This window comes from Devosia sp. GW821-FHT12F11 (assembly GCF_058806655.1).
Genome location: NZ_JBXAPX010000004.1, coordinates 332,491 through 444,523, shown reverse-complemented (window position 1 = coordinate 444,523; position 112,033 = coordinate 332,491). Strand labels below are relative to the sequence as shown.

General features: G+C 65.4%; 109 protein-coding genes and 1 tRNA gene (2 of these 110 running past the window's edge). 51 read left to right on the top strand and 59 right to left on the bottom strand.

Annotation, left to right across the window (positions count from 1 at the left end; all coding sequences use genetic code 11):
• The 5 genes from ypfJ to AC1ROK_RS14975 all read left to right on the top strand — a co-directional run.
• Positions 1-287 carry the 3' end of a KPN_02809 family neutral zinc metallopeptidase gene (gene ypfJ / locus AC1ROK_RS14995; RefSeq protein WP_492848215.1) on the top strand. It extends 613 nt beyond the left edge of the window, so the window shows 287 of its 900 coding nt (coding positions 614-900); its start codon lies beyond the left edge, outside the window; the stop codon is at positions 285-287.
• An 11-nt stretch (positions 288-298) separates the two neighbouring features.
• Positions 299-1,132, top strand: coding sequence for a neutral zinc metallopeptidase (locus AC1ROK_RS14990; protein ID WP_492848213.1), 834 nt, complete (start codon positions 299-301; stop codon positions 1,130-1,132).
• 1 nt (position 1,133) lies between these two features.
• Entirely contained in the window at positions 1,134-1,658 is a 525-nt protein-coding gene (locus AC1ROK_RS14985) for a cupin domain-containing protein (protein ID WP_492848211.1), read from the top strand.
• 46 nt (positions 1,659-1,704) lie between these two features.
• Positions 1,705-2,892, top strand: coding sequence for a GGDEF domain-containing protein (locus AC1ROK_RS14980; RefSeq protein WP_492848210.1), 1,188 nt, complete (start codon positions 1,705-1,707; stop codon positions 2,890-2,892).
• A gap of 201 nt (positions 2,893-3,093) precedes the next feature.
• Positions 3,094-3,345, top strand: coding sequence for an EF-hand domain-containing protein (locus tag AC1ROK_RS14975; protein WP_055880432.1), 252 nt, complete (start codon positions 3,094-3,096; stop codon positions 3,343-3,345).
• A gap of 67 nt (positions 3,346-3,412) precedes the next feature.
• Here the strand turns inward: AC1ROK_RS14975 and carA are convergent, their stop codons facing one another.
• The gene (carA, locus tag AC1ROK_RS14970; RefSeq protein ID WP_492848207.1) at positions 3,413-4,618 is read right to left on the bottom strand and encodes a glutamine-hydrolyzing carbamoyl-phosphate synthase small subunit; all 1,206 of its coding nucleotides are present in this window, start codon (positions 4,616-4,618) and stop codon (positions 3,413-3,415) included.
• A 127-nt stretch (positions 4,619-4,745) separates the two neighbouring features.
• Between carA and AC1ROK_RS14965 the strand changes: the two genes are divergently transcribed.
• Positions 4,746-5,114, top strand: coding sequence for a VOC family protein (locus tag AC1ROK_RS14965; protein ID WP_492848205.1), 369 nt, complete (start codon positions 4,746-4,748; stop codon positions 5,112-5,114).
• A 3-nt stretch (positions 5,115-5,117) separates the two neighbouring features.
• On the top strand, positions 5,118-5,570 hold the full coding sequence (locus AC1ROK_RS14960) for a GatB/YqeY domain-containing protein (protein WP_492848203.1): 453 nt from the start codon (positions 5,118-5,120) through the stop codon (positions 5,568-5,570).
• Between the two features lie 6 nt (positions 5,571-5,576).
• On the opposite strand, the gene AC1ROK_RS14955 is transcribed toward AC1ROK_RS14960, so the two are convergent.
• Together AC1ROK_RS14955 and AC1ROK_RS14950 are read right to left on the bottom strand one after the other, a co-directional pair.
• Positions 5,577-6,719 (bottom strand): GGDEF domain-containing protein, encoded by a 1,143-nt coding sequence (locus AC1ROK_RS14955; RefSeq protein ID WP_492848201.1) that lies wholly within the window; start codon positions 6,717-6,719, stop codon positions 5,577-5,579.
• Positions 6,720-6,816: 97 nt separating this feature from the next.
• The gene (locus tag AC1ROK_RS14950) at positions 6,817-7,995 is read right to left on the bottom strand and encodes an MFS transporter (RefSeq protein ID WP_492848199.1); all 1,179 of its coding nucleotides are present in this window, start codon (positions 7,993-7,995) and stop codon (positions 6,817-6,819) included.
• 151 nt (positions 7,996-8,146) lie between these two features.
• On the opposite strand from AC1ROK_RS14950, the gene AC1ROK_RS14945 reads away from it, so the two are divergent.
• Both AC1ROK_RS14945 and AC1ROK_RS14940 read left to right on the top strand, forming a co-directional pair.
• Complete coding sequence (locus AC1ROK_RS14945) at positions 8,147-8,731, top strand: HdeD family acid-resistance protein (RefSeq protein ID WP_492848197.1); 585 nt, start codon at positions 8,147-8,149, stop codon at positions 8,729-8,731.
• A gap of 10 nt (positions 8,732-8,741) precedes the next feature.
• Positions 8,742-9,311: an HdeD family acid-resistance protein gene (locus AC1ROK_RS14940; protein ID WP_492848195.1), complete on the top strand. Its 570-nt coding sequence runs from the start codon at positions 8,742-8,744 to the stop codon at positions 9,309-9,311.
• 18 nt (positions 9,312-9,329) lie between these two features.
• Here the strand turns inward: AC1ROK_RS14940 and AC1ROK_RS14935 are convergent, their stop codons facing one another.
• On the bottom strand, positions 9,330-10,229 hold the full coding sequence (locus AC1ROK_RS14935; RefSeq protein WP_492848193.1) for a YihY/virulence factor BrkB family protein: 900 nt from the start codon (positions 10,227-10,229) through the stop codon (positions 9,330-9,332).
• Positions 10,230-10,340: 111 nt separating this feature from the next.
• On the opposite strand from AC1ROK_RS14935, the gene dnaG reads away from it, so the two are divergent.
• The 4 genes from dnaG to AC1ROK_RS14915 all read left to right on the top strand — a co-directional run bounded on the left by dnaG (position 10,341) and on the right by AC1ROK_RS14915 (position 15,213).
• On the top strand, positions 10,341-12,299 hold the full coding sequence (gene dnaG / locus AC1ROK_RS14930; RefSeq protein WP_492848191.1) for a DNA primase: 1,959 nt from the start codon (positions 10,341-10,343) through the stop codon (positions 12,297-12,299).
• A 173-nt stretch (positions 12,300-12,472) separates the two neighbouring features.
• Positions 12,473-14,554 carry an RNA polymerase sigma factor RpoD gene (gene rpoD / locus AC1ROK_RS14925; RefSeq protein WP_492848189.1) on the top strand — a complete coding sequence of 694 codons (2,082 nt, stop codon included), beginning with the start codon at positions 12,473-12,475 and terminating at the stop codon, positions 14,552-14,554.
• Positions 14,555-14,568: 14 nt separating this feature from the next.
• Positions 14,569-14,868 (top strand): HlyU family transcriptional regulator, encoded by a 300-nt coding sequence (locus AC1ROK_RS14920; RefSeq protein WP_055880403.1) that lies wholly within the window; start codon positions 14,569-14,571, stop codon positions 14,866-14,868.
• Positions 14,869-14,991: 123 nt separating this feature from the next.
• The gene (locus AC1ROK_RS14915; RefSeq protein WP_492848187.1) at positions 14,992-15,213 is read left to right on the top strand and encodes a hypothetical protein; all 222 of its coding nucleotides are present in this window, start codon (positions 14,992-14,994) and stop codon (positions 15,211-15,213) included.
• 118 nt (positions 15,214-15,331) lie between these two features.
• Here AC1ROK_RS14915 and AC1ROK_RS14910 read toward each other — a convergent pair whose 3' ends face one another.
• From AC1ROK_RS14910 to AC1ROK_RS14885, 6 genes are all read right to left on the bottom strand, one after another.
• On the bottom strand, positions 15,332-16,168 hold the full coding sequence (locus AC1ROK_RS14910; protein WP_492848185.1) for a glycosyltransferase family 25 protein: 837 nt from the start codon (positions 16,166-16,168) through the stop codon (positions 15,332-15,334).
• Entirely contained in the window at positions 16,165-16,980 is an 816-nt protein-coding gene (locus tag AC1ROK_RS14905; protein ID WP_492848183.1) for a glycosyltransferase family 25 protein, read from the bottom strand. Before AC1ROK_RS14905 ends, AC1ROK_RS14910 begins: the two co-directional genes overlap by 4 nt.
• Before the next feature lie 45 nt (positions 16,981-17,025).
• Positions 17,026-17,850, bottom strand: a complete 825-nt coding sequence (locus AC1ROK_RS14900) for a glycosyltransferase family 25 protein (RefSeq protein ID WP_492848181.1) — start codon at positions 17,848-17,850, stop codon at positions 17,026-17,028.
• Between the two features lie 22 nt (positions 17,851-17,872).
• Positions 17,873-18,733, bottom strand: coding sequence for a glycosyltransferase family 25 protein (locus AC1ROK_RS14895; RefSeq protein ID WP_492848180.1), 861 nt, complete (start codon positions 18,731-18,733; stop codon positions 17,873-17,875).
• 20 nt (positions 18,734-18,753) lie between these two features.
• On the bottom strand, positions 18,754-19,794 hold the full coding sequence (locus AC1ROK_RS14890) for an LLM class flavin-dependent oxidoreductase (protein WP_492848178.1): 1,041 nt from the start codon (positions 19,792-19,794) through the stop codon (positions 18,754-18,756).
• Positions 19,795-19,990: 196 nt separating this feature from the next.
• On the bottom strand, positions 19,991-20,686 hold the full coding sequence (locus AC1ROK_RS14885; protein ID WP_492848176.1) for a tellurite resistance TerB family protein: 696 nt from the start codon (positions 20,684-20,686) through the stop codon (positions 19,991-19,993).
• Positions 20,687-20,837: 151 nt separating this feature from the next.
• Between AC1ROK_RS14885 and AC1ROK_RS14880 the strand changes: the two genes are divergently transcribed.
• Both AC1ROK_RS14880 and AC1ROK_RS14875 read left to right on the top strand, forming a co-directional pair.
• Positions 20,838-21,311: an Lrp/AsnC family transcriptional regulator gene (locus AC1ROK_RS14880; protein ID WP_492848174.1), complete on the top strand. Its 474-nt coding sequence runs from the start codon at positions 20,838-20,840 to the stop codon at positions 21,309-21,311.
• A gap of 1 nt (position 21,312) precedes the next feature.
• Positions 21,313-21,927 (top strand): GyrI-like domain-containing protein, encoded by a 615-nt coding sequence (locus AC1ROK_RS14875; RefSeq protein WP_492848172.1) that lies wholly within the window; start codon positions 21,313-21,315, stop codon positions 21,925-21,927.
• 125 nt (positions 21,928-22,052) lie between these two features.
• On the opposite strand, the gene AC1ROK_RS14870 is transcribed toward AC1ROK_RS14875, so the two are convergent.
• From AC1ROK_RS14870 to AC1ROK_RS14860, 3 genes are all read right to left on the bottom strand, one after another.
• Complete coding sequence (locus tag AC1ROK_RS14870) at positions 22,053-22,439, bottom strand: hypothetical protein (protein WP_492848169.1); 387 nt, start codon at positions 22,437-22,439, stop codon at positions 22,053-22,055.
• 168 nt (positions 22,440-22,607) lie between these two features.
• Entirely contained in the window at positions 22,608-23,159 is a 552-nt protein-coding gene (locus AC1ROK_RS14865) for a TIGR00645 family protein (RefSeq protein WP_492848167.1), read from the bottom strand.
• A gap of 279 nt (positions 23,160-23,438) precedes the next feature.
• The gene (locus AC1ROK_RS14860) at positions 23,439-26,126 is read right to left on the bottom strand and encodes an OmpA family protein (RefSeq protein ID WP_492848165.1); all 2,688 of its coding nucleotides are present in this window, start codon (positions 26,124-26,126) and stop codon (positions 23,439-23,441) included.
• A 281-nt stretch (positions 26,127-26,407) separates the two neighbouring features.
• On the opposite strand from AC1ROK_RS14860, the gene AC1ROK_RS14855 reads away from it, so the two are divergent.
• On the top strand, positions 26,408-27,232 hold the full coding sequence (locus tag AC1ROK_RS14855) for a sulfite exporter TauE/SafE family protein (RefSeq protein ID WP_492848163.1): 825 nt from the start codon (positions 26,408-26,410) through the stop codon (positions 27,230-27,232).
• 48 nt (positions 27,233-27,280) lie between these two features.
• Here the strand turns inward: AC1ROK_RS14855 and AC1ROK_RS14850 are convergent, their stop codons facing one another.
• Entirely contained in the window at positions 27,281-28,018 is a 738-nt protein-coding gene (locus AC1ROK_RS14850; protein WP_492848161.1) for an SIMPL domain-containing protein, read from the bottom strand.
• A 230-nt stretch (positions 28,019-28,248) separates the two neighbouring features.
• On the opposite strand from AC1ROK_RS14850, the gene AC1ROK_RS14845 reads away from it, so the two are divergent.
• From AC1ROK_RS14845 to AC1ROK_RS14835, 3 genes are all read left to right on the top strand, one after another.
• Positions 28,249-29,403: a fumarylacetoacetate hydrolase family protein gene (locus AC1ROK_RS14845; protein WP_492848159.1), complete on the top strand. Its 1,155-nt coding sequence runs from the start codon at positions 28,249-28,251 to the stop codon at positions 29,401-29,403.
• A 142-nt stretch (positions 29,404-29,545) separates the two neighbouring features.
• Positions 29,546-30,985 (top strand): aldehyde dehydrogenase family protein, encoded by a 1,440-nt coding sequence (locus AC1ROK_RS14840; RefSeq protein ID WP_492848157.1) that lies wholly within the window; start codon positions 29,546-29,548, stop codon positions 30,983-30,985.
• Between the two features lie 182 nt (positions 30,986-31,167).
• The gene (locus tag AC1ROK_RS14835; RefSeq protein ID WP_492848155.1) at positions 31,168-31,800 is read left to right on the top strand and encodes an outer membrane protein; all 633 of its coding nucleotides are present in this window, start codon (positions 31,168-31,170) and stop codon (positions 31,798-31,800) included.
• A gap of 55 nt (positions 31,801-31,855) precedes the next feature.
• Here AC1ROK_RS14835 and AC1ROK_RS14830 read toward each other — a convergent pair whose 3' ends face one another.
• From AC1ROK_RS14830 to AC1ROK_RS14800, 7 genes are all read right to left on the bottom strand, one after another.
• The gene (locus AC1ROK_RS14830; protein WP_492848153.1) at positions 31,856-32,410 is read right to left on the bottom strand and encodes a dihydrofolate reductase family protein; all 555 of its coding nucleotides are present in this window, start codon (positions 32,408-32,410) and stop codon (positions 31,856-31,858) included.
• Positions 32,411-32,520: 110 nt separating this feature from the next.
• Positions 32,521-32,596 (bottom strand) — tRNA-Ile (locus AC1ROK_RS14825).
• A gap of 47 nt (positions 32,597-32,643) precedes the next feature.
• Positions 32,644-33,768: a PQQ-dependent sugar dehydrogenase gene (locus AC1ROK_RS14820; RefSeq protein ID WP_492848151.1), complete on the bottom strand. Its 1,125-nt coding sequence runs from the start codon at positions 33,766-33,768 to the stop codon at positions 32,644-32,646.
• Positions 33,769-33,792: 24 nt separating this feature from the next.
• The gene (locus AC1ROK_RS14815) at positions 33,793-35,118 is read right to left on the bottom strand and encodes an ATP-grasp fold amidoligase family protein (protein ID WP_492848149.1); all 1,326 of its coding nucleotides are present in this window, start codon (positions 35,116-35,118) and stop codon (positions 33,793-33,795) included.
• 63 nt (positions 35,119-35,181) lie between these two features.
• Positions 35,182-35,487: a hypothetical protein gene (locus AC1ROK_RS14810; RefSeq protein WP_492848147.1), complete on the bottom strand. Its 306-nt coding sequence runs from the start codon at positions 35,485-35,487 to the stop codon at positions 35,182-35,184.
• A gap of 110 nt (positions 35,488-35,597) precedes the next feature.
• Positions 35,598-36,170, bottom strand: a complete 573-nt coding sequence (locus tag AC1ROK_RS14805) for a DNA-3-methyladenine glycosylase (RefSeq protein ID WP_492848145.1) — start codon at positions 36,168-36,170, stop codon at positions 35,598-35,600.
• A gap of 40 nt (positions 36,171-36,210) precedes the next feature.
• Positions 36,211-36,420, bottom strand: a complete 210-nt coding sequence (locus AC1ROK_RS14800) for a hypothetical protein (RefSeq protein WP_492848143.1) — start codon at positions 36,418-36,420, stop codon at positions 36,211-36,213.
• A 127-nt stretch (positions 36,421-36,547) separates the two neighbouring features.
• Here AC1ROK_RS14800 and AC1ROK_RS14795 point away from each other — a divergent pair, with 127 nt between their 5' ends.
• Both AC1ROK_RS14795 and AC1ROK_RS14790 read left to right on the top strand, forming a co-directional pair.
• Positions 36,548-37,951: a phosphomannomutase gene (locus AC1ROK_RS14795; RefSeq protein WP_492848141.1), complete on the top strand. Its 1,404-nt coding sequence runs from the start codon at positions 36,548-36,550 to the stop codon at positions 37,949-37,951.
• Positions 37,952-38,051: 100 nt separating this feature from the next.
• Complete coding sequence (locus AC1ROK_RS14790; RefSeq protein WP_492848139.1) at positions 38,052-38,813, top strand: NYN domain-containing protein; 762 nt, start codon at positions 38,052-38,054, stop codon at positions 38,811-38,813.
• A gap of 96 nt (positions 38,814-38,909) precedes the next feature.
• Here the strand turns inward: AC1ROK_RS14790 and AC1ROK_RS14785 are convergent, their stop codons facing one another.
• Positions 38,910-39,527: a LysE family translocator gene (locus AC1ROK_RS14785; protein ID WP_492848137.1), complete on the bottom strand. Its 618-nt coding sequence runs from the start codon at positions 39,525-39,527 to the stop codon at positions 38,910-38,912.
• Between the two features lie 138 nt (positions 39,528-39,665).
• Entirely contained in the window at positions 39,666-39,959 is a 294-nt protein-coding gene (locus AC1ROK_RS14780) for a hypothetical protein (protein ID WP_492848135.1), read from the bottom strand.
• A gap of 251 nt (positions 39,960-40,210) precedes the next feature.
• On the opposite strand from AC1ROK_RS14780, the gene AC1ROK_RS14775 reads away from it, so the two are divergent.
• Positions 40,211-40,783, top strand: coding sequence for a TetR/AcrR family transcriptional regulator (locus AC1ROK_RS14775; RefSeq protein WP_492848133.1), 573 nt, complete (start codon positions 40,211-40,213; stop codon positions 40,781-40,783).
• Between the two features lie 65 nt (positions 40,784-40,848).
• Positions 40,849-41,415 (top strand): DUF308 domain-containing protein, encoded by a 567-nt coding sequence (locus tag AC1ROK_RS14770; RefSeq protein WP_492848131.1) that lies wholly within the window; start codon positions 40,849-40,851, stop codon positions 41,413-41,415.
• Positions 41,416-41,453: 38 nt separating this feature from the next.
• Here the strand turns inward: AC1ROK_RS14770 and AC1ROK_RS14765 are convergent, their stop codons facing one another.
• Entirely contained in the window at positions 41,454-42,254 is an 801-nt protein-coding gene (locus tag AC1ROK_RS14765; protein ID WP_492848129.1) for an outer membrane protein, read from the bottom strand.
• Between the two features lie 104 nt (positions 42,255-42,358).
• The gene (locus AC1ROK_RS14760) at positions 42,359-43,300 is read right to left on the bottom strand and encodes a nucleoside hydrolase (protein ID WP_492848127.1); all 942 of its coding nucleotides are present in this window, start codon (positions 43,298-43,300) and stop codon (positions 42,359-42,361) included.
• 226 nt (positions 43,301-43,526) lie between these two features.
• On the opposite strand from AC1ROK_RS14760, the gene AC1ROK_RS14755 reads away from it, so the two are divergent.
• The 10 genes from AC1ROK_RS14755 to AC1ROK_RS14710 all read left to right on the top strand — a co-directional run bounded on the left by AC1ROK_RS14755 (position 43,527) and on the right by AC1ROK_RS14710 (position 60,018).
• The gene (locus tag AC1ROK_RS14755; RefSeq protein ID WP_492848125.1) at positions 43,527-44,753 is read left to right on the top strand and encodes an AI-2E family transporter; all 1,227 of its coding nucleotides are present in this window, start codon (positions 43,527-43,529) and stop codon (positions 44,751-44,753) included.
• Positions 44,754-44,864: 111 nt separating this feature from the next.
• Positions 44,865-46,715, top strand: a complete 1,851-nt coding sequence (locus AC1ROK_RS14750; RefSeq protein WP_492848123.1) for a monovalent cation:proton antiporter-2 (CPA2) family protein — start codon at positions 44,865-44,867, stop codon at positions 46,713-46,715.
• A gap of 14 nt (positions 46,716-46,729) precedes the next feature.
• Positions 46,730-47,134, top strand: a complete 405-nt coding sequence (locus tag AC1ROK_RS14745; protein ID WP_492848121.1) for a GFA family protein — start codon at positions 46,730-46,732, stop codon at positions 47,132-47,134.
• Between the two features lie 141 nt (positions 47,135-47,275).
• Positions 47,276-49,753 carry a glycogen/starch/alpha-glucan phosphorylase gene (locus AC1ROK_RS14740; RefSeq protein ID WP_492848119.1) on the top strand — a complete coding sequence of 826 codons (2,478 nt, stop codon included), beginning with the start codon at positions 47,276-47,278 and terminating at the stop codon, positions 49,751-49,753.
• A gap of 6 nt (positions 49,754-49,759) precedes the next feature.
• Positions 49,760-51,952, top strand: coding sequence for a 1,4-alpha-glucan branching protein GlgB (gene glgB / locus AC1ROK_RS14735; protein ID WP_492848116.1), 2,193 nt, complete (start codon positions 49,760-49,762; stop codon positions 51,950-51,952).
• 156 nt (positions 51,953-52,108) lie between these two features.
• A complete protein-coding gene (gene glgC / locus AC1ROK_RS14730) occupies positions 52,109-53,380 on the top strand; it encodes a glucose-1-phosphate adenylyltransferase (RefSeq protein ID WP_492848114.1) in 1,272 nt (423 codons plus the stop codon).
• A 15-nt stretch (positions 53,381-53,395) separates the two neighbouring features.
• Positions 53,396-54,856: a glycogen synthase GlgA gene (gene glgA / locus AC1ROK_RS14725; RefSeq protein WP_492848377.1), complete on the top strand. Its 1,461-nt coding sequence runs from the start codon at positions 53,396-53,398 to the stop codon at positions 54,854-54,856.
• The gene (locus AC1ROK_RS14720) at positions 54,837-56,468 is read left to right on the top strand and encodes an alpha-D-glucose phosphate-specific phosphoglucomutase (RefSeq protein WP_492848112.1); all 1,632 of its coding nucleotides are present in this window, start codon (positions 54,837-54,839) and stop codon (positions 56,466-56,468) included. The genes glgA and AC1ROK_RS14720 overlap by 20 nt, the downstream gene beginning before the upstream one ends.
• A 13-nt stretch (positions 56,469-56,481) precedes the next feature.
• Positions 56,482-58,635, top strand: coding sequence for a glycogen debranching protein GlgX (gene glgX / locus AC1ROK_RS14715; RefSeq protein ID WP_492848110.1), 2,154 nt, complete (start codon positions 56,482-56,484; stop codon positions 58,633-58,635).
• 72 nt (positions 58,636-58,707) lie between these two features.
• Complete coding sequence (locus AC1ROK_RS14710; protein ID WP_492848108.1) at positions 58,708-60,018, top strand: hemolysin family protein; 1,311 nt, start codon at positions 58,708-58,710, stop codon at positions 60,016-60,018.
• Between the two features lie 9 nt (positions 60,019-60,027).
• Here AC1ROK_RS14710 and AC1ROK_RS14705 read toward each other — a convergent pair whose 3' ends face one another.
• Positions 60,028-60,498: a GNAT family N-acetyltransferase gene (locus tag AC1ROK_RS14705; RefSeq protein ID WP_492848106.1), complete on the bottom strand. Its 471-nt coding sequence runs from the start codon at positions 60,496-60,498 to the stop codon at positions 60,028-60,030.
• Positions 60,499-60,605: 107 nt separating this feature from the next.
• Here AC1ROK_RS14705 and AC1ROK_RS14700 point away from each other — a divergent pair, with 107 nt between their 5' ends.
• Positions 60,606-61,322 carry a metallophosphoesterase gene (locus tag AC1ROK_RS14700; protein WP_492848104.1) on the top strand — a complete coding sequence of 239 codons (717 nt, stop codon included), beginning with the start codon at positions 60,606-60,608 and terminating at the stop codon, positions 61,320-61,322.
• A gap of 50 nt (positions 61,323-61,372) precedes the next feature.
• Here the strand turns inward: AC1ROK_RS14700 and ureG are convergent, their stop codons facing one another.
• The 11 genes from ureG to AC1ROK_RS14645 form a co-directional block, all read right to left on the bottom strand.
• Positions 61,373-62,005 (bottom strand): urease accessory protein UreG, encoded by a 633-nt coding sequence (gene ureG, locus AC1ROK_RS14695; protein ID WP_055880290.1) that lies wholly within the window; start codon positions 62,003-62,005, stop codon positions 61,373-61,375.
• Positions 62,002-62,430 (bottom strand): DUF3995 domain-containing protein, encoded by a 429-nt coding sequence (locus AC1ROK_RS14690; protein ID WP_492848102.1) that lies wholly within the window; start codon positions 62,428-62,430, stop codon positions 62,002-62,004. Before AC1ROK_RS14690 ends, ureG begins: the two co-directional genes overlap by 4 nt.
• Positions 62,427-63,227, bottom strand: coding sequence for an urease accessory protein UreF (locus AC1ROK_RS14685; RefSeq protein WP_492848100.1), 801 nt, complete (start codon positions 63,225-63,227; stop codon positions 62,427-62,429). Before AC1ROK_RS14685 ends, AC1ROK_RS14690 begins: the two co-directional genes overlap by 4 nt.
• Positions 63,224-63,697 carry an urease accessory protein UreE gene (locus AC1ROK_RS14680; RefSeq protein WP_492848098.1) on the bottom strand — a complete coding sequence of 158 codons (474 nt, stop codon included), beginning with the start codon at positions 63,695-63,697 and terminating at the stop codon, positions 63,224-63,226. The genes AC1ROK_RS14685 and AC1ROK_RS14680 overlap by 4 nt, the downstream gene beginning before the upstream one ends.
• A 54-nt stretch (positions 63,698-63,751) precedes the next feature.
• Positions 63,752-64,339, bottom strand: a complete 588-nt coding sequence (locus AC1ROK_RS14675; protein WP_492848096.1) for a hypothetical protein — start codon at positions 64,337-64,339, stop codon at positions 63,752-63,754.
• 7 nt (positions 64,340-64,346) lie between these two features.
• Positions 64,347-64,688, bottom strand: coding sequence for an MliC family protein (locus tag AC1ROK_RS14670; protein ID WP_492848094.1), 342 nt, complete (start codon positions 64,686-64,688; stop codon positions 64,347-64,349).
• Positions 64,689-64,741: 53 nt separating this feature from the next.
• On the bottom strand, positions 64,742-65,443 hold the full coding sequence (locus tag AC1ROK_RS14665) for a hypothetical protein (RefSeq protein ID WP_492848092.1): 702 nt from the start codon (positions 65,441-65,443) through the stop codon (positions 64,742-64,744).
• A gap of 60 nt (positions 65,444-65,503) precedes the next feature.
• A complete protein-coding gene (locus AC1ROK_RS14660; protein ID WP_492848090.1) occupies positions 65,504-66,352 on the bottom strand; it encodes an SDR family NAD(P)-dependent oxidoreductase in 849 nt (282 codons plus the stop codon).
• Between the two features lie 54 nt (positions 66,353-66,406).
• Positions 66,407-68,116 carry an urease subunit alpha gene (gene ureC, locus AC1ROK_RS14655; protein WP_492848088.1) on the bottom strand — a complete coding sequence of 570 codons (1,710 nt, stop codon included), beginning with the start codon at positions 68,114-68,116 and terminating at the stop codon, positions 66,407-66,409.
• Positions 68,117-68,211: 95 nt separating this feature from the next.
• On the bottom strand, positions 68,212-68,652 hold the full coding sequence (locus tag AC1ROK_RS14650) for a DUF1579 family protein (RefSeq protein WP_492848086.1): 441 nt from the start codon (positions 68,650-68,652) through the stop codon (positions 68,212-68,214).
• 107 nt (positions 68,653-68,759) lie between these two features.
• Positions 68,760-69,161 carry a hypothetical protein gene (locus AC1ROK_RS14645; protein WP_492848084.1) on the bottom strand — a complete coding sequence of 134 codons (402 nt, stop codon included), beginning with the start codon at positions 69,159-69,161 and terminating at the stop codon, positions 68,760-68,762.
• A 130-nt stretch (positions 69,162-69,291) separates the two neighbouring features.
• Here AC1ROK_RS14645 and AC1ROK_RS14640 point away from each other — a divergent pair, with 130 nt between their 5' ends.
• Positions 69,292-69,675: a hypothetical protein gene (locus AC1ROK_RS14640; RefSeq protein WP_492848082.1), complete on the top strand. Its 384-nt coding sequence runs from the start codon at positions 69,292-69,294 to the stop codon at positions 69,673-69,675.
• Between the two features lie 159 nt (positions 69,676-69,834).
• Positions 69,835-70,149: a hypothetical protein gene (locus AC1ROK_RS14635; protein ID WP_492848080.1), complete on the top strand. Its 315-nt coding sequence runs from the start codon at positions 69,835-69,837 to the stop codon at positions 70,147-70,149.
• Positions 70,150-70,217: 68 nt separating this feature from the next.
• On the opposite strand, the gene AC1ROK_RS14630 is transcribed toward AC1ROK_RS14635, so the two are convergent.
• The 9 genes from AC1ROK_RS14630 to urtA form a co-directional block, all read right to left on the bottom strand.
• A complete protein-coding gene (locus AC1ROK_RS14630; RefSeq protein WP_492848078.1) occupies positions 70,218-70,529 on the bottom strand; it encodes an urease subunit beta in 312 nt (103 codons plus the stop codon).
• Positions 70,530-70,534: 5 nt separating this feature from the next.
• Complete coding sequence (locus AC1ROK_RS14625) at positions 70,535-70,837, bottom strand: urease subunit gamma (RefSeq protein ID WP_492848076.1); 303 nt, start codon at positions 70,835-70,837, stop codon at positions 70,535-70,537.
• Between the two features lie 211 nt (positions 70,838-71,048).
• Positions 71,049-71,864, bottom strand: coding sequence for an urease accessory protein UreD (locus AC1ROK_RS14620; RefSeq protein ID WP_492848074.1), 816 nt, complete (start codon positions 71,862-71,864; stop codon positions 71,049-71,051).
• A 196-nt stretch (positions 71,865-72,060) separates the two neighbouring features.
• The gene (gene urtE, locus AC1ROK_RS14615; protein ID WP_492848072.1) at positions 72,061-72,765 is read right to left on the bottom strand and encodes an urea ABC transporter ATP-binding subunit UrtE; all 705 of its coding nucleotides are present in this window, start codon (positions 72,763-72,765) and stop codon (positions 72,061-72,063) included.
• Positions 72,762-73,292 (bottom strand): hypothetical protein, encoded by a 531-nt coding sequence (locus AC1ROK_RS14610; protein ID WP_492848070.1) that lies wholly within the window; start codon positions 73,290-73,292, stop codon positions 72,762-72,764. The genes urtE and AC1ROK_RS14610 overlap by 4 nt, the downstream gene beginning before the upstream one ends.
• Positions 73,293-73,372: 80 nt before the next feature.
• Positions 73,373-74,122 (bottom strand): urea ABC transporter ATP-binding protein UrtD, encoded by a 750-nt coding sequence (urtD, locus tag AC1ROK_RS14605; RefSeq protein ID WP_492848069.1) that lies wholly within the window; start codon positions 74,120-74,122, stop codon positions 73,373-73,375.
• Positions 74,119-75,294, bottom strand: a complete 1,176-nt coding sequence (urtC, locus tag AC1ROK_RS14600; RefSeq protein ID WP_492848067.1) for an urea ABC transporter permease subunit UrtC — start codon at positions 75,292-75,294, stop codon at positions 74,119-74,121. The genes urtD and urtC overlap by 4 nt, the downstream gene beginning before the upstream one ends.
• A gap of 148 nt (positions 75,295-75,442) precedes the next feature.
• Complete coding sequence (urtB, locus tag AC1ROK_RS14595; RefSeq protein ID WP_492848065.1) at positions 75,443-77,056, bottom strand: urea ABC transporter permease subunit UrtB; 1,614 nt, start codon at positions 77,054-77,056, stop codon at positions 75,443-75,445.
• A gap of 85 nt (positions 77,057-77,141) precedes the next feature.
• Positions 77,142-78,455, bottom strand: coding sequence for an urea ABC transporter substrate-binding protein (urtA, locus tag AC1ROK_RS14590; protein WP_492848063.1), 1,314 nt, complete (start codon positions 78,453-78,455; stop codon positions 77,142-77,144).
• A gap of 1,294 nt (positions 78,456-79,749) precedes the next feature.
• Between urtA and AC1ROK_RS14585 the strand changes: the two genes are divergently transcribed.
• Positions 79,750-80,448 carry a hypothetical protein gene (locus tag AC1ROK_RS14585; RefSeq protein ID WP_492848061.1) on the top strand — a complete coding sequence of 233 codons (699 nt, stop codon included), beginning with the start codon at positions 79,750-79,752 and terminating at the stop codon, positions 80,446-80,448.
• A gap of 245 nt (positions 80,449-80,693) precedes the next feature.
• Positions 80,694-82,652 carry a hypothetical protein gene (locus tag AC1ROK_RS14580; RefSeq protein WP_492848059.1) on the top strand — a complete coding sequence of 653 codons (1,959 nt, stop codon included), beginning with the start codon at positions 80,694-80,696 and terminating at the stop codon, positions 82,650-82,652.
• A gap of 115 nt (positions 82,653-82,767) precedes the next feature.
• Here AC1ROK_RS14580 and AC1ROK_RS14575 read toward each other — a convergent pair whose 3' ends face one another.
• The 5 genes from AC1ROK_RS14575 to AC1ROK_RS14555 all read right to left on the bottom strand — a co-directional run bounded on the left by AC1ROK_RS14575 (position 82,768) and on the right by AC1ROK_RS14555 (position 89,859).
• Positions 82,768-85,902 (bottom strand): efflux RND transporter permease subunit, encoded by a 3,135-nt coding sequence (locus AC1ROK_RS14575; RefSeq protein WP_492848057.1) that lies wholly within the window; start codon positions 85,900-85,902, stop codon positions 82,768-82,770.
• Between the two features lie 166 nt (positions 85,903-86,068).
• Positions 86,069-87,295, bottom strand: coding sequence for an efflux RND transporter periplasmic adaptor subunit (locus tag AC1ROK_RS14570; RefSeq protein ID WP_492848055.1), 1,227 nt, complete (start codon positions 87,293-87,295; stop codon positions 86,069-86,071).
• Positions 87,296-87,501: 206 nt separating this feature from the next.
• Entirely contained in the window at positions 87,502-88,155 is a 654-nt protein-coding gene (locus AC1ROK_RS14565) for an ankyrin repeat domain-containing protein (protein ID WP_492848053.1), read from the bottom strand.
• A 154-nt stretch (positions 88,156-88,309) separates the two neighbouring features.
• Positions 88,310-89,302 carry a GlxA family transcriptional regulator gene (locus tag AC1ROK_RS14560; protein ID WP_492848051.1) on the bottom strand — a complete coding sequence of 331 codons (993 nt, stop codon included), beginning with the start codon at positions 89,300-89,302 and terminating at the stop codon, positions 88,310-88,312.
• Entirely contained in the window at positions 89,299-89,859 is a 561-nt protein-coding gene (locus AC1ROK_RS14555; RefSeq protein WP_492848049.1) for a cysteine hydrolase family protein, read from the bottom strand. Before AC1ROK_RS14555 ends, AC1ROK_RS14560 begins: the two co-directional genes overlap by 4 nt.
• A 331-nt stretch (positions 89,860-90,190) precedes the next feature.
• Between AC1ROK_RS14555 and AC1ROK_RS14550 the strand changes: the two genes are divergently transcribed.
• The 3 genes from AC1ROK_RS14550 (at position 90,191) to AC1ROK_RS14540 (ending at position 94,939) form a co-directional block, all read left to right on the top strand.
• On the top strand, positions 90,191-92,362 hold the full coding sequence (locus tag AC1ROK_RS14550) for an FdhF/YdeP family oxidoreductase (protein WP_492848047.1): 2,172 nt from the start codon (positions 90,191-90,193) through the stop codon (positions 92,360-92,362).
• A gap of 256 nt (positions 92,363-92,618) precedes the next feature.
• Complete coding sequence (locus AC1ROK_RS14545; RefSeq protein WP_492848045.1) at positions 92,619-94,265, top strand: pentapeptide repeat-containing protein; 1,647 nt, start codon at positions 92,619-92,621, stop codon at positions 94,263-94,265.
• Entirely contained in the window at positions 94,262-94,939 is a 678-nt protein-coding gene (locus tag AC1ROK_RS14540) for a DUF2461 domain-containing protein (RefSeq protein WP_492848043.1), read from the top strand. Before AC1ROK_RS14545 ends, AC1ROK_RS14540 begins: the two co-directional genes overlap by 4 nt.
• A gap of 43 nt (positions 94,940-94,982) precedes the next feature.
• Here the strand turns inward: AC1ROK_RS14540 and AC1ROK_RS14535 are convergent, their stop codons facing one another.
• Positions 94,983-95,999 (bottom strand): 1-aminocyclopropane-1-carboxylate deaminase, encoded by a 1,017-nt coding sequence (locus AC1ROK_RS14535; protein WP_492848041.1) that lies wholly within the window; start codon positions 95,997-95,999, stop codon positions 94,983-94,985.
• Positions 96,000-96,140: 141 nt separating this feature from the next.
• Between AC1ROK_RS14535 and AC1ROK_RS14530 the strand changes: the two genes are divergently transcribed.
• The gene (locus tag AC1ROK_RS14530) at positions 96,141-96,617 is read left to right on the top strand and encodes an Lrp/AsnC ligand binding domain-containing protein (protein WP_492848039.1); all 477 of its coding nucleotides are present in this window, start codon (positions 96,141-96,143) and stop codon (positions 96,615-96,617) included.
• A 218-nt stretch (positions 96,618-96,835) separates the two neighbouring features.
• Here AC1ROK_RS14530 and AC1ROK_RS14525 read toward each other — a convergent pair whose 3' ends face one another.
• Positions 96,836-97,741: a TolB family protein gene (locus AC1ROK_RS14525; RefSeq protein WP_492848037.1), complete on the bottom strand. Its 906-nt coding sequence runs from the start codon at positions 97,739-97,741 to the stop codon at positions 96,836-96,838.
• Between the two features lie 142 nt (positions 97,742-97,883).
• Here AC1ROK_RS14525 and AC1ROK_RS14520 point away from each other — a divergent pair, with 142 nt between their 5' ends.
• Both AC1ROK_RS14520 and ettA read left to right on the top strand, forming a co-directional pair.
• Positions 97,884-99,647 (top strand): SLC13 family permease, encoded by a 1,764-nt coding sequence (locus AC1ROK_RS14520; RefSeq protein ID WP_492848035.1) that lies wholly within the window; start codon positions 97,884-97,886, stop codon positions 99,645-99,647.
• A gap of 78 nt (positions 99,648-99,725) precedes the next feature.
• Complete coding sequence (ettA, locus tag AC1ROK_RS14515; RefSeq protein ID WP_492848033.1) at positions 99,726-101,381, top strand: energy-dependent translational throttle protein EttA; 1,656 nt, start codon at positions 99,726-99,728, stop codon at positions 101,379-101,381.
• A gap of 142 nt (positions 101,382-101,523) precedes the next feature.
• Here the strand turns inward: ettA and argG are convergent, their stop codons facing one another.
• The gene (gene argG, locus AC1ROK_RS14510) at positions 101,524-102,861 is read right to left on the bottom strand and encodes an argininosuccinate synthase (RefSeq protein WP_492848031.1); all 1,338 of its coding nucleotides are present in this window, start codon (positions 102,859-102,861) and stop codon (positions 101,524-101,526) included.
• A 185-nt stretch (positions 102,862-103,046) separates the two neighbouring features.
• Between argG and tam the strand changes: the two genes are divergently transcribed.
• Positions 103,047-103,811 carry a trans-aconitate 2-methyltransferase gene (gene tam, locus AC1ROK_RS14505; RefSeq protein ID WP_492848029.1) on the top strand — a complete coding sequence of 255 codons (765 nt, stop codon included), beginning with the start codon at positions 103,047-103,049 and terminating at the stop codon, positions 103,809-103,811.
• A 31-nt stretch (positions 103,812-103,842) separates the two neighbouring features.
• Here the strand turns inward: tam and AC1ROK_RS14500 are convergent, their stop codons facing one another.
• Both AC1ROK_RS14500 and AC1ROK_RS14495 read right to left on the bottom strand, forming a co-directional pair.
• The gene (locus tag AC1ROK_RS14500; RefSeq protein ID WP_492848027.1) at positions 103,843-104,304 is read right to left on the bottom strand and encodes a GNAT family N-acetyltransferase; all 462 of its coding nucleotides are present in this window, start codon (positions 104,302-104,304) and stop codon (positions 103,843-103,845) included.
• 195 nt (positions 104,305-104,499) lie between these two features.
• Positions 104,500-104,907 carry a VOC family protein gene (locus AC1ROK_RS14495; RefSeq protein WP_492848025.1) on the bottom strand — a complete coding sequence of 136 codons (408 nt, stop codon included), beginning with the start codon at positions 104,905-104,907 and terminating at the stop codon, positions 104,500-104,502.
• A 119-nt stretch (positions 104,908-105,026) separates the two neighbouring features.
• On the opposite strand from AC1ROK_RS14495, the gene AC1ROK_RS14490 reads away from it, so the two are divergent.
• Positions 105,027-105,875 carry an alpha/beta fold hydrolase gene (locus AC1ROK_RS14490; RefSeq protein WP_492848023.1) on the top strand — a complete coding sequence of 283 codons (849 nt, stop codon included), beginning with the start codon at positions 105,027-105,029 and terminating at the stop codon, positions 105,873-105,875.
• A gap of 238 nt (positions 105,876-106,113) precedes the next feature.
• Here the strand turns inward: AC1ROK_RS14490 and ftrA are convergent, their stop codons facing one another.
• Complete coding sequence (gene ftrA / locus AC1ROK_RS14485) at positions 106,114-107,085, bottom strand: transcriptional regulator FtrA (protein WP_492848021.1); 972 nt, start codon at positions 107,083-107,085, stop codon at positions 106,114-106,116.
• Positions 107,086-107,228: 143 nt separating this feature from the next.
• Between ftrA and AC1ROK_RS14480 the strand changes: the two genes are divergently transcribed.
• Together AC1ROK_RS14480 and AC1ROK_RS14475 are read left to right on the top strand one after the other, a co-directional pair.
• Positions 107,229-107,651: a rhodanese-like domain-containing protein gene (locus AC1ROK_RS14480; protein WP_492848019.1), complete on the top strand. Its 423-nt coding sequence runs from the start codon at positions 107,229-107,231 to the stop codon at positions 107,649-107,651.
• 87 nt (positions 107,652-107,738) lie between these two features.
• A complete protein-coding gene (locus tag AC1ROK_RS14475; RefSeq protein ID WP_492848017.1) occupies positions 107,739-108,251 on the top strand; it encodes a hypothetical protein in 513 nt (170 codons plus the stop codon).
• A 246-nt stretch (positions 108,252-108,497) separates the two neighbouring features.
• Here AC1ROK_RS14475 and AC1ROK_RS14470 read toward each other — a convergent pair whose 3' ends face one another.
• Entirely contained in the window at positions 108,498-108,947 is a 450-nt protein-coding gene (locus tag AC1ROK_RS14470) for a host attachment protein (RefSeq protein ID WP_492848015.1), read from the bottom strand.
• A 169-nt stretch (positions 108,948-109,116) separates the two neighbouring features.
• Between AC1ROK_RS14470 and rarD the strand changes: the two genes are divergently transcribed.
• Entirely contained in the window at positions 109,117-110,025 is a 909-nt protein-coding gene (gene rarD, locus AC1ROK_RS14465; RefSeq protein WP_492848013.1) for an EamA family transporter RarD, read from the top strand.
• On the top strand, positions 110,022-110,603 hold the full coding sequence (locus AC1ROK_RS14460) for an MOSC domain-containing protein (RefSeq protein WP_492848011.1): 582 nt from the start codon (positions 110,022-110,024) through the stop codon (positions 110,601-110,603). Before rarD ends, AC1ROK_RS14460 begins: the two co-directional genes overlap by 4 nt.
• A 210-nt stretch (positions 110,604-110,813) precedes the next feature.
• On the opposite strand, the gene AC1ROK_RS14455 is transcribed toward AC1ROK_RS14460, so the two are convergent.
• Positions 110,814-111,707 carry a hydrogen peroxide-inducible genes activator gene (locus AC1ROK_RS14455; RefSeq protein WP_492848010.1) on the bottom strand — a complete coding sequence of 298 codons (894 nt, stop codon included), beginning with the start codon at positions 111,705-111,707 and terminating at the stop codon, positions 110,814-110,816.
• Positions 111,708-111,884: 177 nt separating this feature from the next.
• On the opposite strand from AC1ROK_RS14455, the gene katG reads away from it, so the two are divergent.
• Positions 111,885-112,033, top strand: partial view of a catalase/peroxidase HPI gene (katG, locus tag AC1ROK_RS14450; RefSeq protein WP_492848009.1) — the 5' portion only. The gene runs 2,023 nt beyond the window's last position; 149 of the gene's 2,172 nt are visible here — the first part of the coding sequence; its start codon is at positions 111,885-111,887; its stop codon lies beyond the right edge, outside the window.

Here is a 112,033-nt window from a genome sequence, read left to right as displayed (position 1 = left end):
TGAGCCAGGAACAGCAGAACGCCTATTCGGTGCGAGTCGAACTCCAGGCCGACTGCTATGCCGGAGTGTGGGCGAACTACGTCAACCGCGAGAACCTCTTGGAGCAGGGCGACACCGAAGAGGCGATCACCGCGGCCAACGCTATCGGTGACGACACGCTGACCCGCGGGCAGGTGGCCGAGCGCAATTTCACGCACGGCACCTCGGCGCAGCGCATGGCGTGGCTCAAGAAAGGCATGCAGACTGGCGACGTGAGCCAGTGCGATACGTTCAAGGGTTCGATCTAGGACAACAGAAAATGGGGCTGATCCCCGCGGGTGCACTGCCGCATGTGAAGCGGTTCGGCTGGTCCGGCGTCCTGGCGCTGGGCGTGGTGATCGTGATGCTGGCGGGGATCAATCCCATCACGTTGATCAGCGGCAAGGTTTCGCCGCCGCCGCCGCCGACCTCGATCACCGGCGTGCCGGCGAGTTCGGCCAGCATCGAGCAGATCGCCGCCTATCCGCCGATCGTCGGCAGCGAGGCGGAGCTGATGTGGCGGCGCTTCTTCTGGCAGACGGCGATCCGCTTTCCGCGCGTGACGATGAGCGTGGTTGAAAGCCCGAGCGCGTTTGGCTGCGGCATGGCGGGCAAGGACCTGACGGTGTTCTACTGTCCCGAGAACCGGCTGGTTTACGTGGATAGCAGCGCCTATGAGCGGCTGCGGACGAAATTCCCGCTCGGGGCCGACTACGCCATGGCCTACCTCGTGGCCGAAGCCTATGGGCACCACGTGCAGTGGGCGCTCGGGGTGTTCACCGATCTGGTGGCGCTGCAATCGCTGAGGGATGTGGACCGGATCACTGCGCTGGAGCGGCAGATCGACCAGCAGGCGGCGTGCTATGCGGCGATGTGGACGATCACCGCGGGGATCGATGAGTTGAACAAGAACGCTGCGGTAATGGCGGCGGTCGGCGCGGTGGAGGCCAATCGCGGCAACGCCATCATCAACCTGCCGCTCGGTCGGGTGGTGCCCGAGGTACTGACGGCGGCGAGCCCTGAGGCGCGGGCCTTCTGGTACGACAAGGGCTATGCCATCCCGGCGCCGGGCAGTTGCAAGCTCGAAAAGATCGCTGCCGAAGGGCTGGTGTGAGATGAGCGGCCGGCTCGATGGATTGCGGATCGAACGCTTCTTCGACGACGGCACCTATCCCAACAGCGCGCTGCCCCTGTTGTTCTACGAGGAGGCGTTGCCGCGCGACCAAGCCGATGCCGAGGCGATGGAGGCGCTGTTCGCGGCCAATGGCTGGCCGCCGGCCTGGCGAGCTTCGGTGTTCACCTACCACCACTATCACTCGACCGCGCATGAGACGCTCGGTGCCGTCCGGGGCTCGGCGCGGCTGCTGCTCGGCGGGCCCGAGGGCCGCGAGTTCGATGTCGAACCGGGCGACGTGATCGTCATTCCCGCGGGCGTGGCGCATCGGCGACTCGATTCGAGCGGTGATTTCCTCGTGGTCGGCTGCTATCCGCCAGGACAGAACTGGGACCTGTTGCGCGGCGAGGCCGGCAATCGACCGGCCGCCGACCGCAATATCGAACGGGTGCCGCTGCCGCGCACCGATCCGGTGGGTGGCGCAGGCGGGCCGCTGGCGAAGCACTGGCGAGTGGGAACTCGTTAATCGGCCTCGGAATAGGGTGCGCGCCGACACGCTCGGGGCTTATTCGATGTCGCTCGATCTCACCACGCTCTATCTGGTTTCCGCCATGGTGACCGGCATGTCGGGGCTGCTGTTCCTGCTCGACATGCGCGGCCGACCCGATCCGGCGCTGCGCTGGTGGGGACTGGCCTTCCTGTTCGCCATCACTCCGGCAGTGATCTACGCGCTGGCCGGGCAGGCGCCCGAGTTCGTGGTGCTCAACCCGATCGGCAACGGCCTCGTGGTCGCCGGCAGCGCGCTGCTCTGGGTGGGGGCCCGTGCCTTCAGCCACAAGCGCACGCCGGTGCTGGCCTGGGTGGGACCGGCGGTGCTGGCCGCCGCGCTGCCCTTCGCGCTCGAGCAGCCGCTGGTGACCTGGAGCGGTTTTCCGCTGCTCGCCGGCGGGGTGGTGGTGTTCAACATGCTGGCGGCGCTCGAATGCTGGCGACCGGTAGGGCCGCGGATGCGCAACCACGTGGTGCTGGCTGTCGCCTGGGCCGGCGGCTCGGTGTTCTACCTGTTCCGGCTGATCGCATTCGTGGCGTTCGGGCCCGACGATCCGCGTTTTGCCGTCGCGTTCGGTTCCGAGGCGGCGACAATCTGCGTGCTGCTGCTGATCGTCATCTCCAGCTTCTCGATGGTGGCCCTGGGCAAGGAGGTCTCCGAGGCTGCACTGAAACAGGCGGCGACACGCGATGGCCTAACCGGGGTGCTGAACCGGTCGGAGTTCACGCGGCTGGCTGAGCCGAGGATCCGCGGCGCAGCCGAGCAGGGGGAAGGCTATGCCCTGCTGTTGCTCGATCTCGACCACTTCAAGCGGATCAACGATACGCATGGCCACGCGATCGGCGACGAGGTGCTGGCCAGCGTCGCGGCAGCGGTGAGCCGCTGCCTTGGGCCGCGCGACCTGTTCTGCCGCTATGGCGGGGAAGAGTTCGCGGCCCTGCTGCCCGGCGCGAGCCCTGATGTCGCCGGCGTGGTGGCAGAACGGGTATTGCGGGCGGTGCGTGGCGTCATGGTCTGGACCCCGGCCGGTCCGTTGCGGCCGACCACCAGCATCGGCATTGCAGCAGCGAACATCGAATCGATGGATCTGGGGGCGCTGATGCGAGTCGCCGATATCGCGCTTTATCGCGCCAAGCGAAGCGGCAGGGACCGCGTCGAGGGCGGAGCGGCAGCGCCGGAAGCGCCGTCAAAAACCCTGCTAAACGCGTGAATCTGCGATCGGTTCCCCGTTCTCGTTGGGTTCCCACCGACCCTCAAAATGACCAGCAAATGATCGCCACGAAGCCGCGATCCAGCCGGTTTGCGATCACAATCAGGCTTAGTCTTTGTCCTCGCCGACAGCGTTGAGGCTGTGGGCCGGACCTGGGCCACCGGGTGCCGTTTTGAACCTCACATGGAAGGACAAAACTCCATGAAGAAGCTCCTGATCACCATCGCAGCCATTGGCCTTTCCTCGGCGGCTTTCGCCCAGGCGGCGGCAGTCACCTTCACGTCGGTCGATGCCGACACCAGTGGCGGTGTGAGCCTTGCCGAGGCACAGGTTGCCTGGCCTGATCTGACCCAGGAGGCGTTCGACGCCGCCGATACGAGCAAGGACGGTTCGCTCGACCAGGCCGAGTTCGATGCCTACGTAGCGACGCTTCCGGCTCCGGCCGCGCAGTAATTCGGCCAGCCATGGCTGAGAGGGGTCGCCCGGCCACCGGCGGCCCCTTTTTCTTTGGGCCCGGCGATTACTCGCCGGCCTTCACCTGCTCGGGCACCTGCGCCATGCCCTTCTGGGCTCGTACTAGGTTGAGGAACCGAGTGAACAGGTAGTGGCTGTCGTGCGGGCCGGGGCTGGCTTCCGGGTGATACTGCACCGAAAAGATCGGCTTACCCTCGACTTCGAGGCCGGCGTTGGAGCCGTCGAACAGCGAGACATGGGTCTGCTTGACGTTACCGGGGAGGCTCTCGGTATCCACGGCAAAGCCGTGGTTCATCGAGGTGATCTCGACCTTGCCGGTGGTCAGGTCCTTGACCGGGTGGTTCGCGCCGTGGTGGCCCTGATGCATCTTCTGGGTCTTGCCGCCGACGGCGAGGCCGAGCAACTGGTGGCCGAGGCAGATGCCGAACATCGGCTTGCCGGTTTCCATCAGCGTCTTGATCGTCGGCACGGCATACTTGCCGGTCGCCGCCGGATCGCCCGGGCCGTTGGAGAGGAAGATGGCGTCGGGATTGTGCGACATCACATCCTTGGCGGTGGCGGTGGCCGGAACGACGGTTACCCGCGCGCCCTGGTCGGCGAGTTGGCGCAGGATGTTGCGCTTGGCGCCGTAGTCGATGGCGACGACGTGGAATTCCGGGTTATCGAGCCGGCCATAGCCTTCGGTCCGGGTCCAGGAGGTCTGGTCCCAGTGGTAGGTCTGCGCGGTGGTGACCTCGCGGGCGAGATCGAGCCCTTCGAGGCCGGGGAAGTTCTTCAGCTCAGCCTGCATCGAAGGCTCGTGGAAGTAGCCGTCGGGGGCGTGCGCGATGACGCCGTTCGGCATGCCGTTCTCACGGATGCGGGCGGTGAGCGCCCGAGTATCGACGCCGGCAATGCCGATGATGTTGCGCTTTTTCAGCCAGGCATCGAGCTTTTCGACCGCCCGGTAGTTCGACGGGTTGGTGATGTCGGCGCGCAGCACGCAGCCGCGGATGCCCGAGAGCGCGGCCATGTTGACCGTCTCGATATCCTCGTCGTTGGTGCCGACATTGCCGATATGCGGGAAGGTGAAGGTGATGATCTGCCCGGCATAGGAGGGATCGGTGAGGATCTCCTGGTAGCCGGTCATCGCAGTATTGAAGCAGACCTCGCCTGCCGCATGGCCAACGGCGCCGATGCCGTGCCCTTCGAGGCGGGTGCCGTCCTCGAGCAGCAGGAGGGCGGTCGCAGGTTTTTGCTGCCAGCCGGTCATGGCGGGGCTCCAAGGGTTCGGGTCGGTGTCGGTTGAGGGCTCTCCTTAGAAGGGGCCCGGCCCAAGCGCAAGTGGCGCTCGGGTATTATTGCGCTATATGGGGTGCGGCATAGAGGGGACAGGCGCGGTGCGTGCGATCGAGCGTGAGATCGGTGGAGTGTTCGTTCCGGTGAGCGACATCGAACGAGCCAGGGACTGGTACCGCGGCTTGCTCGGGCTGCAGCCGGGCGGCGAAATCTTCTTCGGGCACATCCACGTGCTGCCGATGACGGAAGGCAGCGGGCTGGTGCTCGACAGCAAGGGGTTCGCCGGACCGCATGACAAGAAGCCGGCGTTTCACTTCAACACGTCCGATGTGCACGCCGCTCGCGAACAGGCGGTCGCCGCCGGCGCCACGGAGGTGGGCCCGGTGACCGACGGGGTGTTCTTCACCTTCAAGGACCCGGACGGAAATCTGTTGATGGTGGCCGACGTGCCGCCTGCACCAAGGAGCTAATGAATGCGTGAAGCGATCAGCGAAGGCTACAAGACGGCGCTGAAGGTGGGCGACAAGCGGCGCACCGCGACGCTGCGTGCCGTGAACGCGGCGATCAAGGACAAGGACATCGACGCGCGCGGGCAGGGCAAGGGCCCGCTCGGCGACGAGGACGTGCTGGCGTTGCTGCAGAAGATGGTGAAGCAGCGCGAGGAATCGCTCGGCATCTACGAGAAGGCCGGCCGTGAGGACCTGGCGATGGTCGAGCGTGAAGAGATCGCCATTCTCAGCGAGTTCCTGCCCCAGGGGCTGAGCGAGGCTGAGGTCGAAGCCGCCATCATCGACGCGATCAAGAAGACCGGTGCCGCTGGCGCCAAGGACATGGGCAAGGTCGTGGCTTCGCTGAAGGCCGATTTCCCTGGCCGTATCGACTTCGGCAAGGCGTCCGCCAAGATCAGGACAGCCCTCGCAGGCTAGAGCGCCCTAGGCGGCGAGCCGGAGCTCCGGGCCGTGGACGCGGTTGCGCCCCGCGTCCTTGGCCCGATAGAGCAGTTCATCGGCAGCACGCAACAGCGCGTCGAAGGTCTCCGGGCGCGGCGAGGCGATGGCGATGCCGGCGCTGACGGTGGGCGGACCGAAATCGCCCGGCAGCGGATCGGTGCCGGCGAATTCGAGCCGGATAGCCTCAGCGAGGGCGTGCACCGCGGCTGCGCTGGTGGAGTGCACCAGCAGGCAGAACTCTTCGCCGCCCAACCGGGCAGCCACGTCCTCGGGACCGAGGGCGCGCGACAGGATGGCGGCGAAACGCACCAGCACCTCGTCGCCTATGGCGTGGCCGAAACGATCATTGATGGTCTTGAAGTCGTCGAGATCGAGCATGATCACGGCGGTAGCCGGCGCCACCGGCGCGTCGCCGGCGAAGCTGAACAGGGCGCGGCGGTTGAGCAGGCCGGTCAGCGCATCGGTCATGGCCAGGCGGCGATGCGCCTCGGTGATGCGGAACTGATGCAGCGCCATGGTCACGGCGCCGGCGGCGGCGAGCGCTGCGAGCAGCGCGATCGAGTTGAGGTCTTCGGCCCAGTTATGCGGGCGGGCGGTCAGCACCCACTGCCCCCCGGCGAACAGAACCACGGCGCAGAGCGCGAAGGTCACCGCAGTGGCCCCGTAGAGGGCGGACTTCGCCAGCATGGCCAGCGGCGTGTTGGCACGGGCCACCCAATGCTCGCGGCCGGCAGCGAGGAAGAAGCCCGCTGCCGCAATGTTCATCACCATGGTGCCTACGCCACTGAGACCGACGGCAAACAGGGCTGTCATGAGCGTGGTTGCCCCCGCCCAGGCAACCAGCGCCGAGCGCCACGGCGTGCGGCCGGCCGAGAACTGGGTACAGCCGAGATAAATGAAGGCAAAGCCGGCGAGCAGCAGTGCAAAGGCGATGCACTGCACCGCCGGATCGTAGGTTTCGAACCAGCCATAGAGCATTGAGCCGGGCGCCACGAAGCCGAGGCCCAGACCCCAGCTCAACAAATAGTAATCCCGCTGCGAACCCAGCCAGGTGATGACCAGGGTCAGCATCAGGGCGGTGGCGGAAAAGCCGATGGCGATGAGCAGGGATGTCTGGTCGAGCACTGGGGAATCGGGTCGGACGCGGGCGTGGGTGCATCGTACCGGAGTGGCGCCATCGGCGGGGAAATGCGCCCGCCGATGGTAAAGAATATCCTGCGTCTCAGGCCTCGCTGGTCGCCGCGGCGGAGCCGCGGCGCTCGAGCCACCAGGAGAGGCTGGCGGTTCCCGCCGCGCAGAGGCTGGTGACGACGCCAACCGCCGGGATATCGGCATAGCTGACGCCAGCGCTGAGCAGCATGGCGCCGATGAAGGCGCCGCCGGCGATGCCGATGTTGAAGGCAGTCGAGATCAGCGACGAGGCCAGGTTGGGCGCCGAATGAGCGGCTGCGATGACGCGCGCCTGCAGCGGGGTGGAGAATGCGAAGCCGAGGATCGAGGTGCCGAGCAGGTTCACCGTCATCCACACCTTGTCGTGCATGGCGAACAGCATGGTGAAGTAGAGCAGGGCCTGCAGCAGCAGCACTGTCAGCAGCGTCGGCATCGGCTTCCAGTCGGTGCCGCGGCCGCCCAGATAGATGCCGAGCATCGAGCCGATGCCGCCGACCAGCAGGTAGATCGGGATGATGTCGGGGTGAAGCCGAGTGACATTGAGCATGATCGGCACCTGGAAAGTGCCGAAGGCGAGGGCGCCGATCATCACGAAGGTGATGGTCAGGTAGGAGAGCCAGACCTCCTGGTGGCGCAGTTCGCGCGCCTGCTCGCCGAAGGTGGCGTGACGGTCACCCTCCTGGCGCTTGTCGCGCGGCAGCTTCAGGAAAAGCACGATCGCGGCAATGGCGCCGAGCGCTGCGACGGCGAGGAAGGGGACGCGCCAGCCGAAGTGGAGCCCGATGGCGCTGCCACCGGGCAGGCCGAGGAGATTGGCGACGGTGATGCCGGAGATGAACAGCGAGAAGGCGGCGCCGCGGCGCTCGGGTGGCACGAGGCCGACGACGACGACGTTGCCGGCGCCGAAGAACACGCCGTGGGCGCAGGCCGAGAGCAGCCGCGCCGCCAACAGCAGGCCGTAGTCGGGGGCGATGGCGCACAGGACCTGGGCGAGCGAAAACACGATCATCAGGCTGATCAGCACGTTGCGTTGCGAGAAGCGCGAGGTGAAGACGGTCAGCACCGGCCCGCCGACGGCGACGCCGATGGCATAGGCGCTGACCAGCAGGCCTGCGACCGGAATGGTCACCGCCAGATCCTCGGCCAGCGGCGGCAGGATGCCGGAGATGACGAACTCGGCCGAGCCGACTGCGAACGCAGCCAGCGCCAGGGCGTAAATGGCGATCGGCATGACTATCCTCAAAGTATCCGGGGCGGGTCAGACCATGCCGCGCCACAGGAAGCAAGCCGGATAAGCAGCGGTGCCTAACCCCGATACAAGGCTTGGCGGGGCGGCAAAAACAGCTAACCTTCGATGAGGCAACAACATTGGAGGCGGACCGATGGCTGTATCAAGTGACACGAGGAAACGCTGGGCGTGGATCACCGGGCTGAGAGGCCTGCTGATGTTGCTGGCGGGGCTCTATGCAGTGTTCTTCCCGGCGCAGGCCTTGGCGATACTGGTGATCGCCGGCGGTGCATTGTTGCTGGCGGATGGCGTGCTCGGGCTGTGGAGCCTGACCTTCGGTGGTGCCAAGACCGGAAACTTCTGGTTTGACGTGGTGCGCAACGTGCTGGCCATCATTACCGGCGTGCTGATCCTGCTGTCGCCGTTCCTTGCGACTTTGCTGACAGCGACGCTTCTCGTCTATCTCGTCGCGTTCCAGTCGATCTTCGTCGGCGTCATGGAGATTTGGGTAATCATCCGGGAGCGCGAGCAATATGCGCGGATCTGGCCGGTGCTACTGTCGGGGGCGCTCTACGTGCTGTTCGGCATCGCGCTGCTGTTCTGGCCAGTGTTCAGCGCCCTGGTGTTCGTGACGCTGGCGGGCATCCTCGCCATCATCTTCGCGATCGGCCTGTTCGGGCTGGCGTGGCGGATGTTCAAATCGGCGGGTGATCCCGCGGGCACCAAGTCCGTGAGCTGAGGAGGGAAGAATGGCTACCGATAGCGCCTTACCCTGGCCGAGCATTTTCGCAGGCGTGCGCGGCGTATTGATGCTGGCAGGCGGAATTTTCGCATTGATCTCGCCGCAGCTGGCGCTGGCGACCCTGGTGTGGGTCGGTGGCGTGATCGTCATCATCGATGGAGCGCTGGGGCTGTGGGGGCTGCTGTTCGGCGGCCGCACCAGCTCGCGGCTCGGCGTCGCCATCGCCCGCCATATCCTCGCGATTCTCGCCGGCATTCTGATCGTGGCGTTCCCGGCGATGGCGGCGGCGATCGGCATCTCGACGCTGGTGATCCTGGTCGGGATCATGATGATCCTGATCGGGGCGTTCGCGCTCTATGTCGCCGTCGTCGGTCGGGCGTTGCTGCGGCAGGGGACGTTCTGGCCGGAGGTGCTCAGCGCCTCAGCCTACCTGCTGTTCGGCGTGCTGCTGCTGGTGATGCCGCTGAGCAGCGCGCTCGTGCTGGTGAGCATCGTCGGCGTGCTGATGATCCTCTACGGGTTGTTCCAGCTCTACATCGCCTGGCAACTGAGGAGCATCGACGTGAAGGTCGCTTGACTGCCGACGTTGACAGGATCAGCGCGGGCGCTGCTGGGATCGGGGAGCCGGGGTGACCGCATCCCGCTCGCCCGCGGCGCGTTCGATCTCGGTGTTGAAGGCAGCCCCGAGCACCAGGATCTGGGCGGAATTGTACAACCACAGCAGCAGCACCACTGCGGCGGAAACCGAGCCGAAGGTGGCTTCATAGTTGCCCCAGTTCTCGACATAGATCGAGAAGATCGCCCCGGCGAGCAGCCAGAGCAGCGAGGCCAGGATGGCGCCGGGCCAGATATGACTGAACTTGCGCGGGTGGCGGTCGGGGCCCCAGCGGTAGAGTGCGGCAAGAACGAGGATACTGAGCAGCAGCAGTACGGGCCAGCGCAGCGCCAGCGCGATGACTTCCTCGCCCGAGGGCCACGGGATCAGGGCTGGCAGGCCGGCCAGCGCGAGCAAGGCGAGAGCGACGAAGATGGCGCCGCCGATACTGAGCCCAACCGCGTAGGCCAGCGATGTGAAGAAGCCGCGGCGGGCCGTCTCATTGCGAACGCGCGACATGGCATAGAGCAGGGAATCGACCCCGCGCGAGCCGCTCCATAATGCGAAGGGCACGGTGACCAGCAGCCCCAGGCCCAGCGCCACCGGCGGCTGACTGGCCAGCATGTTCAACTGCTCGGCAATGATCCCCTGGGCCATCTGCGGGACGACATCGCCGACGCCCTCGATGGTGTCGGCGACCATCTGGCGGTTGGCGACAATGCCGTAGATCAGCGCCACCGTGGCAATGGCGGGAAAGAACGACAGGAAGCCGAAGAAGGCGACAGCCGCACAACGTGGAGCGTTGTCGCGCTCGAAGAAGAACGATCGCAGCGTTGCCAGAACGATGGCGCGCCAGCGCCCGAACCAGTTGCTCTCAGCTGTTGCGCGGCTTGCTGTCATCTGTGTCATCCACACCCAAACGACGTCCGGTTACCGAGGGTTGCGTAGCGGACAGCGGAGATTGCATTCACCGGAGTGGCGGCGAAGGATGGAAACGCCTACTTATCGCCCATGCGCTTTTCCGACGGCTTCCTCGATGAGATCCGGCAGCGCCTGCCGATCTCGCAGGTGGTGGGCGAGCACGTCATCTGGGACAAGCGCAAGAGCCAGCCGCAGCGCGGCGACATGTGGGCCTGCTGCCCCTTCCACGGCGAAAAGAGCCCGAGTTTTCATGCCGATGACCGGCGCGGCATCTACCATTGCTTCGGCTGCGGGGTATCGGGGGATCACTTCCGCTTCCTGACCGAGAAGGCCGGGATGAGTTTTCCCGAGGCGGTGGAAAAGCTCGCCGGGATGGCCGGGGTGCCGATGCCGGCGCGCGACGAGCGCGACGAGGCGCGGCAGGAAAGCCGGCGCTCGCTTTACGACGTGATGGAAGTCGCCACCCAGTATTTCGAGGCGGCGCTGAGCCACAATATCGGGGCGCGGGCCCGCGGCTATCTCAATGAGCGTGGGGTGAGCGCGGCGGCGCAGACGAAATTCCGGCTCGGCTATTCGCCCGACAGCGCCAACGGATTGAAAGAGCACCTCGCCGCCAACGGTGTCTCGGCCCAGGAGATGGTGGATGCCGGGCTGGTGGTGGTGCGCGAGGACTCCCCGCTGCCCTATGACCGGTTCCGTAACCGGGTGATGTTTCCGATCACCGACCTGCGCGGCAAGGTCATCGCCTTTGGCGGGCGAGCGATGTCGGCGGACGTGCCGGCCAAGTATCTCAACTCGCCCGAGACCGAGCTCTTCAAGAAGCGGATGACGCTCTATAACGGCCAGACCGCCCGCGAGGCAGCGCGCTCCGGCAAGACAGTGATCGTGGTCGAGGGCTATCTCGATGTGATCGCGGCGGTGACGGCAGGTTTCGAGGGCACGGTGGCGCCGCTCGGCACGGCGTTGACCGAAGAGCACCTGCAGCTCTTGTGGCGGATGAGCGACGAGCCGGTGCTGTGCTTCGACGGCGATGGCGCCGGCCAGCGCGCGGCGGCGCGGGCGACCGAGATCGTCCTTCCGCACCTCCAGCCGGGGCGAACGGTGCGGATCGCCACGCTGCCCGAGGGGCAGGACCCCGACGACCTGATCAAGGCGCAGGGTCGCGGCGCCTTCGCCGACGTGATCGACCGGGCACGCTCGCTGTCGGACGTGATCTGGAGCATCGAGACCGGCGGCATCGTGCCGGAGACACCCGAAGCGCGGGCAGCGCTCGAGGCGCGTCTGCGCGCACGGGCCAACGCCATCGGCGAGGCCTCGGTGAAGCGGCACTACATGCAGGCCTTCGACGAAAAGCTCCAGGCGTTCTTCGCACCGGTGCGCAACCAGCGCTGGGAGCGACGCGATGGCGGCGGACAGCGTGGCGGCTTCGACCGGCGCAATTCGCGCGGCGGCAACGCCAGCCCGGTCGGCAGCCGGGGCAGCCCGCGGGTAGTGGTGTCCGATACGCTGAGGAACTCGCGCCTGTTGAAGCCGGGCAGGGCGGTGGACGCCACGCCGCGCGAGGCGGCGATCCTCGTGACGCTGGTGAATCATCCGGCGCTGGCGGACAGCCGGCTCGAATCACTTGCATCGCTGGAGCTCAGCTCGCCGACCTCGCGGAACCTGTTGGGCACCATGCTCGACCTGGTGACTAGGGATCACGACATCAGCGCCGAGGCGCTGAATGCCGCACTTGGAGCCCGCGGCTTCGGCGAACAGCTCGACAAAATGCGGGATTTGCTGGCCCGCCAAGGGGTTTGGCAAAGCGGGGCGGAAATCGCCGATCCGGACGCCGAGATCGGATTACGTCATGCCCTGGCCTTGCATTACAAATCCGTTGAGCTAAATAAGGCGCTGAAGGCAGCCGAATTGGCGCTGGGCGACGACCCGAGCGAGGAAACATTCGAACGGCTGCGGGACATCCAGAACCAGATCACCACCGTCGATGGCACAGAGGCATTGATCGAAGGGTTTGGTTCGTTATCGGGGCGCGCGACACGGAGCTTTTAGTTAAGGCTACGGGTACGCGCGATTTCGCTTATGGGCGAATCAGCACCGGTGACGAACAAGTGACGGCATATCGGAAACCGTCGCGCCAGCCCGTCCCTTTACGATGTCTCAAGCCGTGACCACTTAACGACTATCGGCGCCCTCCCGATCGGGCACCCGGAGCAGCAAGCTAGATGGCCACCAAGGCAGCGACCCAGACCAAGACCAAAGACGCAGAGAAGCCGGAAGTTGCCGGCGCAGCCGGTGGGGCAGAAGCGCCCGACAGCCCGCTGCTCGACCTATCCGATGCCGCAGTAAAGAAGCTGATCAAGACCGCCAAGAAGCGCGGTTACGTCACCTATGAAGAACTGAATGCCGTTCTGCCCTCGGAGGAGGTCAACTCCGAGCAGATCGAGGACATCATGGCGATGTTCTCCGATATGGGCATCAACGTCGTCGACGAGGACGAGGTCGAAGAGGCCGAGCCCGATACCCCGGAAGAGGAATCGACCGAGCTCGCCGAACGGACCGGCACCGCCGTCGCCTCCAAGTCCAACACCCGCGAAGGCAGCGATCGCACCGATGATCCGGTGCGCATGTATCTGCGCGAAATGGGCTCGGTGGAACTGCTCAGCCGCGAGGGCGAAATCGCCATCGCCAAGCGCATCGAGGCCGGTCGCGAGACCATGATCGAGGGCCTGTGCGAGAGCCCGCTGACCTTCCAGGCCATCATTATCTGGCGCGACCAGCTGGCTAACGCCGAAATTCTGCTGCGCGACATTATCGACCTCGAGGCCACCTATGCCGGCCCCGACGCCAAGCAGGCCGCCCCGGTGATGCCGTCCGAGATCGAGCGTCCGGCCTCGGTCAAGGAGGAGCCCAAGGCCGCCGCCAAGAAGCCGGCGCCGCGCGCCGCTTCGGGCGACGACGAGGACGACTACGTTCCCGACGAGCCGCAGGCGCCGCAGGATCCGGTCGAGGAAGAAGACGACGACTTCGAGAACTCGCTGTCGCTTTCGGCGATGGAAGCCGAGCTGAAGCCGCAGGTGGTCGAGACCTTCGACCGCATCGCCGAAGCCTATGGCAAGATGCGCAAGATGCAGGACCGGCATGCCGAGGACCGCATGGCGGGCAACGCCCCGGCGACCGCTGCAGACTTGAAGAAGCTCGAGGGCCTGCGCTCCGAAGTGATCACCGACGTGAAGTCACTGTCGCTGAACCAGAGCCGTATCGAAAGCCTGGTCGAGCAGCTCTACGACATCAACAAGCGCCTGGTGCGTCTCGAGGGGCGCCTGCTGCGCCTCGCCGAGAGCTATGGCGTCAAGCGTGAGAACTTCCTCGAGGCCTATTACGGCAGCGAGCTCGACCAGAACTGGATCGAAACCGTCGCGACGCTGTCGGGCAAGGGCTGGGCGGAATTCGCCAAGCGCGAGGCCGATACGGCGAACGAGCTGCGCGGCGACATCCAGACGCTTGCGACGGAAACCGGCCTCGATATCGCCGAGTACCGCCGGATCGTCCACAAGGTGCAGAAGGGCGAGCGCGAAGCGGCGATCGCCAAGAAGGAGATGGTGGAAGCCAACCTTCGCCTGGTGATCTCGATCGCCAAGAAATACACCAACCGCGGCCTGCAGTTCCTCGATCTGATCCAGGAAGGCAATATCGGCCTGATGAAGGCGGTCGATAAGTTCGAGTATCGCCGTGGCTACAAGTTCTCGACCTATGCGACGTGGTGGATCCGCCAGGCGATCACCCGTTCGATCGCCGATCAGGCCCGCACCATCCGTATTCCGGTGCACATGATCGAGACGATCAACAAGATCGTCCGTACCTCGCGCCAGATGCTGCACGAGATCGGCCGCGAGCCGACCCCGGAAGAGCTGAGCGAAAAGCTGCAGATGCCGCTCGACAAGGTCCGCAAGGTCCTGAAGATCGCCAAGGAGCCGATCAGCCTGGAGACGCCGATCGGCGACGAAGAGGATTCGAACCTCGGCGATTTCATCCCGGATGTGAACGCCATCCAGCCGATCGATGCGGCGATCCAGTCGAACCTGCGTGAGACCACGACGCGCGTGCTGGCGTCGCTGACGCCGCGCGAGGAACGCGTGCTGCGCATGCGCTTCGGCATCGGCATGAACACCGACCACACGCTCGAGGAAGTGGGCCAGCAGTTCAGCGTGACGCGCGAGCGTATCCGCCAGATCGAGGCCAAGGCACTGCGTAAGCTGAAGCACCCGAGCCGCAGCCGGAAGCTCCGCAGCTTCCTCGACAACTAGGAGAGGGCGAACCCATGTCGTTCTGGAAGAACCTCTTCGGTGGTGGTGGCAGCGGGTCGGCGGGCAAGTCGATCGAGCCGGCGGTGGTGGCGGAGGAGGCCTACAAGGGCTTCACCGTGAAGTCGCTGATCATGCCGGTGGGGAGCGAGTACCAGCTCGCCGGGCTGATCGAAAAAGAGATCGACGGCGAGCTCAAGAGCTACAAGTTCGTGCGCGCCGACCGCTTCTCGTCCAAGGAGGACGTGGTCAGCTTCGCGCTCGCCAAGGGCCGGCAGATCATCGACGAACAGGGCGACGGCATCTACCGCCCGTAACGGCTGCTACGCAAACAACAATGGCGCCCTGGGGATGCGGTCGCACCTCCGGGGCGCTCATACGTTACCCCCAAGAGATTGCCGCGAGCGCTGAATTGCGCCGCCAAAAGGAGCTCCCAGAAGATGGCAAAGAAGCCAACCGCCCGCACCGAGTTTGTGCTGTTCGACATCGTCTATGAGGACGGCAGCCAGCGTTCCAACCGCAAGGTGGATGCGAGCCTGCTCGGCGGCCTCGATGGCGATGAGGCGGCCCGCACCGCCATCATGGAGCAGGATCAGGCCATTGCCGAGAAATCCGGCCTGCCGCCGCTGCAGATCAAGAGCATCAGGCGCAGCGGCAAGTAGGGACTCGAGCGCTTCGGGAAAAGTTGCAGACTTTCCTCCTCGGACCTGATCCGAGGATCGAAAGCGCGACAAAATCAATAACCTGGATCTTTCGCGTTCACTCGGACGGTGAAAGGACCTAGACGTCGCCCTCGTAAGGCACTTCCCGCCGCTTCTGCCGGCGCGCCTCGGCATCGGGCAGGATGTGAGCGATGAGCCGCAGGGTGTAACCCACCCGGCCGAGGGAATCGCGCCAGCGATGCCCCAGCGGCCTGGGCATTGCGGCGTGGCCGTCACGATCCCGCTTGAGGTCGCTCCGCTCGGCGTCGGCGGGCTTGTCGCCCCGATAGTGCTCCAGTTGCACCACCGGCGCAGGATCGACCTGAAAGAGTCCGCGGTGCGGAATGACCGGACCACCGCGCGAGAACAGGTACCGATCCACCGACATGTGCGGCAGCCTCGGATCGGCGAGGGCGCGCCGCGCCATGCTTGCCGAGATGATGTAGGCGGCGGCTCCCATATGCGACGCCAGCAACTGGTGCACGCCGAAGCGGCCAGCGACAGTGCGCAGCGCGCGGCCGAGCCGCACGCGTTCGTACATCGTCTCGAGTTTCACCAGATCGGGTCGCAGGCCGCTCGTGAAGGCGGGGTCCAGAAACGCCTTCAGGCCGTCGCCCATGACGGCGTCGTCCTCGAGGATCAGGGCGAACCCATGGCCGGCGTCGAGCATACGGCGCCAGGCCTTCTCGTGGCTCATGACGCAGGCCACTTCGACCTTTGTCATCGCCCATGGATTGCGTGGGTCGGCGTGCGGAACCATGCGCGCTTCGCCCACATCGGCAATGGTCACTGCGTCCACCCGATCGGCCACGATGCCGAGCCGCGTGAACTGCTCTTCCATGAACCGGCGACGATCGAGGCGGGTGCCCAGATTGATGTAGTAGGCCGGGATCTGGCCGGCGGGAAACTCGGTCATCTGGGCGTCGACGCGCCGGCGAAGGGAACGACGACGCGGGGTCCGCGCAGCGCGGGGAGGTCGCGGCCCGCCAGCCGTGCGAGGCGCGCGATATGATCGAGGTGCAAGCCGAGCACGGCGGTCAGGTCGCGCGCCGGGCGAGCGGGGGAGGGCACCCGGGTGACCGCGATATTGCTCTCGCCGACACGATCGGCGGCGTCGAGCTTGTCGAGCTGGATGCAGGGGCTGGGAACGGCCTGCAGCACGCGGCTGCGCAGCAGGTGATAGCCGCCGCGTCCGAACAGGAAGCGGTCGATCCCCATCTGATTACGCAGCGGACTGGCCAACGAGTGCCGAGCCGCGCCGCGGGTGAGGATGTAGGCAGCGCCCCCCATCTGCGAGGAGCACAGTTCGCGCAGATCGCTGGTGCCGACGCGCTGCGCTGCGCTGCCCAGCTTCACCGGGCTGTGGAACGTCTCGAGCTTCAGCAGGTCGGCCCCCAGCCGCTCGGGCAGGTCCGGATCGAGAAAATCGCGCACCGGGGCGGCGATCTGCACATCATCTTCGAGGACCAGGGCCGCGGGTGCGCCGCTCTGCAGCAAGCGTTCCCAGCTGCGCTGGTGGCTGAGCCCGCAGGCGAGGTCGCCCTCGGCCAGCCGCCACAGGCTGTGCGTCGTGCCATGCCACTCGACGAGGCGGCGCGGCACTTCGTCCATGCGCACCGCCTCGATGCGCTCGGCAGCGATGCCAAGCTCAGCGAATTGTCGCTCCATGAATGCCCGGCGATCCGGACGGGAGGCCAGGTTGATGTAGTAGACGGGGATGGTCTGCATCCGTATCGAGATGCCCCAGATCGATCGCAGATGTCCAGACCTAGTCTAGAGCAGGCTTTGCAGGTCGGGCGTCACCGGCAGGCGCAGGTGCCGGGCGCCCCACAAGTCGCCGCTGATGCCGAAGGTGGTAACGACGCGCAGGTGGTTGCCCCAGTGCCTGGCAGCCCGCGCAAGACGCGCGGCAAGCGGCCGAGACCTCCCTGCATGGCGCGAGGATGCGCGCTGGGGCGTCAAGTCGCTGCGCCCCGCCTCTTGTCGCCCCGCAGCGGTGTGATCGAGCTGGATGGCAAGGGCCGGGACGGCCTGGAGGATGCGAGCCTCGTAGAAGACGCCGCCTTGACGGCCGAACAGCAGGCTGTCCAGCGGCACGGCGTCGAGGTCGCCGCGCACCAGCAGTCTGGCGGCGAGGCGGCTGGTCATTACATAGGCGGCCGAGCCCAGGCTTGATGACATCAGGCGGTTGAGCGTCACGCCGGCAAGGGCCGTTTGCCTCGGTCGTCCGACCAGCGCCGCCGTGGCATGGGCTTCCAGCTGAATGGCATCTGTATCGTGATCGAGCAGATACGGATCGCTGAGGACGGTCCCGATATCGCTTGCCAGCACGACGTCATCCTCGAGGATCAGCGCTGCCGGTATCGCGTGATCGAGCATGAGACGCCAGATCTTGCGATGGCTGAGGCTGCAGGCAAGTTCGCCGTCGGCGAGTGAGGGCGTGCTGTGCTCGCGTTGGCGTTTCAGTTCGGGCGGGAAATCCCGCGGCGTCACGGCTTCAACGCGCGTTCCGGCGAGCCCGCAGGTGCTCAGCTGACGCTCGACATGCAGCAATCGATCCGGGCGCGACCCCATGTTTATGAAGAAGACGGGCAGCATCTTGCCTCCTGGTCCGCAGGCGTCACGCCGAGGCGCGCTCTCGCTCCGACGGATCTCCGGCGAATGGAACGGTCACGCGGCGGCTGAAGGCCGCCTGGGGATCACGCCGCGCCAGGCGAAGGAGGCGGGCAACGTGATCGAGCTGCAACTGTGTCCGCCCGGCCACGTCGCGCAGGTATTTTCGAGAGGGAGCTGCCATCCTGGTGACGTGGATATCGCTGGAGGCGGCGCTCACCATCTCGTCGACGCGGTTGAGCTGGATGCTCGGGCTCGGCGACGCCTGCAGGATGCGGCTGCGCAACAAGTGCGCGCCGCCACGGCCGAACAGCAGGCGATCGACGCTGACTTCGCGCCGCAGCGGGGAATTGAGGGACTTCAGCACCGCGTCGAGGCTGATCAGGTACGCTGCCGAGCCCATGTGCGACGAGCACAGTTCGCGCAGGGTGGTGCCACCGACCTGCACGCAAGGCGTCCCGAGCTGGATGCTCTCGCGGGTGGTTTCCAGCTTGATCAGGTCGGCACCGACGCGCTCGAGTACACCCGGCGCCAGGAAATCCAGGAAAGCCGGCGTCAGCACCGCGTCGTCTTCGAGGATCATGACCTCACGATGCCCGGCGCCGGCGATCAGTGACCACATGCGCTGGTGGCTGAGGCCGCACGCCAGGTCGCCGGGATTGCTGCGCCACATGCTATCCGGGCTGGCGTGGTAGGCAACGAGTTCGGCTGGAACTTCGTCCATCGTCACCGCATCGACACGCGTGGCCACGATGCCTAGCTGGTCGAACTGCTCTTCCATGAAGGCGCGGCGATCCGGCCGAGAAGCCAGGTTGATGTAGTAGATGGGGACTTGAGGCGGAGTTGTCATCGCTGTGACATGCCGCAAGACTGTTGTTCTGTCTACAGCTAGCCGCCCAGCGCCTTGTTAACTGCCGGCTTTACCACAGTTCCGAAGAGTTCGATGGCCTTCATGACCTTGGCGTGGGGCAGGGTGCCGACGCTCAGCTGCAGGCCGAAACGATCGTGCTTGAACCACTCGTGCTGCATCAGGATCTTGTCGATGACCTGCTGTGGCGAGCCCATGAAGTAGGCGCCGGACGGGCTGGCGCCGGCTTCGAACTGCGCGCGGGTGGTCGGCGGCCAGCCACGCTCGCGGCCGATGCGGCTCATGGCTTCGTGGTGGGCGGGGAAGGCGGTGTCCAGCGCGTCCTGCGAGTTCTCGGCGATGAAGCCGTGCGAGGAGATGCCGATGGGGAGCTTTGCCAGGTCGTGGCCGACCTTTTCGGCAGTGCGGCGGTAGAGCTCGGTGAACTGGGTGAACGCCTCGGGGTTGCCGCCGATGATGGCGAGCATCAAAGGCAGCCCGTAATAGGCAGCGCGGGCGACCGAGTTCGGCGTGCCGCCGACGGCGATCCAGAGCGGCAGCGGGTCCTGCACGGGCTTGGGGTAGATGGCGATGCCGGGGATCGGCCTGGTGTGCTCTGAGCCCTCCCACTGCACCTTGCCGCCTTCGCGGATCTTCAGGAGTTCGGCGAGCTTTTCCTCGAACAGCGTGTCGTAGTCGTCGAGCTCGTAGCCGAACAGCGGGAAGCTTTCGATGAACGAGCCGCGGCCGGCCATGATCTCGGCACGGCCGTTGGAGAGCAGGTCGAGCGTCGCGAACTGCTGCCAGACGCGGATCGGATCGTCCGAGCTCAGCACGGTTACGGCGGTCGAGAGGCGGATACGCTTGGTAATGGCGGCTGCGGCCGCCAGGATGGTCACCGGAGCCGAGGCGACGAAATCGGGACGGTGGTGTTCGCCCAGCCCGTAGAAATCAAGCCCGACCTCGTCGGCAAGCTTGATCTCCTCGAGCAGATCCTTGAGCCGCTCGGCCGGCGACTGCAGGTGGCCGCCGTTCAGCGGATCGGGAGTGTTCTCGGCGAAAGAATAGAGACCGATTTCCATGGCGCAATCCTCGTGTGGTGCGCCCCTGCAGCGCTTCACCGTTTCATTGAAACGTCGAAGCGCTCAAGATTTTTGATTGTTTGGCGCTTTCGAACCTGAAAAGTCTGCGATCCCGCGTTTGCGGAGACAGGCTCTTCCTGATGCGCTCTACATGGCTGTGCGTTTCGGGCCGCGCAAGAACGCACAGCCTTGTAACTCAGACGCTGCTGGTTGGCACGTAGGACGCGGCCGAGGAGGAGACCGGAGCCGGTGGGGTATGCCCGGCCTGGCGGTGAATCTCGGCGACGAGGCCGGTGGGCAGCTTCAGCTTGAAGGCCAGCGCCTCGAGATAGGTGCGCTCGGCAGGTGTGTCGGGGTGCATGGCGACGAGCGACGCGGCGTAGATTTCCGAGGCGTGCTCGGGGGTGTCGGCGCGCGCGACGACGGCATCGATATCGAGCGGGCTCGCCAGTTCGTCAAAGACGAATGCCTTTTCCTCGGGCGAGAGGGGCATCGTCTCGAGGCGCTTGAAGATGCGGTCCTTCTCCTCGGCGTCGATCTGGCCGTCGGCCTTGGCCGCGGCGATCATGGCCCGCACCAGGGTCTTGCCCAGCTCTTCGCTCTGGTAGGCGGCCTGCGGCGGCGGCACGAAGGCATCCTGCGTTGGGGCGGGAGCGCCATCCGAGGCGGCGCCTGCCTGCTGCTGATTCTTCTGGTAGGTCTGCCAGGCGGAGTAGGCGAGACCGCCCACCGCCGCGACCGCGCCCACTTTGGCCACGTTGCCGACGAGCTTGCCCAGCCCGCCGCCCGAGAGCAGCATGCCCGCGGCGAGCCCGGCGGCGCCCGTCATCGCGGTACGCTGGGCGTTGGGGTCCGTCTGCAGGGCCTTGATGATACCGTCGATGTTGAACATGGCTTTCTCCCGATTTTTGTGTTTCCCAACGGGAGTTAGGTAGCGCCGCCGGGCGGCGCAAGGATGACAAGTTCGCGCAGGGCCGATGGTTGCCTTTCTCCCCTCCGCGGGTAGGTTGAGGCGGCGTTCAGTTGGGGAGGGCCAAGAGCCGATGGCGAGCGGTCTCGACGATATCGATCACAGGCTGCTGGCCCTTCTGCAGGAAGACGACCGCGTGCCGGTGGCAGAGCTGGGCAAGGCGCTCGGCGTCGCGCCCTCCACCCTCAACGACCGGATCCGCCGGCTGATCAAGCTGGGCGTGATCAGCGGTTTCCATGCGCATGTCGATCCCGAGAAAGTGGGGCTGGACCTGCTCGCCTACGTGTTCGTCGGCTGGAGCGATCCGGCTACCGAGAAGCTGTTCCTCGCCGCCATCGCCAGGTCGCCGGAGGTGCTCGAGGCGCATCACGTCACGGGGTCGTGGAACTACCTGATGAAGGTGCGGCTCAGGACGACGCGTGATCTCGAGGGGTTCTTCGCCCAGGTGGTGAAGGAAGTGCCCGGGGTGCAGCGCACCGAGACGCTCATCGTCTTGTCGTCGCCCAAGGAAACGACGCTGATCGTGCCGCCCCAGCTCAAGGCGTAAAATGGAAAAGCTCGACCTGAAGAAGCATCACAAGGCGCTCTACAACCCGCCCAAGGGCAAGTTCGAGATCGTCGAGGTGCCGCCGCTGCATTATCTGCAGATGGATGGGGCGGGCGATCCCAACACCGCGGAGGCCTACAAGACAGGTGTCGCCTGGCTCTATTCGGTGAGCTACGCGATGAAGTTCGCGGCGAAGGCCGAACTGGGTCGCGACTATGTCGTCGGGCCGCTGGAGGCATTGTGGTGGGCCGACGACATGTCGACCTTTCTCACCCGCAAGAAGAGCGACTGGCAGTGGACCATCATGATCCTGCAGCCTGATTTCGTGACGTCGGCACTGTTCGTGAGGGCCGTGGACAAGGCGAGCAAGAAGCTTGGCGCGCCACCGGCGAGCCTGAGACTCGAGACCTATCACGAGGGGCTGTCGGTGCAGACGCTGCATATCGGCAGTTACGACGACGAGGCGCCGACGCTTGCCCGGCTGCACCAGGAATTCTTGCCGGCAAACGGGCTCAAGGAAACCGGCCACCACCACGAGATCTATCTCAGCGATCCGCGCAAGGTGGCGCCTCAGAAGCTGAAGACCATTCTCAGGCAGCCGGTGAAGCGGCTGTAGACGTTTCACTTGAACGGCGAAAGGGCTTGGCGTCTGCGCAAAGAAATACCCCGGCAGGGGACCTGCCGGGGTTGAGGGAGCTTCGGGGGAGTGTCCGAAGCGCAAGCTCTGTTGGTTAGCCGAGCTTACTGAGCGGCCGGGGCCTCTGTCGCCGGGGCCGGAGCCTCGGTCGCGGGGGCCGCCGGAGCTTCAGTCGCCGGAGCGGCGTCAGCAGGGGCAGGGGTAGCCGGCTCGGTAGCCGGAGCCATCGGCGTGGCCTCAGTGCCCGTGGCCGGAGCCTCGGTCATCGGAGCCGGGGCCGGAGTGGCCGGAGCTTCAACCGCCGGGGTGTTGTTCACGGTCGTCGAGGTGGTCGACGGGCCGGAGTTGGCCGAGAAGACCAGGTAGCCAATGGCGAGCAACGCAAGGGCAACGATGATGCCTACGAACCAGCCAGTCGCGCTCGACTCACGGGTGTAGACGGTGCGGTTGTCGTCGCTCGAGTAAACGGTATCGCGTTCGGGGACAGCCATGATCAAGCTCCTTTGTTTGAGTACCGTATGGCGGCAATAACTCGGGAGCCGCGGGAATTGTTCCCGCAAACTTGATCAATTGCGGAATTGATTCAGCGCCACGTCGTAACCCGCTGACGTTTATCGGTATTTTGCTCCGGGAGATGAAGAAAAGCTGGCGCGGACCGCTCAGCTTTCTGCCGATTTCAGTGCTTTTTCGTCGCCGCGGTTCGTCTTGCCGATCGATTTGGTCTGGGCCGAGACGCGATCGATGAAGGCGAGGAACAGCGCCGAGACGACGAAGGCGAGGTGGATCAGGGTAAACCACATCAGCTTGTCGGCGGTGTAGCTCGATACGTTCAGGAACACCTGCAGCAGGTGGATCGAGGAGATGGCGACGATGGTCGAGGCCACCTTGATCTTGAGCGAGCCGGCGTCGATCTCGCCCAGCCAGTGCACGGCATCGCCGTCGTCGAAGCGCGAGACGTAATTCTCGTAGCCCGAGATGATCACCATGACCACCAGACTCGCCACCAGCGCGGCGTCGATCAGGGCCAGCATCTTCAGGATGGCGTCGGCTTCGTCGATGGTGAAGACGTGACTGATGAAGTCCCAGAGCTTCACCCCGAAGGTCGCCGCATACACTGCCAGCGCCACCGCCAGCCCGAGATAGAACAGCACCAGCAGCCAGCGCGAGGCGAGAATCACCGCTTCGATGACGAGTTCAAGACGCTTGGGCATACTGGCTCCGGCAAGGATGGTGCGAACGAGGGATAGCGAATTTTCGGGGGGAGGCAAGGGGCAGGGATGACGCAGTGGGAGCGGCGTGAGCGAGGATGGATCGAGTTCCAAGATACCCCCCACCCTGTCCCTCCCCCGCAAGGGGGGAGGACCCCTTGTGGGGAAGGGACAGGGGTGGGGGTACGTTTCCCGCACCGGCTTGTCGACGGATCGGGGTCGGGGAAAACCAAACGGGCCGGGGATCGCTCCCCGGCCCGTTTGTCAGTTCACTTGTCCGCCTCAGTTGCGCTTGTCGGCAACCGTGATCAGCGAGGTGATGCGCTTGATCGAGACGCGGCGATTGAGCTTTTCGGCCTTCTCGGTCTTCACCTTGAGGTAGCGCTCGCCATATCCTTGGGTAACCAGGTTCTCGGGCGGCACGTCGTAGAAGTCGGTCAGGATGCGGGCGACGGTCGAGGCGCGCTGGTCCGAGAGGATCAGGTTGGCCTGGTCACCACCGACGGCGTCGGTGTGGCCTTCGATCAGGAAGGTCTCGCCCGGGTTGTCCTCGAGGATCGCCAGCATGGCGTTGGCGACCTTGCTGAGCGCGCCGACCTGGCTGCGGGCGATGGTCGCCGCACCCGAGTCGAAGGTCAGCCCACCGACTTCGACGCGACGCACCGAGTCACGTATACGAGCCGAACGCTTCACTTCCTCAATGGTGTAGATCTTGCGGACCTGCTCCACCGGCGGTTCACGGAAGAAGAGCTCGACCTCTTCCTCGTCGGCGTCGCCGGCATCGAGGATGTAGTCACGGATCGGGATGGTCAGACGCAGCGGAGGCAGGTCGTCGCCGGGGTCACGCCAGTTGCCGAAGTAGTCGTCATCCTGCTCGAAATCGTCCTCGTCCTGGTAGGCGAGGATGTACTCGCGGCCGTCCGGCATGATGCGCGAACGCTTCAGCACGTTGCCCCATCTGTCGCGGATGGTGACGATCTGCACGCCGTTCGGGCGCTCGATGGTCTCCTTCACGCGGCCGCCCGGCAGGCGTTCGTAGTAGACCTCGTCCTCATCGCTGTCGCGGATGCGGTCGAAATCCTGGGCCGGGTTCGAGATCACCAGGTTGACGCCGATCTGGAAGATAAAGCCCGAGTTGGTGAAGTTGTTGCCGGGCTTGCCGCCACCCTGGCCGCCGCCACCGTTATTGTTGATGACGGTGTTGTTGTTGTTCGTCACGTTGGTCGTGTTGTTCGTGATGTTGGTCACGTTCGTCACGTTGGTGACATTGTTGATGATGGTGACGTTCTGCGGCACCTCCACCATCGGCAGGGCGTCGACGGCGATCTTCTCGCCTTCCATCTTGGCCAGCGACTGAACCTCGACCGGCGCGATGTCGGCCTGAGCGGCCTTGTCGTCGGTCGGCGGCGGAGCGGCCGGTTCTTCGGCAGCAGCCGGCTGTTCGGCCGGCGCCTGGCCATCGACCACCTGGGTGGCGAAGTCCTTGGCGCTGTCGAGCACCGGCGCGGCTTCCTCGGGAGCGACGGTTTCAGGCAGCACTTCGACGGCCTGCGGGGTTACCGCTTCCTGGGCGCCGGGCAGCTCGGAGATCGGCGGGGTGGTTTCCGCCGCCGGTTGCACCTCGGGAACCGGGGGCAGGGTGATGCCATACTGCGTGAGGCACTGGGCCACATCGGCAACGCCAAGCGCGGCGCAGATATCGGCGAACTGCTTGTTGGCAGCGTCGATGGTCGACTGGCCGGAGGCGTCGCCGGCCTCGAGCTGGCCGATGCCGACATTGTAGAGCTCGACCGCAACGCCCAACTGGTCCTGCGCCGCGGCGACCGGATCAGTGGCGTTGGCGTCGGCCGGCTTGTCGGCCGGGCCGGCCTCTGCGGGCTGTTCGGCTGCCGGCTGTTCGGCAGGCTGCTCGACTGCAGGCTGCTCTGCGGGCTGCTCCGCTGCCGGCTGTTCGGCGGGCTGTTCGGCCGCAGGCTGCTCGGCCGGCTGCTCAGCTGGCGGCTGTTCGGCGGGCTGTTCAGCCGCGGGCTGCTCGGCCGGGGGCTCGGGCAGCGGGGGCAGATCCTGGCCGATGCAGGACTTGATGTCCTGATAGCCGTTGGCGGTGCAGAGCTCCTGGATGCGCGCCGCGGCGGCATCGGCGATGGGCTTGGCGCCGGCATAGTCGCCGGCAGCGGCCTGGTTGAGGGCCGCCTGGTACTGGTCGAGCGCCGCCTGCAGGTCGGCCACGAACTGGGCCTGTGCATCCTCGGAGGCCTTGGCGTCCTCGGCAGCCTTGGCATCGGCCTCGGCCTGTGCGGCCGCGGCGGCTGCGTCTTCAGCAGCCTTGGCATCCTCAGCGGCCTTGGCGTCGGCCTCAGCCTGCGCTGCTGCTGCGGCTGCGGCTTCAGCGGCCTTGGCATCCTCGGCTGCCTTGGCGTCGGCCTCAGCCTGTGCCGCAGCGGCAGCTGCGGCTTCAGCTGCCTTTGCATCTTCAGCGGCCTTGGCGTCGGCCTCGGCCTGTGCCGCCGCGGCGGCGGCCTCTTCGGCAGCCTTGGCTTCCTCAGCGGCCTTGGCGTCAGCCTCGGCCTGTGCTGCTGCGGCTGCTGCTTCTTCAGCAGCCTTGGCCTCCTCGGCCGCCTTGGCGTCCGCCTCGGCCTGCGCGGCGGCTGCCGCTGCTTCCTCTGCGGCCTTTGCCTCTTCGGCGGCGCGAGCTTCCTCAGCCGCCTGGGCATCCGCATCGGCCTGTGGGTCAGCCGCTGGCTGGCCGCCACCGGTGATGGCCGCGATGCATTCCTCGACACTGGAATAGCCGTTCACGATGCAGGTGTCGGTCAGCGCCTGCCGCGCATTATTGATCGCGTCTGCGTCGCCGGAAGCCTGCGCCTGCTGCAGGGCCTCATACTCGGCCTGCTGCGCGCGCGCGGCGCCCGGCACCAATGCGAGAACGGCGAGACTGGTGCCGGTTAGGAGCCAGTTTCGAAAGCGCATGGGTTTTATCCTTGTTTTGGAGTCAGTTGTTCGAGAAGTGACGCAGACCTGCTGAACCGAACCTGAACGTCCGGGAAACCTGCTGCGATGCGAATTAGCCCCATCAATTGCCGAACGCCCGTTATGCGCGTGCGGTTCCGTACCGCGACAGGACCGGCCAATCGTGGCGCCAGTTGGGCCGCTGCGCCCTTGCGAGCAATGGACGGATTCGGCGGCGACAGCCTAGGGTTGCCGCCCTGTTTCGTGCGATCCCGTTGAACTTCCCATCGCTGGAGTCGATCTTGGGCGACCTTCTGAGCTACTGGCCATTTGTCCTCGGGCTGCTCGCCACCGGCGTGATTTCCGGTATCGCGGCCGGGCTGCTGGGAATCGGTGGCGGCGCCATCATCGTGCCGGCGCTGGCCTCGGCCCTGGCGCTGCTCGGCTATGACAGCGATGTGGTGCAGCACGTTGCGGTCGGCACTTCGCTCGCCATCATCATCCCAACCGGCATCGCCAGTGCCCGGGCGCACGACAAGCGCGGCGCGGTGGACCGTCGCATTCTCAAGCTCTGGGCGCCGGTGGTGGTGGTTGCCACCTTCGTCGGCGGGCTGATGGCCGGCCTCTATACCGGCGACGTCCTGCGAATCGTGTTCGGCGTGGTGGCGCTGTTCATCGCCGCCAATATCGTCTTGCCCTTCCAGGAGCGGTTGATGGGGCATCTCAGGGACTCGGCTCTGACGCATCGGATCTCGGCAGCAGTGGTCGGCTACATCTCAGCGCTGATGGGAGTAGGGGGCGGCTCGCTGAGCGTCCCGACCATCCACGCCTTCGGCGCCTCGATGCACAAGGCCGTGGGCACCGGCGCGGCGATCGGGGTGTTCATCGCGCTGTCGGGCACGCTCGGCTTCATCATCTCGGGCTGGAGCGTCGAGGGACGCCCACCACTGAGCCTTGGCTATATCAATATCGTGGCGCTGGTGCTGATCGGGCTGACGGCGGCCCTGTGCGCGCCATGGGGCGCGGCGCTGGCGCACAAGCTGCAACAGCGGACGCTGAAGCTGGCGTTCGCGGCGTTCCTGACGTTGGTCGGGCTCAACATGATCTGGAAGGCGATTGCGGGGTAGCGGATCCCAGATAAGAGATGGGCGCCCGAAGGCGCCCATCCGAAGCCGTTACTTGCCGGCAAAGTCCCAGGTGACCTGGACGTTGATCGAGTAGCTGAGTTCGCCTCCCTCGATCGGCACGGCGCCGGCCGCGACGGAATCGGCCGAGGCTTTCATCATGTAGGGCTGCGGTGTGCCCATGCCCTGCACTTCGCTGATGTTGCGGATGCTGCCGAGATCCTCACCGGCAACGCCGGCATAGAGCTCGGCCTTGCTCTTGGCGTCGGCGAAGGCGGCCTTGCGGGCTTCGTCGTAAAGCTTGCTCGGATCGGCGACCGAGAAGCTGACGCCGTTGATGGTGTTGGCGCCGACGGTCACGGCCTTGTCGAGCACCGAGCCGAGCGTTGCCAGCTCACGCACCCGGACGTTGACGTTGTTGTAGACCTGGTAGCCGGTGATCTTGGGCGGCAGCTGGTAACCATTGGCGTCGCGCGCATCGGAATAGACGTAGTTCGGGCTGACCGAGAAGCCCGAGGTCTGGATGTCGCGCGCTTCGATGCCGGCGGCCTTCAGCGTCTCGATCAGTTCGCCCATTGCCTTGGTGTTGGCATCGAGTGCCTCGCGGGCGGTGGCGCCCTGGCTGGTGACGCCGGAATTGACGAAGGCGGTGTCGGGCGCCGCGGTGACTTCACCGATGCCGCTGATCGAAAGGGTGCCGTTCACGGGTGTCTCCTGCGCGAATACGGGGGTGGCAGTCAGCGCGGTGGCAAGGAACAGGGGAATGAGGGCGGCAGTAATGGGACGCATGCGTCTCTCCTATGTGGCCTTCGGTTGGGAAATATGTCCCAGCCGATCGGGGTGTTAGTGCGGCGAACCTGAACGGGATTTGAACGCCGCTTCCGAGAGATAAGACGCCGGAGGTTGCGTGAACCTTGGGTCGCGAACCGACGAAAGTTTGAGTTACGTGCCTCGACCCCTGCTGGACAGGCTTTGGGGCGGCGGGTTAGGTAGCCCGTCCGAAAAACCGGGGGAGTGCCGTGGCCAACCGACAAGTTCCAAGCGAAGGCGTGCTTCTCGGGCGGGCCAGGGTGCCGGGATACGAGCATCCACGCATCATCACGGTGCGCGGCGAGGACATCGTCGACATCACCTCGAAAACCGCGCCGACCTCGCGCGATATCGCCGAGCAGGGCGACCCCGCAGCCTACGTGGCTTCGGCCAAGGGCCCGGTGATCGGGAACCTCCATCAACTCCTCGCCAACTCGTGGTCGGGCAAGACCGACCTCAAGGCGCCGTCGCTGCTGTCGCCGATCGACCTGCAGGCGGTGAAGGCGGCGGGCGTAACGTTCGTGGTGTCGCTGCTCGAGCGCGTCATCGAGGAGCAGGCGCGCGGCGACAAGGCCAAGGCCGACGAACTGCGCAAGGATATCCTGGGGCTGGTGGGCACCGATCTCAGCCAGCTCGAGCCGGGTTCGCCCGCCGCGATGGAGGTGAAAAAGACGCTGATCGCGCGCGGCGTGTGGAGCCAGTATCTCGAAGTCGGCATTGGGCCCGACGCCGAGATCTTCACCAAGTGCCAGCCGATGGCCTCCGTGGGGTTTGGCGCCGATGTCGGCATCCTGCCGATTTCGGAGTGGAACAATCCCGAGCCGGAAGTGGCGATGGTGGTGAACTCGAAGGGCACGATCGTCGGCGCGACGCTCGGCAACGACGTGAACCTGCGCGATGTCGAGGGCCGCTCGGCGCTGCTGCTCGGCAAGGCCAAGGACAATAATGCCTCGGCTTCGCTCGGCCCGTTCATCCGGCTGTTCGACGGCAAGTTCACCATCGAGACCGTGAAGGCCGCCGACATCGCGCTCAGCGTCACCGGCGAGGATGGGTTCGAACTGACAGGCGTTTCCAACATGAGCCAGATTTCGCGCTCGCCCGAGGCGATCGTCGGCGCGACGGTCGGCCGGCATCATCAGTATCCGGATGGGCTGGTGGTCTATCTGGGCACGATGTTCGCGCCGGTGAAGGATCGCGGCGGCGCGGGCAAGGGCTTCACCCACAAGCTCGGCGACGTGGTATCGATCTCGACGCCGTCGCTCGGCACCCTATCTAACACTGTGCGCCTCGCCACCGAGGCCGCCCCCTGGACCTATGGCACCAGCCATTTGCTCAGGGACCTGGCAAGGGCTGGGCTGTTGTAAATACTCGATGTCATCCCTCGCGAAAGCAGGGACCCAACTCGCCGTCGACGCCGGCGGGGAAATGGATCCCGGCCTTCGCCGGGATGACACCGGGGTTGGTTGAAACGAGGTGCTCCATGGCACCTATGAAGAGGAACTCCCCATGACCGAACTGCACAAGAATCTCATCAACGGCGAATGGGTCGGCGGGGACGGGGTGAACAACATCAACCCCTCCAACACCAATGAAGTGGTGGGCGTCTATGCGCGCGCTTCCCAGCAGGACACGCTCGACGCCATCGCGGCAGCCAAGGCGGCGTTCCCGGCCTGGTCGCGCTCGGGCATCCTGCAGCGCTGGGAAATCCTCTCGAAAACCGCCCATGAGATCTTCGCCCGCAAGGCGGAGCTTGGTGAGCTGCTGAGCCGCGAAGAGGGCAAGACCCTTGCCGAGGGCATCGGCGAAGTCACCCGCGCCGGCCAGATCTTCGAGTTCTTCGCCGGCGAGGCGCTGCGCCTCTCGGGTGAGAGCGTGCCGTCGGTGCGCCCGGGCGTCGGCGTCGAGATGACGCGCGAAGCGATGGGCGTCGTCGGCATCATCACGCCGTGGAATTTTCCGATCGCCATCCCGGCCTGGAAGATCGCGCCGGCGCTCTGCTACGGCAACACCGTGGTGTTCAAGCCGGCCGACCTGGTGCCTGGCTGCTCGTGGGCCATCGTCGATATCCTCCACCGCAACGGGCTGCCTAAGGGCGTGCTGAACCTGGTGATGGGCAAGGGCTCGGTGGTTGGCCAGACTATGCTGGACAGCAAGGATATCGTGGCGCAGACCTTCACCGGCTCGGTGAATACCGGCCGCCGCGTGGCCGAAGCCAGCGTCAGGGTGATGCGCAAGTTCCAGCTCGAAATGGGTGGCAAGAACCCGACCATCGTGCTCGACGACGCCGACCTCAAGGTGGCGGTCGAAACCACGGCGCAGAGCGCCTTCTACTCGACCGGCCAGCGCTGCACCGCGTCCTCGCGGCTCATCGTCACCGAGGGCATCCACGACCAGTTCGTTGCGGCGCTCACCGAGCGCATCCGCAACCTCAAGGTTGGCGACGCCATCGCCAAGGACACCGAGATCGGCCCGGTGGTTGATCCCGGTCAGCTCAAGCAGGACACCGATTACATCGAGATCGGCAAAGGCGAGGGCGCGAAGCTGGTCGTCGGCGGCGAGCTGGTGAAGCGTGACAACCCCGGCTACTTCCTGCAGCCGGCGCTGTTCACCGAGGTGCACAACCAGATGCGCATCGCGCGCGAGGAGATCTTCGGGCCGGTGGCCGCGGTGATCCGCGTGAAGGATTACGACGAGGCGCTTGCCGTCGCCAACGATACCGAGTTCGGCCTCTCGGCCGGTATCGTCACCACGTCGCTGAAATACGCCACGCACTTCAAGCGCAATGCCGAAGCCGGCATGGTGATGGTGAACGTGCCGACCGCCGGCGTCGATTTCCACGTGCCGTTCGGTGGCCGCAAGGGCTCGAGCTACGGTCCCAAGGAGCAGGGCAAGTATGCCGCCGAGTTCTTCACCCAGGTGAAGACGGCCTATACGGCCGCCGGCTGAGGCCTTTCAGCAGACATCAGGGGGCCCGTGCGCTGGCAGCGTGCGGGCCCCTTTGCTTGTTGGTCGCGTGAAGCGCTGAAACGGTTCAGCAAATCGCGCTCTGTTGCGCGTTTGCTATGGCGCGCACGCTGCGGTTGTGGCACCAGCCGCGGGCGGGGGCTGCTACGTTTTTGGGATACACTATGCGTTCTATCTTGTTGGCCAGCGCCGTTTTGCTGGTCGGTGCCGTTGGGGCCCAGGCTGCTGATCTGATTGTCGAAGACGCTCCGGTTGCCGCTGACACCAGCTTCGTTAACAGCAACATCTATGTGCAACTGCTCGGCGGCTTCGTGCAGAACCTCCCGGTCAACTATTTCGAAGACGGTCAGGACGACGGCGACGCCGATACCGACTTCGGCTTTGGGGTTGCCGGCACCGTCGGTGTCGTGGTGATGGATGGCCTGTCGCTGGAAGCCGACATCCTCTACACCAAGCGAGACTACGCCGATGCCGACGACTTGACCTATTCCACGCTCAGCCTGATGGCGAATGCCAAGTACACCATCGCACTGAACGACACCTTCAGTGTCTACGGCGCGGTGGGGCTGGGGCATGTGTGGGGCGAAGAGGTCTGGACCGGCCACTCGAACGAGTATGCGAGCTTCGGCTACCAGGTCATCGCGGGTGTCGGCGCCAAGCTGACTGACAATATCTCGGCCGTGGCCGAGTACCGCTTCCAGGATACCTTCGACAAGAGCAATTACCAGGGCTCGGGCGATTACGGCCTGAGCATTCCGGCGAGCACGGTGCTCGCGGGGTTGAAGCTCAGCTTCTGACCTCAGCTGGGGAATAACCCGGGCCCGCGCATCGAGAGGATGCGCGGGCCTACGCTTATTCTGCCTTCAGCCCATAGACCGACACCACGTTGCCCTTGCTGGTGGTCGTGGACTTCTTCAGCTCGAGCCGGGTGACCGGGTCGGTGGCTTCGAACATCCGCTTGCCCTTGCCGGCCACCACCGGGTGGGTAATCAGCGTCAGTTCCTCGAGCAGGCCGGCAAAGAACAGCTGCCGGGCCAGCGAGATGCCGCCCATGACGGCGATGTCGCCGCCATCCCTGGCCTTGAGCTCACGGGCGAACTCGATCACGTCGCCTTCGATCAGCGTCGAGTTCTGCCACTTGAGGTCGCCCTGCTTGAGGGTGCGGGAAGCGACGAACTTGGGCATGTTGTTGATGAATTGGGCGAAGTCCTGATCGGCCTCGGCATTCGGCCAGTAGCCGGCCCATTCTTCAAAGCCAACGCGCCCCAGCAGCACGGTATCGATCTTGGGCATAGTTTCGCCGAGCAGGGCGCCCAGCTCGTCATCGAAAGCATCGAACTGCCACAGATTGGGCGACTCGACGACGCCGTCGACCGAGTGAAAGAAGCCTGCAGTGATCTTGCGCATGTCATTCTCCTGGTTTCGCCGGCCCGCCAATGGGGCCGTTCATCAACACGACGAACGGCTTTCGACGCGATCGACACGAGCCTGCAGAAAAATCGTGACGAGAGGGAGAATGGTGGGCCCACCAGGACTCGAACCTGGAACCAGACCGTTATGAGCGGTCGGCTCTAACCATTGAGCTATGGGCCCCGGGCGCCTCAATAGCAGGAGCGTCGGGGAGGTCAACGGGCCACGCGCTATTCCGCCCGCACCACCTCGAACAGCTTGCCCTCGATGGTGGTGATGTAGAGTTCGCCTGCGCTGTCGACACCGAACGAGGTGATGCCGCCGATGCCCCCCAGTTGCTGGGTCCAGTCGAACAGGTCGCCGGCCTCGCCGTCGGCATAGGCAAACGAGTTGACGCGACTGTCGCAGAAATCGGCGAAGAAATACTGGCCCGAGATCTCGGGAATGGCCTTGCCGCGGTAGACATAGCCGCCGGTGATCGAGCAGCCGCCGGTGTCGTGCGAATAGCTGTAGCTCGGCGGCACCAGACCCGTCTGCTCGCAGCTCTGGGCTCCGAAACACACTGGGCCCTCCATGATCTTCCAGCCGAGATTGGCGCCGGCGGATTCGGCCGTGATGACGGTGATCTCCTCGTGGGCGTTCTGGCCGACATCGGCGACATAGAAGTCGTCGCTGTCGAAAGACGGTCGCCAGGGATTGCGGACGCCAAGGGCGAAAATCTCCGGGCGACCACCGCCTTCGGCGAAGGGGTTGCCCTCAGGAATGGCGTATGGCGCGTCGCCATCGACATCGAGTCGCAGGATCTTGCCGAGCAGTTCGTCCGGGTTCTGCGCCCGGTTTTCGGGGTCGCCGCCCGAGCCGCCGTCGCCCATGCCGATATAGAGGTAGCCATCCGGGCCGAAGCCCAGCCAGCCGCCATTGTGGTTGGCATAGGGCTGGTCGATGCGTAGCAGCTCGGCAGCCGAGGCCGGATCGGCCACGGCAGGGTCGGCCGAGACCTTGTAGCCGACGATATGGGTGTCGCCGTCCTTGTCGGTGTAGTTGACGAAGAAGCGGCCGTTCTCGGCATAACGGGGGTGGAAGGCAAGGCCCAGGAGCCCCTGTTCTCCGCCGCTGCTGATGCTGCCACTGAGGTCGAGGAACGGTGTGGCGGTCAGCTTGCCGTCGACGAGAATGCGAATTCGGCCGGTCTGCTCCACCACGAACAGCCGTGGATCGGCCGATGGTGCGACGGCGTAGACCGGCTGATCCAGCGCATCGCTGACGAGCCGGGTGGTCAGCGCCACGGGTTGGGCGAGGGCCGATCCCAAGCCCAAGGTGAGGCCCAGGGCGAAGCTGGTGAGGAACAGGCGCATCCACGAATCTCCGATCGAATCCACTCACTCGGAACGGCGCGGCGGTGTCCCGGGATCCATCGAGAAATGACTGTGGGTACAGACGAGCCCCCGGCCGCGACGCTCCAGCACCAGTGTGCAGCGGCCACGCCGTTCATACCAGCCGCCATCTTCGGTCTTGCCCTGGGAGTGCCAGCGCAGGGCGAACGTAGAGCTGCTGTCGCCGGCAGCGAACTGCACCGGCGCTTCAAAGGCAAAGTCGCGGATGGTGCCCCAGATCCGGCGCCATTGCTCCTGTTCCAGTGCATCGAGCCCGTTCATCGTCTGGGCCAGGGAGCCGAAGGCGAGGACGTCGGGCGCGAACAGGTGGCGCGCCGATTCGTAGTCACCGGCGTTGATCAGCCTCTCCCATGTCCTCAGCCAGGTCGCGGCGTCGGCGGGCGGCAAGTCGGCAAGGTCGGGATCGCGGAAATCCTCGAACATGGCGTAGTCGGTCTCGCCGGCCCACAGCCGGCCCAGCTTCTCGTCGAGCTCGGGGGAACGCCAATGGGCCAATCCGCCCCAAGAGTAGGGCGTAAGCTCGCCGACCCTCAAGCCATCGCCAGTGAGGTAGAAATCGACGCGTAGATGATCGAGGCCGTCGGACAGTGCCTCGGCCACCTCGATGAGCTCGATGCGCAGGGCATCGGGCAGCTCCATGCGGACGCTGGAGATGGAAGCAACGCCGATCTCGACCTGGCGGCCGGCGGCGTCGAACCAGGCGTCGCGCCGTTCCGGCAGGGTCTTTCGGCCGGCAAAGCGGCGGATCAGTCTGGCCTGGCCGCCGAAGGTGAAGACGTTGATCTCGGGCGGCGTGCCGCCGTCGGGACCGATGAGCAAGGGCTCGGCGAGCAATTGGCGGGGTACACCGCGATAGCCCCATTCAGGATGGCTGCGGCCGGCACGGCGGGCTCGCAGCCAGCTCCAGGCGATGGCACGCAGATGGTCGGTGTTGCGCTCGGCAGGGCCACGTACCAGCACGAACTTGCCGCTGTCGCCACTGGGCTTCAGCACGAAGCGCTCCGGCAGGGCGGACCAATCGATCCGGCGCGGCGTGCGCCATTTGCCGAGCAGCGGCACGTTGTAGCCGGGGCCGACACGGCGAGCGATATAGTCCTTGGCGGCGATCTTGTCGCTGAGCAGCGTGAAGTGCGGATCGCGGTCGTAGACCAGCCGGTGCAGTATGCGCTCGTTGAAGGTGCGTGGGTTCGAGAGGTTGGGAAGGCGGCCGAAGTCGCGGTGGAACCTGCGCTCCATGCTGCGCCGGGTAGAGGCAATCTCCAGCATGCGCAACAGCTTAGGCTGTCGAACGCGCCACAGGCTTGTAGTCATTACCAATTCCGTACAAACGCGCCCCCGCGCAGGGCGGCTTCTACGGGGAGCCTGACGCGGCGGTCAAGCGCTGGTGGTGCTGACGCTGTCCTTGAGGGCGGCGAGTTCGCTCTCGGCGCGCAAAGCACGGTCGCGCCAGTCCTCGATGGTGAGGCCGTCGATGCGGGGCGGCTCGGTGGGAGCAGTGACTTCCACTTCAGGCAGCGGGGCGCCGGTGAGCTTGGCGTGCAGGGCCTCGATATAGGCCGCGTCGTCGGCATGCAGCGTGCCTTCGGCGAACTCCGCCTGCCAGCGGTTCAGGTCGGCGGTGGTTTCCTCGTTCATGCTGCCGGTTGCCAGCAATTCCTTGATCAGCGCATCGACCGCCACGGGCATCTCCTGTTCAGTTCGGGCGCAACCTATCCAAAGCGGCCGCAAAGGGGAACCCGGTCCCGGTGCGACAACCCCGCGCAAAGCGTCGCTTCGTGCCGAGTCGGCCTTCACGTCGAGGGCGGGCGGAACGCCTTGCTGAGAAAGGCCGATCCGGCGACGCCGAAGCGCCAGGGCAGGTCGGCTGCCTTGGTGATGCCGATGCGCGGGCCGATGACCACGGGAGGTGGCGTCTCGGCTGGTCGGAAACTGAAGGGCGGAGCGTCGACCATCAGGCCGTCATGGGCCACTCGGGTGACGCCTAGCGCCTGGCCAAGCTTGCCGGGGCCGGAGCAGAGGTCGCGCAGGTTCACGAGGCCACGGCGCTCCGACATTGTCTCGATACCGTCCGTTGGTTCGATGGCGCGGATGAGAATGGCCGAGGCATCGGCACAGACGAAGTTGAAGCACCAGTGGATGCCGTACGAGCGGTAGACATAAACCCGGCCGGGACCGAGGAACATCGAAGCGTTCCGCTCGGTCTTGCCACGGTGCGAGTGCGACGCCGGCTCGGTCGGGTGGTAGGCCTCGGTCTCGGCGATGAGGCCGCCGACGCCATCGACGAGGAACTTCGCGCCCAGCAGTTCGCGGGCAACGAGGGTGACTTCGCGGTTGAAGAAGGCGATCGGATCGAAGGAGGTCATGCGCGAGAAACTGGGGAGTTACCCGAGCCGATGCAACTCTTTAGACCTTCTTGGTGGTGCCGTTCTGCAAGCGCGACGCAGCGATGCGGAGCGTCAGGTTGATCGATTCGCCGACATTCGAGGTGCCGCTGGCGATCAACGCAGCGTTGTTGTTGGAGGAGGTGGCGAGGGCGGACTGCGCATTTGCCTTGCGCTTCAGGCGCGCTGACTCCGCCTCGCTGTAGAGCGAGGCGCGCGGGAGCCAGTTCATGCTGCGCTTCTGAATCTGCATTGGCGGTGAGACTGCGGGCGCAGGGTGAACGAAACGTTAAAGGCGCGCCTCGATGCTTGCCGAAGCCGTCGGCGCCATGACAAAGCTCGGAGTATAGGAGTGCGGTATGGCGGATTCACTGAAGTTTGGCACCAGCGGCCTGCGTGGCCTCGCGGTCGATCTCACCGGCGGCGCGGCACGGCGCTACACGGCGGCGTTCCTCAGGCACATCGGTAGTGTGGCCGGTGGATGGGTCTATCTGGGGCGAGACCTCCGCGCCTCGAGCCCTGCTATCGTTGCCGACTGTGCGGCAGCGATCCGCGCCGCCGGGCTGGTGCCAGTCGATTGCGGTGTGTTGCCGACCCCGGCGCTGGCGCTGCACGCGATGGCGCTGGGCGGACCGGCGATCATGGTGACCGGCAGCCACATCCCGGCCGACCGCAACGGACTCAAATTCTACGTGGCGGCGGGTGAAATCAGCAAGGCGGATGAGACGGGGATCGCCGCGGCGCTGATCGATGCGGTCCCGGCAGGTGAGGGGGCGGCTGAAGACGGCAGCATAGCCGCCGGCGATCGCTACCGGCAGCGCTATCGCGGCCTGCTCGATCCGGCAGCGCTGAAGGGCTGGCGCATCGGCGTGTTCGAGCACTCATCGGTGGCGCGCGACCTCTTGGTGTCGTTCCTTACTCGCGCCGGCGCCGACGTGGTGCGGCTCGGCCGTTCGGACAGCTTTGTTGCCGTCGACACCGAGGCCTTCTCCGATCCGCTGTTCGAGCCGCGGCTGAGCTGGATCCGACTGCATCGGCTCGATGCGATCGTCTCGACCGATGGCGACGGTGATCGGCCGCTGCTGATCGATAGCGAGGGCAATTTCGTGCGCGGCGACGTGCTGGGCATGCTGGCAGCGCGCTTTCTCGGCGCCGACCGGGTGGTGACCCCGGTCACTTCCAATTCGGCCATCGAGGGCGTCGGCTGGTTCGGCCGGGTCGACCGCACCAAGGTCGGCTCGCCCTATGTCATTTCCGGCATGGAAGAAGCGGCGATTGGCTCGCCAGGCGCAGTGGTCGGGTTCGAGGCCAATGGCGGGTTGCTGCTGGGCAGCGAGGTGACGATCAACGGCCGCGTGCTGAGCCCGCTGCCGACGCGCGACGCGGTGCTGCCGATGCTGGCAGTGCTGGGGACGGCGGCCAAGCTCGGCGAGAGCGTCGCCGGGCTGGTGCGGACTCTGCCGGTGCGCGCCGCGCTCAGCGACCGGCTGGCGCATGTGGCGAGCGAGCGCAGCGCCGCGTTGCTGAAGGGGCTGGTCGAGCAACCCGGCTACGCCGAGGAATTCTTCGCGCCGGTGGGCGAGGTGCAATCGGTCTCAACGATCGATGGCCCGCGCTTCTCGCTGGTTTCCGGCGACACCATCCATTACCGCGCCTCCGGCAACGCGCCGGAGCTGCGCTGCTATGTCGAGGGCGTGACGCCGGAACGGGCGAAGGAGTTGCTCGACTGGGGGCTGGCGGCGGCGAGCGCGGTGGTGCGGTAGTACTCAATTGATTAAGTAAGTTTGCACGTCAGACAGTCGAAGTACTACCTCAGCCGCAACAGCTTGCCATATTGATCTCATCGGCTGCTAGGGGGATGTAGTGGCGAACGGTAAGCAGGAGCGACTTGCAGTCCTGATCGATGCCGACAATGCATCAGCGAAGATCGTCGACGGGTTGTTTGAGGAAATTGCGAAGTTGGGCGAGGCCAGCGTCCGACGGATCTACGGGGATTTCGCTAGTCCGCACTCGAAGCCGTGGGCCGATGTGCTGACGCGCTACGCGATCCTGCCCCAGCAGCAGTTCGCCTACGTGAAGGGCAAGAACGCCTCGGATATCGCGTTGGTGATCGACGCCATGGATCTGCTTCACAGCGGTCGATTCTCAGGTTTCTGCCTGGTCTCGTCTGACAGCGACTTCACTCGGCTTGCGTCGCGCATCCGCGAGGAGGGAGTCGACGTCTATGGGTTCGGCGAACAGAAGACGCCCGAGAGTTTCAGGCAAGCCTGTCGACGCTTCATTTACACCGAGAACCTGCTTCCGGATGCCCCTAACGAGGCGGGTGTATCCTCCGCCGTGCGGGCGCTGGAGCCGATCTCCAAAGCAGAGCAGTTGCTTCGGCGGGCGATCGGCGAACTGGAGAACGAGGCCGGTTGGGTGAACTTGGGCCCACTCGGCAATCAACTCGCCAATCTGGCGCCCGACTTCGATCCACGAACCTACGGCTACAAGAAGCTGAGCGACCTGGTCGGGAAGATCGGCTCATTGGAACTCGCCAAGGGTGAAGGCGGTCACTTGCGGGTACGGCTGAAGCCGAAGGGAAAGGCTCCCACCAACTCAGACGCCAAGCCAAAGGCAAAATAGGGCGCCCGAAAAGGCAGGGGCTATCTCGGGTACTTTGGCCCCCTCCACCAGCTTCGCTGGTCCCCCTCCCCCGCCATGCGGGGGATGATAACGAGGTTACTCCCGCACCACCACAAAGGCCGCGGCACTCGCCATGATCACCCCCGCCGTGCGGTTGAGGATGCGGAGCGCCTTGCTGGACCTGAAGAAGTCGCGGGCGGCCGCCGCGAGGCCGGCATAGGCGCAGCCGATGGCGAGCAGCACCACCACCACGATGCCGGTGAGTTCGGCGAAGCCGAGCGCGGTGATCGGCTTATCGAGCGGGATGACGGTCGGGAGCAGCGCCAGGTAGAAGACGATGGTCTTGGGGTTGCCCATGGTGAGGGCAAAACCGGAGAGGAAGGTCTTCCAGGCGCTGGCGTCCTTTTTGGCGCCGATCTGCTCGGAGCCGGGCTTGGCGCTCCAGAACTGCCAGGCGACATAGAGCAGGTAGAGTGCGCCGGCCCACTTCACCACGAAGAACACCGGGCCGAACCAGGTGGCGATGGCGGCGAGGCCGAACAGCGCGAACACCAGGTAGACGAGATCGCCGGCCAAAATGCCGAGCACCATCGGAAAGGCCGAGCGGAAGCCGCCGCCCAGCGCGCGCGCCACCACCGCCGCAACGCCAGGCCCCGGCACGATCACCGCGATGGCATAGGCGATGGTGAAGGCGGCGAGGGTGACGATGTCCATGGCGGGCTCCCAAACAGTGGAGGGGTTCTAGCGCCGGCACGAACGGGCGACAAGCTGAGCCGATGTACGGGGCGCGGCAGCGCCTCGATGGCAGCTGAAAACCCCGCAAGGTGCAGTGCAGCCGGTGATTTCATGGGTTCAGTCGCGGCGGCGCGGCCAGTGACAGTAGCTCCAGAGCAGGATCAGCGTCGCCGCTGGCGCAACCGCCGCCACGAGCGGCTGCAGCGGATCGGCAAACCAGGCGGCGGCCAGCGTCCAGGGCAGGCCGATAACGACGAGGAAGACACCGGCCAGCGGCGCCCGGGCGAAATCGAACCAGCCTGTCGCGCTGATGCCGGTAAAGGCGAGCGCGGCCAGATAGAGCAGCCCGAAGGCGCGCACCACCATCCGGCAGAGCCAGCGCGCAGCCTCTTGCCGGTAGAGTCGGCCCATTTGGCCAACGGAGGGCGGGGCGGCGTCAACGGCCACGACCTCGGGAGCCGCGGGCGGTTCGCGCCGGCGGCGGCGCAGTGCGGGGTCGGTGCTGTGTGCTCGGCTATCCCTCATCACATCGATGAGGGTAAGAAAGGCTGGTTATGGATTTGCTTAACTGGGGCCAGACGGGCAGGGGTCATGCCTGACATGGTTTCCCATGTCACAACATGGCGCTTGATTGCCTACCTACTAATAGATAGATAGAGCGAATGGAACAACAGACAGCAGAACGGATACTGGCCGCAGCGCGCGAACTCGTCATCGCCGGCGGCTACAATGGCTTCAGCTATGCCGATATCGCCGCGGTGGTCGGCATCCGCAAGCCGAGCATCCACCACCACTTCCCGGCCAAGGTCGACCTGGTGCGGGTGCTGGTCGCCGGCTATCGGGACGATCTCGCCGCTGGTCTTGCCCATTTCGAGAGCCTGTCGCCCGACGCTTCGGTGCAGTTGCAGAATTATATCGCCACCTGGGAAGCCTGCATCGCCGATGGCAGCATGCCGTTCTGCCTCGGAGCGCAGCTCGCCGCCGAGCTGCCGGCGCTGCCGCCGGACGTCGCGGTGGAGGTCAAGGCACATTTCCGCCTGCTTGCCGCCTGGCTGGCCGAAGTCCTCACGCGCGGTGTGCGGCAGGGCCAGTTCAAGCTCCAGCACAGTGCTGAAGTCGAAGCGGAGACCATCATGGCGACCGTGCATGGCGCCATGCTGTCGGCCCGCGCCTACGGCACGCCGGCGACGTTCGGGGTGATCGTCGGTCCACTGCTCGAACGCCTCAACGCCTGAAAACGACTGCCTGCCGAACACGGGCAAAACACATCTCAACAACCTACCTACTAGAAGGTCCATCGATGAACGCTTCGCTCCCCACTGCACCGGCCGGCTGGCTGAAAACTTATGCCTTCATGCGTTTCGGTGTTTCCGCCGCCTGGGTGGTTGTGGCGTTGCTGCTGGCGCCGCTCAACCCTGCCATAGCGGCGGTGCTGCTGGTGCTCTACCCGGCCTGGGACGCGCTGGCCAACTTCGTCGACGCGCAGCGCAACGGCGGGCTCAAGCGCAACATGTCGCATCTGCTCAATGTCATCGTCAGCGTGATCACGACGATCGCCGTTGTCGTGGCGCTCGGGCAGGGGATGGCAGCAGTGATCGTCGTGTTCGGTGTCTGGGCCATCCTCTCAGGCCTGCTGCAACTGGCGACGGCGGTGCGGCGCTGGGCATCGGGTGGGCAGTGGGCGATGGTGCTGAGCGGAGCGCAGTCGGCGCTGGCCGGCGGCTTCTTCGTCTTCTCCGCCGGCACGATGCCGAATCCCGGCATCGCGCTGATCGCTGGGTATGCGGCGTTCGGCGCCATCTACTTCCTGGTCACCGCGATCTGGCTCACCCTGCGCGGGATCCGCGAGGCCAAGGCCGCCGGCTGAGCCGTCTGCCGGGCGCAAAAAGACGCCGGCTGTCGGCGTCAGAACCTGTAGTTGACCGATGTTCTGAGGGCGTGCGCGGACAGATCAAGCTCATTCTCGAATAGGGTGTCGATCGGTGCGCCATACGTGACGCGCCGGGTTTCCGAAATGCTGCCCAAATCCGTGTAAAGATACTCGGCGCCAAGCGACCAGTTCTCATCCAGGGCGTACTCGATACCAGCACCGACCACCCATCCGGCGCGTACATAGCTCTCCGAGAAGCCCTCGGTTATGACGCCTGCAAAATTCGACAGATATTCGTGGCTGAACTCGATACTCGACAGGGCTAGACCGCCGCTCGCATAGATCAGCAGGTTATCAGACGCCCGAAGCCCAACGCGTGGCCGCAGCGTGAGCAGCCAGTCAGCGTTGAAAGAATTGCGAACGACAAAGTTCACGCCGAGGACGGAGCCGGATGCTTCGGCGGAGCCGTTGAGATTGAGCGCGCCAAGGTCCGCCTGGACCCCCAACATGATATTGTCCAACTGGACGTTGTAGCCGGCCTGAATTCCATATCCAGCCATTGTATCGGTGAATGGGAAATCGTTGAGGGCGTTGACCTCCGCGAGAAGCTCGGGACCGTGCCCCGCCGGGCCATCATTGTAGATCGTTCCGTCGATATTGGCTTGGCCCGCCGCAACGCTGCCGAAGACACCGAGATAGAAGCCGGACCAGTCATGCGCCGACGCGGCGACATCGTCCGCGGCCAGCGCGGCACTCGTAACCAGCGCTGCCGCGGCGGTTGACAGCGAAAGCTTCGAAAACTTCAAGACCGCAAAGCACAAACCGACCGCACGCACCGATATCTCCCGCATCTTCTCGCCCTTAGGATTCAAGGCGCTAGACTTGGCAGGAGATTCTTGGGGAATTATTTGAAGTCTGCCCCAACCGGCGAGCGTCCTGCCTAGGGCAGGCGGCTGAGCCGTTCGGTCAGGAGCTCGTAGAAGCCCTCTGCATCGCCAGACCGCAGATAGGTGACGTTCTTGGCCCGGCCGGTGACGCCCCAGTAGTCGGCGACGGTCATGCCGATAGTGAGTTCGCTCGACGTCTCGATCACCACGTTGATGTGGCGGCCCCGGAACAGGTCGGGCCTGAGCATGTAGGCGATGACGCAGGGGTCGTGCAGCGGCGCGCCGGTCGAGCCGTATTTGTAGAGGTCGAAGCGCTCGGAAAAGCTCAGCATCTGGTAGACGGCTTCGCCAGCCTTGTTGCCAAGCGCACGGATCTTTGCCAGCCGGTCGGGGGTCGAGAGGATCATGTGGGTGACGTCGAGCGGCAGCATGGCGATCGGCACGCCGGAGCGCAGCACGACATCGGCGGCATCGGGATCGACATAGATGTTGAACTCGGCCGCCGGGGTGATGTTGCCTCCCTCGAAATAGCCGCCGCCCATCATGACGATCTCCTGGATGCGGCCGATGATCCGCGGCTCCTTGACCATCGCCATGGCGACATTGGTCAGCGGCCCGAGGGTCGCGAGTGTCACAGTGCCGGCCTCATGCGCCATCAGCGTGTCGATGATGAAATCGACGCCATGCTGGTCTTCGATCTGCAGCTTGGGCAGCGGCAGGTCTGGGCCATCGAGGCCGGTTTCGCCATGCACGTGCTCGGCGGTAACGAGGGTGCGGCGCATCGGCCGCTCGCAGCCGGCATAGACCGCGATATCCTTGCGGCCGGCGAGTTCGACTACCTTCAGGGCGTTGCGGGCGTTCTGGGCGAGGCTGACATTGCCCGCCACCGCGACGATGCCGAGGATGTCGAAATCGGCCGGCGAGGCGAGCGCCATGAGGATGGCGACGGCGTCGTCCTGGCCCGGGTCGGTGTCGATAATGATCTTGCGTGCCATAGGTTTAGCGCGAGCCCCTGAGAAACTGATTCCGGCGGCATGTTAGAGCGAGATCAGGAAAAGTTGCAGACTTTTGCGGTTCGATCTCGCGCCGGAACGCGTACTTGGAGCAGGATGGCGATTCAACGAAACGCCATCCTGCTCAAGTCGCCGGCACACCGCTCGTCGACCGGCGGAACGTCAGGGTTGGCAGTGCGTTTAGGCTGGCCGAGAGAGGGACATTTACTTGCGCAAACCAGCGGCGTCGCGCCCCCGCCAGGGGCTTATCAAGGACATCCAGCGGACCAATTTCGAGCGGGTGCTGGGCAACGCGGCGCAGTTCGCCATCGTCACCATCGGCATTGTGGTTGCCTTTGTCGCCGTGCGCGAGGCCCAGGTGGTCCTGGCGCCGCTGTTCCTCGCCATCACCGTAGGGCTGATGTTTGGCCCGGTGGCCGACATGCTGGAGCAGCGCGGCGTGCCGGAGGCGCTGTCGGCCGGGCTGGTGGTTCTGCTGTTCCTCGTCATCATCATCGTCGGTGGGGCGCTGTTCTACGGGCCGCTGAGCGAATGGGCGGAGCGCATCCCCATGGTGTGGGAGCGCATCCAGTCCGAGCTCGCCAACTGGCAGGAGCCGATCGCTGCGATCGGGGCGCTGCAGGAACAGATCAAGGGCGTGCTGGGCGGCGGCGCAACGATGGAGGTGCGGGTCGAGGACGGCAGTACCGTAACCGGCATCGCCATGCTGGCGCCGGCGATCCTGGCGCAGGTCGGCGTCTTCCTCGTCTCGCTCTACTTCTTCCTCGCGACGCGCGACAATATCCGCGTCGCGACGCTGTCCCTCTGCGTCAGCCGCCGGATGCGCTGGCGCACGGCGCATGTGTTCCGCGACGTCGAGCAGAAGGTCTCGAAATACCTGCTCACCATCTCCAGCGTGAACCTCGGAGTCGGAGCGGTGGTGACACTGATGACCTGGGCGGTGGGGCTGCCTTCGCCGCTGCTCTGGGGCGCCATGGCGGCCGTGCTCAACTACATTCCGTTCATCGGGCAGGCCTTCATGGCGCTGGTGCTGTTCCTTGTCGGGCTCGGAACGAGCGGTGAGCTGTTCGGCGGGCTGCTGCCGATGGCGCTGTACTTCGGCATCAACTTCATCGAGGGCAATTTCGTCACCCCGAACCTCTTGGGCCGGACGATGACGATCAACCCATTCATGATCTTTCTGTCGCTGACCTTCTGGATCTGGGCCTGGGGCCCGGTCGGCGGCCTGATCGCCGTGCCGTCACTGCTGGTGCTCTACTCGATCGTCACCCACATCCTGCCCACCCGCACGGTGGCGCCGCGCAAGGTGCGGCGGCTGGTGACGCAGAAGGCGAGCCGCGACGCCGATGCGGCGGAGCCGAAGGTGGCGCCGCCGGAGCCGGCGAAGGTTACGACGCGGCGGACACGTGCGGCGAAGCCGGCGTCGGCGGCTTAGACCGCGAGGCCGGTACGGGCTGACCGCTCACCCTCCCCATAAAGCCAGCCTTGACGCTGTCACACGCAAGCTTCACGCTTTGGCTCTTCCGATTTCTGATTGAGGTGAGCGATGGCCGGCGAAGTGGTGGCGCATGCAGCAGAGGTGGCTTCGCACGGCGGGGTCGACCTGGTGCAGGTGGTGGCGCTGCTTGGAGCCGGGGTCATCGCGGTGCCGCTGTTCCGCCGGCTGGGGCTCGGCTCGGTCCTCGGCTATCTCGCGGCGGGCCTCGCCATCGGGCCATTCGGCTTCGGGCTGGTCGGCGATCCGCAGGCGGTGCTGCACGCGGCCGAACTGGGCGTGGTGCTGTTCCTGTTCATCGTCGGGCTGGAAATGGAGCCGGCCAAGCTCTGGGGCCTGCGCAAGGAGATCTTCGGGCTCGGCATATTGCAGGTCGGTCTCTGCGGGCTGCTGCTGACGCTGGCGGGCATCTTTCTGCTCGGGCTCGCGCCGCCGGTGGCGTTCGTTGCCGGCATGGGGTTTGTCCTCACCTCGACAGCCATCGTCATGCAGATCCTCTCGGAGCGGGGCGAGCTGCAGACGCCGGCGGGGCAGAAGATCGTGTCGGTGCTGCTGCTCGAAGATCTCGCCATCGTGCCGTTGCTGGCGGTGGTGGCGTTCTTGTCGCCCGGCATCGATACCGACGCGAGCATGACGCAGCGCTGGATCAGCGTCGGCGTTGCGGTGGCTTCGATCGTCGCGGTGATCTTTGCCGGCCGCTGGGTACTGAACCCGGTGTTCAAGATCCTCGCCGAATCCAAGGCTCGCGAGGTGATGACGGCCGCGGCGCTGCTGGTGGTGCTGGGCGCGGCACTGATCATGGAAGCGGGCGGCCTGTCGATGGCGATGGGCGCCTTCATGGCCGGCGTGCTACTCTCGACCTCGACCTTCCGACACCAGCTCGAGGCCGATGTCGAACCGTTCCGCGGGCTGCTGCTCGGGCTGTTCTTCCTTGCCGTGGGTATGTCGCTCGACCTCACGGTGGTGGCGGCCAACTGGCAGTTCATCGCGCTCTCGGTGCTCACCTACATGGTGCTGAAGGGCGGCGCGATCTATGGGCTGGCGCGCGCGCTGGGCGGCGGCAACGCGCTGGCGCTGGAGCGCGCCGTGCTGATGGCGCAGGGCGGCGAATTTGCCTTCGTGCTGTTCACCACCGCCACCGCAGGCGGGCTGCTGACCGGCCAACTCAACGCCATCTTCACCGCGACAGTCATCATCTCTATGGTGCTGACGCCGTTCTCGACCATGCTGCTGAAGCTGGTGCCCAAGCCGGTGCAGTCGCTCGCGGGCGTCGAGAAACCCGAAGGCCTGACCGGCAACGTGCTGCTGATCGGCTTCGGCCGGTTCGGGCAGATCGCCAGCCAGCCGCTGATCGCCAAGGGGCAGCATTCGATCTCGATCATCGACAACGATGTCGAGATGATCGAGGTGGCGCAGACCTTCGGCTTCAAGATCTACTACGGCGATGGCACCAGGCTCGACATCCTGCACGCGGCAGGGGCGGGGACGGCCGACCTGATCCTGATCTGCGTCGACAAGAAGGAGTCGGCGACTCGCATCACCGAGTTGGTGAAATCGGAGTTCCCGCTGGCCAAGGTGATGGCACGCGCCTTCGATCGCGGCCACGCGCTCGAGCTGGTGAAGGCCGGGGCGGATTATCAGTTGCGCGAGGTGTTCGAGAGCGCGCTGGAGTTCGGTGCCGAGACGCTGCGGCAGCTCGATGTCGACATGGTCGAGGTGGGGGAAATCATCGAAGGCGTGCGCGAACGCGACCGCCAGCGCTTCGCGGCGCAGATGGTCGGCGGCCTGATGGCGGGCCGGGACCTGCTCAGGTCGAACGCTGAAGACCAGGCCCGCGAAAGCGGCACGGTCGCCGGCCCGTCAACGCCGATCATTGCGCCTGAGGAAGAGGCGAAGGCTTAGCCAGGGGGCAGCGGATGAGCGAGGCAACGGACGCCGAAGTCGTCCGCACAGGCGGCTGTCTATGCGGCGCGGTCAGGTATGAGGTCCGGGGCGAACCGTACGTGTCCGGCCTCTGCCACTGCATGACCTGCCGGAAGCTGACGGGCTCGACCTTCTCCGCCACCGCCAACTGGCATCGCGCGCAATTTCGGATGACCGGGGAACTGGCGACTCACCAGCGCCGTCAGTTCTGCCCAACCTGCGGTTCCCGGCTGTTCTTCCTGTCCGACGAGGGAGTCGAGATCTTCCTTGGCACCCTGGATCAAGGCCCTAACGACATCGCGCCGACGCTTGAGGTCTGGACGATCCGCCGCGAGCACTGGCTTCCGCCCGTCGCTGGGGCTGCGCAACATGAAGGCAATCCGCCCAAGGCGTCGTGACGCGGGCGTGCGAGCAATAATCGTCTACCGATTAGGCAGCGTGCCTTAGAAGCGTTCTCAACAGGCCTTCCCAGGCGTGCGATTCAGTGCAAAGGTGGTGTTCTAGAGGGGAATACATCGCCATGATGCTGGATTGCGACAATGCCGCAAAAGCCCCTCGTATTGGATGCCCCGGTCCCGGAACGGCGCGCGCTCACCACTGAAGCGCTGCAATCGGAGATCCTCGAAAAACTTACCTATTCGGTCGGCAAGGACCCGATCGTCGCGCGGCCGCACGACTGGCTGAAGGCGACGATCCTGACGGTTCGCGACCGGATCATCGACCAGTGGATGGAGTCGAGCCGCGAGACCTGGCGGACCTCCAACAAACGCGTCTACTACCTCAGCCTCGAGTTCCTCATCGGCCGCCTGATGCGCGATGCGATGAGCAATATCGGGGTGATGGAGCCGGTGCGCGCCGCGCTCAAGAACTTCAATGTCGATCTCGGCGACCTGATCAACCTCGAGCCGGATGCGGCGTTGGGCAATGGCGGCCTCGGCCGTCTCGCCGCCTGCTTCATGGAGTCGATGGCGACGGTTAATATCCCTGCCTACGGCTACGGCATCCGCTATGTGCACGGGCTGTTCCGGCAGGAAATGAGCGAAGGCTGGCAGGTCGAACTGCCCGAGGATTGGCTGGCGCACGGCAACCCCTGGGAGTTCGAGCGGCGTGAGTCGAGCTACGAGATCGGCTTTGGCGGGCATGTCGAGCCGGTGCAGGAGCCCGATGGCACCACCCGGCTCGAATGGCGGCCGGCCGAGCACCTGCTCGCCGTGGCGTTCGATACCCCGATCGTTGGCTGGCGCGGCAAGCGGGTGAATACGCTCCGGCTCTGGTCGGCGCAGCCGATCGATCCGATCCTGCTCGACAAGTTCAACGCCGGCGACCATATCGGCGCGCTCGAGGAAAGCTCCCGTGCCGCGGCGGTGACGCGGGTGCTCTATCCGGCCGACTCGACGCCGTCGGGGCAGGAGCTGCGGCTCAGGCAGGAGTTCTTCTTCTCCTCCGCCTCGCTGCAGGACATCGTCCGCCGCCACATGCAGGCCTATGGCGATCTCGGCTCGCTCTCGGACAAGGTGGCGATCCAGCTCAACGACACCCACCCGGCGATCTCGATTGCCGAGCTGATGCGGATCCTGATCGATATCCACGGCATGGCGTGGGCGCCGGCCTGGAAGCTGACCAAGGCGACGTTCGGCTATACCAACCATACGCTCTTGCCCGAAGCGCTGGAGACCTGGCCGGTCGGGCTGCTCGAGCGGATGCTGCCGCGCCAGATGCAGATCATCTACGCCATCAATGCCGAAGTGCTCGGCGAAGCGCGCAAGATGGGGGGCTTTACCGACAACCAGATCGCCAACCTGTCGCTGATCGACGAGCATGGCAGCCGCCGCGTCCGCATGGGGCAACTAGCCTTCGTCGGTTCGCACTCGATCAATGGCGTCTCGGCGCTGCACTCGGAGCTCCTGAAGAAGACGCTGTTCGCCGATCTCGATCGGCTCTACCCGGAGCGGATCAACAACAAGACCAACGGGGTGACGCCGCGGCGCTGGCTGCTGCAGTGCAACCCCGGGCTGACGCGGTTGATCAGCGACCGGATCGGGCCGGAATTCCAGGACGATTTCTCGCTGCTCGCGCAGCTCGACAAGCACGCCGACGATCCGAGCTTCCAGGATCAGTTCAAGGCGGTGAAGCGCGCCAACAAGGTGGCGCTGGCGCAGGTGATCAAGGACCGGCTGGGCATCGTGGTGTCGCCCGACGCCCTGTTCGACGTGCAGGTGAAGCGCATCCACGAATATAAGCGGCAACTGCTCAACGTCATCGAGGCGGTGGCGCAGTATTCGATGATGCGCTCACACCCTGAGAAGGACTGGGTGCCGCGGGTAAAGGTGTTCGCCGGCAAGGCGGCGCCGGGCTACTGGAACGCCAAGCTGATCATCAAGCTGATCAACGACGTCGCCAAGGTGATCAACAACGATCCGGCGGTGCGCGGCCTGCTCAAGGTGGTGTTCCTGCCCAACTACAATGTCAGCCTCGCCGAGCAGATCATCCCGGCAGCCGATCTCAGCGAGCAGATCTCGACGGCCGGCATGGAAGCGTCGGGCACCGGCAACATGAAGTTCATGGCCAATGGCGCGCTCACCATCGGCACGCTCGACGGCGCCAATGTCGAGATGCTCGAGCAGGTCGGGCCGGAGAACATGGTGATCTTCGGGCTCACCGCCGACAAGGTGGCCGAGAAGCGGAGCCGCAGCGAAGTGCCGCGCACCGCGATCGACGCCTCGCCGGCGTTGCGCGAGGCGCTGGAGGCGATTTCATCGGGAGTGTTCTCGCCCGATGATCCGAACCGCTACCGCGATCTGATCGGCGGTCTGTATGACCACGACTGGTTCATGGTGGCGCGCGATTTCGACGCCTACGCGGCGGCGCAGCGGGACATCGATGAGCTCTGGAACAAGCCTCGCAAATGGTATTCGATGGCTATCCGGAACACTGCTCATGTCAGCTGGTTTTCCTCGGATCGTACGATTTCGCAGTACGCCAAGGAAATCTGGGGTGTCCCGGTTGTCGGGGGGTAGTGGGGTTTGACCAAGTCCAAGTGGCAGGCGGCTGACAGCGACGTCCGTTCGATCGTTGCGGGCCGTCATTCCGATCCGTTCGGTATCCTCGGCCTGCATGAAGTCGATGGCGCCTGGGTCGCGCGCACCTTCATTCCGCACGCGGAGTCGGTATCGGCGCGCACCCTGGACAACCGCATCCTCGGGGAGCTCGAGCCGCGCGGCGACGGCTTCTTCGAGGGTATCGTCAAGCTCAACAAGCTGCAGCCGGTGAACTACCACGCCCGCAACGAGGGCGGGGAGTGGAACGTCCTCGACCCCTACAGCTTCGGGCCAGTGCTCGGGCCGATGGACGATTATTATATCGGCGAGGGCTCGCACCTCAGGCTGTTCGACAAGCTCGGCGCCCACGCGATGGAGTTCGAGGGCGTCAACGGCACGCATTTCGCGGTCTGGGCGCCCAACGCCAGGCGCGTCAGCGTGGTCGGACCGTTCAACCAGTGGGACGGCCGGCGGCATCCGATGCGGGTGCGGGTCAATACCGGGGTGTGGGAAGTGTTCGTGCCCAATGTCGGGGCGGGCGAGGTCTACAAGTTCGAGATCGTCGGGCCGGACGGCAAGCTCATGCCGCTGAAGGCCGATCCGTTCGCGCGGCAGTCGGAACTGAGGCCCAAGACCGCCTCGGTGATCGCCGACCCCAAGCCGTTCGAATGGACCGACGCCAAGTACATGAAGGAGCGCGCCAAGATCGACTGGCGGCGCAAGCCGGTGTCGATCTACGAGGTGCACCTGGGCTCCTGGCGGCGCCGCGCCGATGGCTCGTTCATGAGCTACGAGCAACTGGCCGAGCAGTTGATCCCCTATGCCGCCGATAGCGGCTTCACCCATATCGAGCTGTTGCCGATCACCGAGCATCCGTTCGATCCGAGCTGGGGCTACCAGCCGACCGGGCTCTACGCGCCGACGGCGCGGTTCGGCGATCCCAAGGGTTTTGCGCATTTCATCGACAAGGCGCATGCGGCGGGGCTCGGAGTGATCCTCGACTGGGTGCCGGCGCATTTCCCCACCGACGAGCACGGGCTGGCGCGTTTCGACGGCACGGCGCTCTACGAGCATCTCGATCCGCGCAAGGGCTACCACCCCGACTGGAACACCGCGATCTACAATTTCGGGCGCAAGGAAGTGGTGAGCTTTCTCGTCAACAACGCGCTCTATTGGCTGGAGGTGTTCCACCTCGACGGGTTGCGCGTCGATGCGGTGGCCTCGATGCTCTACCTCGATTACTCGCGCCAGGCGGGGCAGTGGATCCCCAACCAGTTCGGCGGCAACCACAATCTCGAGGCCGTGGAGTTCCTCAAGCGGGTGAATGCCGAGGCCTATCGGCTGCATCCGGGGGTGATGATGATCGCCGAGGAATCGACCTCGTGGAGCGGCGTCAGCGCGCCGGTCGACAAAGGCGGGCTGGGCTTCGGCTTCAAGTGGAACATGGGGTTCATGAACGACACCCTGCGCTACATGAGCCGCAATCCGGTGCACCGGAAATACCACCACAACGACATGACCTTCGCGGCGCTCTATGGTTACGCCGAGAACTTCATCCTGCCGCTGAGCCACGACGAAGTGGTGCATGGCAAGGGCTCGCTGCTCAGCAAAATGGGCGGCGACGACTGGGGGCAGTTCGCGGGCCTGCGCGCCTATTACGGCTTCATGTGGGGCTGGCCGGGCAAGAAGCTGTTGTTCATGGGCCAGGAATATGCGCAGCGCGAGGAATGGAACGAGGCCAAGGGGCTCGACTGGTGGTTGCTCGAAGCACCCGCTCACGACGGCATCCGCCGGCTGGTCACCGACCTCAACGCGCTCTACCGCGAGCTGCCGTCGCTCTATGCCCGCGACAACGAGCCGGAAGGCTTTGAGTGGCTGATCGGCAATGACCAGAACAACTCGGTGTTCGCCTGGACGCGCAAGGCGCCGGGCGAGCACCCGGTGGTGGTGATCTCGAACATGACGCCGACGCCGCGCGAGAGCTACCGGGTGCCGATGCCGCTGGCCGGGCGGTGGGTCGAACGGCTCAATACCGATGCCGGCTGGTACGGCGGAACCAACAAGGGGAACCAGGGCCGGGTGCTGGCCAAGGCAAGCGAGGTGGAAGGGCTGGGGCCGTATGCCGACCTCTACCTGCCGCCGATGTCGACGCTCTATCTGAAGTATGAACCCGCATGACCATGTCGCGCTTTCGAATCGGAAAAGACCTGCAGCTTTTCCTGAAAGCGCTTCGGGCGCGGTGACTGGATACGATCCCGCATAAGCGGGACGTAAGAGTGCTTTGTGTGTGTCGCGTGATCGGAACAGCTGATCACGCCCCGAGGGGAGGGAAGCATGGCAGACTACCGGACACCATCGCCGCTGGCGCGTGAGGCGATGGCATATGTGCTGGCGGGGGGACGAGGAACCCGCCTGTTCGAGTTGACCGACCGGCGCGCCAAGCCGGCGGTATATTTCGGCGGCAAGTCCCGCATCATCGATTTCGCGCTCAGTAACGCGCTGAATTCCGGCATCCGACGTATCTCGGTGGCGACGCAGTATCAGGCGCATTCGCTGATCCGGCATCTGCAGCGCGGCTGGAACTTCCTCAGGACCGAGCGAAACGAGAGCTTCGACGTGCTGCCGGCGTCGCAGCGGGTGTCCGAGACGCAGTGGTACGAGGGCACCGCCGATGCCGTGTACCAGAACATGGACATCATCGAGGATTACGGCCCACGCTACATCGTGCTGCTGGCCGGCGACCACATCTACAAGATGGACTACGAAATCATGCTCCGGCAGCATGTGGACACCGGGGCCGATGTGACCATCGGCTGCCTCGAGGTGCCGCGCATGGAGGCCACCGGCTTCGGCGTGATGGCGGTGGACGGGCGCGACCGGATCGTCGATTTCGTCGAGAAACCGAAAGACCCGCCGGGGATCCCCGACAAACCGGATTACGCGCTGGCCTCGATGGGCATCTATGTGTTCGAGACGCGCTTCCTGATGGAGCAGTTGCGCCGTGACGCCGCGACCGAGGGCTCGTCGCGCGACTTCGGCAAGGACATCATCCCCTATATCGTCAAGAACGGCTCGGCCTGGGCGCATCGCTTCCCGCGCTCCTGCGTCCGCTCGGCCAACGAGGATGTGGCCTACTGGCGCGATGTCGGTACGGTCGATGCCTACTGGAAGGCCAATATCGACCTGTGCGACGTGACCCCGCAGCTCGATCTCTATGATCGCGACTGGCCGATCTGGACCTTTGCCGAGATCACCCCGCCGGCCAAGTTCGTGCACGATTTCGATGGCCGTCGCGGCTCGGCGGTGAACTCGCTGGTCTCGGGCGATTGCATCATCTCGGGTGGAGCGCTGGATCGCACGCTGCTCTCGACCGGCAGCCGGGTGCACTCCTATTCGGAACTGCACGAGGCGGTGGTGCTGCCTTACTGCACCATCGGACGCGGCGCGCGGCTGAAGAAGGTGGTGGTGGATCGCGGCGTGCATGTGCCCGAGGGCCTGGTGGTCGGCGAGGATCCGGCGTTCGACGCGCAATGGTTCCGGCGCACTGCCGACGGGGTGACGCTGATCACCCAGCCGATGATCGACAAGTACCTGGCGAGCAAGTAACTGGCGGAGCAGATGATCGAAGTCCTCTCCGTCGCCTCGGAGGCCTACCCGTTGATCAAGACGGGAGGCCTGGCGGATGTCGTTGGCGCGCTGCCGGCGGCATTGGCGCCGCATGGCGTATCGATGCGCGTGCTGCTGCCGGGCTATCCCAAGGTGATGACCGGGCTGGCGGATGGACGCCAGGTGCTGTGGCTCGACGATTTCTTCGGCGGCACGGCACGGCTGGTGGCTGGGCGGGCGAACGGTCTCGATGTGATCGCCATCGATGCCCCGCATCTCTACGACCGGCCGGGCAACCCCTATGTCGGCCCCGACGGCAAGGACTGGCCGGACAACTGGCAGCGCTTCGCGGCGCTGAGCTTTGTCGCCTACGAGTTGTCGCGTGGCGCCATCGAGGGCTACAAGCCGGACATTCTCCACTGCCACGACTGGCAGTCGGGGCTGGCGCCGGCCTATGTGGCATTCAACGCGCCGACCCAGGTGAAGACGGTGATGACCGTCCACAACATCGCCTTCCAGGGGGTGTTCGGCTGGGAGGTGTTCAACGGGCTGAGGCTCGACTTCCAGGCCGCCAATAGCGGGGCGATCGAGTATTTCGGCAATATCGGCTACCTCAAGGCCGGGTTGCAGGTGGCCGATGCCGTGACCACGGTGAGCCCCACCTACGCGCACGAGATACGGACAGCAGCCTACGGCATGGGCCTCGAGGGGCTGCTGCAGAACCGGGCCGATACGGTCAGCGGCATCCTCAACGGCATCGACGCCAATGAGTGGAACCCCGGCACCGACGAGGCGCTGGCGCAGGTCTACAACCCGAGCAACATCTTCGAACGGGCCGCCAACAAGCGGGCGCTGGAGGAGCGGTTCGGGCTCGAGGTGGGCGAAGGGCCGATCTTCTCGGTGGTCAGCCGCCTGACCTGGCAGAAGGGCCTCGACATGCTGCCGGGCGAGATCGACCGCCTCGTCGCGCATGGCGGGCGGCTGATCGTCCTCGGCTCGGGTGATGCGGAGATCGAGAACGGCCTTGCCGGTGCGGCGCTCCGGCACCCCGGCAAGGTCGGGGTAGTGATCGGCTATGACGAAAAGCTCAGCCACCTGATTCAGGGCGGCGCCGACGCCATCCTCATTCCGTCACGGTTCGAGCCCTGCGGGCTGACCCAGCTCTATGGCCTGCGCTATGGCTGTATCCCGGTGGTGAGCCGGGTGGGCGGGCTCGCCGACACGGTGATCGATGCCAACGAGGCAGCGGTTGAGGCCGGGGTCGCGACCGGGGTAGTATTCTCACCGGCCACCGAGGAGGCGCTTGGCGAAGCCATCCGCCGGACCATCGCGCTCTACGCGCGGCCGAAGGTGTGGCACAAGATGCAGCGCCGGGGGATGAAGTCGGACGTCTCCTGGGAACTCAGCGCCGAAAAATACGCCGACCTTTACGCGTCACTCCTGGGGCACAAACTCGATGACGATTCTGACGATTGAGACGAAGCCGTTCGCGGACCAGAAACCCGGCACTTCCGGGCTCCGCAAGCGGGTAACCGTCTTCAGCCAGCCCAACTATGTCGAGAACTTCGTGCAGTCGATCTTCGACAGCCTCGAAGGGATCAAGGGCAAGACGCTGGTGCTGGGCGGCGACGGCCGCTTCTACAACGACGTCGCGATCCAGAAGATCATCAGGATCGCCTCGGCCAACGGGTTCGGGGCGGTGCTGGTGGGGCAGGGCGGGATTTTGTCGACGCCGGCCGCCAGCCATGTCATCCGTCACCATAGGGCATTTGGCGGGCTGATCCTGTCGGCCAGCCACAATCCGGGCGGTCCGGACGGCGATTTCGGCATCAAGTACAACGTGTCGAACGGTGGGCCGGCACCCGAGAAGATCACCGACGCGGTGTTCGCGCGCTCCAAGGAGATCGATCGTTACCTGATCGTCGATGCGCCGGATGTCGACCTCTCGCGTATCGGCACGCAGCATTCCGCCGGCATGGTGGTCGAGGTGATCGATCCGGTGGCCGACTATGCGGCGCTGATGGAGACGCTGTTCGATTTCGACAAGATCCGCGCCATGTTCGCGGCGGGCTTCACCATGCGGTTCGACGCCATGCACGCGGTCACCGGGCCCTATGCGCACAAGATCCTCGAGGGCATCCTCGGCGCGCCCGCCGGCACCGTGGTGAACGGCACGCCGTCGCCGGATTTCGGTGGCGGGCACCCCGACCCGAACCTGGTCTACGCGAGGGAACTCTACGACCTGATGATGAGCGACAAGGCGCCGGACTTCGGCGCGGCCTCGGATGGCGATGGCGACCGCAACCTGATCATCGGCCGCAACCGCTTCGTCACGCCGTCGGATTCGCTCGCCATCCTCGCCGCCAATGCGCCGCATGCGCCGGGCTATGCCGCCGGGATCGCCGGCATCGCCCGTTCGATGCCGACCAGCGCAGCGGCCGATCGCGTCGCCGAGAAGCTCGGCATCGAGATGCACGAAACGCCGACCGGCTGGAAGTTCTTCGGCAACCTGCTCGATGCCGGCCGGGTCACCATCTGTGGCGAGGAATCGGCCGGTACGGGCTCGAACCACGTGCGTGAGAAGGATGGACTGTGGGCCGTGCTGCTCTGGCTCAACGTGCTGGCGGCGCGGCAGCAGAGCGTCGACATGATCGTGCAGGATCACTGGGCCACCTATGGCCGCAACTATTACACCCGGCACGACTACGAAGAGGTGGAGGCGGCGCCGGCCAATGCGCTGATGGACGACCTCAGGGCCAAGCTCCCAGGTCTGGTCGGACAGTCGCTCGAGGGACGTCCGGTGACCTATGCCGACGACTTCACCTACCATGACCCGGTGGATGGTTCGACCAGCGGCAAGCAGGGCGTGCGGATCGGCTTTGCCGACGGCAGCCGGATCGTCGTCCGGCTCAGTGGAACCGGGACGGTCGGCGCCACGTTGCGCTTGTACCTTGAACGGTATGAGCCCCCGCATGGACAGCACGATCTCGACACCCAGTCCGCCCTTTCGCCCCTCATCTCCATCGCCGACAGCGTTGCTGGCATCAAGGCTCGCACCGGCCGTGACACGCCCAGCGTTATCACTTGAAGGCCCGGTAGCAGTGAAACCAGTATTGGTGCCGGGCGCTGGCAGCCCGGAGAGACTTGGCGCGACCATCACCGCCGAGGGCGTGAACTTCGCCGTCTATTCAGAGACGGCGACGGTGATCTGGGTGTCGATCTACGACGAACTCGACCAGGAAACGGCGCGCATCGCACTCGACGGGCACGAGGACCACATCTGGTTCGGGCTGATCGGCAATATCGGGGCAGGGGCCAAATACGGGCTGCGCGCCGATGGTCGCTACGATCCAGACCAAGGCTATTTCTTCGATCCCAACAAGCTGCTGGTCGATCCCTACGCCCGACGCCTCGACCGCCCCTTTGTGCGGTCGCCGCGGCTCCGCCTCAATCGCGACGAGGCGGTGGATACGGCGCCGCTGATCCCCAAGGCGATCGTGCTGGCCGCCGACAACAAGAATGCGGCGCCGCGTCGCAAAGCGCCAGGGCTGTTCTACGAGCTCAACGTGCGCGGCTACACCATGCGCCACCCCTCGGTGCAGGGACCGTTGCGCGGCACGATTGCCGGTCTCACCACCAAGCGGGTGGTGGACCACCTGCGCTATCTCGGGGTCGACACGGTCGAGCTGATGCCGATCGCGGCCTTCATCGACGATGGCCACCTGCCGGCGATGGGGCTCACCAATGCCTGGGGCTATAACCCGGTCAGCTATTTCGCGGTCGATCCGCGGCTGGCGCCGCGCGGCCCGCAGGAGCTGCGCAACATGACCGATGTGTACCGCAAGGCGGGCATCTCGGTGATCCTCGACGTGGTCTACAACCACACCGGCGAGGGCGACGCCAACGGGCCGATGCTGAGCCTGATGGGGCTCGACGCCATGACCTATTACCGGTTCGTCGACGCCGGTGGGAAGAAGGTGCTGGTGAACGATGCCGGCACCGGCAACACGCTGCGCGCCGACCATCCGGCGACACAGCGGCTGGTGATCGAGAGCCTCCGCTACTGGGTGGAGGAGATGGGCGTTTCCGGTTTCCGCTTCGACCTCGCGCCGATCCTCGGGCGCGAGCCGGGGTTCAACCCGAACGCCCGGATGCTGCAACTGATCAAGGCCGATCCGGTGCTCAGCAAGTCGATCCTCGTGGCCGAACCGTGGGACCCGGGTCCGGGCGGCTACCAGCTCGGGCAGTTCGGCAAGGAATTCCGTGAGTGGAACGACAGCTATCGCGACGATGTCCGCTCGTTCTGGCGCGGCGACCAGGGCAAGATCGGGGCGCTCGCCGGCAAGGTTGCCGGTTCGGCCGAGATCTTCGATTTCGCCGGCCGCAAGCCCAGCGCCGGCGTCAACATGCTGGCGGTGCATGACGGCTTCACGCTGGCCGATCTCGTCTCCTATCTCGACAAGCACAATGAGGCGAATGGCGAAGGCAACCGCGACGGGCACAACAACAACCATTCATGGAACTGCGGGCACGAAGGCCCCACCGACGACGAGAAGATCAACGCCGCGCGCCGCCGCGACGTGCGCGCGCTGCTGGCGACGCTGTTCCTGAGCCGCGGCCTGCCGCTGATCCAGCAGGGCGACGAGTTCGGCCGCACCCAAAGGGGCAACAACAATGCCTATGCGCAGGACAACGAGATCACCTGGGTCGACTGGGAGAGCGCCGACGGCACGCTGGTGGATTTCGTTTCGGCGCTGAGCGAATTCCGCCGCATGCATCCGGCGCTGACCCACGATCATTTCCTCACCGGACAAACCAAGCATGGCGTGCGCGATGTCGCGTGGCTCCATCCGGATGGGCGCGAGATGAACGAGGGCGACTGGAACGATGCCGGCGCATCGGTGCTGGGGATGCGGCTGCAGACCGCCGAGGAGGACCTGATCGTGTGGTTCAACCGCCGGATCGACCCGGTGCTGGCGCGCCTGCCCGAGGGCTACTGGACAGTTGGCCTCGTCTCCGACGATCAGGCCGTGCTGCCGCTCGCCGACCACGCGGCAACGCTGCCGCCGCGCTCGGTCGTGGTGCTGCTCAAGGGCCAGATTCCGCCGAGCAAACCGGAAGTGCCGCCGCCGCCGCAGGAGATTCCGGTCCAGCCGGAAACGCCGCAACCGGCCCCGCAGCCCGACAACGTGCCGGGTGTGCCGCCGCAGGAGTTGCCGGACGACGAGCCGCCCGAGGAAACGCCGAAAGAGTAGCGGTGGCGGTTTGGCCGCGGGCCGCTGATGTGACATTGATGGGTCGTTCCAGCATGTTGCACGAGGTTCCGCATGTCACCGTTGCTCGGGCTCATCCTGCTGGCGCTGCTGGTGGGCGCCAGTTCCATCATCTCGATGTCGGAGATCGCGTTTGCCGCGGCGCGCGAGGTACGGATCCGGGCGCTGGCCGAGGGCGGTGACGGCCGGGCCATCCGCTTCACAGCGTTGCGCGCTGATGCAGGCAACATCATCACGGCGTTCCAGATCGCCATCAACTCGATCTCGATTCTTGCCGGCGTGATCGGCGACGGGCTGGTCGGGCCGATGTTCGCCGATGCCCTGGCGGGCGCCGGGGCGGGGAGCTTTGCCGGACCTGTCGGCTCGATCCTCGCCTTCTGCCTCACCACCACGCTGTTTATCCTGTTCGCCGACCTGATCCCCAAGCGCATTGGCATGCTGATCCCCGAGCGGGTGGCGCTGGCGCTGGTGTGGTTCCCTGAGGGAGCAGTCGCTGTACTGCGACCGCTGGTCTGGCTGTTCAGCGGCATCTCCAACTGGCTGATCGCCCGGCTGCACCTGGCTCCCTCGGGCCCTGCCGACGAGGTGACCACCGAGGATTTCCGTATGATCCTCGCCGGCGGCGAGAAATCCGGCGCCTTGATGAAGAAGGAGCGCCGGTTGATCGAGAATGTGCTCGGGCTGGAACTGCGCAGCGTCACCTCGGTGATGACGGTGCGCGACGAGATCGTCTATCTCGACCTCAGCGATCCGCTGGAGGTGCAGCAGGAGAAGGTTCGCCGCCGGCCGTTCTCGCATTATCCGATCTGTGACGGCGGCATCGACGAGGTGATCGGCTGCGTGCGGGCCGAGGACGTGCTGGCGACAGTGATGGACCGCGACGCGCCGGTGGATTTCGCCAAGGCGCGGCGCGATGTGCTGTCGGTGCCGGACACGCTCAACGTCTGGGAGGTGCTGGCCGAATTCCAGGCCAAGGGCACCGGGTTCGCCGTGGTGGTCAGCGAATATGCGCACGTCGTCGGCGTCGTCACCTTCAAGGATCTGATGAGCGCGCTGATGCAGGGGCTGGCCAATCCGTTCGAGGAAGAGGCGATCATGCGCCGCGACGACGGCAGTTGGCTGGTCGACGGTGTCGCCCCAGTGGTGGACGTGGTGCGTGCCCTCAACATGAAGAGCTTTCCGCATGACGGCGCCTACGAGACCATCGGCGGCTTCATCGTCCACAACCTCCGCCGCGCCGCCCGCAAGGGCGACAAGGTGGAAGCCGGCGGTTACCTGTTCGAGGTGGTCGATGCCGACAAGCTGCGCCTCAACCAGCTGCTGGTGACCAGGATCAGCTCGAAGTCGGCCCCTCGGGCGTCCTAGAGGGTTGGCTCAGGCGACGAAACCCAGACGTTCGTAGAGTCGCCGTGCTCCTGCGTTGGCCGTCACCACCTTCAGTTGCACGAGGCTCGCCCCGCGCTCCCGTAGCGCCGTCATTGCCGTCGCCAGCAGCGCCGCGCCCAGCCCGCGCCCCTGCCACTCCGGCGCCACCACCAGGTCCTTGACGAAGCTCGAGGTCCAGCAGAGGCAGAAGCCGACGATGGCATCGCCGGCCTTGGCGACAAAGCACAGCGCCGGATCGAACTCGCTGTCGGCGCGCAACGCTTCCCACCAGTTCAGCCAGTCCGGCGCGACGCTGCCGAAGCCGTTCGCATAGGCGCGCTGCAGCAGGGCGTGGATGGCCTTGACGTCGGCGACGTCGAAGGCGGCAAGGCCTGCGCCATCGGGCCAGGCCGGAGCAGGGATCGTTGCGGTGAGGTCGCGCCGCAGCGCGACGAAATCCGGGGTCGCCAAGCTCGCCAAAATGACACTCCGTCCGTCGTAATTACCAGTTGGTTCGGGCACTTGCTTGTCTTGGCAACGGCCGCACGTCAAGCTCAGTCCCCCACCGCCAAAGCGAGCGCCACCCTATGTTGATCGCCCAACTCAGTGACATCCACCTCGACGGCGTCTCCTCGCTGCAGCGCCTCGACCGGGTGTTGCAGTGGGTCACCGAGCTACGGCCGGATGCCGTGGCAGTCAGCGGCGACCTCGCCAACAACTTGCACGCCGACAACTACGCCGTGCTGAAGACGCGTCTCGAGGCGCTCGGCGCGCCGATGCTGGTGGTGCCGGGCAATGTCGACAGCCGCGAGGCAATGCGCGAAGTGTTCGGCGGGCCGGGCGAGGGGCACCTAAGCCGGGTGGTCGAGGTCGGCGAGGTGCGGCTGATCGGGCTCGATGTGATCGTTCCCGGCGCTGTGCATGGCGACGCTGCGCCGGTGCTCGGCTGGCTCACGGCAGAACTCAATTCGGGCGGTGCGCCGGCGTTGATCTTTCTCCACCAACATCCATTCGATTGCGGCATGGACCAGTACGAGACCATCGACTGTCGCAACAAGGAGGGGCTGGCCGCAGTGATCGAGGCGGCCGGCGACAGGGTGCTCGGCATCAGCTGCGGGCACCTGCACCGGCCGATGTTCACCCGCTTTGCCGGGGTGCCGGCGACCCTCGCGCCGGCAGTTGCGCCGATGGGCGGGCTCGCCGCAGACGGCCGCAAGATGCCGGCGACGGATCCGCCGGGCCTGTTGGTGCATCACATCAAGGGCAACAACCTCGTCACCCACGTGATCTCGGTCGGTGGGTAGAGCGCTGCACCGTTGAACTGCAGTCCATCGGCGATTGACTGCTCGAGTTGTTACTCGGCCGCCTGTGCTGCGACGAGCCCACCCTGTTGCTCGATGAAGCCGATGATCTCGTCGAGGTTCTCGCGGCGCAGCAGGTCGGCGAAGACGTAAGGACGGCCTTCGCGCACCTTGATGGTGTCGGCCTCCATCACCTCGAGGCTGGCGTTCACATACTGTGCGATATCAGTGTGGGTGACGATCAGGAGGTCCGAGCGGGTGATGGCCGGGCCGCCCTTGCGAGGGATCTTTTCGCCCTGCGCCACCGAGATGACGTAGAGCGTGATGTCGGCCAGATCGGGCGAGAAGGTCGCGGCGAGATTGTCGCCGCCGGACTCGATCAGGATGATGTCGAGGTCGGGGAATTTGCGGTTGAGGTCGGCGATGGCCGCGAGGTTCAGCGAGGCGTCCTCGCGGATAGCGGTGTGCGGGCAGCCACCGGTTTCGACGCCGACGATGCGGTCCTCGGAAATCGCCTGCACCCGGTTGAGGATCAGCGCGTCTTCCTTGGTGTAGATGTCGTTGGTGACCACCGCCATCGAGTAGCGGTCACGCATGGCTTTCAGCAGCATTTCGCAGAGCGTGGTCTTGCCGGAGCCGACGGGGCCACCGATGCCGACGCGGAGGGGACCGTTGAGCGATTTCATATGAGCCTCATGATGACGAGGAGGAGGTAGCCGACGCCGAGCGCCAGGCAGAGCGGCGAGTAGTTCTTGCGGTCGAGCGTGGCGAATGGCTCGACCGAGAAGGTGGCGCGCCAGCGCTCGGTGTAGCCGATGGCGCCGCGGCCGAGGAACACGGCGGCGAGCAGGACGCCGATCAGCGTCAGCCACCAGCCGCCGGCGGTATGATCGGCGAGCGAAAGCGCCAGCACGCCGGCGGCGAGCACCAGTAGCGAGATGATGAACGAGGCAAGCTTGGGTACCCTGACAACGCCGGGCTTGCCGATCACAGTGCGCGCCAGCAGTTCCGGATCGCGGATCGGCCAGCGGCTGCCGATCGACCACAGGAAGTGGGCAATTGCCACCGCCAGCAGCACGACGAAGATCAGGGCGGCAATCAGCATGCTCATGAACGGAAAATCCTCGGTTCCAGCGTCTCGTGGCGCATCTGCGCGATATCGGCGGCGTAGGCGATTGCGCCGAGGTCGGCAAGCGTCGCTTTAGCCGCGGAAGCCGCGAGCGCGGCGACGCGCGGCTCGAGCGCCGCGAGGACGCTGAGGCCGTCCGATTGGCCGAGCGGCACCAGACGGACGGCGACCGAGATCTGGCTGTGCACGGTGGCGGTCAGCCAGGCGAGGAGGGTGTCGATGAGCTCGATATCGTGCGCGGCGGCGATGGCGCCGACGGCGACGGGGTAGGGGCAGGGCTGTGACAGGCGGGCGAGGATGCCGGCCGGCCAATGTTTGGCGGCGAGCACGTAATTGTCGCCGGTGATGGTGGCTTCCAGCCAGCGCTCGCGGCTGGCGGTCAGCGCGAGACTGAGGTCGGCGAGGCCGGCGAGCTCGGTACGTGTGGCCTCCTCCCTCCCGACCTCCCCCACAAGGGGGGAGGTGTCTGTCGGTGCTTGTGGCACGGCAGCAGCCAGAGCCTCGAACTGCACCTCCCCCCTTGTGGGGGAGGTTGGGAGGGGGGAGGCCCCAGACTCGGTTTCCCGAACCACCCGCCATGCATGCGCCAGCAGGATCGCGTCCGTGCGAATACCGCCATGAGCCAGCGCGCCTTCGATCCAGTTCTGCAAGCGTTCGGAATCGGTTACGCGACGATCTGCAATCGCCGTCTCAAGGCCGGCCGACCAAGCAAACGCCCCCACCGGAAAGGCGGGTGAGAGCCAGGTGATGAGTTTCTGCAGTGCAGCGGGATCGGTCATCGGTTGAGCAAGGCGTGTGCCGGCTCGCCATGGCTGTGCGCATAGGCGCCCTCCTCGGGATGGAACGGCTCCGAGATGTCGGTGACGCTGGCGCCAAGGCCGCGCAGCATGTCGCCGATCACGTGGTCGCGCAGGATCAGCACCCGATCGTCCTCGATCTGGGTTTTGAGGTGGCGGTTGCCGAGGTGCCAGCAGAGCCGCATCAGGTGGATGCGGTCGCGGCCGCGAACCTCGTAAAGTGGCTCCTCGCCGGCGATGATTTCGATCAGGCGACCATCATCAAGCTCGAGCATCGAGCGGTCGGCGAGGGTGACGGGCTCGGGAAAATCGACCAGCACGTTGTCGCCGTGCACCAGGGTCAGCATGCGGCGGCGCACGCGGCGCTCGTCATGCAGCAAAATGGCGAGATCGAAGGGGGTACCGGCTGCGCCTGTCGGCAAATAGCCAACCGCGCGAAAGGTCTGCGGCATCGTCAAAACTACCAAGTCTTCGAGGCTTCCCAACCTTGCGGTCAGCTTAGCCGGTCAGCCGCGGGTTTCAAAGTAGAAGCCGATCGACCAGGCCTGATAAATCAGGTGGGTCACCACGAAGGCGAGGTGAAAGCGCCGGTTCGGCGTCCAGATGGCGATGGCCGAGAGCACCAACCCGAAGGGGATCTGCGCGATGTAGAGCAGGTCCATCGCCTGGAAGTACGGCGCGCCCTTGATCAGCGTGTCGGTCAGGTCGAGCAGAAAGGTCAGCCCGAAGATGCCGAAGAACCAGTGCCGGCGTTTGATGAAGAAATCTTCGTAGCCGTCATATTCGCTGAGGTTGTCCGGGAACAGCAGGGCGGCGAGCGCGAACAGCGTCACCGCGTAGCCGATCAGGAAGATGAAGATGCCGAAATTCCAGCTCGGCAGACGCGCCAAGTCGTATTCCCACCACCAGAACAGGATCAGCTCGACGCTCATCGATACCACCCAGAGCAGGTGGATGAGCGACAGCCTGGCGCGCTTGGGGTGCTGGATCAGGCCCGCCGCGCCCATCAGCAGGCGGGTCAGGCCCAGGCCGATGACCGTACCCATGACGATTCGCACATGGACGAACACATCGTGGGCGGTGCCTGTGTCCATCGCGACCTCAGGGGGTGTTGCTGACTTCCGAGCAGCTGACCGGGGTTTGCGGATCGGCCATCAGGTCGGTGAGGGTGGCCTCGCTGCCCTTGGTCCAGAACTCGTACTGGCCGGCGACATACTTGGCGCCCGAGGCGGCCATGACGTTGACGAACACCAGCTTTTCCGGGCCCACCGGCACGATGGCGATGAAGTTCGGCTTGGCGTTGATGAAATCCACCGCGAAGGGCTCAAGGCCCTCGCACTGATACTGGTGGGTGGTGCGCTCGAAATCGCCGGCGAGGTTCAGCACCACCTGGGCCGAGACATCGACGTTCTGCATCATGGCGGCAGTGGCTAGAGCTTCCATCGTCTGGTCCTCCTCGGAACTGGCTGAGCCTACCCGATTCGCTGTGGCGGATTTCAGTCGGCTTCCGCCGGGACCGGAAGGGCCGAGGCCCGGCGATGCCGCAGCACCAGCAGGGCGAGGCTCAGCAGCGCGCTGAGCGACAGCCCGGCCGCTACCCACAGCGCCGCATCGCTGCCCGGGCCGGCGAGGATCGCGGCAAACAGCGGTGGCGCACAGGCGAAGCTGAGGTTGAGCGGCAGCGCCAGCATCGAGGAAGCGCGGGCGTAAGCGGCAGGCGGGAACAGATCGAGCGGCATGGTCGAACGGGCGACGGCCAAGACGCCGCTCGAAAGCCCATAGACCGCGACGAAGGCAATAGCCGCCGGCGCGCCTGTTCCAACGATCAGCACGGCAAAGCTGAGCGGCAGCGCGGCGGCGGCGAGCAGCCCGACCAGCATCCAGCCGGCGAAATAGCTCCATGGCGCGGTCGCGCTGGCGATCGTCGCCAGACCAAGCGCCGCAACGGCGGTGCTCGAGGTCATCACCAGCCGCGCCCCGAAGCGCTCGAACAGGCGAAGGAAGGGCACCGCCGCAGCCGCCATCACCACCAGCATTACCGTCGGGCCGGCCATCACCGCCGGGTAGGGCAGGCCCAGCGTCTCGGCCATGGCGCTGCCGGTGATCGCCGGCAGGTTGAAGGTCATGCCCCAGCACACCGCCTGGGCGAGGGCAAAGGCGGCAATCGCCAGCGGCAGGCGAGGAGGAGACTCGGACATCATTGGCTCAGCGGAAATCGGCCACCAATCACGGCGAGATTTCAGCCGTGTGACAGGAGCCTAGGCCGTCTCCAGCGTATTGGGGCGGGGCTGGTAGCCATCGATATCGGCGTAGCCATATTCGAGGGCGAGGTCGGCGCTGGTGAAGACGCGCCCGGATTTCTGCAGCAGCGCTGGGTCGGCGGCGAGGTGAGCGACGGCGCGGCCCTGGAACTCCGGACTTTCGGAGTTCGACATATCGAAATACTGGGCGTTCTTCAGCACCTCCTCGGTGCGAACGAGGCCGGGATAGAGCGCGATGGCGGCGACGTCGAACTCGCGCATCTGGTGGGCGACATCGGCTGCCAGCTTGTCCATGGCAGCCTTGGAGACGCCGTAGACGACGTTCTGCATGAACTTCTGCGCCGCCCAGAACGAGATGTTGACGATCAGGCCCGAGCGCTGCCGCGCCATCGCCTCGGTGGCGACCCGGATGGCGCACCAGGAGGAGCGCACCCCGACGCCGATCATGGCGTCCCAGCGCCACATCGGCTGCTGCCAGATCGGATCGACCCAGGTGAAGCGGTTATCCTCCACCATGCGCTCGTAGCCGGGCCAGGCGGAGTTGACGAGAATATCGAGCCGGCCCTCATCGGCCAACACGCGATGCACCACCGCCTCGGTCTCGACGTCATAGGCATGGTCGACCCGGTGGGCGACGCAGCGGCCTGGGTACTTGCCGGATTCATCGAGCACCGAGGCCAGCGAGCCAGCCCGGTCGAGCCCGTCAGGATGTTCGCCGTTCCGCACTGTGCGCCCGGTGATGTGCACCGTCGCCCCGGCCTCCAGCAGCCCCAGCGCCACGCCGCGTCCAACCCCGCGGCTGGCCCCGGTAACGAGGCAGACCTTGCCCGTGAGATCGACCCCCATGCTGTTCTCCCCGACTCAACAAGGAGAACGTAGCATGAACAATGGTAGGCGGCGCTAGAACAGAAAATACCGCTGTGCCATCGGCAGCAAGGTGGCTGGTTCGCAGGTCAGCAGTTCGCCATCTGCCCGCACTTCATAGGTTTCGGGGTCGACGTCGATATGCGGAGTGGCCGAATTGTGGATCATCGAGGCTTTGCTGATGCCGCCCCGGGTGTTTTCGACCGGCAGCATGCCCTTGGCGACGCCGAGTGTCTTTTGCAGGCCGTTGTCGTAGGCGGCCTGGCTGATGAAGGTGACCGAGGAGTTGGTTCTCAGTTTGCCATAGGCGCCGAACATCGGGCGGTAGTGCATCGGCTGCGGGGTGGGGATCGAGGCGTTCGGGTCGCCCATCGGGGCGGCGGCGATTGAGCCACCCATGATCACCATTTCGGGCTTCACGCCGAAGAAGGCCGGCGTCCACATCACCAGGTCGGCGCGCTTGCCCACTTCCACCGAGCCGATATGGCGGCTCAGGCCCTGCGCGATGGCCGGGTTGATGGTGTATTTGGCGATGAAGCGTTTGACCCGGAAATTGTCGTTGTCGCCGGTCTCCTCGGGGAGCCGCCCGCGCTGGCGCTTCATCTTGTCGGCGGTCTGCCAGGTGCGGATGATCACTTCGCCGACGCGGCCCATGGCCTGGCTGTCGGACGAGATCATCGAGAAGGCGCCGATATCGTGGAGGATATCTTCCGCCGCGATGGTCTCCTTGCGGATGCGGCTCTCGGCGAAGGCGACGTCCTCGGCAATGGCGGGGCTCAGATGGTGGCAGACCATCAGCATGTCGAGATGCTCAGCCAGCGTGTTGACCGTGTAGGGACGCGTCGGGTTGGTGGAGGAGGGGAGCACGTTGGGCAGGCTCGCCACCTTGATGATATCGGGAGCATGGCCGCCGCCGGCGCCCTCGGTGTGGAAGGCGTGGATGGTGCGACCCTTGAAGGCGCGCACGGTGTCTTCGACAAAGCCGGATTCGTTCAGCGTGTCGGTGTGGATCATCACCTGCACGTCGTAGGCATCGGCGACGGCGAGGCAGTTGTCGATCGTCGCAGGTGTGGTGCCCCAATCCTCATGCAGCTTCAGCGACGAAGCGCCGGCGAGGATCATCTCCTCGAGCGGCGCCGGCAGCGAGGCGTTGCCTTTGCCGGCAAGCCCAAGGTTCATCGGGAAGGCGTCAAAACTCTCGATCATCCGGTGGATGTGCCAGGCGCCGGTGCAGGTGGTGGCCAGCGTGCCATGCGCCGGGCCGGTGCCGCCGCCGATCATCGTGGTTATGCCCGACATCAGGGCTTCTTCGATCTGCTGCGGGGCGATGAAATGGATATGCGCATCCATGCCGCCGGCAGTGATGATGCGGCCTTCCGAGGCGATCACCTCGGTCGATGGCCCGATGATGATGTCGACATTGGGCTGGGTGTCGGGGTTCCCAGCCTTGCCGATGGCGTGGATCCGCCCGTCACGCAGGCCGATATCGGCCTTGTAGATGCCGGTGTGGTCGATGATCAGCGCATTGGTGATCACCGTATCGACGGCGCCGGCGGCGCGGGTGATCTGGCTTTGGCCCATGCCGTCGCGGATCACCTTGCCGCCGCCGAACTTCACCTCTTCACCATAGGTGGTGAGGTCCTTTTCGACCTCGATGAACAGCTCCGTATCGGCCAGCCGCACCCGGTCACCGGTGGTCGGCCCATACATCTGGGCGTAGGTCGAGCGGGAGATGCGAGCGGGCATGATGGTCCTTCCAGGCGAAGCAGAGGACGCATTTGAACCGCCTAATAGTTAGGCTGTCCAGCCGTGTGACGCGAAAATCGGCAGGAATGATGCTCTCAGCTTCGTCTTATGAGCCTGACCGTCATCAGCGGGTGCCATGCACCGCCGTCGCGTTGCTCCCAGCGTCCAGTCAGCGTGTGCCTGTCGGCGCTGAAACTGCCATCAAAGCGCTGATCGCGGCCGATGATGCGCCACCGGTCACCGTTCAACTCAGCGGTGAAGTCGTTGATGCTGCCGTCGGCGTCGTAGCTACGGGTGACATAGCCCGGGCTGTCCGCGTCCAGCGAGATGATTTCCATCGACAGGATGTGCTGGTCGTCGATCTCGGCGTCGACGTCGTGCAGCAGGAAATGGCCGTTCGCCATCCAGCCGTAGGTATCGGTCGCGTTCGAGATAGCGCCCTCTACCCCGTCCTGGTCGAGCAGCGTGATTGTGGTGTCCCAGGTGCCGACGAACACGTCGAGGAGGCGCAGGCGCTCCTGCTTGGCCTTCTGCATATCACTGTCTCCGTACCATTTAACATATCTGTTATTTAACGTTCGCGTTAAATGGTGTTCGAGCGGAGTTGTCAAGGCACCGTACCTGGCGGGTCGGGCGTCCTGGATCAGTGCGGCTTGGGTGTTGCCGCCTGGGCCTTGCGGTAGGCGGCGATGAGGAAGCCGAGCATCTCGTCGAGCAGGCCATCGCCAGCGCGGATTTCGGGGTCGACCTGGGTGCGGGCGATCAGCGAGATGGCGAGCACCTGGATGGCGTAGGCATGCTTGGCCTTGCCTTCACGATGGAAGTCGTTGCCCTGCTTCTGGAAATCGCCGAGCAGCTTGTCATAGACCTGGCGCGCCATACTGGCCTTGTAGGCGGCCCAGCTGGGCTGGCTGGCGCGATCGACGAGGCGTGCCGCGAGGCTGCCGATCAGGAACATCGCCTCGGGATCTTTGCCGCCATTGCTGCGCAAGTCCTCCAGCACGGCCACGAAGCGCTCCTTGAAATCTTCTTCTTTGCTGGCCATCGCCGTCCTGCCCATTGAAAACGGCGCATCCCTAGCCGAAATCTCTGGCGATTGCCAAAGCTCTGTGGCGCTCTGTCCGGATTTTGCCACAGCCCGCTGTTTTATTGGCGCTACCTGTTTGGAGGCTCACATGAAATCCCGATTCGTCGCCGCGCTCGCCGTCACCTTGGCTGTGGCCGCGCCCCAGTTCGCCTATGCGCAGAACATGGATATCGTCCAGATCATCTCGGGGATCGGCGGAAGCGAATTCCTGCACGCTGCCGGTCGGGCCGACAGCGCCGCGGGTCTGCGCGTCGTGCGTCTCTCCAGCCTCGCCGGGGCGGAGATGAATGCGGACCTGCTGGCCCGGTCGCTCGAGATCAAGCAGCGCGACGTGGGGTACCTGCAGGGCAACCTGGTGATCAACCCGCTGGCGATGAGCGCCATCCGCAATTCCGGCGTCAGCCTGGGCCAGATCGTTTCGATCGATCTCGCGGGCGACGGCGGCGGGGTCCTCTACGCCGACGATCTCTGATCGTAGGGTTTCGCACGATCTCTGATCGTAAGGTTTCGCACGATCTCTGAGGGCGGGTTCCCGTCCAGGACGCGCAAAATAGTGTGAACGGGCAAAGGGAAACCTCTGCCCGCTTCATGCGTCTCTCCAGTGTGGTTTTATGACCAATGGAGATAAAAGATGTTGAATCTCAAGGCTATTGCTGTTGCCGCTGCTCTCACGCTTTCGACTGCCGGCTTGGGCATGGCAGCGGAAGGGAGCGCGATGGACGCGTTGACCTCGGCGACGACGGTCAGCTTCAAGACCGTGACCGCTGCCGAGCTCAATCCTCTGAGCCCGGGCTATGAAGAGGTCGATCTCGACTCGCTGAAGGCCCGTATCCAGGGCAGCCCGGGGCTGCTCGCCCAGCTCGAGAGCTTCGGCGCGTCGCTTGACGATGTGGTGGGCATCACCGGTACCGATGCGACCGACGTGACCATCCTGGTTCAGGGCTAACCGCTCCCTGTTCCAGACGAAAAGGCCGGGCTCAATGCCCGGCCTTTTCGCGTCCGGAAGCGCCCGCGCTAGAGCTTGCCCATCACCTTCTGCTGGAAGCCGTAGACGATGCGGTTGCCCGAGAGCGGCACCAGCCGCACCTCGCGAGCCTGGCCCGGCTCGAAGCGCACCGCGGTGCCGGCGGCGATATCGAGCCGCATGCCGCGGGCCTTTTCGCGGTCGAAGCTGAGGCCGGCATTGGTTTCGTAGAAGTGGTAATGCGAGCCGACCTGGATCGGGCGGTCGCCGGTATTGGCGACTTCGATGGTGATCTGCGGCGCGCCGACATTGAGCTCGATGTCGCCGGGGACGGTGGTGATTTCGCCTGGGATGAGAGCCATGTCGCTTACCGGATCGGTTCGTGGACGGTGACGAGCTTGGTGCCGTCGGGGAAGGTGGCTTCGACCTGCACGTCGTGGATCATCTCGGCAATGCCTTCCATTACCTGGGCGCGGCTCACCACATGGGCGCCCGCTTCCATCAGGTCGGCGACCGAGCGGCCATCGCGGGCGCCTTCGACGACGTAGTCGGTGATCAGCGCGATGGCCTCGGGGTGGTTGAGCTTCACGCCGCGCTCGAGGCGCCTGCGGGCCACGATGGCAGCCATGGCGATGAGCAGCTTGTCTTTCTCGCGGGGCGTCAGGTTCATGCGGGAGTTCCTACAGGAGTGTCGTGCGTGGGGCACTGGATCCCCGCTTTCGCGGGGATGACGGCGGTGGTGTTGGCACAGGCTCGTGCCACAACCGCGGTGTCATTCCCGCGAAAGCGGGAATCCATGGCGCCGCTGGCGCAGGCGGAGAGATGGATTCCGGCCTGCGCCGGGATGACATCGGTGGAGAAGGAAGCCATGCGATTCATGCTCACAAATGCCACAGGCGGGGCAGGGTACCGGCGCCGGATAGCTTTGCGATTATTGGGGTGATGATGCGCCGCAGCGCAAGCCCTGAGGGCGCCATGGCGCGGACGACGAGGCGTTCGCCGATGACGCTGGCCGCGGTCTCGCCGGTGATGAGGGCGCGGACCGGATCGAGCTTTCGTTCCGCATCGGCGCCGACATAGAGCAGGGTGGCGAAGGCGCCGGCGCCGGCCAGCAGCGACAGGCCATCGCGCTCGAGCGGATCTGTGCTCAGCCGCGTCGCTTCGGCATGGAGCAGCCGGCCGCCGCGGCGGATGCGCCAGTTATCCGAAAGCCGGGCGCCGCGGGCGGTTTCGCCCATGGCCTCACGGCCGAGAATGATCGCCTCGATGGCGAAGAAACTGGCATCGGGAGCGAGGTCGACCTCAAGGCTGCGGTTGAGCCGGCCGCTTTCGTAAAGGATCGTTTCCTGCGGCAGCCAGTCGAGATGCGCGCCGGCGCCGACCTCGAGCCTGGTGCTGACGCGGGCGTCGTCACCGAGCGAGCGATAGACCCGCTCGCAGGCCTGGGTGGTGAGCACCATCCTGGCGCCGGGCGCTGCCTTGGCTTCCCAGCTCACCTCGTCACCGCCGGTCAGCCCGCCGGCGGTATTGATCAGTACCGCCTGGAGGCTCGGGTCATGCGTGTGCGGCAGGCGGATCTTGGCGCAACCCTCCTGGTACAGGGTGGTCAGCCGGGTGCGGCCATCGAGCACCTGGGTGGCGATGCGGCCGGTGCCGCGAGCGCGCTGGTGGCGGATGGTCGGGGAGATGGCGTTCATGGACTAGCCCATGAGGACAGGCCAGTGCGGGAAGAGCACCCCCACCCCTGTCCCCTCCCCGCAAGGGGGAGGGAGACGCCAACACAGCGATCTGTGAGAGACGAAGACTTGCGAGCGCACGTCTCCTCCCCCCTTGCGGGGGAGGGACAGGGTGGGGGGTACTCTTCCCGCACCAAACTCTCAGACAGCCCCACGCTCACACCATCAGATGCCGGCGCACTTCGGGCAGGTCGAGGTCGGCGGCGGGGCCGGAATGCATGATTTCACCGCGGTCCATGATGTAGATGTCGTCGGCGATCTCGCGGCAGAAGTCCAGGTATTGCTCGACCAGCAGGATGGTCATGCCCTTCTGGTCGCGCAGGAACTGCAGCGCCCGGCCGATATCCTTGATGATCGAGGGCTGGATGCCCTCCGTCGGCTCGTCGAGCACCAGCACCTTGGGTCGCGTCACCAGGGCGCGACCAATGGCGAGTTGCTGCTGCTGTCCGCCCGAGAGGTCGCCGCCGCGGCGGCCGAGCATGGATTTGAGGATCGGGAACAGCTCGTAGATGTAGTCCGGCACGTTGCGTTCGGCCGCCTTCAGCGGCGCGTAGCCGGTTTCGAGGTTCTCCTTCACCGTCAGCAGCGGGAAGATTTCGCGGCCCTGCGGCACGTAGCCGATGCCGAGCCGGGCCCGCTTGTAGGGAGGCGCCTTCTTCAGCACCTCGTCGTTGAAGACGATCTCGCCCGAGGAGATGTTGTTGATGCCGGTGACGGCGCGCAGCGTCGAAGATTTGCCGACGCCGTTGCGGCCGAGCACGGCGGTGATCCGTCCGGGTTTCACCTCGATCGAGATGCCGCGCAACGCCTGCGCCGCACCGTAATGGAGGCCGATGTCACGGATCGAGAGGGCGGTGGTCATCTGTTCTGCTCCGGGCCCAGTGCCGTGCGCAGCGTCACGAGGGTCAGCTTCTGGTTGTGGTCGCCGGCTTCGCCGAGGCTGGCGATGGTCTCTGCCATGGTAACGAGATCGGCGCGCTCTTCGCGCGTCAGCTTCTGCCGCCACAGCGGCTTGAAGCGGCGGACGACATCGCGGGCGTCGGCGACGTCGCGGGCCGCCCATTGCGCATAGGAGACTACTTCGTCGAGGTCGGCATCCGCGACGATCCGGCTGATTTCCTCGCGAATCCTGGGTTCGGCAAGATGCAGGGCATCACGCTTCTCATTGGCGAGCGCGTGGAGGAACACCGCTGCAGCAAGCGCTGGGTCTTCGATCGAGGCGAGCGCCGAACCCTCGGCCTTCTTCCTGAAGTTGTTCATCCGGATGCGGCCCTGGACCCGCCCGACCACGCTTCCGACGTCGTCGACCACCTCCTTGGCCGCCTTGACGCGCCAGTACCAAACACCCGCGGCAGCAATGATGCCGACAACAATTGCCAGAATATGCATTCCACTATCCCCAAGCCGCACGTTTGGTCGCGCGATCGCCGGGGATATTGAATAGGTGCGGAGGTTACTGCAACTGACCATCATCGCCCGAGATAACGTTCGATGACGACCGGATTGGCGCTCACCTGGTCGAGCGAGCCTTCGGCCAGCACCGAGCCCTCGGCGAGGCAAGTGACGCGCGTGCCGAGTTCGCGCACGAAGCTCATGTCGTGCTCGACCACCACCACCGAGCGGGTCTTGGCGATCTGTTTGAGCAGCTTTGCCGTTTCGACGGTTTCGGCGTCGGTCATGCCGGCGACCGGCTCGTCGACCAGTAGCAGCTTTGGGTCCTGCGCCAGCAGCATGCCGATCTCCAGCCACTGCTTCTGGCCGTGGCTAAGGTCGGCGGCGAGTTCGTTCTTGCGCCCGGTGAGGCGGACGGTTTCGAGGATTTCCTCGATGCGGGCCTTGTCTTCGGCGCTCTCGGAATAGAGCAAGGCGGCGAGCACGCTGCGCGGCTTCTTCAGCGCCAGCACCAGGTTGTCCCAGATGGTGTGGCTCTCGAACACGGTCGGCTTCTGGAACTTGCGGCCAATGCCGAGATTGGCGATCGACGCTTCGTCGAGCTTGGTGAGGTCGGTGCGGCCGTCGAAATACACCTCGCCATCATCGGGCCGGGTCTTGCCGGTGATAATGTCCATCATGGTGGTCTTGCCGGCGCCGTTCGGGCCGATGATCGCCAGCATCTCGCCCGGGTGGACGATGATCGAGAGATGGTTCAACGCCTTGAAGCCGTCGAAGGAGACGGAGACGCCGTTGAGATAGAGCATGGTGCCGGATTTGTCGGTCATTCGGCGGGCTCCGGCACAGGCTTGGGCTGCGGCAGGGTGGATGGATCCTCGCCGGCTTCGGCTGCCGAGCTCGCCTCCTTACCCTTGCGGGGGCGAAGCTTCTGGAACAGCCCGACAATGCCCTTGGGCATGAAGAGGGTGACGAAGATGAACAGGCCACCGAGGCAGTAGAGCCAGAAATCGGGGAAGGCGCCGGTGAACACCGATTTGCCGGCATTGACCAGCACCGCGCCGATGATCGGGCCGATCAGCGTGCCGCGGCCACCGACGGCGACCCAGATCACCGCTTCGATCGAATTGGCAGGGTCGAACTCGCCTGGGTTGATGATGCCGACCTGTGGCGTGTAGAGCGCGCCGGCGATGCCGGCCAGTACGGCCGACACCACGAAGGCGAAGAGTTTGACGTTCTCCGGGCGCCAGCCGAGGAAGCGGGTGCGGCTTTCGCCATCGCGCACCGCCACCATCACCCTGCCCAGCTTCGAATTGACGATGGCCGAGCAGATGATCACCGCCAACGCCAGGGCCAGCGCCGAGGCGGCGAACAGCGCGGCGCGGGTGGTGGCGGCCTGCACGTTGAAGCCCAGGATGTCCTTGAAGTCGGTGAGCCCGTTATTGCCGCCGAGCCCCAGATCGTTGCGGAAGAAGGCCAGCAGCAAGGCATAAGTCATCGCCTGGGTGATGATCGAGAGGTAGACGCCGGTGACGCGGCTGCGGAAGGCGAACCAGCCGAAGGCGAAGGCCAGCAGGCCCGGCACGAACAGCACCATCAGGAAGGCGAACCACCACAGGTCAAAGCCGTGCCAGAACCAGGGCAGGTCCTTGTAGTTGAGGAACACCATGAAATCGGGCAGCACCGGATTGGCGTAGACGCCGCGCGCCCCGATCTGGCGCATCAGGTACATGCCCATGGCATAAGCGCCGAGCGCAAAGAACGCGGCGTGGCCAAGCGAGAGAATGCCGCAATAGCCCCAGACCAGATCGAGCGCGAGCGCCAGCAGCGCATAGTTCAGGTACTTGCCGAGCAGCGGCACCATGTAGTTGGGCAAATGCAGCGGGTTGCCTTCGGGGATCGCCAGGTTGGCGACCGGAATGGCGATGGCGATGAAAACCAGCGCCACGACCAGCCAGATGGCCTTCTTGTCGAGGGCGCGGAACAGCATTTGGGTCAGCATGAATACGCTCCAGGGCCGCGCTCCCCTCCCCCTTGAGGGGAGGGGCTGGGGGTGGGGGTGGTGCGGTGATCACCGATGGACCCCCACCCTCGGTCCCTCCCCTCAAGGGGGAGGGAGGCGACGACGGATGGATCGGAAGCGTGCCTCCTCATGATTCAATCGCCCGGCCCTTGAGCGCGAACAGCCCTCTTGGTCGCCGCTGGATGAACAGGATGATGAGGATCAGGATGGCGATCTTGGCCAGCACCGCCCCGGCATAGGGCTCGAGGAACTTGTTGGCGACGCCGAGCGACAGCGCGCCGATCAGCGTGCCCCACAGGTTTCCGACGCCGCCGAACACCACCACCATGAAGCTGTCGATGATGTAGCCCTGGCCGAGATTGGGCGAGACATTGTCGATCTGGCTCAGCGCCACGCCGGCCATTCCGGCAATGCCGGAGCCCAGCCCGAAGGTCATGGCATCGACGAACGGGGTGCGGATGCCCATGGCCGAGGCCATGCGGCGGTTCTGCGTCACTGCCCGCATCTGCAGGCCCAGCGGCGTGCGGTTGAGGATGATCTGCAGTGCGATGAACACCGCGATGGCAAAGACGATGATCCAGAGCCGGTTCCAGGTGAAGCTCAGGTTCCACAATTCGAACGTGCCGCTCATCCACTGCGGCGGCTGCACCAGTTTGTTGGTGGGGCCGAAAATGGTACGGACCAGCTGCTGCAGCACCAGGGACAGACCCCAGGTGGCGAGCAGGGTTTCGAGCGGCCGGCCGTAAAGCCAGCGGATGATGCCGCGTTCGATGCCGATGCCGACCAGCGCAGTAATCAGGAAGGCGGCGGGGACGGCGAAGGCGAGGGAGTACTCCATCAGCCCCGGCGCCACCGACTGGATCACCAGCTGCGTGACATAGGTGGTGTAGGCCCCCAGCATCACCATCTCGCCATGCGCCATGTTGATGACGCCCATGACGCCGAAGGTGATGGCGAGGCCGATGGCGGCGAGCAGCAGAACCGAGCTCAGCGAGAGACCGTAGAGCAGGTTCTGGCCGACGTCCCAGACGGCGAGGGTGCGGCCGATCGAGTCGATGCCGGTCTGGATCGTCGGCTTCAGCTCGTCGGGCGCAGTGTCGAGCGTGTTGCGCAGCACGGTCTGGGCGGCGCGGTTGTTCTGCGCCACGACCAGATCGACGGCGGCGCGCTTGTCTTCCAGCGAGGCATCGGTCTTCAAGACGATGACGGCGCGCGCCATCTGCATGGTGCTCTTGATGCCGGTATCCGCCTCGGTTGATATCGCCTGGTCGAGCAGTTCGAGCATTGCCGGATCGGCGTTCTTCAACACGCTCTGCGCTGCCGACAGCCGGGTCGGCTGGTCGGGACTCAGGAGCGTCAGCTTGCCGATGGCGGTGCGGATCTTGCCGCGCAGGCCATTGTTGGTCTTGATCTTTTCGAGCTCACCGCTCGGCAGGACGCCGAGATCGGCGCCATCGACCGGGTCCGTCGCCGCCAGCCCGTCGGCGGCCTTGGCGGCGATCACCACTTTGCCGTCGGATTCGCGGATGTAGAGGTTGCCGTCGCTCAGTGCCTGCAGCACCGGCGGCACGCGTTCGTCGCCGGTGGCGACAAGTACATCCATCGCCTTGGTGCGGTCGGCAAAGCTGCCGGGGCCAAGCGCATTGATTTGCGCGGCAAGGTCCGACTGTGCCAGCGCGGGCAGGGGGGCGAGAGCTACAGCGAGCAGGAAGGCAATCAGAGTAAGGAATCGGGTGGCCATCGTGGTCGCTCTATCGCCTGGGAAACTGGGGCGTCATCGAGTGGGAGGCGACGGCGGGGAGCCGCCGTCGCCGGATCGTCGCGGACTACATGGCTGCCGGAGCAGCGCCGCAGGTCTTGGTGGCGGTGTCGAAATGGCCGCAACCGGTCAGCGGATCGGTCCAGTCGGCCTCGATGCCCTTGTCTTCCGGCAAGACGTCCGACCAGGCATCGCCCGGCACGTCGCCTTCGGTCTGCCACACGGTTTCGAACTGGCCGTCCGCCTGGATTTCGCCGATCAGCACCGGCTTGGTCAGGTGGTGATTCGGCAGGACCTTGGCAGTGCCACCGGTGAGGTTCGGCACTTCGAGCCCGACGATGGCCTTGAGCACCGCATCGGTATCGGTGGTGCCGGCCTTCTCGACCGCCTGCACCCAGAGCTGGAAGCCGAGATAGGCCGCTTCCATCGGATCGTTGGTGGTGCGCTTGTCGTTGCCGATATAGGCGTGCCAGTTCTTGATGAACTCGGCATTGGCCTCGTTTTCCACCGACTGGAAGTAGTTCCAGGCGGCGAGGTGACCGACGAGGGCCGAGGTGTCCATGCCGGCGAGTTCTTCTTCACCGACCGAGAAGGCGACGACCGGGATGTCCTCGGCCGAGATGCCCTGGTTGCCCAGTTCCTTGTAGAACGGCACGTTGGCGTCGCCGTTGATGGTCGAGACCACGGCGGTCTTCTTGCCGGCGGAGCCGAATTCCTTGATGGCGGCGACTTCGGTCTGCCAGTCGGAGAAGCCGAACGGGGTGTAGTTGATCTTGATGTCTTCAGGCGCCACGCCCTTGTCCTTGAGGTACTGCTCGAGGATCTTGTTGGTGGTGCGCGGGTAGACGTAGTCGGTGGCTTCGAGCACCCAGCGCTTCACCGAGCCGCCTTCCTCGCTCATCAGGTAGTCGACGGCGGGGATGGCCTGCTGGTTCGGCGCGGCACCGGTGTAAATGACGTTCTTCTCGGACTCTTCGCCCTCGTACTGCACGGGGTAGAAGAGGATCGAGTTCAGTTCCTTGAACACCGGCAGGACCGATTTGCGCGACGACGAGGTCCAGCAGCCGAACACGGCGGCGACGCCGTTGACGGCGATCAACTCGCGGGCCTTCTCGGCGAACAGCGGCCAGTCGGACGCAGGGTCGACGACGACGGCCTCGAGCTTCTTGCCCAGCACGCCGCCCTTCTTGTTCTGCTCATCGATGAGGAAGAGCATGGTGTCCTTCAGGGTGGTCTCCGAGATCGCCATGGTTCCCGACAGCGAGTGGAGAACGCCCACCTTGATGGTGTCCTGCGCATAAGCAGTAAGAGGCGCGAGCGCCCCGGCAGTCATCGCGACCCCCAGGCCGATACCGGCCATCATGCGACTAATACCTGTCATACTTACCTCCGACAGTTTGGTTGTTTGCACCGGAGAGGAAGTTGCAATCGCCGTGCCAGCGCCGAAAACCGCTGCCAAGCCTCTGACTCTGCTGCGCTCTTTCGACGCCCGGCGGTTTCGCGCGACGGAACGGATGCATACCGGTCGGCTTGCTCTGCCGGTTCTCTGGGCAGCCTCATTAGTGGTTGCTTAAGAATTGTGCAGCGCTTCGGGCTGCATCGGAACTGGCCGCCGCCCGGCGCCGCTCCTGGGATGACCGCGGGTTGCAGTCCTGCTAAAAAGTGGCCACCGGAAGTTCGCTTCCGGCAGAGGTTGTTTGCACCAACACCTCGGCCCCGCCCCGGCAACGGCGCGGGGCTTTGCATTTCTGCTACGCCTGATCGTGTCGTCCGTCGCAACCATCCGCCCAGTTCGCCGTTAAGCCAGCAAGTCGCCGTCGAACAGTTCGCGGTGCACAGATATCGGCCGATATTGCGAGGGCTGACGCTCCCTCGTGGTTGACGCCGGTGGGGCGCGGAGCTTCGGCTTCGCGCCTTCTTTGTCTGCGGGGCCGGCAGATTGGCCCGCATCTACGTGTTTGTCGTGATAGCGATAGGTGGCGATACAGTACCGTGTCGCAACCAGTCGTTTTGCCTGAATCAAACGGGCGTGCGCGGACGGTTTGGGCGCGCCGACGAGCAGGCCGCGTATCGCGCGCCGAGGCGGCGATCGCGCTTGTTCATAAGTTGCGGAAAGCTGTCAGCGTGCTGTCATCTTGTGCCGGCAAGTTCCCGTGCCGCCGCTCCGACCGTCACCAAAACACTTCCAAGCATCGAGATATCCGCGCTGCCTGCGGTTTTCGTCCGCCGCACTATCCGCGGCAAGCGCAGGGGTCGGAGTCGATGACTCCCGGCCTACGCGCTGGTGCGTAGGCCGGACCGCAACTTCCGGTGACATTTTGCATTGGACTCAAGCTTCTCGAAAATTGTCTGCGCCATAAGTATCACCACGTATAAGTATACGCAAACGTTCGTCGTAAGTGTCATTGCGTAATCGACGCAATTGACGAAGATGCGGAATATATTGGCCAACCACTCACAAATTGATCAGCTTCCGTTCCCAAGCTTTACAACGGCCTCATACATGCATATTCATCAGCCGACGGGCGGCGGATGAGCGGAGAATGGTCATGAGGAACAATGCATTTGCGGCTCTGGCGACGCTCGCAATCGTCGCAGGTCTGAGTGCAGGCCCCGCTAGTGCAGGGGGCTTGCTAGGTGGGCTCACCGAAACAGTTGGCGGCGTCGTGGGTGGTGTGACCGAAACTGTCGGCGGAGTGGTCGGCGGCGTCACCGGGGGTGGCGGCGGCGGCGGCGGTGGTGGTGGTGGCACTAACGTCGGCGGCCTGCTGTCGCTGAACGACGACGACAACGATGCGCTGGTGAATCTCGACCTCGGCGGCGGCAATAACAACTTGCTGAATGCCGCTGTCGGCAAGGGCAACAACCCCCTGGTCAACGCCAACGTGTCGACGACTGGCCTGCTCAAGAGTACGTCGATTTCGCTCGATCTCGCCGGGCTCGGGCTCGACCTTGATATCGACCTTGGGATTCTCGATCCCGACAATCCGAACAATCCTGGTGGTCCGAACAATCCGGGTGGTCGTCCCGTGCTGGTCGGCAGCCTCGGCGGCGGCGGCACGTTTGTGATCAACTGCACGGTCAACAACACCAAGCAACTGCTGCAGGTGGCGGCGGCCGGCAAGATCAGCGGTGCCGAGATCAAAGCCTGGATGCGCGCCGCCAATGTGCAGGTGGTGCCGATCAAGCTCTGCCCTGCGGCCAAGAAGCAGGTCGCGGCGCTGCTTGCCAAGAGCAAAAAGATCAACCTGCTGCGCCGGGCGGTAATGTCGGATGCGCTGATCACGGCCTCGCTTGGCCGTACCCGCTATGACGCGGGCGACGTGGTCGCGGTGCAGCGCAAAGGGGGCCAGCTGGTAGTCTACGTCTACTGACGCCTGACGCATCGCTGAACTGAGTAAGGGGCGCGACCTTCAGGTCGCGCCCCTTCAGATTCCGTCATTACGTATTCGATCTCCTGCGTCTAAGTGTAAGTTGCTATTATCTGCAGAATGATGGAATCGCGGAATGTGTTCGATAACTGAGCATTCCATCGCGAAAGCAACGGCATACTAGTTGACAGCGTCCTGTCAGGTTGCCGGGAGCAATGTTGCATCATGTTTCGCAGAGGAGAAGCGTGATGCAATCCAAAAAGATTACAGTACTCGCGGCGATTGTGCTGATGGCCAGTACCAGTCTGGTTCCAGCAAATGCCGCCGGGCTGCTCGGTGGCCTTCTAGGAGGCGACGATAGTGGTGATTCGGCCGGCGTCGACGTCGGCGGCATTGTGAGCATCGGCGGCGACGGCGGTTCGCTGGTCAATGTCGACCTCGGTGCCGGCGTCGATGGCGGCAGCGACGGCCTGCTCGGTGACCTCGGCGTAACCGGAGACGATGGTGTACTCGACGATCTCACCGGCGATGAGGGAGTGGTCGGGGGGCTGACCGGTGATGACGGCCTGCTCGGCGACATAACGGGCGACGATGGTCTGCTCGGCGACGTGACAGGCGAGAGCGGCCTGCTCGGTGACCTCGGCGTCACTGGCGAAGAAGGGGTGCTCGGTGACCTCGGCTTGACCGGCGGTGATGGTCTGCTCGACGATCTTGGACTCGGCGGTGGCGATGATGGCCTCGTCGGTGGGCTGATCGACGACCTCGACCTTGGCGGTGACGATGGGCTGCTGGGTGATCTCGACCTCGGTCTCGGCGGCGACGATGGCCTGCTTGGCGACCTCGACCTCGGTCTCGGCGGCGATGATGGCCTGCTTGGCGATCTAGACCTCGGGCTCGGCGGCGATGATGGCCTGCTGGGCGATCTAGACCTCGGGCTCGGCGGCGACGATGGCCTGCTGGCCGATCTCGACCTCGGGCTCGGCGGCGACGACGGCCTGCTGGCCGATCTCGACCTCGGTCTCGGCGGCGACGATGGCCTGCTGGGCGACCTCGACCTCGGTCTCGGCGGCGATGATGGCCTGCTGGGCAACCTCGACCTCGGTCTGGGCGGCGACGACGGCCTGCTGGGCAATCTCGACCTCGGTCTGGGCGGCGATGATGGCCTGCTGGGCAACCTCGACCTCGGTCTCGGCGGCGATGATGGCCTGCTGGGCGACCTGAACCTCGGCCTCGGCGGCGATGATGGTCTGTTGGGCAACCTCGACCTCGGCCTCGGCGGTGGTGAAGGGTTGCTCGACGGCCTGAATCTCGCCGATCTGGGACTCGGCGATATCACCGGTGACGTTCTTGGTGGTGACATTCTCGGAGGCGACCTGCTGGGCGGCGACCTGCTTGGCGGCGGCGTGCTGGGCGACGACCTGCTCGACCTGGGCGATCTTGGCCTGTTGGGCCTTGGTGACGTCACCGACCTCGTCGGTGATATCGGACTGGGTGGTGTCACCGATCTGGTCGGTGATATCGGACTGGGTGGTGTCACCGACCTCGTCGGTGATATCGGACTGGGCGGCGTCACCGATCTCGTCGGTGATATCGGGCTCGGTGATATCGGGCTGGGTGGCGTGACCGACCTGGTTGGCGATGTCGATCTCCTGGATGCTCTCGAGTTGAACGACATCCTGAGCGGTACGGACCTCAGCGGCCTGCTCTCCGATCTCGACCTGAGCAACCTGCTCGACCTCAGCAGCCTGCTCAATATCGGTGACATCAACATCGACCTGGGCGGCGGCAACGGTCCTGGTGGCCCTGGTGGTCCCGGCGGTCCTGGTGGTCCTGGCGGCCCTGGTGGCCCCGGCGGTCCTGGCGGTCGCGTGATCGTGGCCGGTGGCGGCGGTGGTGGGTTCGGCATGAACCGCGCCTGCAACACGAACGATGCCAAGCAGGTGATCGCGCAGGTCAAGCAGATGCAGCTGAACCGCGCGCTGCTGAGCAACGTCAACGGCGTCAAGGTGGTCAAGGTCCGTCTCTGCGCTGATCTCAAGGACAAGGTGGTGAACGCCGTCACAGCCAGCAAGAAGGTGCAGGTCCTGCAGCGCGTGCTGGGTGGCAGTGGCAAGCTGGTCGCCGAACTGCAGCGCTCCGGCGCCGGCGTCAGCGACGTCTATGCCATCGGCCGCAGCGGTGGACAGCTGACCGTGTACGCGTTCTGATCTCGCCCCGATCAGGACCCGAAGAAGGGCGCGGCCTGGATGGCTCCACCGCGCCCTTCAACTTGTCCGGTCACCACAGAGAGAGGCGGGCGTGCGGAGCTACCGTGCTGTCTGTCTACTCCGCCGGGGCAGGGTGGGCGCCGGCCTCCGCCGCATCGGCGGCCGCCAGCTCCTGTCGCAGCCGTTCTTCCTCGAACGCCTTGGGCTTCGAAAACCGCGCCAGCAACAGGTAGGCGACCGGCGTCAGGTAGAGTGTCGCGACTGCGGCAAGGCTCAGCCCGCCCACCATGATCCAGCCGAGCGCCGCACGGGCTTCCGAACCGGCGCCGCCGGCGATGATCAGCGGCACGCCGCCAAGCACGGTGGCGATCATGGTCATCACCACTGGCCTCAGCCGGATATTGGCGGAGTTCTCCACCGCCTCGCGCACCGATTGGCCGCGGTCGCGCAACTGGTTGGCGAACTCGACGATCAGGATGCCGTTCTTGGCCATGATGCCGACCACCAGGACCAGCCCGATCTGGCTGTAGACATTGAGCGTCACCCCGGTGAGCAGCATGGCGAACACCGCACAGGCGAGGCCGAACGGCACTGTGGCCATGACGATGATGGCGCTCCAGACGCTCTCGAACTGCGCCGCCAATACCAGCAGGATGACGATCAGCGCGAAACCGAAGGTGATCAGCAAGCCGTTATTGCTCTCGCCGAGGGTCTTCGCCTCGGCCATCGGCACGATGGTCGCGCCATCAGGCAAGAGCGGCTGGGCCAGCGCCACGGCCTCGTTGTAGGCGTCGCCGAGGGCGAAGCCGTCGGTGAGTGCGGCCGTCACCGTGACGGCGCGGCGCTGCTGTTCGCGGCCGAGCGAGGGGGCGATCGGCGCCTCGGTGAGCGAGGCGATGGTCGACATCGGCACATAGCGGCCGTCGGTGGTCTTGATGAAGATTGACTCGAGGTCGCCCGGATCGTTCACCGGGCTCGAAGTCGAGGTCATGCGGACCGAGTAGCTGGAATCGTTGATGAACACGGTGCCGACGTCGGAACCGTCGATCATGGCCTGCATGGTAGCGCCTAGCCCGTTGATGTCGATGCCCAACTGCGCCGCCTTCTCGCGGTCGATGGTCAGCGTCATCTGCGGTTGCGTCGTCTCGTAGTTGACCGAGACGCGGCCCCATTTCTCGTCCTTTTCCAGCTCCGCCTTCACCTTGTTGGCGGCATCGGAGAGCGTGGCATAGTTGTCGCCGAGCAGCGCGAACTGCAGGCCCGAACCGCCGCCGCGCACGCCCAGGCTATTGCCCTGGCGGATATTGGCGCGGACGCCCGGCACCTGCACCAGTTGCTGGGTGATCTCGGCGGCGATCTGCTGCTGGGAACGGGTGCGGTGCTCCCAGTCGGCCAGCGTCATGATGATGAAGCCGGAATTGGTGTTCGAGCCGAAGCCGGAGATCGAGAAGATGCTCGTCGCTTCGCCGCTGTCCTTATAGGGCTGCAGCATGTCCTCGATCTTCTGCATCTGGGTGCGCGTGAAATCGAGGCTTACCGTCGCCGGGGCGCTGACATTGATGGCGACCTGTGCCCGGTCCTCGGGTGGGGTCAGCTCCTGCTTCAGGGTGCCGAACACCGCCCAGGCGGCGCCGGCGAACAGCACGGCGATGACGATCACCACCAGCGAATTGTCGAGCGCCAGCTTGAGCGTGCGCCGATAGATCCCGGCCAGCACGCCGCCGAAGCGTTCGAGCATGTTGGGCGGCCGCTCGACATGCGGCTTCAGCATCCGCGACGCCATCATCGGCGCCAGTGACAGCGCGACGACTGCCGAGAGCCCGACCGAGATAGCGAGGGTGAAGCCGAACTCGCGGAACAACAGGCCGGTCTGGCCGGGCAGGAACGAGATCGGAATGAACACGGCGGCCAGCGTCAGCGTGGTCGCGACCACGGCGAAGAACACTTCTTGCGTACCCAGCACCGCGGCGGCACGCGGACCGAGGCCCATGCCACGCCGTCGGGTGATGTTCTCCAGCACCACGATGGCATCGTCGACGACGAGCCCGGTGGCGATGACAAGCGCCAGCAAAGTCAGGATGTTGAGCGAGAATCCGAAAGCATAGATTCCGGCAACGGTGCCGATCAGCGCCACCGGCATGGTGACGGCCGGGATGATGGTGGCGCGCCAATCGAGCAGGAACAGGAAGATGATGACGATGACGCCGACCACGGCGATCAGCAGGGAGCGCTCGACCTCGTGCACGGCGCCGGCGATGAACACCGACTCGTCGGAGGATATCCTGATGTCGACGCCCGGGGGCAGTGTGGTCTTCAGCTCGGCGACGGCGGCCTTCACGCCCTCGGAGATCTGCATGGTGTTGGATTGCGCCTGCCGCACGATGCCGAGCCCGATGCCCGATTTGCCGTCGCTGCGGAGGCCGGAATTGGCGGCCGCGGGCGAGAACACCACGCTTGCGACGTCGCCGAGTCGGGTCGTGCCCTTGATGACGATGTTCTCGAACGCTTCGGGGGTGTTGACCTCGGCGATGGCGCGGATGGCGATGTTCTGGTTGGTGCCATTGAGCGAGCCGGCGGGGCTGTCGAACGCGATGGTCGAGAGCGCGTTGCGGATATCGCCCACCGTCAGCCCGAGGCTGGCGAGCTTCACCTGATCGACATCGATCTCGAAGCTGCGGTTCTGCGTGCCGTTGACCTGCACGTCGGCGACGCCGGTCACTGCGGCGAGCCGTTCGGAGATGGTGTTCTCGACCAGCTCGGTCAGCTCGTCCTTGCTCAGCGTGTCCGAGGTCACCGCCAGCTGGATGATGGCCTGGGCGTTGGCGTCGGCCTTGACGATGGTCGGGGTCTCGGCGCCATCGGGCAGCCGGTTGGTGATCCGGCCGAGCGCATCGCGGATGTCGGAGGTGGCGTTATCGAGGTTGGTGCCGTCGTTGAAGGTCATCGAGACGCGGCTGCGGCCATAGGACGAATCCGACGAGATCGAGGCAACGCCCTGAATGCGGGCCACCACCCCCTCGATGGCCGAAGTGATTTCACGGTCGACCGTCTGGGCGGCGGCGCCCGGAAAACTGGTGGAGATCGACAGGGTGGGGCGCTCGACGCTGGGCAGCTCGCGGATCTCGACGCCGAAAAAGGCGGCGAGGCCGGCGACGATGATCAGGCAACTGACGACGATCGCCAGCACCGGCCGCCGCACGAACAGCCCTGCAATAGCGCCACCGCGCTCGTTCTGGGTCTGGATGCTCACGCGCTTGCTCCCAGGTGGTCAACTGAGAGAGACGGCCCCCTCCCGGCCTCCCCCACGAGGGGGGAGGTGAAGAGTCGAGCTTGTGGTCCGATCGTGCCAAGCACGCGATGCGGCACCTCCCCCCTCGTGGGGGAGGATGGTTGGGGGGAGTCTCTATAAGTCGTTCTCATGACGGGTTCCCTGCGGCTTCCGTCGGCCGCTTCCGGCCTTCACCGCCCTGGCCGCCCGCTGGATCGTCCAGCAATCGCACGCTCGCGCCGGCGGTGAGCTGCTGCACGCCCTGCGTCACCACCTGGTCGCCTTCGCTGAGCTCGGCCTTCACCAGCACGCCGTCGGAGTTGCGCTGAATGATCTCGACCGGCACGCGCTCGACTTTGCCCTCGACGAACTTCCACAGATAGCTGCCGGCGCTCGACCACTGGATGGCGAGCGGATCGACCGAGGGGAACTGTTCGCCCGCAAAGCTCATCGAAACCGAGAACGACATGCCGGGCTTGAGCCGGCCTTCGTCATTGGGGATGGCGGCTTCGACCTTCAGGGTGCGGCTCGCCGGATCGATGCGGTTGTCGACGGCGCTGACTTGGCCGGCGATGGTCTGGCCGGGCAGCGCCACGGCCGCCGCGGTCAGCGGCATGCCGGTGCTGATGGCCGAGGCATAGCGCTCAGGCACCCAGAAGCTGACGAGGATATGCGAGGTGTCCTCGATGGTTGTGACGACGCTCTGCGAGGTCACGGTGTTGCCGGCGCTGACCTGGAACAGGCCCACCGTTCCGGCGATCGGCGTCGAGATGGTGCGCTTGGCGAGCGCCAGGTCGGCGTTCTGCAGCTCCAGCCGGGCGTTGTTGAACGCCAGTTGCGCCGCCGCGACCTGCACGGTGGTGGTATTATTGGCCTTGGCCAGTTCGTTGGTGCGATCGAGCGCCGTCTGCGCGTCGTCGAAGGCAAGCTTGGCGCGTTCCTGGGCGATCTGCTCGGCATCGGCGTCGAGCCGGCCGATCACGGCGCCCGCTTTGACCGCGTCGCCGGGGCGCACCGTCAGCTCGGCCAGGGTGCCGCTGGCCGGCGACACCACGGTCACCGAGTGCGCCGCCGCGCCTTCGCCGATCGAGGTCAGCTTGTCGTTGATGGTGGCGAGCAGCACCGGCGCGGTGACCACCACCATGGTGCGGCTGCCGCCGCGGCCGCCGCCCTGGCCGCCGCCAGGGCCGCGCTGTCCGGTTGCCTGCTGCTGGCCCGTAGCGCCGGTCGGGCCGTTCGCGGCTTCGGCCGGTTCGCCAAAGGGGAGGGTGATGCCGAAGCGAGCCAATGTCTCGGTGGCGCCGGGCACGAAGAAGACGTAAGCGACCGCGGCCGCTCCTATGACGACGAGCGAAAGCAGCAATTGCCTGAACAAGCGACCGAATCCTAAACGAGATGTGCCCCAGCCGGATCAGGGGCAGAATGGCGCGAACGATAGCATCGGCACCCGGCGCTTCACATTAAATCGCCGTAACGTTGGGGTGAGCGGAATGCTCCCGCGCGGCGGGTCACGGACGAGCGCCGAAGGGCGCTCGCCGTTGGGATGAGCGCCAGAGGCGCTCACCGTTGGGGGTGAGCGGTTCAGTGAGGAGCGAGTTGTTCCAGCCGCGCCGCCAGCCATTCGTGCCCGCCTTCGCGGGCATAGCTCGCCGCCGAACGGTTCTTGGCGCTCAGCTGGCCCGGGTCAGCGCCGAACAGCAGCAGCAGCCCGACGATCGCCGCGTCGCCATGCATGGCGGCGGCATGCAGCGGGGTGAAGCCGTCGGCCTGGACCTGGTTAGGGTCGGCGCCGGCGCGCAGCAGCTTCTCGACCATGACCGCGTTGCGTTTGGCGGTAGCGGCGTGGATGGCGGCGACCCGCTGCGGGTTCTTCGCTGCTTCGTTGACGTCGCGGGTCAGCGGCAGCAGCAGCTCGAACGCATCGGCATTGTCGAAGAAGGCGGCGAGCCCGAGCGGAGTAAAGCCATCGGCCGAGAGGGCATTGGCGTCCCAGCCACCGGCCAGCGCCACTTCCAGCCGCTCGGCATCGTTGAGGATGATCGCCTCATGCGGATCGAGTTCCGAGATGCAGGCCCGCACCGCCGAGATGGCGCCGACATTGCCCATGTACGCCGCCCAGGCCACCAGCGAGGCGCCGCTCGGATGCCGCGCATGCGCCAGCTCCGGGTCATGCGCCAGTTCGGCGCGAAGGCCGTCGAGATCGTTGCTGGTGATGAGAACGAAGGGATCGCTCATCGGGGTAGCATAACGCCGCTTGCCGGGCGGTTGAAGCCACCCGGTGGCGAGCGCAATCGGCGGAGGCAGTGGCGTCACGCTGGCCCAAGGATTCATCGGCGCTCTCCTGCAGCGACCCGGGGGTAACGCCGAAGGGGCTTGCGTGTTCCCTTAGCTAGTGCGAGCGCGCGGCGCTCGGCGGGGTCGGGTTGATGCGGCCCCAGGCGCGGCGGAGCTGGCGGGAGGAGGCGAAGCCGGTGCGTTCGGCGATCCGCTCCATATCGAGGCGGGTTTCGCTGAGAAGTTGCTGGGCCAGCGCGACCCGCAGCCGGTTGACGTAATCGGGGATGCTCATTCCGGCATGCTCGTTGAACAGGCGCGAGACGTGGCGGGGGCTGGCGAAAGCGATCTCGGCCAGGGTGTCGAGCGACCAGTCGCGCGCCGGGTCGGCGGTGATGGCATCCTGCACGCGATGGATCGCCGGGTGAATGTGGTTGCGGCCCTCGAGCCAGGGCGAGAGCTGCGGGTCAGTGCCGGCGCGGCGCAGGTAGACGACGAGGAAGCGCGCCACGGCAGCGGCGGTCGCCGGGCTTACCAACTGGCCGATGATGTGCAGCATCAGGTCGATGCCGGCGGTGATGCCGGCGCTGGTATAGCGCTCGCCATCCTCGACATAGAGCCGGTTCTCCAGCACGCGGGCGGTGGGAGCGGTTTCGGCGAGCAGCGCGCAATCGGTGAAATGCGTGGTGCAGGCGTGGTCGTCGAGCAGGCCGGCGCGGGCGGCGAGCAGGGCGCCCGAGCAGATCGACACCAGGCGGACACCGGGCCGAATGTTCCGACGCAGCCAGGCGACGATTTCGTCCGAGCCGTGGAGCGGCGCTTCGATCAGCCCCAGCCGCTCGGCGCCGAGGATCAGCTCGGTATCGCCTGACAGTACCACCATGGCGTGGTCCTCGATCGCCTCGGGCAGCGGCGCGATGCCGCTGACGGTGAGGCCGATCGAGCTGGTGACCTCGGGCAGGGCGCCGACATATCGGACATCGAACAGGACTTCCGACTGCAGCTGGTTGGCCTTGCGCAGGGCCTCCATCGGCCCCGCGACGTCGAGCAGCAGCGTCCGCGCCGGCAGCACGACATAGACCGGGATTTTCCGCAGGGCAGGGTTCACGCCGCGGCCGACTTTGGTGCGCCAGCCAGTGCCTCGGCGATGCTGCAGACGCGGGCGAAGCGGCCATCGAGCACCGCGGCGGTGCGGGCCTTCAGTTCCTCGACGCTCCAGGTGCGGCCGGTCTTGTCGGTCAGCGCCATGGTGTGGGTCGCCTCGGTGACATAGTCGACCTGCCAGCCGAGATCGGAGGCGTGCCGGGTGGTGGTCTCGCAGCACTGCTCGGTGCGGATGCCCGAGACGATCAGCCGGCGGATGCCGTTCTCGGTGAGCCAGACATCGAGCCCCGAGCCGACCAATGCCGAGTGCCGGGTCTTCAAGAACTCGGCATCGGGCGTCAGCTGCAGTTCGGCGAGCGGGCGGACAAAGCCGGAGGCGAGCGAGAAGATGCCCTCGGGTTCGACATGCAGCACGCGGATGACGGCATGGCCCTTGGCCCGCGCCCCATCGATCAGCGCCTGCTGGTTCCTCAGGTAGGTGGCGTAGTCGGTCTCGAACCAGTTCTGGCGCTGCCGGAAAGACTCCTGGGCATCGATGACGAGCACGGCGGTATCGGACATTTCTGGACCTCATGGGCTGGATGATGGCCGGAGGGTAGGTCGCCGCAAGGATGCCCGAAAGGCCGGGGCGGGACAAGGAGCGGACAGAAAAGGACATCGATGACGTCGCGTTCTGCCACCCCACCGGATGTCATCCCTGCGAAAGCAGGGACCCATTTCGCCGCCTGCACCAGCGTGGCGGACGAGGGCAAGGCCCTCGCCGCGGAGTTGGGTCCCTGCTTTCGCACGGATGACACCGAGTTTGGGCGGGCCATCGATGGCTCTCACGTCCGCCGTCGTAGATGACGACGGCAGGAGATGGATGCTAACCTCTGCGCAACGAGGATACTTCATGACTATCGACGACAGGCCGCGCATCGTTGGCGGCGGCCCCAAAAAGCTGCTCTACACGGTCGACACCATCCGCCGGATGGGCGTCGGCAAGGCCGCCAAGGCGCTGACTGCGCACAATACCTGCAAGGCCTGCGCCTATGGCATGGGCGGGCAGAAGGGCGGAATGACCAATGAGCTCGGTGAGTTTCCGTCGGTCTGCAACAAATCGGTGCAGGCGCAATCGACCGATATCCAGCCGGCCATTCCGAACGAGGCGTTCCTCCATCCGCTGAGCGATTTGCAGCAGCTCTCGGGCCGCGAGATGGAAAAGCTCGGGCGGCTCAATACGCCGCTGTTCAAGGCAGCGGGCGCCGACCGGTACGAGCCGGTGAACTGGGATTTCGCCATCGCCCATGCCGCGGCGCAGCTGAAGGTGACCGATCCCAACCGCAGCTTCTTTTATTCCTCCGGCCGCTCGTCCAACGAGGCCGGCTTCGTGTTCCAGCTGCTGGCGCGGGTCTGGGGCACCAACAACGTCAACAACTGCTCGTATTACTGCCACCAGGCGACCAGCGAGGGGCTGGCCACCACCATCGGCAAGGGCACGGCGACGGTCGAGCTCGAGGACCTGACCGGGGCGGACCTGATCTTCGTCATCGGCGCCAACCCGTCGTCGAACCACCCGCGCTTCATCCACATGCTGAAGCATTGTCGCGACCGCGGCGGCGACGTGATCGTCATCAACCCGGCCAAGGAGCCGGGGCTGGTGAAGTTCGCCGTGCCGAAATCGCCGACTTCGATGCTGTCGGGCGGCACCGAGATCGCCTCGGACTACCTGCAGCCGCGGATCGGCTCCGACATCGCGCTGTTCAAGGGGCTGATGAAGGCGGTGCTGACGATCGGCGCGGAAGACCGGAGCTTCATCGCTCAGCACACCGAGGATTTCGAGGCGCTGCGGGCCGACCTCGAGGCGGTTTCATGGGCGGAGATCGAGGCCATCACCGGCCTGCCGCAGGCCGCGATCGAGCGCGTCGCCACGCGCTACGCCAACCGGCAGAACGTGGTGTTCGCCTGGGGCATGGGGATGACGCACCACCTGCATGGGGTGGAGAATGTCGAGGCGATTGCCAACCTGGCGCTGCTGAGAGGGATGATCGGCAAGCGCTATTCCGGCCTCCTGCCGCTGCGCGGCCATTCGAACGTCCAGGGCATCGGCACCATCGGGGTGAAGCCGGTGGTCTCCGAGCAGGTGTTCGTTGCCATGGAGCAGGCGTTCGGGATGAAGCTCGGCCGGGCCAAGGGGCTCGACACCATGGCCGGGCTCGAAGCCGCCGCGCGCGGCGAGATCGACAGTGCGGTGATCATGGGCGGGAACCTCTGGGGCGCCACGCCCGACACCGCGTTCGCCAGCCGCGCCATGGAGGCGATCGGCTTCAAGCTGTTTCTCACCACCACTCTGAACCGCGGCCATGTCCATGGCCTGGGGGAGGGCGAGGTGCTGATCCTCCCCGTTACCGCCCGCGACGAGGAGTGGTCGCCGACCACGCAGGAATCGATGTTCAACTTCGTCCGCCTGTCGGATGGCGGCATCGAGCGACTGGACAATGTGCGGCCGGAAACGGTGATCCTGTGCGATCTCGCCAAGCTCCTAGTGCCCGATAGCCCGGTGCCCTTCGAGCGATTCAAGGAACACCGGCAAGTCCGTGAAGTTATTGCGAAAGTCGTGCCCGGGCTGGAGCAGCTGGCCGACATCGACGTGGCGAAGCGCGAGTTCCACATCAAGCACCGGGTGATGCACGCGCCGGAGTTCGGCACGGCGGACGGCAAGGCGCATTTCGTCGTCACGCCGCTGCCCAAAACCGCCGCGCCGCTGACCCTCGCCACGGTGCGCTCGGAAGGGCAGTTCAACACCATCATCTATGAAGAGCAGGACAGCTACCGGCTGAAGGCCGGGCGCGACGCCATCTTCCTCAACCGCGAGGATATGGCGGCGTTCGGGGTGCGCGACGGGCAGCGGGTCACCATCGCCTCGGATACCGGGCGGATGGAGGGCACCGCGATGGCGTTCGACCTGCCGCGCGGCTCGGCGCTGGCCTACTATCCCGAGGCCAATGTGCTGTGCGGCACGGCAGTCGATCCCCGCTCGAAGACCCCGGCGTTCAAGTCGGTGCCGGTGTGGATCGAGGGCTGAGCGGCCTGGGGTGAGTTGAGCATCGCCCGGAGGAGATGATGCACTTCCTCGCCTCTCCAACCGATGTCATTCCCGCGAAGGCGGGAACCTAGTGGGATGCCTCAACGCATGTTGAGGCTGAGAGATCGCGCTGGGTCCCCGCCTGCGCGGGATGACGTCGAGTTGGTGAAGGGGGGCATGCAAAAAGGCCCCCACAGTCAGGATTGCCGGCCCACTGAACTCGGATAATCTGCGCCTCGGGTTCGGGGATAAAACGATGACGAACGATAAGCAGCCGGCGCCGGAAGTGGATCGCCCCGGCGAACGGGCGAAGGCGTTCAACGCCGCCATGGCGACGCTGGGCATTGCGATCGTCGTCTTCATAGTCGGTGTCGTCGTCGGCTTCCCGCTGGCGACGTTCGGGGTGGAGTTCGTCACCGACAATGGTGGTCTGGTGTTCGGGCTGCTGTTCGGTTTCCTCGTGCTGGTGCTGGTCGTCACGGGGGTGCTGATGATCTTCCGGCGGCAGATCTGGGAGAGCCTGTTCAAGCGCGGCGAAGTGGAGATGGAGCGCTTTGCCCGGCCGCTATCGGAAGTCGCGCGCTTTGCCGCTTTGCAGAAGGTCGCCGAGGCGACGGAGTCGGCGCGTGACCTCGCCGAGCTGGTGCTGGCGCGCTACGCCTGGGTCTCGACCCGGCGCTGGCTGATGGCAACGATCACTGCCTTCATCGCGGCCATCGCCGCGCTGGCGGGGTCGGCGCTGCTGTTCCAGCAGAACCAGCTGCTGCGCACGCAGATCGGGCTGATGCAGGACCAGAACGGGCGCATCGCCGAGCAGAACCGCTTCATCCAGAGCCAGATCGAGCTGGGCGAGGCGCAGCGCTCCACTTCGATCGTGCCGGAAATCCTCGAGATCGGGGCGCAGGTGGCGCAAGAGGTGGCAGGGTTCAACACCTTTGCCGGCGACCAGCCCGCCATTGCGCTGCTCAGCCCGGGTTTACGGGCGCGCATCATCGCGGCGACCACGGCAGCGCGGCCCTACCGCTACCTCCGCAACCCGCTGACCGATCTCGATGAGAACCTTCTGATGTCGTCGGGCCTGCTCCGCCGCACCGACCTTGCCGCCTCGGCGACGGTGCGCCAGCAGCTCGACGCGGCGAATGGCGCGGTGCAGTTCGCCGGCGAGCAGACGGGCGTAATGTCGGATCGGCCGCTGTCGCCGGAGCGCGGGCAGATCATCGGGTTGCTGATCTCCAACGGGCTCACGGATTTCTCGACCCTGAACGGCGCCGATTTCAGCTTCGCCGAAGTCCGTTCGGCCAGCACCGGCAGCAATATCCGGTTCCACTTCGCCGCGCTGCGCTTTGCCAATTTCGATCGGCAACTGCTGGTTGGGGCGGAGTTCGACGGGGCCTATCTGGAGCATGCGCGGTTCCGCAACGCCAGCATCAACTACACACGCTTCACCGCCGGCGAGCTGCCCTCGATCAGCGGCGCGGCGGCGTTGCAGCAGGGGGCGCAGCTCTCGGGCGCGGATTTCTCCGGCGCCATCCTGAAGCACGCCTCGTTCGACGGCAGCCGCGGCTTCGGCATCAACTTCGATGGTGGTGTGGTGCACAACACCACGTTTGCCGGCACCTCGATGGCGGGCAGCACGTTCCGCAACACCATCTTCGGGGTGGTGGACTTTTCTGGCGCCGACCTCAAGAGCGTCGATTTCGACGGCGCCATCGTGTTCGATGCCGGCTTCCTCGATACCGTCGCCCAGCAGGCGGCGCCCGAGAGCTTTGTGCGCGACCGGTTCGAGATCGCGCCGCTCGCCGCCGAGGAATTTGCCCGCCACCCCCGCTGGTCCGATGCGTGGCTGGATGGGCTCGAGGCCAAGCAGGCCTATCGGATCACACGTGTAGGAGCATTCGAGTGAGCGGCTTCCCAAAACAGACTTTCGAGTTCCTCGCGGGGATCGCTGCGCATAACGAGAAGGCGTGGTTCGACGCCAACCGGCCGCTCTACGAGGGCGGCTATGTCGAGCCGGGCAAGGCGTTCGTCGCCGAGATCGGCCCCAGGCTCAAGGCGATTTCGCCCGAGGTGCAGTTCGATCCCAAGGTCAACGGCTCGATCTCGCGCATCAACCGCGACATCCGGTTTTCGAAGGACAAGCGGCCCTACAAGCAACACCTGGCGCTGTGGTTCTGGCACGGCGACAAGCGCGGCTGGGACCGGCCGGGCTTCTACGTACACATCGAGGCCGAGCGGGTGTTCCTCGGCACCGGCATGTACGGCTTCGACAAGGATACGCTCGACAGTTTTCGCCAATCGATCATCCACCCGCGCTCCGGCAAGGCGCTGGTTGCGGCGGTGGCCGAAGTGAAGGCCAAGGGTGCGTACAACATCGGCGAAAAGACGCGAAAACTCATGCCGCGCGGCTTCGAGACCGATCCTGACCGGGCCGAGTTCCTGCTCTATGAAGGGCTGACCGCCGGCATCGAGTTGCCGGCGAGCGCCGCGGCCAGGCCGGATTTCGCCGAGATCTGCCTCGAGCATTTCGCCAACACCGCCCCGATCACGCGTTGGCTGATCGCCGAGGTAGCGGGGTAGGGCGTTTCCTGCGAGTCAGCAGTAAAGCACGCGCGGTGGTGGCTCAACCATTGCGGAATGCGTACCCATACCCGTTGAGCGCAGGGGCGCCGCCGAGATGGGCGTAGAGCACCTTGCTTCCATCAGGGAAGAAGCCCTTCTGCACCAGGTCGATCATCCCTTGCATGGATTTGCCCTCGTAGACCGGGTCGGTGATCATGCCCTCGAGCCGGCCAACGAGGCGGATCGCCGCCTTGGTCTCCTCCGACGGCACGCCATAGATCGGGTAGGCGTATTCCTCGCGCAGCACCACGTCCTCGGCCCCGATGGGCTGGCCGAGTTCGACCAGCTCGGCGGTGCGCTGTGCGATCTCCAGCACCTGGGCGCGGGTCTGCTGCGGGGTGCACGAGGCATCGATGCCGATGACGTTTTGGGCGCGGCCGTCGGCGGCAAAGCCCACCAGCATGCCGGCATGGGTGGAGCCGGTGACAGTGCAGACGACGATGTAGTCGAACTTGAAGCCGAGCTCGGCTTCCTGCATGCGCACTTCCTCGGCAAAGCCGACATAGCCGAGACCGCCGAACTTGTGCACCGAGGCGCCAGCGGGAATAGGGTAGGGCTTGCCGCCGGCCGCTTCGACTTCGGCAATGGCGTTCTTCCAGCTGTCGCGGATGCCGATATCGAAGCCGTCATCGACCAGCCGCACGTCGGCGCCCATGATGCGGCTCAGCATGATGTTGCCGACCCGGTCATAGACCGCATCCTCGTGCGGTACCCAGGCCTCCTGTACCAGCCGGCACTTGAAGCCGATCTTGGCGGCCACCGCCGCGACCATGCGGGTGTGATTGGACTGCACGCCGCCGATCGACACCAGCGTGTCGGCGCCCGAGGCGATGGCATCGGGGACGATGTATTCGAGCTTGCGCAGCTTGTTGCCGCCGAAGGCAAGGCCGGAGTTGCAGTCCTCACGCTTGGCATAGAGCTCGACATTGCCGCCGAGATGGGCGCCGAGGCGTTCGAGCTTTTCGATTGGCGTGGGGCCGAAAGTCAGCGGGTAGCGGGGGAATTTCGCGAGGTTCATGGTAGGGCTCCTTGAGCTCTGATCTGACTCAAGGCTAGCAATTACCGCGCGAGGGGTGCTTTCAATGTTGGCGCCAAAGCTGTGCGAAGCGGCCGTCTGGGCGTCAGCCGGACATGTGTTCTACCGAGCACGGGAGCCAATATGAAAGAATCTTCCGACCACGATCTCGATCGGATCGACCTGAAGATGCTGCGGGCGCTGCAGCGCGATGGCCGGATCAGCAATGCCGATCTCGCGGCGGAAGTTGGGGTCAGCGCCGCGACCTGCCACCGGCGAACGCAGCAGCTGATCGAGGCCGGCTACATCTCGGGCTTCCGGGCGATGGTGGCGCCGCACCAAGTCGAGCTCGGCACGCTCGTGCTGGTCGGGGTGGTGCTCGACCGCTCGACACCCGAGAGTTTTGCCGCCTTCGAGAGCGCCGCTGCGAAGCTGAAATTCGTGCTCGATTGCCACCTGGTGGCGGGTGACTTCGACTATTTCCTGAAGATCCGGGTGCGCGACATGGCCGATTTCAACCGCCTGCACGGCACGCAACTGATCGGGTTGCCCGGCGTACGGCAGACCCGAACCTTCTTCGTGATGAAGGAAGTGGTGGATGGGCGGGCGCTGGAGTTTTGAGTGGGACACCGGCGTAATTCCCGCTGGCCTGATACCGGTGAGGTTCACCACCAGAGCGCCCCAAACGCGATGGCGAAGGCCGGGACCCATCCTGAGATGCTTCGGCTCGTCCGTGTAACCACCCCATCTCAGGATGGGCCCCGGCCTGCGCCCGGGTGACACCGTGGGTTGGGCGACATTGGGGATAGAGCCCGGGCTGGTGTCACACCCGTATGGAGCTAAGCGTCCATCGGATACGCCACATAGGCAAACCGCCGGCTGTCGGGCGCCCAGGAGTTGACGTTGATCGTCCCCTGGCCGCCGTTGAAGCCGATGATGTCGCGGGTGCCGGTGCCGTCGGGGCGCATGAAGCGGAGGATCACGTCCTTGTCGGCGGGGTGACCCTTGGTGCCGGGCGGGTAGCTGAGATAGGCGATCGACTGGCCGTCGGGCGCGAAGTGGGGGAACCAGTTCACCCGCTCGTCGAACGTGACCTGGGTCAGCTCCGAGCCGTCGGTGCGCATCTTGAAGATCTGGGCATGACTGGGTGAACCCTGCTCGGAGTTGAACCAGATCCACTGGCCGTCGGGCGAATACTCGGCCCCGTCATTGGGCACCAGCACGTCGGTCAGCTGCGTATCCGGGCCGCCCGCGGCGGGGATGGTCCAGATGTTGACCTTGGCCCACTGGTTATCGCCCACGGCATTGATGCCGACATAGGATAGCGTCCTGCCGTCCGGCGAGATGCCGTGGAGGTAATAGTGGTGGCGGTGCGGGTAGCTGTTCGACACCCGCCGCGGCGCGCCGCCGGCGATCGGCAGGGCATAGAGGTGTCCGTCGTCGGAACTCACATAGACCGTGGTGCCATCGGGCGACAGTACATGGTCGTTGTTGAGGTCGTTGAGGTGACCGGTATCGAGCTTTGCGATCTCCCCGATGCCGTCGGCGGCGATGGTCCAGAGCTCGCCGCCGGCGTTGAACACCAGGGTCTTGCCGTCGGGCGTCCAGTTCGGCGCCTCGATGATCTCGTCAGCGGTGAACAGCACCTGCCGGTTGCCGCCGTCGATATCGATGATGGTCAGTTCCGAAACCTGGCCCGGCAAGAGGCTGCGGCCGCGGCGGGCAAAGTTGGGCTTCTGCGGCACGTCGAATCCTCCCGGTCAGTCGGCTGATACTGCCAGCGGAACGAACAGCAGCGGAACGGCCCCTGCTGCGATTTTCTTCTTTCGTGATGTTCGACGACGGCGCGAAGCACGTTATGCATCTGGCAGCTGGAGGCCCGACCGCATGACATTGCCGCAGATGCTGTCCTTTGCCGTGGTCGGCCTGATGATGGTGGCGTTCGTTTGGGGCAGGCTGCGCTACGATCTTGTGGCGGCGCTGGCTTTGCTGGTTGCGGTTCTCGTCGGCGTCGTGCCGGCGGACAAGGCGTTCTCGGGCCTCTCGGATGACATTGTCATTATCGTGGGCAGCGCGCTGGTGGTGAGCGCGGCGGTGTCGCGCTCCGGCATCATGGACATTGCCCTGGCGCGTGTCGCCCCGAACGTCTCGGCCCCGCGCATGCAACTCCTGATCCTCGTGATGGTGGTGGCTGTGCTGTCGGCCTTCGTCAAGAATATCGGGGCGCTGGCGATCATGATTCCGATCGCCTTCCAGATGGCGCGGCGCTCGGGCGTTTCGCCCTCGCGCTTCCTGATGCCAATGTCGTTTGCTGCGCTGCTCGGCGGGCTGATGACGCAGATCGGCACCTCGCCCAACATCATCGTGTCGCGGGTCCGCGAGGACCTGACCGGGACGAGTTTCCAAATGTTCGACTTCACTCCGGTCGGGTTGGCGCTCGCCGTCGCCGGGGTGATCTTCCTCGCCTTCTTCTACTGGCTGCTTCCGGAGCGGAAGCGCGAGGGGCTGGCGGTGGGCGAGGCGATCGAGATCAAGAACTACACCACCGAGGCTACGGTAAGCGCCAACTCCGCGGCGCTGGAGAAGACCGTCAGCGACCTGCACAAGATGTCGGGCGGCAAGGCGATGGTGACTGCCATCGTCTCGGCGAAAGGCGGTCGGCGCACGCCGTTCCCCGATGCGGTGTTGCGCGAAGGCGACCGGGTGCTTGTCGAGGGCGAGCCCGAGGCGCTGGATCGGATGATCGAGCGGGGTGGGTTGTCGCTCTCCGATCGCACCCACGCGCCGGGCCTCGATCTGGTCACCATCGAAGCGATCATCGGCCCCAACTCGCCGCTCGAAGGCACCACAGCGCGCGACTTTGCGCTGTTCGAGCGGACCGGTCTCAACCTGTTGGCGGTCAGCCGGCGTGAGCGGCGATTCTCCGAGCGGCTGGGGCAGATCCAGCTGGAGGAGGGCGACGTGGTGCTGTTGCGCGGCAGCCGGGCGCAGATGGGTGAACAACTGCGCGATCTCGACGCACTACCGCTGGCGGAGCGTAACCTGCAACTTGGGAGCGTCCGCAACCGGCTGCTGCCGATCGGCATTCTCGGCGTTGCGATGCTGGCGACGGCGTTGGGCTGGGCGCCGGTGCCGATCGCCTTCTTCGCCGCGGCCGTGCTGATCGTCGCCAGCGGGGCACTGCCGCTGCGCGATATCTACCGCCAGCTCGACGGGCCGATCCTGATCATGCTGGCAGCGCTGATCCCGGTGAGCGACTCTCTGCGTGAGACCGGCGCGACCGACCTGATCGCGGCGTGGCTGGGGCAGGTGTCGGTGGGGCTGCCGCCAATCGGGGCACTGGCGGTGATCCTCGTCGCGGCGATGGCGGTGACGCCGTTCCTCAACAACGCCGCGACGGTGCTGGTGATGGCGCCGATCGCCGCGACCTTTGCCACCGATCTGGGGCTCAGGCCGGAGGCGTTCCTGATGGCCGTCGCCATCGGCGCCGGCTGCGACTTCCTGACGCCGATCGGGCACCAGTGCAACACCCTGGTGATGGGGCCGGGCGGCTACCGCTTCGGAGATTACTGGCGGCTCGGCTTACCGCTCTCGATCCTCGTCATCGTCATAGCGGTGCCTCTCTTGCAGCTGGTCTGGCCGTTAGCCTGAGGTGGTGTTGCCCCGGGCGGCGGGTTCCCCTACATACGGCGCTCGATCTCAAGGTTTAGCGGCGGGAGCAGTGCCCTTATGGCGCGCCAGTTCATCTATCACATGCACGGAATGTCCAAGGCCTATGCCAGCGGCAAGAAGGTGCTCGACAACATTCACCTGAGTTTCTACCCCGACGCCAAGATCGGCGTGCTGGGTCCGAACGGCTCGGGTAAGTCGACGCTGCTCCGCATCATGGCCGGCATCGATACCGAGTTCACCGGGGAGGCCTGGGTGGCCGACGGCGCCAAGGTGGGCTACCTGGCGCAGGAGCCGCAGCTCGATCCGGCGCTCGACGTCAAGGGCAACGTCATGACCGGCGTCAAGGAGAAGAAGGACGTCATCGATCGCTACAACGAGCTGATGATGAACTACTCCGACGAGACCGCCGACGAGGCGACGAAGCTGCAGGACATCATCGATAGCCAGAACCTCTGGGATCTCGACAGCCAGGTCGAAGTCGCCATGGAGGCGCTGGGCTGCCCGCCGGGCGATGCCGACGTCAACAATCTCTCGGGCGGCGAGAAGCGGCGTGTGGCGCTTTGTGCTCTCCTCTTGTCGAAGCCCGACCTGCTGCTGCTGGACGAACCGACCAACCATCTCGATGCTGAGACCACGGCGTGGCTCGAAAACCACCTGCGCGAATTCCCCGGCGCGGTGCTGATCATCACCCACGATCGCTACTTCCTCGACAATGTCACCGGCTGGATTCTCGAGCTCGATCGCGGCCGCGGCGTGCCCTATGAGGGCAACTACTCAGCCTACCTCAACGCCAAGTCGAAGCGCTTCGCCCAGGAGCAGTCGGAAGACGCCGCCCGCGCCAAGGTGCTGGAGCGCGAACGCGAATGGATGGGCCAGAGCCCGCAGGCCCGCATGGCCAAATCGAAGGCGCGTATCCGGGCTTATGACGAGTTGGTGAAGGTCAACGAGGCCCGCACCCAGTCGTCGACGGCGCAGATCATCATCCCGCCGGGCGAACGGCTAGGCCAGAACGTCATCGACATCAACGGGGTCACCAAGTCCTACGGCGACCGGGTACTGATCGACAACCTGACCTTCAAGCTGCCGCCGGGCGGCATTGTCGGCGTCATCGGCCCGAACGGCGTCGGCAAGTCGACGCTGTTCCGGATGATCACCGGGCAGGAGAAACCGGATACGGGCGAAATCACCGTCGCCGACAACGTCAACCTCGGTTATGTCGACCAGAGCCGCGACACCCTCGCACCGAACAAGACGGTGTGGGAGGAGATCTCGGGTGGCAACGAAATCCTGATGCTGGGCAAGCGCGAGATGAACTCGCGCGCCTATACCTCGGCGTTCAACTTCAAGGGCGCCGACCAGCAGCAGAAGGTGGGTAATCTCTCAGGCGGCCAGCGCAACCGTGTGCACCTCGCCAAGATGCTGAAGTCCGGCGCCAACGTACTGCTGCTCGACGAGCCGACCAACGACCTCGACACCGAAACCCTCGCGGCGCTCGAAGAGGCGCTGGAAGAATTCGCCGGCTGCGCCGTGATCATCAGCCACGATCGCATGTTCCTTGACCGCCTCGCGACCCACATGCTGGCCTATGAAGGCGACAGCCACTTCGAGTGGTTCGAAGGCAACTTCCAGGATTACGAGCAGGACAAGATCCGCCGCCTCGGCGCGGACTCGGTGAACAACCACCGGGTCACGTACAAGAAGCTGACGCGGTAAGCCTCGCTGTAGTTACAAAAAGGGCGGCGTCGGTGACGCCGCCCTTTTGCTTTGTGGGCTGGTCGCTGGGGCAGGGGATCGGCTTCTCGTCCGCGAGGCAGAGCGGCGGACTGCGGCTACCCGACATCCTGGCCCAGCCGGGTCAGTCCTTCTCGCCCTCGAGCCGAAGCATGTCCCCGCCTTCGCCCAGCGAGATCAGCCCTGTCTTGGCGTAGAGATCCAGCTTGGCGCGGGTGTCGGCGATGTCGAGGTTGCGCATGGTGAGCTGGCCGATGCGGTCGGCAGGCGTGAACGGCGCGTCCTCGACCTTTTCCATGCTCAGCCGCTCCGGCGCATAGGTCAGGTTCGGGCTTTCGGTGTTGAGGATCGAGTAGTCGTTGCCGCGGCGCAGTTCGAGCGTCACCTCGCCGGTGATGGCGTTGGCCACCCAGCGCTGCGCCGTCTCGCGCAGCATCAGGGCCTGCGAGTCGAACCAGCGGCCCTGGTAGAGCAGGCGCCCGAGACGCATGCCGCTGATGCGGTACTGCTCGATGGTATCCTCGTTGTGGATGCCGGTGACCAGGCGCTCGTAGGCAATGTGCAGCAGCGCCATGCCCGGCGCCTCGTAGATGCCGCGGCTCTTGGCTTCGATGATACGGTTCTCGATCTGGTCGCTCATGCCGAGGCCGTGGCGGCCGCCGATGGCGTTGGCTTCGAGGAAGAGGGCGACGGGATCGGCGAAGGTCTGGCCGTTCAGCGCGACCGGCTGTCCCTCGGCGAAGCGCACCACCACCTTCTCGGCCGGAACGTTCACGTCGTCGCGCCAGAACGGCACGCCCATGATCGGGCTGACGATCTTGATGCCGCTGTCGAGGCTCTCGAGGTCCTTGGCCTCATGGGTGGCGCCGAGGATGTTGCTGTCGGTGGAGTAGGCCTTCTCGGCGCTCATCTTGTAGGCGAAGCCGTGCGCGGTGAGGAAGGCCGACATCTCGGAGCGGCCACCCAGCTCGTCGATGAACTGCTGGTCGAGCCAGGGCTTGTAGATGCGCAGGTTCGGGTTGGTCAGCAAGCCGTAGCGGTAGAAGCGCTCGATATCGTTGCCCTTGAAGGTCGAGCCGTCGCCCCAGACGTTGACCCCGTCCTCCTGCATGGCCGAGACCAGCATGGTGCCGGTGACGGCGCGCCCGAGCGGCGTGGTGTTGAAGTAGGTGATGCCACCGGTCGAGATGTGGAAGGCGCCGGACTGGATGGCGGCGATGCCTTCGTGCACGAGTTGGGTGCGGCAATCGACGAGGCGCGCGTTCTCAGCGCCGAAATCCATGGCCTTGCGCGGGATCTCGTCATAGTCGGCCTCGTCGGGCTGGCCGAGATTGGCGGTGTAGGCATAGACCTTGGCACCCTTCTGCTTCATCCACAGCAGGGCGGCACTGGTGTCGAGGCCGCCGGAGAAGGCGATGCCGACTTTTTCCCCCTTGGGCAGGCTCTTCAGGATCGTGGTCATGGGGGCTCCAGTCGGCTCGAAAGGTTGGCTAGGACGCAACTGTCGCGGCGAATAACAAATTTCGCATCGCTCGCATAGGAGCGGGCTGCATCGATTCTGCCGCCGGCTGGGCGTTGCGGACGTGCGACTTGACGGCGGCAACGCTGGGATCGAGAAGTCCGGGCAAACAATACGGGGTGTACGCCATGGCTGACTGGTCGCCTTCCACTTACCTGAGGTTCGAGGACGAGCGGACGCGACCGGCGCGGGACCTGCTGGCGCAGGTGCCATTGGTGGCGCCGGCACGGGTGGTCGATATGGGGTGCGGGCCGGGCAACTCGACCGAGCTGCTGGTGGAGCGGTTTCCTGATGCGCAGGTGATCGGGCTCGACAGTTCGCCCAACATGCTGGCCGAGGCGCGGCAGCGCGTGCCGCAAGCGAGGTTCGACGAGGCCGATGCGAACACCTGGGTGCCGGAGCCGGAGACCGACCTCGTTTTCGCCAACGCCATCTACCAGTGGGTGCCCAAGCATCTGGTGTCGCTGACCCGCGTCGCAGCCGCCCAACCGGAGGGCGGTGTGCTGGCGGTGCAGATGCCCGACAATGTGGCTGAGCCCTCGCACCAACTGATGCGGCAACTGGCCGCCGATGGCCCGTGGAGCGAGCGCTTGAAGCAGGCAGCCCGGGCGCCGCTGCTGCCGGTCCGCGTCTACTACGACGCCCTCCGTCCCACTGCGCGCCGCCTCGATATGTGGCACACCAACTACAACCACCTGCTCGACGGTCCCGAGGCGATCGTCGAGTGGGTCAAGGCCACCGGCCTCCGCCCCTTCATCGATCCGCTGGAGCCAGCCGAGCGCGAGGCGTTCCTCGCCCGCTACCTCGAGCTGATCGCCGAGGCCTATCCGAGGGCGGTCGATGGCAAGGTGCTGCTACGCTTCCCGCGGCTGTTTATCGTGGCGGTGAAGTAGGGGCGGCACGGAGGCCGCCCCCTGAAGCGGCTCAGGGGCTCCTGCGCCAGACGATCACCGGGCCGTCTTCCGGGTCGACGCGCTCGCCGGCGCGGACAAAGCCGTTGGCGGTGAGCACCTTCTGGGAGGCGAGATTATCGAGCGCGGTCTCGGCCACGACAGTGCCGACGCGCGGGTCGGCCCTGGCCCAGGCGAGCAGGTCGGTCACGGCGCGGGTGGCAATGCCGCGGCCCTGGCTGGCCGGAGCGATGCCGTAGCCGATGGTGACGGCGTCCTCGTCCGGGGGGCGGATCAGCGAGAGGAGGCCGACGACGGTGTCGTCTTCGACCACCAGCCAGGCGGCAGGCGCAAAACTCGCGCGTATGGTGGCAGCAAGGTCGCCCAGCATGGCCAGCACCTCCGGCGGGGCGATGTCGGCGACAAGGCGCAGGTTTCGGGGGCCGCGGCCTTCAATGAGGGCGGCGAAGTCGGAAGCAGTTGCTTCGATCAGCATGTTGGTTCTCGGCAATGAGATGGGGTGGCGCCAGCAAGCTGGCGCGGCACGAGCCGAGCGACGGAAATCAGGCGTCAGCGAACACGTTCAGCTACGGCCATCCTGCCGCGCGGCGGGGATGGGAAGCGTGGTCAAAGGCATTCTCCTCTGAGCTTGCTGGTGACTAGCAGCCTGGGCGCATGGCAGCAATCGGCCTTACGACGGCGCCGCGTTGATCTCGACGATGTTGCGGTCGGGATCGAGCACGTATAGCTGCGCAAAACCTGCCGCGCCGGTTCTTTTGACGAGGAGACGGCGCGGATCACCGTCCGCGGCATGCTCGCTGAACCCGCTCGCGGCCAGCACGCTGACGACAGCGTCGAAGTCGTCGGTGTTGAGCGCGAAGTGCCCGTCATTGTTGTCGACGCTATCGCTGTCGCGAAACGTCTGTCCGTCGTGGACGACGAGATGAACCTGCCGGTCGCCGCAGGACAGCCATGCACCGCGCACCGGGAAATCCGGCCGGGGCAAAGGGTGCAGGCCGAGGATGTCGCGATAGAAGGCCAGCGAGCGGTCGAGGTCGCGGACAACGATGGAGACGTGATGCAGGCGCAGGTTCAGCATGATAGACCCCCAGTGCAGGAGCCGAGCCTAACGGCTCAGCCAATTTCAGGCTAGCTCGCGGTCTGGCCTAAGCGCAGCAGTGGTGCTAAGTGCCGCGCTTTCCTTTCGAGGTGCCTGCCATGACCTCTCCCTTTGAAATCGACTTCGATGGTGCGCTGATCCGCGGCGAGGCTGCCGGCTTCGGCATTCCGGTGGTGTTCCTCCACTCCGGCGTCACCGACCGGCGCATGTGGGCCGAGCAGATGCGTCAGCTGGCGGCCGAGGGCTATCACGTCATCAGCTATGACCGGCGTGGCTATGGCGAGACCGAGACGGCCGATGTGCCGTTCAACCACCTGGTGGATCTCGAGACGGTGCTCGACCGGCTGAGCGTCCACGCGGCGATCCTGGTGGGTTCGTCGATGGGCGGTGCGCTGGCTGTCGATTTCGCGCTGGAGCATCCGAACCGGACGATCGCGCTGGCGCTGATGGGCACCGGGGTGACCGGCGCCGAGGGTTATGAGGTCGACGAGGAAGTCGAGCAGCTCGAAGAGGCGTTCGAATACGCGAGAGAGCGCGGCAATATCAGCACCGCCAACCGCATCCAGGCGCATCAGTGGCTCGATGGGCCGTATGGCGAAGCGGGGCGGGTGACCGGACCGGTGCGTGACCTGTTCCTCGCGATGAACGAGATCCACCTCAACCATGCGCCGCTGACCCAGGAGGAACGGCCGGAGCCGGCGTTCCACAACCTGTCGGTGATCACCGCGCCGACGCTGCTGGTGGTGGGCGAGCTCGATTGCTCGGACGTTGTCGCGATCCACGAGGACCTCAGCGAGGAACTGGAGAACGCCTTTGCGGTGGTGCTCGAGGACACGGCGCATTTCCCCAGCCTCGAGCGGCCCGACCTGTTCGACCCGATCCTGTTCGAGTTCCTCGAAGCGGTGACCGGGCAGGGCGAGGACGACGGGGACGAGAGCGAGGACTGACGGCCACGCTGGCTCGCGCTTTCGAACCGCCGCCGCTCGTTGTGCGAGCATCGTGGCTTACCCCTCATCCGGCGCTACGCGCCACCTTCTCCCCGACGGGGAGAAGAATCCTGCGACACCGGTGATGGGCACCACTCCTCTCCCCGTCGGGGAGAGGGTGGATCGGCCGTAAGGCCGAGATGGGTGAGGGGTTGGCGGCCACCGAGCGAGCCGATGGGTATCAACGACTCGAAGGGCGTTACTCCGCCGCCACTCGCCGGAAGCTGCGTCTGAACGCGCTCGGGCTGACACCGGTTCGATTGCGGAAGTGATGGCGCAGCGTTTCCTGGCTGCGGAAGCCACTGGCTTCGGCGATGGCGTCGAGGCCGAAATCCGTGGTTTCCAGTAGTTCCTTGCTGCGCTCGACCCGTTCGGCGATCAGCCAGGTGAGCGGGCTCAACCCGGTCGCGTCGTTGAAGTGACGAATCAAGGTGCGCTCGGAAAGCCTTGCCAGCTCAGCCATCCGGGCAATGCTCCAATCCTCGTTCAGGCGCTGGCGCAGCGCATCGAGCAGCGGGCCGATGCGGCCGCGGCGTTCTCTCGCCACCGGCCGCGCGACGAACTGTGCCTGACCGCCGTCGCGATGCGCCGGCAGCACCAGCCGGCGCGCCACGGTGTTGGCGACCTCGGCGCCGAAATCCTGGCGGACGATGTGAAGACAGAGATCGATGCCGGCGGCTGAACCGGCCGCTGTGAGGAGGTTTCCGTCCTCGGAATAGAGGATATCGGGCAGAACCTCGATCGAGGGAAACTCCGAGCGGAGGATGTCGGCGTAGCGCCAGTGGGTGGTGGCGCGCCGCCCCTCCAGCAGCCCGGATCGGGCGGGGACGAACACCCCAGAGCAGAGCGTGGCGATACGGGCGCCGCGGGCGTGGGCGGCGCAAAGCGCCGAGATCAGCGGCTCCGGCACCGGGGTCATGGCGCCGCGCCAGCCCGGCACCACGATCAGCCCGGCCTGTTCGAGCCGGCCGAGGTCGTGGTTGGCTTCGACACTGATGCCGCCACCGGCGCGATAGGGGCCGGGCTCGATGCCGACGATCTCGTGTGTGTACCAGTCGAGATGCGCGAACTCCGGCCGCGCGAGGCCGAAGACTTCGACGGCGATGCCGAACTCGAACATGCAGAGCTGATCGTAGGCGAGGATGGCGACGTGACGGTTGGGCTTATCCATGATGGCGGTATCTTACCGCATATTGGCATTCCCGCCACTCGCCGATCGCGCCGCCTTCCGGCAAGTTCTCGCCATTCCAAAGCAGGCCTCGCTCGATCGCGCTTCGAAGCGAGAAGCCTGCAGCTCGTTTCAAGGAGGCCAAAATGCCGAGTAACGTTGCCCTCGTTCCAGCCGCTGCGCCCGCGGAGGCGCTGCAGCACTTTTCCCGCAAGCTCGGTTTTGAGACCGATTGCTGGGACGTTCACGACGCCTTGAGCCGCGACGTCGCGGATTTCGTTCTGCTCGATGTGCGGAGCCCGACGCTATATGCCGAGGGGCACGTGCCCGGGGCGATCAGCCTGCCGCACGGCAAGATCACGGCGCGCAAGATGGCGGAGTGGCCGCAAGGGACGCTGTTCGTCACCTACTGCGCCGGGCCGCATTGCAACGGTGCCGACAAGGGAGCGCTGCGGCTTGCGCAACTCGGGCTTCCGGTCAAGCTGATGATCGGCGGTGTCACCGGGTGGCTGGACGAGGGTTTCGTGCTGGCGACAGGCGAGGCGGTTATCCGGCAGGCGGCAGAATAAGTTCCACGACCGCCCAAATGAGCTTGCCAGCCGCGCGACTCCGACGACAAGCTCCGGCCCGAACGAATGCTTGAAAGGGCTCGAAGAATGAACCGGATACTCCTTGGCGCCATCGTGTCGGCGGTGGTGCTCATCACGCCGGCGCTGGCGTGCGAAACCATCACCAGCACCAAGGTGAAGCTCAATGCATGTGTCGATACTACCGGCTGGGCGACGCAGACACCGTCCGGCGACCAGGAGTTTCTTTATTTCTCCAGCGACGAGACGATGGGCTTCGCGGTGATCAGTGAGAATGCTGCCTGGCCGGTCGCGAAGTATCGTGAGGCGATCCTCAGCAACGCGGCAGCGGCGGCGCTCGATGCCAAGCCCGAGAACGTCACGATCGTCGGCGAGCGGCTGGAGAATATCGGCGGCAAGGCCTGGAACGTCATCGAGTACCAGGTGCAGATCCCCGACGGGGCGCTGCTGTTCCAGAATTTCTACTATGTCCAGCCGGGCTTCGGCTCGAGCCAGTTCGTCTACTGGAGCGCCCCCGAAGGCGGCACGTCCACGGCGTTCCGCGCCGGGCAGATGCTGGCGACGGTGCAGTTTACCGAATAAGCGAAAGGGCGGCTCATGGGCCGCCCTTTGGCTACTACGCGGTCGCGCTTTCGAACGGTGAGGTTGTCACCAGACACGCCCCAAACTCGGTGTCGTCCCGGCGAAGGCCGGGACCCATCCTGAGATGCCTGGGCTCGTCCTCGTAACCGCACGACCTCAGGATGGGCCCCGGCCTTCGCCGGGGTGACACCGTGGGTGGGGGAACACCGGCGACAGAGCCCATACCATAGTAAGAACGCTCCGGTTTCAGATAGCCAAGAGGCCATCGAAGTGCTGACCGAGCTGGGCGGTCGGCAAGTTGGTCAGGTCCTTGGGCAGCTCGGCGACGATGCTGTCGCGCAGTCCCTTGCTGAACACCGGGCGCAGGTCGCCCAATGCCGTCGGCGCAGCAGCGACGATCAACTGGTCGAAGGCATGCTGCTGGTGCTTGCGCTCGAGCTCTTCGGCGACATTCTCGACGAAGCGCCGCTCGCGCACTGCCACTGGGTCAGACGATGGCTCCATGGCGCTGCGACCATGGCCGACCGATGAGAAGCTCCGCCCGGGTCGATCCGCCATGATCTCGCCGGCCTTGAGCGGCGTCTGCTCGAACATCAGGTCGTCCACGGCCTGCAGTCCCTTGCCGGGGCCAGTGTGTTCGAACACCTTGGCCGTCGCTCCATCGGCGATGAGGATCCAGGTGACCTTGGCTTTCATGGCGTGCTCCTTTGGTGGGTACGAGAAGGCTAACGCAGGACGTGGCGATTGGTTTGATCACCATCAAGTTGGGTTGTCCTGGCAATCACAAACTCTGATTTGTTCGGGAACCGGGGCACTGCTAGAAGGCGGCTCTCAGACGGCCGCCTCCGGCCGGGAAGGACACGCATTGGCGTCCGTCACCAGCACTGACACTCAAGGCAGCGAAAGCGGCCTTGCCGCAGGCGTCGCAACCTATGTGCTGTGGGGCTTCCTGCCGCTGTTGTTCAACCTGCTGCATCATGTCGGCGCAGCGACGGTGGTCGCCAACCGGACGCTGTGGTCGCTCCTGGTGCTGGGTATCATCATGATCCTCGGCGGGCGGATGGCCGAGGTGCGGGCGGCGCTGCGCGACCCGCGTACCGTGACCTCCATGGCACTGGCGGCGCTGATCCTGGGCGGTAACTGGCTGATCTACGTTTATGCGGTCGAGACCGGGCAGGTGCTCGAGGCGAGCTTCGGTTACTTCATCCTGCCGCTGGTGAATGTGGCGACCGGCGTGCTGCTGCTCGGCGAGCGGCTCAACCGCTGGCAGATGGTGTCCATCACCATTGCGGCAGTGGCCATCGGCATCCAGGCGGTCGCCATCGGCGGCATCCCTTATGTGGCGCTCAGCCTGGCGCTGACCTTCGCGGTCTATGGATATCTACGGAAGACCGCCAAAGTCGGTTCTGCCCCCGGCCTGTTCGTCGAAACCACCGTGCTGGCGCCGATCGCCCTGGCATATCTGGGTTACACGTTCGTGCGCGACGGCGGCATCGGCTGGCACGGCGATCCTCACTCGCTGCTGCTGCTGGCGCTGACCGGACCGGCGACGGTGCTGCCCCTGCTGCTGTTTGCTTACGCTGTACAGCGCCTGAAGATGACCACCGTCGGCATGCTGCAATATATTGCCCCGTCGATCACCTTCCTCCTCGCCATCACGCTGTTCGGCGAGCACCTCAATGCGGTGCGGCTGGGCAGCTTCGCGCTGATCTGGGTGTCGCTGGTGGTCTACACGGCGGATTCCGTGGTGCGCCGCCGGCGGGCAATGGCATGACGGAGGCGATGCCGGCGCTGACGCTGAGCGGCCGGGTCGACGGCACGTTCGTCGTCGAGGCGGCAGCAGTCGAATCGACGGCGCGCCCGGAGCTGATGTTGACCTATGCCGGCGTTGTCGGCGATCGGCACGAGGGGCTGGTGCGGCCTAGTGGAGCACGTGAGCCGTGGTATCCGCGCGGCACGCCGATGCGCAACGAGCGGCAGCTCTCGATCCTCAGCGCCGAGGAACTGGCTGAGGTCGCAGCGACGCTCGACCTGCCGCAGATTCTCGGGCAATGGGTCGGCGCCAACCTGGTTCTCTCCGGCATCCCGCATCTGACGCAGCTGCCGCCGCGCAGCCTGATGCTGTTCCCCTCCGGCGCCACCATCCGCATCGACGGCGACAACGACCCGTGCCGCAAGACCGGCAAGACCATCGCGGCGCAGCATGAGGGCAGGGCGGATCTGGAGTTCGGCTTCGTCAAGGCAGCGATGGGCAAGCGCGGGCTGGTCGGCTGGGTCGAACGCGAGGGCGCGATCCGGGCCGGCGATGCGGTGAAGGTGCGGACCTGGCGGCAGGCGGCCTATCCGGGGTAGGGCCCTATGCACGATGATGTGCTGGCGCAGGGTGAGCTGACGCGCTGCACGTGCTCCAAACTCGGTGTCATCCCAGCGAAAGCTGGGACCCATCTATCCTCTGGCACGGGCTGCGAGTTGGGTCCCAGCTTTCGCTGGGATGACGGCCGGTGAGTGGTGCAGGATCGAGCCCAACCACTATCCCGACAATCACCACTCGGGACGCCCTCCCTACACCTTCGGCCGTGCCCGCCGGATCGTTTCCGCCACCTGCTCGAACACGGCGCCGAACGGCGTTGCCTCGCGCCAGACCAGTGACAGCAGGCGGCGCGCGCCGGGTGATTGCAGCCGGTGGATGCGGATACGGTCGCCGGTGGCTTCCTTCTTCAGTGCGATCTCAGGCAGCAGCGTGATGCCCTGGCCGTTGGCGACGAACTCGACGATGGTCGAGAGCGAGGTGGCGGCGAAGGTGCGTCTGGCCACGTCCGGATCGAGGGCGCAGGCAGCAATCGCCTGATCACGGAAGCAATGCCCCTCGTCGAGCAGCAGCATCCGGTCGCCGTCGATCGCCGCCAACGGCACCGGATCTTCTGCGTTGTCGCCCGAGCCGGTGGCCAGCACGAACTCGTCGGCGAACAGCGGGGCGGTAGCGAGGCGTGGGCCGCCGGCCTTCGGCTCGCTGGCGATCAGCGCGAGGTCGAGGCTGCCGTCGGCGAGGCCATCGACCAGCGCGTCGGTGCGGCTCTCTGAGACGGTGAAGCCCAGATCAGGCAGGTCGCGCTGCAGCGCCGGGAACACGTGCGGCAGCAGGTAGGGCGCCACGGTGGGGATGACGCCCAGGCGCAACGGCCGCGCCGGGTTGCCGCGCTGGCCGCCGACGAAGGACAGCAGCCCCTCCGTCTGCTCGAGAATCGGCCGAGCCCGCTCGATGAACTCGCGGCCGAGCGGGGTGAGTCGCACTGACTTGCCCAGCCGGTCGAACAGGGGACCGCCACACAGGGCTTCGAGCTGCCGGATCTGCTGGCTCAGGCCAGGCTGGGTGACATGGTTACGCTCGGCGGCGCGGCCGAAATGGCCGGTTTCCGCCAGCGCGACGGCATATTGCAGCTGTCGGAGAGTGATCATAACTTTGAGTTATCACAGCCAGAAGCGCAATCAATTGGCATTATGTACCTGGCCCGAGGCACAATGGAACCATTCCAAAGTGTGGTGCGGGAACTCATCGCGACAAAGCGCGCGGTCACCGTCGCGTCACCCGGAAGCCCTATCGCAACGAACAACTCGAGACGGACGGAGACGACCATGGACGCAGCGAACGAAGGTGGTGCGGGCAAGTGCCCGGTGCCGCATGGCAGCGCGGGCCGCAGCAATCGTGACTGGTGGCCGAACCAGCTGGACCTGTCGGTGCTGCACCAGCACACGGCGCTGTCCAACCCGATGGGCCCTGCATT

Bases quoted from the DNA above. Each gene is read 5' to 3' on its own strand.
- AC1ROK_RS14900 (WP_492848181.1), bottom strand. From the start codon at position 17,850: ATGCTGCCCGTCTTCTTCATAAACATGGGGTCGCGCCCGGATCGATTG.
- AC1ROK_RS14780 (WP_492848135.1), bottom strand. From the start codon at position 39,959: ATGGGCCGACTCTACCGGCAAGAGGCTGCGCGCTGGCTCTGCCGGATG.
- AC1ROK_RS14800 (WP_492848143.1), bottom strand. From the start codon at position 36,420: ATGAACTGGCTCCCGCGCGCCTCGCTCTACAGCGAGGCGGAGTCAGCG.
- AC1ROK_RS14500 (WP_492848027.1), bottom strand. From the start codon at position 104,304: ATGCTGATCGAAGCAACTGCTTCCGACTTCGCCGCCCTCATTGAAGGC.
- urtA (WP_492848063.1), bottom strand. From the start codon at position 78,455: ATGACAGGTATTAGTCGCATGATGGCCGGTATCGGCCTGGGGGTCGCG.
- carA (WP_492848207.1), bottom strand. From the start codon at position 4,618: ATGACCGGCTGGCAGCAAAAACCTGCGACCGCCCTCCTGCTGCTCGAG.
- AC1ROK_RS14700 (WP_492848104.1), top strand. From the start codon at position 60,606: ATGTTGATCGCCCAACTCAGTGACATCCACCTCGACGGCGTCTCCTCG.
- ettA (WP_492848033.1), top strand. From the start codon at position 99,726: ATGGCGCGCCAGTTCATCTATCACATGCACGGAATGTCCAAGGCCTAT.
- AC1ROK_RS14890 (WP_492848178.1), bottom strand. From the start codon at position 19,794: ATGGAAATCGGTCTCTATTCTTTCGCCGAGAACACTCCCGATCCGCTG.
- urtE (WP_492848072.1), bottom strand. From the start codon at position 72,765: ATGACCACCGCCCTCTCGATCCGTGACATCGGCCTCCATTACGGTGCG.
- AC1ROK_RS14860 (WP_492848165.1), bottom strand. From the start codon at position 26,126: ATGCGCTTTCGAAACTGGCTCCTAACCGGCACCAGTCTCGCCGTTCTC.
- AC1ROK_RS14660 (WP_492848090.1), bottom strand. From the start codon at position 66,352: ATGGGGGTCGATCTCACGGGCAAGGTCTGCCTCGTTACCGGGGCCAGC.
- AC1ROK_RS14760 (WP_492848127.1), bottom strand. From the start codon at position 43,300: ATGGCACGCAAGATCATTATCGACACCGACCCGGGCCAGGACGACGCC.
- AC1ROK_RS14815 (WP_492848149.1), bottom strand. From the start codon at position 35,118: ATGACTACAAGCCTGTGGCGCGTTCGACAGCCTAAGCTGTTGCGCATG.
- AC1ROK_RS14990 (WP_492848213.1), top strand. From the start codon at position 299: ATGGGGCTGATCCCCGCGGGTGCACTGCCGCATGTGAAGCGGTTCGGC.
- glgC (WP_492848114.1), top strand. From the start codon at position 52,109: ATGGCAGACTACCGGACACCATCGCCGCTGGCGCGTGAGGCGATGGCA.
- AC1ROK_RS14865 (WP_492848167.1), bottom strand. From the start codon at position 23,159: ATGCCCAAGCGTCTTGAACTCGTCATCGAAGCGGTGATTCTCGCCTCG.
- AC1ROK_RS14910 (WP_492848185.1), bottom strand. From the start codon at position 16,168: ATGACCGAGTTTCCCGCCGGCCAGATCCCGGCCTACTACATCAATCTG.
- ureC (WP_492848088.1), bottom strand. From the start codon at position 68,116: ATGCCCGCTCGCATCTCCCGCTCGACCTACGCCCAGATGTATGGGCCG.
- AC1ROK_RS14920 (WP_055880403.1), top strand. From the start codon at position 14,569: ATGTCGTTCTGGAAGAACCTCTTCGGTGGTGGTGGCAGCGGGTCGGCG.
- argG (WP_492848031.1), bottom strand. From the start codon at position 102,861: ATGACCACGATCCTGAAGAGCCTGCCCAAGGGGGAAAAAGTCGGCATC.
- AC1ROK_RS14820 (WP_492848151.1), bottom strand. From the start codon at position 33,768: ATGCGCCTGTTCCTCACCAGCTTCGCCCTGGGCCTCACCTTGGGCTTG.
- AC1ROK_RS14835 (WP_492848155.1), top strand. From the start codon at position 31,168: ATGCGTTCTATCTTGTTGGCCAGCGCCGTTTTGCTGGTCGGTGCCGTT.
- AC1ROK_RS14840 (WP_492848157.1), top strand. From the start codon at position 29,546: ATGACCGAACTGCACAAGAATCTCATCAACGGCGAATGGGTCGGCGGG.
- AC1ROK_RS14690 (WP_492848102.1), bottom strand. From the start codon at position 62,430: ATGAGCATGCTGATTGCCGCCCTGATCTTCGTCGTGCTGCTGGCGGTG.
- AC1ROK_RS14635 (WP_492848080.1), top strand. From the start codon at position 69,835: ATGTTGAATCTCAAGGCTATTGCTGTTGCCGCTGCTCTCACGCTTTCG.
- AC1ROK_RS14675 (WP_492848096.1), bottom strand. From the start codon at position 64,339: ATGGACACAGGCACCGCCCACGATGTGTTCGTCCATGTGCGAATCGTC.
- AC1ROK_RS14470 (WP_492848015.1), bottom strand. From the start codon at position 108,947: ATGAAAGCCAAGGTCACCTGGATCCTCATCGCCGATGGAGCGACGGCC.
- AC1ROK_RS14975 (WP_055880432.1), top strand. From the start codon at position 3,094: ATGAAGAAGCTCCTGATCACCATCGCAGCCATTGGCCTTTCCTCGGCG.
- AC1ROK_RS14985 (WP_492848211.1), top strand. From the start codon at position 1,134: ATGAGCGGCCGGCTCGATGGATTGCGGATCGAACGCTTCTTCGACGAC.
- AC1ROK_RS14785 (WP_492848137.1), bottom strand. From the start codon at position 39,527: ATGGACATCGTCACCCTCGCCGCCTTCACCATCGCCTATGCCATCGCG.
- AC1ROK_RS14740 (WP_492848119.1), top strand. From the start codon at position 47,276: ATGCCGCAAAAGCCCCTCGTATTGGATGCCCCGGTCCCGGAACGGCGC.
- AC1ROK_RS14805 (WP_492848145.1), bottom strand. From the start codon at position 36,170: ATGACCTCCTTCGATCCGATCGCCTTCTTCAACCGCGAAGTCACCCTC.
- dnaG (WP_492848191.1), top strand. From the start codon at position 10,341: ATGCGCTTTTCCGACGGCTTCCTCGATGAGATCCGGCAGCGCCTGCCG.
- ureG (WP_055880290.1), bottom strand. From the start codon at position 62,005: ATGAAATCGCTCAACGGTCCCCTCCGCGTCGGCATCGGTGGCCCCGTC.
- AC1ROK_RS14495 (WP_492848025.1), bottom strand. From the start codon at position 104,907: ATGCTGAACCTGCGCCTGCATCACGTCTCCATCGTTGTCCGCGACCTC.
- AC1ROK_RS14565 (WP_492848053.1), bottom strand. From the start codon at position 88,155: ATGAGCGATCCCTTCGTTCTCATCACCAGCAACGATCTCGACGGCCTT.
- urtC (WP_492848067.1), bottom strand. From the start codon at position 75,294: ATGCTGACCCAAATGCTGTTCCGCGCCCTCGACAAGAAGGCCATCTGG.
- AC1ROK_RS14960 (WP_492848203.1), top strand. From the start codon at position 5,118: ATGCGTGAAGCGATCAGCGAAGGCTACAAGACGGCGCTGAAGGTGGGC.
- AC1ROK_RS14650 (WP_492848086.1), bottom strand. From the start codon at position 68,652: ATGCAGAAGGCCAAGCAGGAGCGCCTGCGCCTCCTCGACGTGTTCGTC.
- AC1ROK_RS14680 (WP_492848098.1), bottom strand. From the start codon at position 63,697: ATGCCGCAGACCTTTCGCGCGGTTGGCTATTTGCCGACAGGCGCAGCC.
- AC1ROK_RS14475 (WP_492848017.1), top strand. From the start codon at position 107,739: ATGAACCGGATACTCCTTGGCGCCATCGTGTCGGCGGTGGTGCTCATC.
- AC1ROK_RS14710 (WP_492848108.1), top strand. From the start codon at position 58,708: ATGTCACCGTTGCTCGGGCTCATCCTGCTGGCGCTGCTGGTGGGCGCC.
- urtB (WP_492848065.1), bottom strand. From the start codon at position 77,056: ATGGCCACCCGATTCCTTACTCTGATTGCCTTCCTGCTCGCTGTAGCT.
- AC1ROK_RS14455 (WP_492848010.1), bottom strand. From the start codon at position 111,707: ATGATCACTCTCCGACAGCTGCAATATGCCGTCGCGCTGGCGGAAACC.
- AC1ROK_RS14745 (WP_492848121.1), top strand. From the start codon at position 46,730: ATGAGCGAGGCAACGGACGCCGAAGTCGTCCGCACAGGCGGCTGTCTA.
- AC1ROK_RS14520 (WP_492848035.1), top strand. From the start codon at position 97,884: ATGACATTGCCGCAGATGCTGTCCTTTGCCGTGGTCGGCCTGATGATG.
- AC1ROK_RS14770 (WP_492848131.1), top strand. From the start codon at position 40,849: ATGAACGCTTCGCTCCCCACTGCACCGGCCGGCTGGCTGAAAACTTAT.
- AC1ROK_RS14915 (WP_492848187.1), top strand. From the start codon at position 14,992: ATGGCAAAGAAGCCAACCGCCCGCACCGAGTTTGTGCTGTTCGACATC.
- AC1ROK_RS14795 (WP_492848141.1), top strand. From the start codon at position 36,548: ATGGCGGATTCACTGAAGTTTGGCACCAGCGGCCTGCGTGGCCTCGCG.
- AC1ROK_RS14950 (WP_492848199.1), bottom strand. From the start codon at position 7,995: ATGCCGATCGCCATTTACGCCCTGGCGCTGGCTGCGTTCGCAGTCGGC.
- AC1ROK_RS14665 (WP_492848092.1), bottom strand. From the start codon at position 65,443: ATGTCCGAGTCTCCTCCTCGCCTGCCGCTGGCGATTGCCGCCTTTGCC.
- AC1ROK_RS14555 (WP_492848049.1), bottom strand. From the start codon at position 89,859: ATGTCCGATACCGCCGTGCTCGTCATCGATGCCCAGGAGTCTTTCCGG.
- AC1ROK_RS14490 (WP_492848023.1), top strand. From the start codon at position 105,027: ATGACCTCTCCCTTTGAAATCGACTTCGATGGTGCGCTGATCCGCGGC.
- AC1ROK_RS14620 (WP_492848074.1), bottom strand. From the start codon at position 71,864: ATGAACGCCATCTCCCCGACCATCCGCCACCAGCGCGCTCGCGGCACC.
- AC1ROK_RS14750 (WP_492848123.1), top strand. From the start codon at position 44,865: ATGGCCGGCGAAGTGGTGGCGCATGCAGCAGAGGTGGCTTCGCACGGC.
- AC1ROK_RS14870 (WP_492848169.1), bottom strand. From the start codon at position 22,439: ATGGCTGTCCCCGAACGCGATACCGTTTACTCGAGCGACGACAACCGC.
- AC1ROK_RS14980 (WP_492848210.1), top strand. From the start codon at position 1,705: ATGTCGCTCGATCTCACCACGCTCTATCTGGTTTCCGCCATGGTGACC.
- AC1ROK_RS14670 (WP_492848094.1), bottom strand. From the start codon at position 64,688: ATGGAAGCTCTAGCCACTGCCGCCATGATGCAGAACGTCGATGTCTCG.
- AC1ROK_RS14550 (WP_492848047.1), top strand. From the start codon at position 90,191: ATGACTATCGACGACAGGCCGCGCATCGTTGGCGGCGGCCCCAAAAAG.
- rpoD (WP_492848189.1), top strand. From the start codon at position 12,473: ATGGCCACCAAGGCAGCGACCCAGACCAAGACCAAAGACGCAGAGAAG.
- ftrA (WP_492848021.1), bottom strand. From the start codon at position 107,085: ATGGATAAGCCCAACCGTCACGTCGCCATCCTCGCCTACGATCAGCTC.
- AC1ROK_RS14875 (WP_492848172.1), top strand. From the start codon at position 21,313: ATGGAAAAGCTCGACCTGAAGAAGCATCACAAGGCGCTCTACAACCCG.
- AC1ROK_RS14645 (WP_492848084.1), bottom strand. From the start codon at position 69,161: ATGGCCAGCAAAGAAGAAGATTTCAAGGAGCGCTTCGTGGCCGTGCTG.
- AC1ROK_RS14775 (WP_492848133.1), top strand. From the start codon at position 40,211: ATGGAACAACAGACAGCAGAACGGATACTGGCCGCAGCGCGCGAACTC.
- AC1ROK_RS14945 (WP_492848197.1), top strand. From the start codon at position 8,147: ATGGCTGTATCAAGTGACACGAGGAAACGCTGGGCGTGGATCACCGGG.
- AC1ROK_RS14940 (WP_492848195.1), top strand. From the start codon at position 8,742: ATGGCTACCGATAGCGCCTTACCCTGGCCGAGCATTTTCGCAGGCGTG.
- AC1ROK_RS14530 (WP_492848039.1), top strand. From the start codon at position 96,141: ATGAAAGAATCTTCCGACCACGATCTCGATCGGATCGACCTGAAGATG.
- AC1ROK_RS14610 (WP_492848070.1), bottom strand. From the start codon at position 73,292: ATGCATATTCTGGCAATTGTTGTCGGCATCATTGCTGCCGCGGGTGTT.
- AC1ROK_RS14535 (WP_492848041.1), bottom strand. From the start codon at position 95,999: ATGAACCTCGCGAAATTCCCCCGCTACCCGCTGACTTTCGGCCCCACG.
- AC1ROK_RS14885 (WP_492848176.1), bottom strand. From the start codon at position 20,686: ATGTTCAACATCGACGGTATCATCAAGGCCCTGCAGACGGACCCCAAC.
- AC1ROK_RS14685 (WP_492848100.1), bottom strand. From the start codon at position 63,227: ATGACCGATCCCGCTGCACTGCAGAAACTCATCACCTGGCTCTCACCC.
- AC1ROK_RS14625 (WP_492848076.1), bottom strand. From the start codon at position 70,837: ATGAACCTGACGCCCCGCGAGAAAGACAAGCTGCTCATCGCCATGGCT.
- AC1ROK_RS14460 (WP_492848011.1), top strand. From the start codon at position 110,022: ATGACGGAGGCGATGCCGGCGCTGACGCTGAGCGGCCGGGTCGACGGC.
- AC1ROK_RS14630 (WP_492848078.1), bottom strand. From the start codon at position 70,529: ATGGCTCTCATCCCAGGCGAAATCACCACCGTCCCCGGCGACATCGAG.
- AC1ROK_RS14545 (WP_492848045.1), top strand. From the start codon at position 92,619: ATGACGAACGATAAGCAGCCGGCGCCGGAAGTGGATCGCCCCGGCGAA.
- urtD (WP_492848069.1), bottom strand. From the start codon at position 74,122: ATGACCGACAAATCCGGCACCATGCTCTATCTCAACGGCGTCTCCGTC.
- AC1ROK_RS14640 (WP_492848082.1), top strand. From the start codon at position 69,292: ATGAAATCCCGATTCGTCGCCGCGCTCGCCGTCACCTTGGCTGTGGCC.
- AC1ROK_RS14720 (WP_492848112.1), top strand. From the start codon at position 54,837: ATGACGATTCTGACGATTGAGACGAAGCCGTTCGCGGACCAGAAACCC.
- AC1ROK_RS14905 (WP_492848183.1), bottom strand. From the start codon at position 16,980: ATGCAGACCATCCCCGTCTACTACATCAACCTGGCCTCCCGTCCGGAT.
- AC1ROK_RS14580 (WP_492848059.1), top strand. From the start codon at position 80,694: ATGCAATCCAAAAAGATTACAGTACTCGCGGCGATTGTGCTGATGGCC.
- AC1ROK_RS14850 (WP_492848161.1), bottom strand. From the start codon at position 28,018: ATGCGTCCCATTACTGCCGCCCTCATTCCCCTGTTCCTTGCCACCGCG.
- AC1ROK_RS14880 (WP_492848174.1), top strand. From the start codon at position 20,838: ATGGCGAGCGGTCTCGACGATATCGATCACAGGCTGCTGGCCCTTCTG.
- AC1ROK_RS14935 (WP_492848193.1), bottom strand. From the start codon at position 10,229: ATGACAGCAAGCCGCGCAACAGCTGAGAGCAACTGGTTCGGGCGCTGG.
- AC1ROK_RS14830 (WP_492848153.1), bottom strand. From the start codon at position 32,410: ATGCGCAAGATCACTGCAGGCTTCTTTCACTCGGTCGACGGCGTCGTC.
- tam (WP_492848029.1), top strand. From the start codon at position 103,047: ATGGCTGACTGGTCGCCTTCCACTTACCTGAGGTTCGAGGACGAGCGG.
- AC1ROK_RS14480 (WP_492848019.1), top strand. From the start codon at position 107,229: ATGCCGAGTAACGTTGCCCTCGTTCCAGCCGCTGCGCCCGCGGAGGCG.